The organism is Actinoplanes sp. NPDC049118 (assembly GCF_040648555.1).
Taxonomy (GTDB): domain Bacteria; phylum Actinomycetota; class Actinomycetes; order Mycobacteriales; family Micromonosporaceae; genus Actinoplanes.
Window position 1 is genome coordinate 57,672 of sequence record NZ_JBEZDY010000017.1, and the last position, 115,343, is coordinate 173,014.

The following is a 115,343-nucleotide window of genomic DNA, read 5'->3' on the forward strand; positions in this document are numbered from 1 at the left end:
GACCAGGTTCGTCAAGGCGAGCGTCAACTCATCGTCGTGGACCTGCTCCACGCTGCGGCTGAAGCCGTCGATGGGGCTACGAACCTCAGTGACGATAGTCCCAGGTGCGCGGACGAAGTCCCCATCGCGGTCGAGGTGGGCTTGGCGGATCGCGGTGTCGATATTCTCCCGAATTCGGGAGCCGATCCGGCCGATGCCCCAGCTGTCGCGCAGTCGCTGGTGGATGACCGTGATGTGCACCGGCCCCTCGACGGCGGCGATCTGGGTGACGCCGGTCTGCATGGCGTGGGCACTGCCGGGCTCGCCCGGGTCGGCCCAGTGCGGCAAGCGGCCCACGGTCGCGGTTCGGTATGGCGTCACCCAGTCTGGCTGAAGGTTCTGAGCAGCTGCCTCGGTGGTGATGGCGGGGCGCTCGATCACGTCCTCCATCGCGGACAACAGCCCACGTACGGGGGCGGCGACGGCCTTCTCGATCTCTGCTCGTAGGCGTTGCTCTTCGCCGAGGCGGTTGCGATACCAGGCGGTGCCCCAGATGCGGTGCAGCCTCCACCCGAGGCCGCGGAGCACCTGATCACGCAGCCGGTCCCGGTCCCGGGCGACCTTGGAGGAGTGGTACTGGAATCCGTCGCATTCGACGCCCAGTACGTAGACGCCGGGACGGTCCGGGTGACGCACGCCCATGTCGATCCGGTAGCCGGCGGCGCCGACCTGCGGAGTGACCTCGTAGCCCCAGGAGCGGATCACGGAGATGACGGATTCCTCGAAGGGCGATTCCGCGTCGCCGCCGGTGCTGGTGTCCAGCGCCAGTGCCGCGATGCCGCGCTCGGCGTAGTCCAGATAGCGGCGCAGGTGCCGCAGTCCTTCGCTGCCGGCGGAGGCGACGATGTCGGAGGCCCGCACGCTGGAGACGACTTCGTTGCGGTAGCGGGCTCGGGTGATGGCGACGTTCAGGCGCCGCCAGCCACCTTGGCGGTTCAGCGGGCCGAAGTTCATCGTGGTCTTGCCGGCCTCGTCCGGGCCGTACCCGATCGAGAAGATCATGACGTCGCGTTCGTCGCCCTGTACGGACTCCAGGTTCTTGACGAAGAAGCCGCCGAGCCGATCGTCGGTGAAGAACCTGTCCAGTTCCGGACGGGCAAGGCGTGCCTGTTCCACGGCGTGCTCGATGGCCGCGGCCTGGGATTCGGAGAAGCTGACCACACCGAGGGTGAGGTGCGGGCGGGCGGTGAAGTGGTGGATAACCCGTTCGGCGACCTTGGCTGCTTCGATCGGGTTGTCGCGCGATGACCCGCGCCGGTAGGTGCCTGCGGCAGGGAAGAGTTCCACGCCGACGTCCGGTCCGATGTCCTCGGCGCCGGGGAAGGTGATGAGCCGGCCTTTGTAGAACGACGAGTTGGAGAAGGCAATGAGCGCCTCGTGCCGGGATCGGTAGTGCCAGCGCAGCGTGAGCGCCTGGAACTCCGCGGAACCCTTCATGAGGTCCAGGACGGACTCGAAGTCGACACCGTCCTCGGCCTCCTCGTCCCACTCATCGCTGTCGTCGGCGACGCCGGCCGTGAAGAAGCTGGTCGGCGGTAGCTGCTTCTGGTCACCTGCGGTGATCAGAGCGTCGCCTCGGTAGATGCAATTGACGGCGTCAGCCGGCGCGACCTGGCTTGCCTCGTCGAAGATGACGACGTCGAATCGCATGTCGGACGGGAGGTACTGGCTGACTGCCAGCGGAGACATCATGAAGCACGGCTTGATCGCCTGGGTGACATTCCGCGTGCGTTCCAACAGCAGCCGTACCGGCATGTGCTTCTTTTTCTTGCCGGCTTCGCGGCGGATGATGCCCGACTCGCCCAGATTGTTGCGGGGGCGGCTGGCATTGCAGGCGGTGATGATCCGCGAGGTCGCCGCCGAGATGAGTGCACGGTCGAGTTTGCGGTACTCGGCCACGAGTGAGTCGCGGTCCTCTGCCCGTACGACGCGCAGGGCGACCTCCTGCTGCAGGTGATGGTCGGCCCATTCCTGCAGCAGAGCACGCTCGAGGACCAGTGGCACATGCTCGGCGCGCAGGTCCTCGGTGATGCAGAAGTCGATGGCGGTCTCGAGTCCTACCTCGGCGAGCTCAGCGCGGGCAGCTTGGTATGCGAACCATTCGTCCTGTCCGGCGCTGTCCTCGCGCAACGCGGCGATGAGATCGGCCGCCTCCGTGTAGTCGTCGAGGTCGAAGCCGAGTTCTGTGCCCCTGCCTGGTTCGAAGGCCGCCAATAGCTCGGCGCGAGCCGCAGCCCACCGCCGTTGGAGGTCGTCCAGCTGTGGCGTCGGGACAATGTTCTCCAGGGCCGCCGCCTGGGCGTCGGTCAACGGGACATCGATTCCGGTGCTGCAGGTGCGCATCTGGGTGGCCCAGTCCAAGGCCGTATATGCGGCAGGAAGGTCGGTCTGCTCGCCGGTGTACAGCGAACCGAGGGTCGACGAGTAGTCGTGGCCGCGTGAGGCGAGCGCGGCTAGGGCCTCGTCGACGGATGCGCGCAACTGCAGCAGGTGACGAGATTCGGCGACGGTGAGCTGCCGGTGCACCGCCTGGCTGACGGTCCCGGCCAGCGCAGCCACCGACCGCAGCGGGGCCAGGTGGCTGTTCAGCCATCCGGCCGCCTCCGCAATGGGGAGCAGCATCAGCTCTGGCCTCGCAGCCGGCAGTGGTTCCGGTGCCAGGCGCGACTGCCATTCCTGCAGCCGTGCGCGTGTGTCGTCGGCGACGGTGAGCACGGTGGTGTTGGGCGAGGTGTCACGGGCGATGTGATCGGTAATTTTCCGTAGGTCGCTGGTGCGGGCCTGGCGGATCGCGGTGTCTGCCGTCACCAATGCCCGGGAGATCCGAAGGAAGTCGGTGGATCGGCCGTCGTAGCGGGTACCGAGGGCCGCCGCGTGCCGTGTTTCGGCCTCGGTGAGTGCGGCTGCGGCCTGCTTCCAGGCGATCGCCACCGGCAGCCGGTCGCGGGCCGCCTTCCATTCCACGCCGGCACGGGTGAACGTCGCCAGCGCACGTTTGTCGGTGCGGTAGGCACTGCTGAGCTTCTTCAGGCCCCGGTGCTGCTGCACGAAGCGGTGTGCCAGTCCTTCGACGTCGGCCGCGAGCGCGGCATCGGTGAAGTGCGTAGCTGCGGCCTTCTCAGCCTCGAGCAGCGTGGCGACTGCCTGCTGCAGCGTTTGCGCGGCCTGGGTCGCAGCGGCATGGCCCTCGGTGGACAGCCACGCCCGTTCGGGTCGGTCGTCGCTGCGGCCGAGGCCGGCCACCGTCAGAGTCGCCTCGGCATCGTCGAACGACGCTACGGGCGGCAGCCCGAGCATGACGGTAAGTCCGTTGAGCGAGCGGCTGGTGGCCTGCAGTGTTTCGGCGTCAGGCTGGAACGTGTCGGCAAGAATCGTGGCCTGTTGCGAGGTCAGCGACGCGAGGTGCACGGGTGCGATGGTGAGGCTCTCCAACGCGGATGTGTCGAGTTCCGGCATGCTGTCCGCAGTGGGAAGCTCGGACCAGGGCACACCGGCGGCACGGTTGGCGGCTTCCTGCCGATCGGCAAGGTCTCGGAGTTCTGCCGTGAGCCGGTCTGCCGATTCCTTGGCAGAGTCGAGGTGAGCAGCAACCAACCACTGCTGAGGAACGCCGAATGGCCGCACCGCACAAGTGGCGACAATCCGTGCGAGTTCGGACGCCTGACACAGCCGGCTGACGTCGAACGCCGCGGCCAGTGGCGCATAGGCCGTAGTGATGCCCTTCAACGCATCGAGTGCTGAGGCGGCTCCGTAAAGACAGGCGTCCAGGGAGCCGCGATGGGTGACGCCACGCCAGACGAACGAACGTCCTTGCGTTGCGGGGCGCCAGGCCCGAGCCAACGCCGCAGCCGTTCCCCTCACGGTTCCGAACATCTCGACGGTCAAATCGACCGGTGCGATGCCGCTCATCGGAGCTGCGGGAACATGATGCAGGTTGGCGATCATGCCGAGGACATCGTGCAACGAATAGTTGAGCGGTGCCCGCGGTACGTTCATGGCCTCGGCGTACGCGTTCAGTTCACCGCGGCGGCGGCGGGCGTTGTCCAGATCGATGTCGCTCATCCCGCTCGGGGCAACCGGAACGGACTCCAATGCCTGCCCCAGCGCCGACGCCACTTCCTTTCGCGTCGCCTTATGCGAGTGCAACTCCAGCAGGTAGGCGCTGAGCCCGACGTCGTGGAGCCGGTTCCGGACCACTTCAAGCGCCGCGGCCTTCTCAGAGACGAACAGCACCCGCTTGCCGGCATGCAGAAGCACTCCGATCATGTTCGCGATGGTCTGCGATTTGCCGGTTCCAGGGGGACCGTCCATGACGAACGAACGGCCGGCCAGCGCGGCGGCGATGCTGGACCGCTGCGAGGAGTCAGCGTCGAGCACCAGCGGGACCTGCTCCGCCGGCATGTCCTGGTCGATCCGCGCTTCGGGTAGCTCGTCGAAGAGGAAGCCGCCGCCTCCCGAGCCTCGCCCACCGGTCGCCAGCCCTTGGATCACCGGATGCTCGGCGATTGCCGCCTCGTTGTCGAGCAGGTCGCGGTACATCGCCTCCTTGGCAAACGAGAAGTAGGAGAGCGTGACTTCGTCGTTCACACGCCAGTCGGCGTGATCAGCTACTGCGGTCTTGACCTCGGCCAGCAGGTCGGCGTAGGCGATGTCCTCGAGTTCGTCGATGTCCGGCAGCGTGACCATGAGCTGGTTCAGTTTCAGCGTCAGCGCCGGGTTGACGACGGGGTCTTCGTCCGCGCGTTCCAGCAAGGGCAGCTGTCGCGCTCCGGTCGAAACGAGCCGGACCGGGACGAGCAGCAACGGACTGGTGTACCGGGCCTTGTCACCATCGGTCCAGGTGAGTGACCCGAACGCGAGATAGAGGATCCACAGCCCGCGGTCCAGGAACTCCTGGTTCGACCGGCGCATGAGGTTGCGAAGTGCCGCGCTGAGATCACTGACCGGCTTGTCCGTGTGGAGAACATCCAACCGGGAACGCTTGCCCGGCGCGCCGAGATCACCTTCGGCGAGCGCCGGGCTCGACTCGGTCGCAACACCATCGGGCCCATCGTCAGCCTCGTCCGCGGGACGGAAGACGAAGTCGCGGCCGGCACTCAAACCAGCGAGGACCTCTTCGGAGGCCGGACTGAGCACCCGGACCGCGCCAGTCTTGCTCAGCCGAAAGTTGAGAAGCCGGTTGGTGCCAGAGAGGTTGATGAGGCTGTCACGCCATTGACGAATAGTCGCCTGCAGCAGCCGATCCTTCGCGGAAGGGTGGTCGATCATGCCGGCGTTGCCGCCCATTCAAATCTCCCCATCCGCACTGCTTCGTCGTGAGGCTTCCGACCGCGCAGCTGCTGGCCAGCTACCTGTCAGGGTCAGGACGCTCCGCGTGCCGTAACGATGTCGCTCGGGGCAAAGAATCGGCTTCGGACGACGCAGGTTTAGTGACCGGCGCCGCGTAGTGGCCACAGCGCATGCAACACCCGCGAACAGTGATGTTCCTCACGGTAATCGACCGCTTCGAGGCCGCATTGCTGTTGTGTGCGCATGACCGTTGGCCGGCCGGCCGCCCGGCCGAGCCGCGGGGGCACGGGAGGCGGCAAGGTCCCCCTCGAACACGTAAATGATCTTGTGGCACTTGGAACTTCACCTGGCCATTCCCCAGGTGCACCGACCGACGCGACAGCATCGACAGGGCATCAAGTGCTGGCACCGCTTCGTCGACGGACAGGGAGCACCCACGTCGCTGACCTGGATGCAGATAGCACGCGCCTTTCTACGGGCGATCGTCTAATCCGGGCCCATCCCACAGCGTTGTTAAACTCCAGCACCACCCGGAGTTGGGGACGCACGGGGGAACGGGGTTGGCGAGCATGTCGGAAATGTCCGATACGGAGGCGTTTCTCGATCCGGATGCCTCACGGGAGTATCTACGCTCCTGGCAGAGTCGCGTCGAGGAAAGGTCCGCGCGGGCCCTGGACATGGCAGCGCAACTGCAGCAGCTGCGGACCACGGCCAAGGACGACAACGGACTGGCCGAGGTCACCATCGACTCCTCGGGAGTGTTGCTGCATCTGGAGCTCACCGAGCGCATCCACCGATACCAGCCGGATGTCGTGGCGCGCGCGGTGATGGACGCGTTGCGGCAGGCGCGGACGAAGGCAGCCGAGCAGGCGCAGCAGATCGCGGTCGCCGCGCTGGGACCTGATTCGCTGTCGGCGCGCACGATCGCCGAGCAGATGCGCCAGGTGCTGGAGCGCCCGGACTCTGGTGACGACGTGCCGGGCCGGAACGGGTAGCGGCGCCGTGGCTGACCAGTTCGACGTCGACCCCCTCCAGCTGTACCGGCACGCGGCGAACGTCAAGGCGGTGCGCGACCAGCTCGCGGCGATCAAGGGCGCCAGCCAAGCCATCGCGCAGGACGCCGCGGCCTACGGCCTGTTGTGTGGCTGGATCTCCGCGATCCTCGAACGCCGGCACCAGGGCCAGGACCGGCTCTACGCGCGCGCCGAGGAAAACCTCGCCCTAGCGGCCGAGGCGCTGATCGCCACCGCCAGGGAGTACGAGGCTGCCGACAGCAGGGCGGCGACCGAGGTCCGCAAAGCCGGGAGGGTGAGCGGAGCGTGACTGACAACGCGCTCGTCGCCCCGGTGCAGTCCACGCGGACGGCGTGGACCGGCTCGTCGCTCGCCGATGGCTTGCAGGGCCTGCAGCAGTCCGTGGCGGGTGGCAGCTGGGTCGACACGATGCTGGCCGGCGGATCGTTCGCTCTCGACGCCGCGGCCACCGTGATCGACCCGTTCAGCGCGTTGCTGGCCAACGGGCTCGGTTGGGCGATGGAACACTTCGAGCCGCTGCGCGAGATGCTCGACAAGCTGGCCGGTATCCCCGACCGGGTCATGTCGCACGCCCAGACCTGGAGCAACATGGCCGGCGCGTTGCAGACGATGGCCGAGGACCTGCGGGCCGACCTCGCCGTAGACCTTCCCGACTGGTCCGGCGCCGCCGCCGACGCCTATCAGGGCCTGATGGCCAACAACGTCGATGGGCTCGGCGGGCTCGGCGTGCTGGCCGTGACGATGTCGTCGGCCACGCAGGCCGCCGGCAATCTGGTGCAGTTCACCCGTGACATCGTCCGCGATCTGATCTGCGACCTGGTCGCCAAGGTGATTACCTGGGCTGCCGAGGCGCTGCTGGTCGTCACGATCCCGGTCGTCACCGCGCAGATCGTCTCGGCCGTCCTCAAGTGGGCAGGCCGGATCACCAGCTACACCAGCGCCCTGATCACCAGCCTCGAGAACCTGACCACGCTGTTGGAGGGCTGAGGCGATGGCGAGGACGCACGGCGGCTCGCACGTCGATACCCCGACGACCCGGCCCCATGGAGGGGACGACCAGTCTGGCGGTGGCAGGCCGCGTACCCATGGCGGCAACGTAAGCAACGTCGCCGGTGGCGAGGCCGCGGTCGCCGACGCGTTTAGCGCCGGCCAGGTACGCAGCGCCGGCACCGCCAGCACCGGCGGCGCACAGCCGCCCGGCACCACCCAGTCTCCGGTGACCAGCACGATCACCGGAGAGCCGCTGCCACCCGGTTACAAATACGATGCCAATGAGGCACTGCACGGGCCGGACGGTGGATTCGCCAAGGATCCGACGGCGCCGCCCGACGCGCACAACCGCGACAGCGAATACCCGGGCGGCTTCCGCGAGTCCACCCATCACGAAATGGCACGCCGCTACACCCTGGAAGGCGCCGCCGCAGGGGAATGGCCGCGCGGGCCGGACGGCAAGCGAGTGCCCAGGGAAGACCTCACCTGGGTCGACGAGAACGGTGTCGTGATTGAGGTTCCTGCCGGCGACGTGATCACCTACGGCCACCAGAGGCCGGTCGTTCAGGACTGGAACGACAACGGCCGGTTCAATCCCAGGGCGGACAGAAATGAATGGTACAATAACGTCGATAATCTCCGACCTCAGCTGAGGTCGGAGAATTCCAGTGAGGGTGCAACATTGGGTATCAGATACAAACAGGAAACGGGCGGCAATTACACCGTAGACTGAGCTTTGAGTCCCCAATCATGCATGGTTACCGCTCATCGGACAGGAGTGTTGTGGTCGATATCGCCAACGTCGTCCAGGGTTTCCCCGGCGTCCGGCCCCTGCCGGGTATCGAGGACGCCTGGACCTGGCCGCTGAGCACCATGTTCACCTACGGACTGGCGCTGACCTCCGACGGCGCGCACGCGGTACAGATGAACATGCGCGGCGCCGGCGACGAACAGCTCCTGACCGACGTGCTGTCCTTCGCCCGCGACCGCAGCACCGAGGTGCTGGCCGCCGTACCGTTCGCGGTCCTCGACGACTTCCAGCCGCGATCGTCCGACTACCGGTTCGACACGGTCGCCGCGGTCCTGCCGACCGTCTACAACCTGCACCCGAAGACACCCGAGCTCGGCAAGGTCACCTACATGGTGTTCCCGGCATGGCGCTGCGAGTTCTCCGGCCGCGAAACCGAGATCGAGGCGAAGGCCCGGCTGACCAAGTTCCTGGGAGCCGCCGACCTGCACCGCCTGCCGGCGCCGTTCCTCAAGATGCGTTTCGACAACCCGAAGACCGGCGGCGGCAGCATCGGCACCGAGCTCGGCCTCGCCCGCACCGATCTGCTGTTCACCGAGTTGCGCGAACTCGAGCAGGCCGAAGGCGCGTGGATCGAGTTCCAGAATTTCCAGAACAAAGTGTGCCGGGCCTACTGGCAGGACGGCCTGCGGCTGGCAATCGACGGCGGCGAGGGCCGCCCGATCGAGCAGAACGACTTGCAGACGTTTGCCTACCGGTTCCTGTTCGAGGGCGTCGACGATGAATCTTGACACCGAGGACCAGGACGAGATCTTCGGCGCGACCGAAGACGACATCCGCGCCGCGATCACCCGGCTGACCAGCACCAGCCGCCGACGGTGGGCAGTCCTCAGGCTCCGGCCGCACTACTACATCCAGTGCTACATCCACGGCGACGACCTGCTCGACGTGTACTACCGCGAGGGCGGCCCTGACCGTCACTACATCTCCGGCATGCGCCAGCCCAAGAACGCGGTCACCGACGCGTTCCTCAGCTACCTGTACGACGACAACCGCTGGCGCACCGCCTTCGAATGGCAGCGACAGCCGGAAGAAGACCAGTGAGCTACGTCGCCCCCGTCACCGACGCGACGTACCGGGCCCGCGTCATCGACAGCCTCACGCCGGTCCTGCTCGTGTTTCTGGACAACGACAGCGAAGCCCGGCGCGCGTTCACGCCGGTGCTGTCCGAAACCGCCCGGCAGCTGGGCGACAACCTGCTGGTCGCCACCGCCGAGACGGCCACCAACCCCGACACCGCACAGCGGTGGGGCGTCACCCGCACACCAACCGCGGTGCTGCTCCACTACGGCATCATGCAACGGGTACTGCTCGGCGTACGCCCGGCCGAACGCCTCATCGAGGAAATCCGGCAGGCCCTCGGCCCGGACTTCGGCACGGCGTAGCGCAGCAGCCGCACATACCCGCCGCCGCAGCAGCCATCTCGGACGGCTCCGGCGACCAGCGGTGCACTCGGCGACCTGATGGGCGCCGCCTGCTTTTGCCACACCAGGCAGATGCCGGCCACCCGCGACTCCGTACACCAGCTCCACACCCGTCACGACGGGCACCCTGGTGAGCCAAAGGCTGCCACTCGCGGTGGTCGCCTACGCCCGAACCCGGCGTGCACGTGGTCACCACCACCGCTGCCATGCCTCACCTCGATGTCCCGCAGCCCGGGCCCTACGGGGCTTGTCACGGCCGCCGCGCCTTACACTCCGCAAGCATCCTAGGAGCCTGGGCCGAGAGTGCCAGATCCGCCTCACGCCATGCACTGCATTGCATCTTCTGCACTGCGCTGTATATCATGCATCATGAGTCTGTTCGATGTGGTTGCTGCGATCCGGTTTCCGCTGCCCGACCGCGAGGAGTTCGCCGAGGTGAATTCCCACCTGGACGACGCCGATCTGGACCTGGTGTACAGCGAGGCCTGCCAGAACGCCTTGGACGAGCGGCGGTCCTATCTTGCCCGTCTGGAGCAGCTGGACGACGCGGCACACGAGCAGGACGAGGAGTTCGACGCGCTGCTGGCCGAGCTCGAGGCCTGCCGCGCGCAGATCGACGAAGCCGAGCACCGGATGCGGCTGTTACTCGCGTATGGCCGCGAGTTCGTGCGTCCTCAGCCGTACCAACTCAAGGACCTGGCCCGCGCCGCGGACATATCGGTCTCCGGGGTGCGCATCGCGTACGGCGAAGATGAGATCACCGAAGCGGCGCAGGTGACCGGGGCCAAACCACGCCGCCCCGCACTGGGAGCCGGGCGATGAACGGCTCCCACGACGCGGACACCCCGACGCTGCTGCGGGCCGAGCTCGCGCAGCTGCGCCGGCAGCGGATCGCCGACGAGCGCGAAGGCGCGCGCTTCGACGGGTTGCTGCGCGCTATCGCGGCGGTCCGCAGCGACCGGGATGCGGGCCTCAGCCCGCGGATGTGCGAGCAGCGTGACTACCTGGAGCGGGTGTGGGCTGACGCCGAGGACGTGCTGATGATGGCGCTGCGGGTGCTGCTGCACACCGAGCGGCTCGGCGGCGACGATCCAGCCATCGCTCGGGCGAGGCGTGCCTGTGAGCAGGCGAACCAAGCCTTCTCGCACCTATACGAGGCGGAATGGGGGACGCGATGAGAGGTCGACACCAACGTACTCAACAGCGGCGCCGCAACCGGGCGGCCGCCGCCGACCTGGAACAGCTGCGCGCGCAGGTCGCCGCCGAGGCCGCCCGTGCCGCCGCCGCGGGCCAAGCGGCCGCGCAGACCGAGGCTGCGCACCGGCGGCTGGCCCGCGAACAGGCCGCTACCCGGCCCCGGCTGCGGCACAGGGAGGAGTCCGTGGCCCGGCTCATCGCCCGCATCGGACCTGCCCACACCGCCTTGCTCGCCGCCCGCCGCGAGCTGGAAGCCGCCGAAAAGGCGGTGCTGGCCATGCCGGCCAGCACCGTCATCGACCAGGCAGCCAAGGCGGGAGTGACGTTCCGGCTTCCCGAGGTGCACCGCGGCGCGTCCACGCAATACGCCAAGGTGTGGTTTCGCAAACACACCGGCGGCGACCTGCGCGTCGACCGCCCAGTGTCGGTGGCCGGCTGGGTTCCCGACGACGTCCCCGATGAGCGGGCGGCGCTGGTCCGCTACATGATGAGCACCGCCGCCGACCGCACGGCCGCCGCACGGGTGTGGACGATTCCACCCTGGCTGAGCCACCCCGGCGATGAAACAGACGCCGCCGAGCTGCGCACCGCGTTGGGCGCCACCACCAGCGGCGCACCACACCAGCCGGCCCGTCACCCGGCCAGGCCCGCCCTCCGTGATGACGCCACCGTCACTCTGCCCTGGCGTCACTTCCCGCTGGTTCCGCACGCCGCCGACGCCACTGATCTCGCCCACTGGTACCAGCACAACATCACCGCCCAACAGTGGCACCCCGACACAGCGCCGGTGCCGTTCTGGCTGCCCGCCGAGCACAGCAGCGCCTACCCGCACGCGCGAGCGCTGCCCGCCGGCACCGACCTACGCTTGCCGTTCTCCCTGGTCTTCGCCGCGTTCGCCGCCCCCTGGCAGCTGCCACCCTCCAGCGACCCGCTGCCGGAATCGCTGCGTGCCGTCCTGGGACCGATGCTCTACGCCCGCGGCCACGCCGCCGACACCGCAGCTCCATCGCTGGAGAAGGTCCTGTACCGGCTGCAGGCCGCCGGCGTCACCGACCGCGACATGCTGCCCACCCCGCTGCAAGCCCTGCACCATTTCGGCGGCGCCGTCGAAGGGCTCCTGCTCACCGCCGACACCGACGGCCGGCCCGGCGACGAGTTCGCCTGGTGCCTGACCATCGCCCATCCTTGGGGGCCGCCTCTGGCCCGCATCGCCGTCCCTGCCCGCCGCAGCCGCACCCACTGGCGCCGCGAGGTCGACGCGATCATCGCCGGCGTCGCCCTGTCCAGCTGGCACCAACCGCACATCCTGCCGAGCAGGGCACCGGTCCCCCGCCAGGCCAGCGACGTCGTCGACAGCACGGTGCACATCCTCGACGTCGACGCCACCTCACCACCAGCCGCGCGGCGCCGCACCCCCAGCGCCGGCCGCGGCCCTCGCTCCCACCTGCGCCGCGGGCACTTTCGCCGCTACCCACGCCGGGCCGACGACCCCCACGCGCCGTGGTGCTGGGTACGCCCCACCACCGTCAACGGCACTCCCGGCACCGCCAACCAGGTCTACACCCTGACCCGACCGAACCGGTCCACCGCAGTCCGGAAGGCGTCCGCGTAGTGCTTGCTGCGCAGACGCATCGCGGACTTGGCCGTTTCGAGGTCTCCGAGCCAATCCAGCGCCCCGGCGAGCTCTACTCAATTAGTGCGGGCAAGCACGATACGTCGTAGCTGTCGGACGCCGCGTTCGAAGTCGTCCATGTCGGCCGGGCTGACGCCGGGCAGCGCGGCGAAGCTGGCTGCGGCATCGTCGATTGCCTCGAGGACTGCGCTGGTCTCATCGTCCTCCATCGCGGCCACGGTGTCGGCTGCCCGGCCTGGCGGGGCCCATGGACTGGCTCCCGGCTCCTCGCTCAGCATGTCGCTGAATATGAGGTACTCCGCATCGTCCGGCGCGATGCCCAACTCGCTCGCCCACGCGGACGCCATCGTCAGATACCGGCCGTAGTCGCCGACGTGCCAGTCGAGACGCACCTGAGTATCGGCGTGCTGGCGTAGCCACCGCTGGACAATCCGGTCAAGAATCAGCGCCGGCGGCGTGTCAGGGGCGTTGCAGAAGTACAGGTACTTGGTGGCGAAGGCGACGCCGAGACGGTGCAGCCGGTGTTCGCTAAGCCAGGCAAACGCTGCCGCTCCGCCGTCACTACGCACGATGCATGCCGCTTCGTGGAGCACCTGCGGCGCTTGGGTGTTCTCCCGCAGCACCCGCGCCGCGCGGGAGGGCCCGTATCCGGCAGGTCCATATCCCCACGCCATCGTGACGACGAACGCCTGGACCGCCTGCGCCTCGCTGTCGGCTGCGCCGGCGCCCCACTGCGCAACAATCGTGCGGTCGAGCCTGTCCGGCAAGGTCGCTAACAGATTGTGATGCTCGGGGAAAGTGGCCTGCCACGCGGGGCGGTTCCACGCCATGGCTTGTTGGCGCTGCCGGCTCCCGTTGTCCCAGCGCACGAACGCTGCCCGGAGCTGGTTGGGAATTTCAGGCACCACGTCCGTTGGCATAAGCGCCATGCTGCCACCAGCGGACGCCTACGACCTCGCAGACACCAGAGTCCCATTGCTTCGGCCACGCCAACGGTTCTCCCCGAGCCAGCCGGCCTTGCCGCTCACTGATGACGGGCCCCGTGCGCGCAGAGTACCTCGTGCGTGACCGCCGCCGGTCAGTCCTCCGAATCATCGTCATCGGCCCAACCCAGTTCGACCAGCAGCCGGGCCCAGTCATCGTCGCTGACACAGATGCCGAGGTAGCCGTCGCCGAGCAGCCAGTCGGTCATGAACGCCTCGACGTCGTCAGCGAGTTTCTCGAACTCGAAGCTGTCCATCCAGACGACGCCGGTGTCGGGGAACCACCACACTTCCCCGGTCTCCCGGTGGACCAGCAACGGTTCGTCATTCAACGTCGCGAAACGCATCCACGCGTCCGGGTCGGCGACCGCTTCGACGCCGATGAGCTGAAAACGTTGCCGGGCCAGCTCCGCCGCGGAGTAGACGACGATCTCCCCGCCGCGAGGCCCGTCAGTGATCGCCAGCACCTCGGCCAAGCCGGCAGGCAGCTCACGGTCCGCCGAAGCTCGTCCGGGCGGGAACTTGCCGAACTTGACGCTGTCAGGGCGTTCGGCGAGCACGGTACGGACCTGCTCGACACGCCTGCTCAACTCGCTCATCGATGACCTCCATGCGGATCGGTGCGCTGTCTTGCACTCCGCCTGTCACGGTCCTATCTGATACCTCCCTCATGTTCTCGTACATCCGACGTCAATTTTTCGCTGACCGGTCGGGCACGGGGTAGCGCGATCACGCGAGAATGCCCCGCACAGCCAGCAAAGGCTGACACAGCTCTGCCGGACCCTGCAGATGCAGTCCGTTCATCCGCACGGCCGCCCCGGTGAGCCACCGCCAGGCAGCATCGCTCGTCAACTCCGCCCGGGCGTCCGGCTTGTCAGCCACGCCTTCCTCGAGCGACCACCGTCCCGAGCCGTCGCTGACCAGAACCCAGCTACCACCGGCTGCCAGGTCGACCTGCACCGCGGTACCTGCCGCCGCAGCCACGCGGTACTGGTGCGGCAGCGCCCAGACGAAGGTGCGCAACACAGCGGGCAGATACCGCTGCGCGAAGTCCTCGACCCGGTCGACGGCCTCGCGCATCTGCATCTGATGCACCCACCGTTCGGTCAGGTCCTGCGCGATGTCGAACCAGATCGGTACCGGGCCGTCACCGGCCCAACCAACGCGGCCCTCGCCTAGCAGATCCATGGAAGCGTAGAAGGTGTCCATCTGCTGCCCCGACCACTCGAGCAGCTCGGTGATCACCCGCCCGCTCATCCCCTGGGCGCCGTCGATCCACCGCTGGTTCTTCGCCGCCAACGCGGCCACGAACGACTCGTGGTCGTCCATCGCGAGTCTGCCGCTCAGATCCCCGTCACGGCCACGCGAAAGCCAGCCGAGGTCATCATCAAGCAGGTGCAGGGCCAGGTCCTTGACGCTCCAACCCGGTGCTGCGCTCGGCGCTAGCCACTGTTCAGGCGAGAGCACCCGTAGCAAGCGCAGGAGATCTTGACGCTCCTCGCTCAGCAGCGGCCGTACGTCGGTGACCGACGCCTGGAACAGGTTCATGTGCGCATCATGCCGTCGGACGAACCGTGGAAGCCTACGGACATGCCGAGCTCGACGCGCCTGGGTCGCCAGGGCGGCCATTCGCAAGCGCCCGAGCACTTGTACGCCATCCTGCGCATTCTCCTTGCGGCGGGTTCCGGCGCTTCAGTCAGGGTATCTAGATTCGGCAGGAATCTTCGCATAGCGGCCGACTCTCGCAAGCACAAGCCTGATTTACGTTGGCGGGCTGGGGTTTCATCCATCCGCACATAGAATCACCTAACAGGAATATTTGAGCGCGGAGAATCCCCGCCGATGCCACGATTAACGGGAGCAAAAATCCTATCCAAGAACGGTAAGCACCATGCCCGAAGAAAGCAACAAACGGCAACGAGACGAGCTGCTGACTATTGACGAGGTCGCCGAGCTGCTTAAGGTTCCAGTCGCGACTCTCCGGAAGTGGCGAACCTCCGGCAACGGACCCCAAGGGTTCCGTATTGGGAAGTATATGCGGTTTCGACGATCGTCGGTGGAAGACTTCATCGCCACCCTCGAAGCAGGCGCGAACCAATAACCTGCCAGATAAGCGAGAATCTATCACTATTGCCGTTCAGCGCCTCCCGACATAGTCTGCCACCAGGACTTATTCAGACCCATCTCATTCATGAGCGCTCGTCATTGATCGACGATTGGCGTCATAAAGTATGGGTAAAGGGAGGCAGGAAATCGATGGGACGGCCACCGCTCGCCCTGGGGACGGCCGGCAAGATCCGGCACTACGGGTCCGGCAACAGCTGGGTCGCAACGTGCAAGTACCGCGACTACGACGGGGTCACGCGGCCGGTCGAGCGCAGCGGCTCCACGAAGGGCGCCGCCGAGCGCGCTCTCAAGGAAGCCCTCCGAGACCGGACCCACTCAAACCAAGACGGAGAGATCGGCCCGGACACGAAGGTGGACGTGGTGGCCGAGTCATGGTGGGCCGGCTTCTCGGTGACCCCAGGCTCGCCAGGCACCAAGCAGAACTACCGTGACCGCCTCGACAACCAGATCATCCCAGCACTGGGCAAGATCCGATGCCGAGAGTTCACCACCGGTACCGCCGAGCGCTTCCTGCGCAAGGTCGAGGAGAACCACGGCTCCGCCCTGACCAAGACCGTCCGGTCCGTGCTGAGCAACGTCTGCTCATACGCCACACGGCTCGACGCAATGCCCCGCAACCCGGTTCGAGACACGTCTCCCATCAGCGTCAAGCCCAAGAAGGGCAAGCCGAAGTCCCTGACCGCCACCGAGTTGAAGCAATTCCGGTGCTACCTCACATACGATGTGAAGGCCAGACGGCGCGACCTTCTTGACCTGATCGACTTCATGGCCGCAACAGGATTGCGAATCGGCGGAGCGCTTGCCGTGACATGGGATGCCATTGACCTGAAGAACGGAACCGTCGAGGTACGGGGTACGGTAATCCGCATCAAAGGCGAGGGTCTCGTCATCAAGCCTGAGCCAAAAAGTGAGGCCGGCTACCGAACACTGATCTTGCCCGGATGGGCAATCCAGATGCTAACTGCACGCAGTCACCGCGACGACATTTGGTGGGGCGACCGGGATTTGGTCTTTCCATCGTCAGCGGGGACGCTCAAGGATCCGTCGAATACCTCCCATGCGGTCAAGGAGGCGTTCATTTTTGCTGGACTTGACGACCTCACCTCGCATATCCTTCGCAAGACCGTGGCAACCCTGATGGACGACGCTGGGCTCTCCGCTCGCGCGGCCGCCGACCAGCTTGGACACTCGAAGGTCAGCATGACGCAGGATGCATACTTCGCCCGCAAGGTGCGTGAGACCGGCGCCGCAGCAGTCCTCGAGGCGCTCGCGTTCTACAGCATCGAGGCTGACGACCCGAGGGTTCTCGGCCGGGCGGAGCTGATCAGCTAACTCTAACCTCCCGATTAATTGGTTGCTTGTTGCGTCAAGGCTCAGAATCACGCCGCCAAACCTCAACTCGCGACGTACTTCGACGGGCAAGTGACATAGGGATATTTGAAGCGCTCGGCAGAGTTGGAGGAACAACCATGACCGGCTCCAGGATTCCGCAGCAGCGTTCAGGCCGTCGCGAATGCCTCCAGTGCCACCAAGTTGATAAACTCGCGAGCGTAGCTGCGGTTCTACGAGATGAGCGTTCTGTCGGCGTTATACGTGGGCGCGTGCCGGGCCGGTTCGGGTACGACGTTCCCGTCAAGGCACGCGTGACATATACGAGCGCAACAGCTCGCGCATTAGTTCCTCCACGGAGACCGCGTTCTTTAACCGTGCCCGCTATCTCATTGGGTGTCGCTGTTCTTTTGGCGATGTGGAACCTCCAGATGGCGGTAATGGAACCGGGTGACAGCACGGTGTGGCTCGGCGTGTCGTTCTTCGCCATCGTGGCTGTGGGCAGCGGCGCCCTGCTGCGCGCGCGGTACCACCGGTTGCAGGCTTGGGGCCCGGTGGTGGATGACGCCATCGAGCTTTGGACGCGGTCCTGGTACTGCCGTCGGTGCGGCACCGTGAGTGTGTTCGGCCATAGCGGATCGGCGACGGTGGGCGTGGACCGCCTTGCCTCGTCCTTGATCAGTCTGGCCCTGCGGTGGCGTATGCAGGGATCGGGCGCGAAGACACCGTCAGCTGCGGTGGTCCGCTAGCGTTCAGGCGTGTCTGGCCCTGGGGTCACGGCCTGAAACCTCAGCCGCAAGAGTGGTCGATCCCGACGGCGAGTGACCTGCGGCGGACCGAGTCGTTGATCATGTTGTGTTCGTCTGGTCGGGTGCGGCGGGGCGCGGTTGGCTGCGCTCGCAGTGCCCGGGCGTGTCTCGGCCAGCCGCGTTTGTGTGCTCGGCCGGGCCGGGCCGGACAACGGCTTCGCGGTGGACAACCAGATCATCGGCTACACCATCACCGGACCCGAGCGCCGCGCTGGGATGAACGTGGGGCTGCTGCCGGACTGTGATGCCGGCGACGGGGCTGCCGAGGATGACCCGCGCGTGGCGCCAGCCAACCGCCGCAGATGTGGCGGCGCGGCTGTCGTGCCGGTGGACGGCCGGGACCTGCGCCGGTGGTTCGTACCAGATCTGTCAGCCGGGTGAGACATTCACTCTTGGCCGCCCAGGCCCATAGCCAAGGCACCCTGACGTTTGATCGGCGTGCTCTCCGCCGAAGCCGCATCGTTGCTGGCCGGGATCTTCCCGGCCATGTTCCTCAGTATGAACCCACCCCGGACCGCGGCGCTGGCTTCGGCCGTTGGCGGCGCCGATCGGGTAGTGCCGGTGCCCTGCCGATCGCCGCGCATTCGGTCGTGCGCAGCCGTGAGAACATTTCTGTGGGAGGGGCGAGCATGGTGCAGGCGTACGGCGGCAGGATGGCCGACTCGAGCCATCCCCTGTCTCCGCGCCAAGCGCGCATCGTGTCCCTGATGGAAACCCAGGTCGGCCCCGGACCTGCCCAGTTCTTCCGTGATGCATGCACACTCTTGGGTGAGGCTCCCGCCCGTGCCTCCGCCTCACACCTCATTGCTCATCTGCTCCGCGAGGTCGAGAGTGCGGTGCGGTCTGTCCTGCAGCCGCCGGACGCGCGCGGCGCCGATCGCGGCGGCGGCGGTCACCAGGCCGAGATTCGGGCGATCATGGCCGACCTCGGATTCGACCCCGATGACGCTGTGAGCGAGTTCTGGCTAGGGCTCGCCGGCCAAGGCAACCTAGCCGGACTAGCGGCTCGTGCACACCGCTCCGCCATGGACGCACCGCGGCCGATAGGTCAAGAGTTCGTCGAGTTCTTCGACCGCGTCGAGCAGATCTTTGACGCGGTACTGGTTGAATTTGAGGTTCGCTACTTCCGGGTGTTCCAGCGCCTTGGTGCGCTGCTGGCGACGGCGGCTCCGACGGTGGCCCACGCCAGGCGGCTCCGTCAAGAATTCCCGAACAATCGAGCGGTCTCCGAGAAGATCTTCGGCACAGCGTCCGCCTCATGGGTGGCAGCGTTCCAGCAAGCCGGCTTCTTCGTTGCCCCGCCGCCGCCTGACGTTGACCAGGAGACCGAGGCGGTTGGCTTTGCGTCGTGGCCTGAATCGCAGTACCTCGCGCGGGTCGCGGCCGACGATCCGCAGCGAGTGGTGGCAGCCGCGCTCCAGATACCCGGAACAGACAACTGCCGCGTGGGCCAGGACGTGGTCGCCATCGCTCTGGCAGTCCCAGCGGTCGAGGCGGTCCCACTGGTACCGAAGATCGTCGACGTTCTGGAGCGTCGCTTCGGTCTCTTGCTCCTTGAGCCGGTAGGCCGCCTCCTGGTGCACCTGTGCGAAGGCGGCCGCTCAGACGAGGCGCTGAGCGTCGCTGCCGCCCTCTTGGGACGCGAAGCCGTTACTTCTCGATCAATGGCCGACAACTTTGTCACCTATGAGTACGACGCCATTCTGCGTACCCATCTGCCGCCGGTCGTGGCCGCCTGCGGGGTGCCGGCGCTGCAACTCCTGGCGGGCACGCTGGACAAGGTCATGCAGGGCGAGGCGCAGCGGCTGGGTGTAGAACACGCCGACGACGTTTCCCGGCTTTGGCGGCCCAATATCGACAAGGGTGGGCGGCCGGGGAGATCCGACATCTGGCACGCGCTGATAGATGCCGTGATCGCCGCGTCCCTGAACCTCGTCGATCGGGCCCCGTCCCGCATGCCGGCCGTTGTCGACGAACTAGAATCCCATGAGGGGCTCATCTTTCGCCGGATCGCCTTGTACGTGTTGTCCAACAGAGTCGACGCGGCTCCGGACCTGGTGGCCAAGCATCTCACGGACCTGGTAGGCGGCGAGCGGGGCGTTGAGACGGAATATCTCCGCCTCGCGCACAGCGGTGCGGCGCTCCTGAGCGCTGCTGACCTGCGGCGGTATCTCACCGCCGTCCAGAACGGGCCCCAAGCGCTGTTCCATCCGGACGAGCGTGAGCCGATCCGATCCCGGTCGGCCGCCCGATGGCAGCGTGATCGGCTGTTTGCCATTCAGCCGGTACTTCCCCCGAGTTGGAACGCCCGCTACCTGTCATTAGTCGCCGAGTTCGGCGAACCCACGGACCCGTCGATTCCGCGCCCCGAGACATTCGCGGTGTGGTCGGCGAGCGAACCGCTGTCCGCCGGCGCCCTTGAATCGATGTCTGCGCAGGCTCTTACCCAATACCTGCAGGAGTGGCAGGCTCGCCCCGGCAGCGACCCCGGACAGAGCCGAGCGTCGCTGCGCGGGGCACTCAGCCTCAAGGTACGCGGTGACGCCGCCGCTCTCTCGTCGGATGCCCACCTGTTCATTGGCCTCCCGGTGGACTTCGTCATCGCGGCGATCAACGGGTTCTGGCAAGCGGCCGCCGACGATGCCGTCTTGGACTGGGATGGCATCACGGACCTGTCGGCGTGGATCAACGACCAGGTCGAGCAGGAACTCGTCCAGGCCACCGCCTCCGACTCCCGGGACTGGCGGATTCCGCGAATCGACATGCTAAGGCTGTTGAGCATCGCCCTTTCTAAGGCAACCGTCATTACCCCAGATCGTGAGCGGTTGATCTGGTCGATTATCGACAGCTGCAGCCGCGACCGCGACCCGACGCCCGAGCGCGAGGCCCGGTCGGGTCCCGAGGAGCAAGGGGGCTACTGGTCGCTGTCGCTCAACACCGTCCGTTCGCAAGCTATCCGGACAGCCGTTGGCTACGGCTTGCGTCTGCGACGCGCCTCGGACCGGGCGAACCTGACCGACGTCGAGGAGCTCCTCGATCGCCACCTGGACCATTGGATGGACCCCTCCGGGGCGGTCCGTTCGATCTACGGCGAGCTGTTCGTGCGCCTTGAATGGATGGATCCCCAGTGGGCGCGGACACGCTGCGCGCTCATATTCCCTACCGCCAGCGAGCAACGAGCGCTGTTGGACTCAGCATGGGTGGGTCATGTCGCAGACGGCCGGGTGAGCGACTCGACGTGGCCGCTACTCCTCGATGTCTACTCAACGATAGTCGACCGAATCGAAGCCGACGCGGACGATTCCGCACATGAGTTCCGCACGATGGGGCTGGGACACCGACTCCTGGCGGGATACCTTCATGGCCTGATTGGCGTTGACAGCGACGATCAACTCCTACGCCGTTTCTACGCCAAAGCGTCCCCTGAGAACGCGATGGAACTGATGCGCTCGCTCGGAACGCAGCTGCAGGACAACGATCCCATTTCCGTCGATCTCCGCGATCGACTTACCGCATTCTGGATGTTCCGCAGCCGAGCAGTTGCGGATGGCGCCGATGCGCACGAGCTCACCTGTTTCGGTCACTGGTTCAGCTCGGGACTATTTGACGACGCGTGGTCTTTGAGTCAACTACTGGTCGCGCTGAGTCTAGGCAACGACATCGAGGAATCGGACGACGTAGTTTCACAGCTTGCCGACCTCGCGCCCCAACACCTGCAAACTTGCCTTGCTGTGCTCGAACGGTGGTTGCGAACTGAACCACAGTCATGGCGGCTGCAAACCTGCCTTCCGAACATCCGTCGGATCCTTTCTCTCGGGCACGCCGGTGATGACACTGCGGCGGCGACGTCGCAGACGATCACCAGCCTGCTGCTGCGAGATTACGGAATCGATACGCTGGACGTTTTTCCCGAGTAGCCGCCAAAGTGACCGGTCCCTGCTGCGCCGGCTAACAGGTCATCTGCCTCCGCATCGACATAGCCCCACGACCGTCCCAGCTGCGCGAGGCCACGCGCGAGCCAGATCCGGCGGTCGGGCCGGGCGATCGACAACGGCGCGAAGAATCGCATCCCCGTCTCCTGCCGGTGACCTTCCCTGGTGGGCTCTCCCAGGGCCGAAAGATCGATGACGTCGGTCAGTCCGAGGTTGGTCGCCGCCCCGCCGATCACGATCGGGCTGCGACTCTGCAGGTGCATCTCCACCCATGGCGGCCGGGCGAGCGGCATCCGTGACGGATCGTCGGCGGCGGCCCTCGGAATGACCGTGGCCGCGGTCCCCCAAGCCGAGGCCAGGATCTCGAGCACCTCGAGCAGAGAGAGCCGGAGCTGCGTGGCAGGATCGAGCACAGCGCCGGCGTGCACGAGTGCGTCGCGCCATACCGCGAAGTTGATCCTCAGCTCGACGCCGCCGACGACGGACGACAGATGCATACCATCCGGGAGCTGGACCATCACCTCCCCGGACAGGGCGTTGCTGCCGTCCGGTGCCCGCAGCAGCGCGCGCAGGTGCGTTCCTCGGTCGGACTGGTAGGTGTCGTTGCCCCTGGCGACCTCCCAAGTCGGTTGCGCCAGCCGCGCTCCTCGGTGCATCGACAGTACCGGGAAGACGGTCGAGAACTCGGAATCCGCGAGGGCGTTCTGCAGCGCCAACCGCCGTGCCTTGGAGATCTCCGGCTCAATCGATGACATCCGCCAAGGAAGGCTGACGACCGCGCGGACACGGAGATCTGCCCAGTCCGGGCCCGTCCATCGCGTGTTGTGGGACAAGCGGAAGTCCAGCCGCGGGACCGGATCCCACGACCAAGGTTCATCTTGACTCGCGCGAGTCAGGAAGCCGGGCCCCCACTCGCCGCCGTCAAGCTCGATACGGCGGGCCGCCGCATCGATGATCAACGGCTGTTGCCGAGCCGGTCGGGCAACAGGAAAGCCCACCGCGGAGATCCCGTTCTCCGGGCCGCCGATCCGTGAGATCTGCTGCCACACCGTCGCCGGCACGACCGCGGCGGCTCGCTCCGGAAGAGCGCACACCACCACGGCCCCAGAGAAGGGCTGTACGTACCCTGGCCCCTCTCGGACAACATCGCCGAGCGGAGCACCCAGAGCCGGAGTTCCGCCGGCCGCAGTAAGAGCCGCGTCGAACTCTGCGGCCATCCCTCCATCACCCGCACCGACACGAAACTGCGCGGGAGGCTCGACGGGGACAGCCGGGACGGGTCGGTATTGGGCGACCAGGTCCAGCGCTCGTCGTTCCGCCGAGCCGGGCGCCAGGGTACGGAGCAGGTCGCGGTGCAGGCTGAGTCCAGACTCGATCTGCGTGCGACCGATCCATTGCACCGGGATCCGGGCACTCGGGGCGAGCGTCTCATCGAACCAGCGGTTCTCCGCAGGGGTCAGATCGAGGGGCAGCACCAACGTCCAACCGAGCATCTTCGGCTGGCGCGCAAGCGCGGTTTCTAGTGAGGATTGGATCTGCTTCTTTTGCGCGCCGCCAAGCCGGCGGTGAAAGCTCTTGATCTCGAAGACGTGTATGCCGTCGCGTTCGGGCGCACGAACATCGACGCCATCGTCACCGCCCGCGCCGTCGACACGCTGGGCGCCCGGAACGACGCGCACCAGCCAGGCGGCGACCAAGGTCTCGACCTGCTCGGGAGCGTACTCACTCCAAGGGATCGCGGCGCTCATATGCTTCCTTCTGCCAAGGTTCTTCCGGTGAGACCGTACAACCTGCGGTTGCGTCCACCAGGCGCGCGACGGCGGTTCACGCTTGCGCTGCAAGCCGCAATCCGGCGCGGCGCCGCGTCCTCGACGAGATAGGTCCCGGAGATAAGCCACTGAGGCCGACCCGCGGACTACCTCGCGTTTCGCAACACCGCCATGCAGGACCCTTTTACCTCCCGGGCCATGTCGCCCACACCCGGTTCGTCTGCCGGCGGGCGGCGGTCAGCGGCGTCCCCAAGGACGGTCATCATGTCGGAGATCAGCGACAACATTTCCGCCAGGCCTGGGTCGGCGACGATCTCGGCGAGGGGGCGGGAGGCGGCGAAGGCTTCCCAGCGGCTACGGATCTTCCCAAGCCACCGTCCCACACGCCGTCCGGCGAAATACTCGTCATCCCAGAGCTCTCGCGGCCGCGGCGGGGGCATCTCGACGTTCAGCTCACACAGCCGGTCCAGTCGCTGCACGAGCAGGGCGGCTGTGCGTACCAGATCTCGCTCTCTGGCGCTCTCCCGGCGGTCGAGCGACAACACGATCTGAGCGACTCCCACGGTGGCGTAGGCCTCGTAGTAGGTCAGGATGGCAGCGGGATGCCGGCGGCGGTATCTGGCGAACAGCGGCATGGCATCGGCCCGCTCTGCGCCTTCCAGCACGTTACAGCCGTTGCAGAGAAGGCCGCGGATGAGACCGGACCAGTGATCGTGATCTACAACGAGGTTGTTGTCGGGCACCCCGCACACGGCGCATCGTCCCTCGTGGAACTCAATGAACCGCAGCGTTTCTGCCTTGGCGCGGGAGAGCCGGCGCCGGGCCAGCCCGTTGTCGTCCAGTCGTGCCGCTCGCTTGATCAAGAGGTCGAGATCGGCAGAAGACGGCCTGAGCGCCGGGATGCTCCACAACCAGCATGCTGGTTCATTCTGGTGGTCTCGAACCATGATCGATCACGTCCGGGTGCTGCGGTCGCTGTGAGCCATGTGTTGAGTTTGGCGCGAGGGTACGACCGTTTGTTGCGCCGAATCCTCCCGGCCTGACGACACCGGATCGGATCTCCCTATTTCCGGAAGGGCACTTTCGCCGAGCGGCGCGTTTCACGCATTCCGGTCTCGCCGTAGCGGCGGTGTTGGTCACACCTGCGCTGTTGGGCCGGCTGCCCTCAGGGCTTAGTGAGCCCCACGAGTGCCCGGCAGAGGGCCTCGGTGTCGGCGATGGCCTGCCGGCAGAGCTCTTCGGTGATCGTCAATCGCTGGCCGACACGAGCCGTGCTGGCGGGCACCTTGGCGAGAAACTTGTCGTCGACGAGGCCATCGTTATGGGTGAACACGTGCCGGGTCGCCCAGAACTTGATCAACCGCTGCCATTGCTGTGCGTCGACCCTGTCACGCAGGTCCGGATACCCTGCGTCGACGAACAGGTCGGCGAGGTCGACCAGCCGCTGGAAGATGTTGTTCTTCCCGCGTAGCCGCTGATCGGCGTCCGCGACCGTGCCGCGGAACACGGCCGAGCCGAGCGCTTCCACCACGCCGACCAGGTTTTCCAGGGTGTCCACCCACAGCCGGGTGAACACACCCTGCTCACGCGCGTGGGCCGCCGTCTGCGCTGGCAGCTGCTTCAGCAGGTCGAGGCGGGCGGTCTCGGCGGCCAACGCGTCCAGGGCCACGATCATCGGGGGGAGCTGGCCGCAGGCCGGGCAGAACCGGTGTTCGCCGAACACCGCGTACCGCAGCGAGCAGTCGGCGCAGGTCCGAACCCGGATCAGCTTTTCCTCATCGATTCCCGGCAGCGGCTCCGGGTAGAACGGCTTGCTGCGGTACGTGATCTGGATGCCGAACCCGGAACGGTGCCGCGGCCTCCGGGAGGCGATGCCGCCGAAGGCTCTGTCGAGCTCTTGACCGATCAACTGGACCCCGAGATCCTCCACGGCCCGAACTGCCCTGTCGAGCTGCTGTTGGGTCAGGAACTCGTTGGGATCGTCGTGATGGCCGCAGTACACGCACCACAGCTCAGCATCGTCAGGCAGCCCCTGGTGAGCGTCCGCCTCGACGCGGTAGGACTGCCGGCAGCGCGGGCATTGCCGGCCGAGGAAGCCGTGCTCCTCGGTGGGGATGCTGATGCTCATCTTGTACGAGTCGCCGGCGCGGCCGACGATCCGGGCACCCGGCGCCATCAGGAAGCCGTCACTGCCGTCCGACCATCCGCCGGTCGCGTTCCACATGGCTGCAATTGTGCCCGGGGGGGGTACGACGTTCCTGCCAGCGATTTTCCTGTGGGAGCGCTGTGCCGGCCCTGTCGCGATCGAAGCGGGCGTGATCGGCGCGGCCTGAGGCGTACCGGGTCGCGACGGCTGATTGTCGGCCGTTGTGCGCCACCTTCACCGCATCGGGCACCCCGGCGCTGCTCCCGCCTTGGGCCGCCGCGAAGAGCTTGAGAGGCGCAGGTGTCACCTCTTGGTCGTCGGTGTGGGTATCGAGGGCACGGACAGTCCTGAAGATCTTGGAAGAATCATGTCCCCCTCAACCGCAACCCCTCAGCCGAACTAGGACGCAAGAAGTCGTGACCACTTCTGGTTCGGTTGAAGGGGACAGCGGCCTTCAAGATCACGGCGAGACAGCGGCCGCCCGCGTCGGCACTATGGACTCCAGCGCGTCGCCCGGCGGCGCATCAACACGATGGCCCGCCCGCTGGAGGCCCTGAGAAAGCGCCAGCGAACGAGCCTCATGCCGACTCCCGAGGTGAGCCTTACACATGAAGGACCTGTTCGCCCATACCGGGTGGGCGACCATCCTGGTGGCCGTCGTCCCGACGGCGCTGATCACAATCTGCGTGGTCGTGGTCGCCCTCGCCGCCCTGGCCGCCCGACGGCCGGCCACCCGACGGCACTATCTCGCGGTCCTCACGCACCTCACCCGGTACGCCGGCGTCCTGCGGAACCGGCGATGAGCATCTCGACCGACTCCGCCGCCGCGACGATCGCCCGCACGCGGCGTCTGCACGCCCTCGACGCGCTCGAGCAGGCCGTCGACGGCCGCGACGCCCGGCCCCTGCACGAGGTCGTCGCCGACAACCTGCGCGAGGTCTGGCGCAACGGCGGCAAGAAGCACGACGACAAGGCAGGCCTGCAGCCGACGGCCATCCTGGTCCGCGACGGGTTCGTGGCCACCACGGCCGAGGACGCCCACGGACCCGCCCTGCACCGGCTGATCCAGTCGAAGGGTCTGCAGCTGCGGCTCTACCTGCTCCTGCTGTTCGACGCCCAGTGCCGGCACGCGCCCAGCAGCCAGGTACGCAACGTGCGGACCGTATCGACCGGCAACGGGCCCTACCGGTCCTGGAGTGAGCTCGTCCTGTCCGCACCGGACCACCGGCAGAAACAGCAACCGCCGATAGCTTGGCAGGCCATCCGGCGGCGCCGCGAGCGGCAGATCAAGGAAGCGATGCGGGCGCTGGAGACCACGCCGCGGCTGCTGGACATCGCCATGACGACCAGGGGCCGACAGCGCCGCGACTACGACAAGCCGACGCTGCTCGCCGAAGACAGCAACCCGGATGCCCAGTCCCGCTACCGCATCACCACCGATCACTGCTTCGCCGTGCCCCGCGAGTTCGTCACCAACCTCTGGATCTTCGCGTTGACCGATACCGAGATCGCCTGTTACCTGGCGCTGCGGTGGGCTCATCAGCAGACCCCGGAGGCCGCCCGGGACAGCTTCGTCCTCCTCGGCCAGCACCGCGAGGCGAAGCTGCGTCTGACCCGCACGACCTGGGACAGCGTCGAGCGGCTGCAGGCGTACGGACTCATCCAGCGCACCGACGACCCCGCCCGCGACCCGGTCACCGGCACCGTCCAGAGCTACCGCGACAAATGGCAGGCCGGCGAGGTCGCCTCCCCCACCTACGCCTTCGCCCCGGAGGGAATCCGGCGGCCCGCGCTTGCGGCGATGCGCCATGCCCTGCTCAACCCGGTGGCTCCGGTTCGGCCCAACCCGCTGGACGTCCTCCTGGCAGCGCCAGCCCAGACGTGACCCGGCCACCGCTCTGCGCTCGGCTATCGACACGTTGACCGCCATGACCGCCGCGTTACCTATGGACGTATCGACCGTGGCGGCGCTGTACGGGATCTTCTCCCGGCAGATCCGGCACGGTGCCGGGCACAAGGACAACGGCGTCCACAACCGAATCAACTGGGGAGTGATCAAGTATGTGGCTGCCTACCGGCGCAAGATGCGGCCCCGCTTGATCTTTTTCTACGAGTACCCGCCGAGTCTTGCTCTGACTGCGCGGGTGCCCCGGTTGCTGCGCTGAGCGGCAGTTGGGTGCGCATCAGCAACCCGAGCTTGAGGTCTGGCAGCCCTATCGCTTCTCGATCCAGCGAGTTCACGCTTGGCATACGATGTGAAGGCTTCATTCGTTGAGACCGGGAAGAGATGCGGTAGCGATCATGCCTCAGGTTCCCCCGACTCTGTCACCGCTTCAGCATGACTGGAGCACGGCTCGGAATACATCGAAGGGGTGGCCACAGTTCCTTGAGTCGGTCCAGGTATCAGGCTTGCGGGGCTGGAGTGGAGAACGCGTCGAGTTTCGGTTCCCAGTAACGGCTATAGCTGGCGAAAACGGAGCTGGAAAGAGCACAGTCCTGAAGGCAAGCGCCGCCGCTTATACGACCTCCCAGCAAGACGGCCTAACATTCTATCCGGATGATTTTTTCCCGAACACCCCTTGGGAAACCGTCGACGGCGTAGCGCTTGAGTATCAGATCCGGCGCGGTGATGCCGTAAATACGATCACGCTGCGGAAACCTAGCAAACGGTGGCGCGGAATGCCGGATAGATACCCGAGGGCGGTATTTTACCTGGACATCAGTCGCACCCAGCCAATCAATACCCTTGTCGGCTATGGAAAGATTGCCAAGGAGCTCAACTTTCCAGGCCAGGTAACGCCTTTTAGCGAAGATGATCGCGCACTTTTGTCGCGCATCATGAATAGGGCTTATGTTGATAGTGGAATGGCGAGGCATGCAGGAAAACAGGTAGGCATTCTGACCACCGCGACGGGGGCATATTCGAACTTCCATCAGGGTGCCGGCGAAGATGCCACTGCCGACCTGGTCGCCCTGATACGGACAGCACCCAACAACTCCCTGGTAATTATCGATGAGGTGGAGGCTTCACTTCATCCGCGCGCCCAGCGCCGTCTGATGACAGAACTCTTCGACATCTCAAGAAAGCGGCGAATTCAGTTCATCCTCTCTACTCATTCTCACGTTATCCTCGAACAACTGCCAACAGAGGCAAGGGTCTACATCCAAGGGCAACGCACGGGGCCACGTGGAATAATTTATGGGATTACGCCCGAGTTCGCAATGTCCTTGATGGACGACAAGGATCATCCTGAGCTTTTCCTGTACTGCGAAGACAATGAAGCCAGCGTAATGGTGGATTCTCTTATAAGGCAAGAGGCGCCGGAGATCAGCGGCCGGATTTCCGTTGTACCTGTTGGTGCAGCATCGTCGGTGACAATGCTGGGCGATATTGCGACCGCCGGAAACCTCCCCGCGAAATCATTGGGAGTGTTGGACGCCGACCAGCCTAGCCACGTTGGCTGTATAAGGCTTCCAGGTAGCCTGGCGCCCGAGAAGGAGGCATTCCAGGGTTTGGATGACGCTGCGTGGGAGAAGGTCGCGCTGAGGCTCGATGTTAGAGTGGCCGACCTATTAGATGCCGTCGACGATGCGCAGCAGATCACAAATCATCACGCTTGGGTGCGAAGGGTCGCCGAGCGTCTCGGGCCCCGTATTCGGGTCACCCGCGTTTGGGAGGATATAACCGCCGTCTGGGCAAAGGATGTTGTTGACCCGGGCGTGCGGAACGGTTTCGTGGAGAGCATAAAACAAGAGCTGAATGCCTGAGGTCGTTTTACGAGCACCTCCCCAGTCTCGAACCCGAATACGTTCCTGCTCGAGACGACCGAGTGGCCAAGGCGTTGCTGCGGGAACGCACCATCCACCGCGGCGGAGTCCTGACCGAGCGGTTACAGGGCGCCCCGAACAGCCGGATCGTGATCGAACAGGCCAAAGGCGCCGTCGCTCAAGCCCGCTAGATCAGCGTCGACGACGCATTCACCAGCATCCGCATTACGCCCGAGGCAACAACAGAAGGCTCACCGACGTCGCACACACCATCGTCACCGACCAGAGCGCCCTACTCCACCTCGCATGATCCGAGGGCCGGCGCGATCCTCCTTCGTGGCACGCACTCACATCGCCATGAGCGCGCATCGAATTCCAGGCCTTATAGCCGAGGATTGACCACTTCATTGTCATCCTTCTCGGATTCAGGCCTCTTGCGTCGCTCCTTTGCGTATTGCCTTATGGCACTCAGACCGAGAGCGATCATAAAAGCGCCTGGGACGTAAAGGACCAACGCGAGCGGATTCATGGTCCCCGGGCTCGAGATCGGCAACAAAAACAAGAAAAGGCCGCAGGCGGTATAGCTACCTGACGTGAGAAGCATCGTCGTAGCAACCTTGCGTTGCGAGAAGCGACGGCCTCGTCGAAAATGACGAAGTGACGCGAGCGCGGCGATCATCAGTGACACGCTGCCAGTGAAGGCGAGGAAGATAGCTGCTACTGCGACTACAGCCGCGTTCTTTGGGAACAAGCCCGCGACTGCACCCAATAGGTAAACGATGGCTGCCGCAATAAGGTTAGCAACCACATTGATGCCAACGTCCCGAAGGAGGCGTGTTAACGCCGAGCCTTGTTGATCAGCCGCATCTGGGACTGACGTATCGTCTGATGACACGCGGAAATCGTATATTGCCCTGCCAAATGCGCCCGGCCCTGCGCACTCTTCTCCTCTGCTTGAGCGAGGCAACAGGCGGCGCGCGGGTGCCGGCCGCAACTGTCTACCGCACGCTGGCCGCGTCTGATGGGAGTGGGCCAATTGGAGCTGGGTGGGGCCGCGTCAGACCGTCAGAGCCACGCCAACGAAGGTCAGCGCTTCGTGGGAGCTCGCAATGCGGTCCTGGTCGAAGGGCTGCGGCAGACGTAGAGGTGCGCTGGAGGAACGTTGCGCCACACGGTCCGGGTCTGGGAAACGGATCCGAAGCTTCGGTGTAGGTGGCGACGGAACCGTCGTGCTGAGGGCAGCATCCGCACCGGCAGGGTGGCCACCGTTGCGAAGGTGCCGTTCGGGTGCATGGCGTCGGTGATGGCGGCGAGTATTCGCGGTTGTGTCGCGGTGGAGATTATCGACCAGGGTAGGGCGCTGATGATGAGGTCTGGCGGCGGGAGGCCCGCGGTGCGGAGCAGTGCGGGTAGGTCGATGGCGTCGCCGTGCACGACGTTGAGCCATGGCCGGGTTTCGCGGAGGTGGGCCACCATGGTTGTGTTGATCTCGATGCTGGTCAGTGTGCTGCCGGCCGGCATCCGGGCGTGTAGGACGTCGGTGATGGCGCCGGCGCCGGGGCCGAGTTCGACGACGGTCTGTGGGTCGCCGTCGGGGACGAGCAGGCCGGCGGCTTGAGCTGCCAGGCGTGGCCCGCTTTGGGCGATGGCGCCGATCTGGTGTGGCGCGCGCAGTGCCTCGGTGAGGAATCTGGTGGTGGCGCGCGGAGCTTGGGCGTTGGCGCGATCCGAGGTGGTCGTTGGAGGGACCTGTCGCTGCGCTGTGGTCATGGTCTTGTCCTCGCGCTGGAGATGGCGCCGGCGGGCTGAGCGGTGGCGGCGTTGGCCTGGGCGGCGTCGACCGGGTTCGGCGTCGCCGAGACGAGCGGACGCCGGGGTGTGGACAACCTGTGGACGACGGCGGCGTTGTCGGCCGGCGGCGCGGTGGTGGTGGTGGTGGTGGTGGTGGTGGTGAGGTGCAGCAGGGTGACGCCGCCGATGATCAAGGCGATGGCGCTGATCTTGCGTAATGTCAGGGTTTCGCCGAAAAGCATCACGCCGATGACGGCGAGTGCGGTGGTGCCGATTCCGGACCATGCCGCGTAGGCGACGCCGATCTCCATGCCCGCTTTAAGCGCTTTGGCGAGGCAGGCGTAGGACAGGCCGTACAGGGCGACGGTGACTGCGGTGAGCGCGTGTCGGGTAAGCCCGTCGGAGAGAGTCAGCGTGGTGGTCGCGAGCACCTCCGCGGTGATCGCGGCGGCCAGTAGCAGCCAGCCCGTCATGGCTCGTCCGTTCGGGTGGGGTTCTGTCGCATCGCTACTCCGTGTCTGCCGGGCGGCTGGGAGGGTTGGGAGCGCTCGCGGTCAGGTTGAGTTCAGCGCCGGAAGGCGATGGCCGCGGCTGGCAGGGTTAGGGGCGCCATCGCTGCAGGGTCTGGTGGATGTCGCAGGTGGCGAGTTCCACGTTGGCGGGGTGGTATTTGCCCTCGTAGCGCAGGCAGGCGTGCCGGCCGGCGTGCGCGAAGGCGCTGAAGCTCTTAAGCACGATTGCCGTGGTCTTGCCGCCCCGCTTGACCGTGAAGACCTCCCAATAGGTGCTGGCGCCGAGGCTGCACGACTGGGAGTAGGGGATACCGAGACCGGTGGTCCCGGAACGTGCCAGGCACTTGCCGGTCTGGAGGTTCTTGAGTTGCCAGATCGGGTGCCCGTTCAGCCGGCCGACGAGGATGACCTGCCAGTTGCGGGCTTTGGTGGGTTTGGTGCTGCAGCTTCGTGCGCGCAGGTCGGCCGGGTTGGCGTAGGGGCGCACGCAGGTGCCGTCCTTCACGGTCTTGATCTGGCGCACGGTGGCAGCTTGCGCCGGGGTGGCGGCGACGAGCGTGGCGGTCAGCGCCACGGCGGCCAACGCGGCGACGCGCATCAAGGTCCTGGCCATGGGGTTTCTTCCCTTCGGCGGTGAATCTCGGTGGTGATGAAGCCGGCGGCGACCACGCAATCTGCGGCACCTGGCACCCGGTTCTCGATGACGACGTGACACACCTGGCCTGGTCAGGTATTCGCGCCAGGAGTCCTGTTCAGGGTCAGTTCGTCTCGATCGACTTCACCGTCGACTGAGGTCGGAATGCGGAGCGATCTCCGCCCTTAGGTCCGTTTCTGATAGGTAGCACAGATGTGTCAGCGAAGCGGAAAGTTGCCGGGTAGGGTGCTTCTGCATCGCTGCCATTGGCGTTCTCGACGATCTCCCAGAACCTGGGTGGGTGGTAGCTGTCCGTGGTAGTCCGGGGCTGTCCCGCCGTTCTGATCTGGAGGCGTCCTGCACGCCGTTATTCGCGGTTGATCGTCGTCAGTGCAGTGATCGCAGCGCGGCGAAATGCGCGCTGGTATGGTGCCGGCGAGCCGGTATCGAGACGCCGATGCGTGTTCGATGCCTCACACATAGTCGCCCCCGATGCGGGGTGGCCGAATATCGGCCTGCGGCGACTATGGTTAAGCCTGACAAGGCCGCGATCGAATACCGGTCGCGACGTTTCTGGGAGCGCTGACTTTATGGCTAAGCAAGTCATTACCCTTCTCACCGACGACCTCGACGGCAGCGAGGCGGACCGCACCGTGGAGTTCGGGCTCGACGGGGTGAACTACACCATCGATCTGTCCGAGAAAAACGCAGGCAAGCTGCGCAAGATTCTCGACCCTTACCTCGCGGTCGCCGCTCGGGGCGGGCGTGGAACGACTACCGGCGCCGCTACCTCGCGTCGCGCCGCGGCGCAGCCGCAGCGGGTCAACCGTGATCAGAACCAGGCGATCCGGGAGTGGGCGAAGAAGAACGGCCACGAGGTTTCCGACCGTGGCCGGATCCCTACCGCGGTCGTTGACGCATTCCACAGCAAGCGCTAGCCGAGGTCGGTACGTCTACGGCTTGCGCGGTAGGGAGGTCGTTTCGAGTTCTGCGGGAATGAACTCGAAACGGCTCCTCAGCGAGGGTGGTCGGACCCGGATCTCTCGGCCGAGTCGCGTGCAGGCGGATCTGCGGTCAGTCGGGGGGTCGACAGCACCTCGTGGTGGGCGATACGCAGGCCATCGACGGCCCGGTCGGATCCTCGTGGCAGGAGACGATCGACAACCACCCAGACGTCTGCCAGCGCGCGTTCCAGCGTCGCGATGCGCATCGCATGCTGGCGGCGCGCTGCCGTACGAACTTGCTCAATGCGGCGAATCCAACCCGCTGCGGCAGCCTCCGAGTTAGCTGCCGATCCGGCTGGCGTGGTGCTTGGCACTGCCGTAATGGGAACGATGGCGGCAACAGGGCGTCCTGCGTCAGTGATTACCGTGATCTGGCCGCTGAGCGGGGTCAGCCGCACGATTTGCGTCAGGCGCGTTCGTGCTTCGGGCAGCGGCAGTTCGATCCGGCGTGGCGGCGCGGCGGGTTCGACCATAGGTTCATGGTGACGAGGGGATATGACATTTTCTCCCGCTCGAAAGCCAGCGCATCCCATGTGAGCAACCTTGATCAAGCGATGCCCGACGATTTCCCGGCTCGATGAGCCGCGGCTAGCGATCTTTGGGGTCTCTTCTATTGCGCGCCCGGGGCGCTGCCCCAGCGCACCCGGCTGGCCAGCAAGCCGACGGCGTCCGGCCACCACCAGGCCCCGCCGTTCAGGTAGAGGCAGGGAGCCTGGGCGCTGATGTCGTCGCGGATTCGGGTCAGTTCCACCCCGGGCATCAGTAGCCGCACGACCGTTCCGTCTGCGGCCGGCAGGTCCCAGCCGTACCGGCCGTCGCGGTCCGCCGCCGGGTCCCGCACCGGCTCCCCCAGCACCGCGCCGCGCTCGCGTGCCGCGGCCAGCAGCACCTCGACGTTCGCTGCGGCGAGTTCCTCGCTGGTGTCGTCGAGCGGCGCACTCCCCGGATTGATCATGGCCCGACGATACGGCTCAGGGCATCGGTGCCGCACCACACCCGGTAGGCGCACCTCCCGGCCGCCGGCCACCGCCAGCCGGGTGGAGGTATGTGCCTCATCGTCGCGGTCTGAGCGGAAGAGGCCTTGCTACGTCGGGCAGGGTCGCCAGAAAGCCGTCGTTTTCCCTGGTCAAGGCCACTGCAGGGTGACTAGCGTCGGGACGATCTCGTGGTGGGAGGTCGTTGCTGGTGCTGTGCTGGCCGGTCGAGCCGATGCGGGCGGAGCCGATGCCGTCGCCGCCGGTCCCGCCGTACGCCGAAGCGACCGTGCTCGAGCCTAAGTGGGACGGCTGGCGCAGCCTGGCCTGGGTCAACCGTGACGGTGCTCGGCTGCAGTCCCGGCACGGCCGCGACCTGACCGCGTACTTCCCCGACGTCTGCGCCGCCCTGACCGAGCATCTGCCAGCCGGGGTGATCGTGGACGGCGAGCTGGTCTGTTGGGATGGCGCCCATGGCCGCACTGCGTTCGCCGATCTGCGTCGGCGGATCACCGTGGGCCGAGGCCTGGCTGCGGAGGTCGCGCAGCGCCCTGCCCACCTGGTGATCTTCGACCTGCTCCGCGACGGTCGCGGCCGCGAGCTGCTCGACCAGCCGCTGGCCCAGCGCCGACGACGGCTGCAGCGGCTGCTCGCCGGCGGGCCGTCGCAGCTGGTGCTGTGCCCGCAAACCACCGACCCCGATCTGGCGCGGGCGTGGTTCACCGACTACGCGGTGGCGGGGATCGAGGGCCTGGTCGTCAAGGACGCCGCCAAGCCGTACCGGCCGGGCTCTGTGGGTTGGGGCAAGGTCCGCCGCAAGTCCACCACGGAGCTCATCGTCGGCGGGGTGACGGGCACCGCCGCCCACCCGGGCAGCTTGCTGCTGGGCCGCTACGACGCCCGGGGCCGGCTCCGGCTGGTCGCGCAGAGTCATCCGGTCAAGGCCATGCAGCGCAGCGAGTTGGCCGCCAGCCTGCAGCCGATGGCGTTCCAGGGCGCAGGCGCTGGGCACCCCTGGCCGTGGCCCCTGCCTGCCGGCTGGTCGATGAGCCTGACTGACCGCCACCCTTTGCCGTACGTGCAGGTAGAACCGCTGCTGGTCGCCGAGGTCGAGGTCGACGGCGTGACCGACGGACCTGGCCGACACCGGCACCTCTGCCGCCATGTCCGCCTACGCCCGGACCTCTCACCGGATGACGTCGCCCTGGTGTCGCCGTAGAACAGGCCCGCGCTGGCGATACCCGACTAGCTGGGTCGGCGCTCGGCAACCAGACCGGATTCCGCCAAATTAGCACACATGTTCGACTACCCTGGCCCGGTGGAGTGGCGCACACAATGGCGGATCACCATTCGCTGGGACCACGCCGACAACTCCCCCGTCGGCGCGGTCACGCTGGAACGCGACTGCAGGACCCCGGCTGAGCTCCGGTTCATCCTCGGCCGAGCCCGATCTGACGAACATGTCGTCGCGTTTCCGTACCGGCAGGTCCGTGTCCTGGTCGGCGACGAGCCCCAGCAGTGCCGCGCCGGGCACACCTACCGCGGCGGGTCCGCGACGCGGCCGGCCCGCGATTGGTGGCCGTGCGCCTGCGGCGGCCACCTCGTCATCCGCTGTGTATGCGGCGACGTGATGGTCACGCCAGTGGTCGGGGACGATTGCAACGCGCGCGCCCGGTGAAGATCGGATCAATCGGTCACATCGCCACCGGAACCGCGCCTCACGGCCCGCAGGCTTGGTGCATCCGGCTGCTGTTTCAACTGTCTCTTGCTGCCGTCTTTTCTGCGCAGCGTGGGCATTGTGCTGGGCATGGGGTGCCGGCTGTTGCACCGCTCAGACCGCTGCCTTCGAGGATCATCGCGACAGCCTCGTCGAACGTCGTGGTCTCCGGGATGATGACTTCGCCGGGCACGCCCAGCACGTCGCTGCCGACGTACCACTCGCGCATCTGCTCTGCGGTGACCGCAATCGGCTCCTCGCGGCGGTGATGCCGGCGCACGGTCTCATCGAACGACACTCGCATCCAGTACACGGCTGTCGGCCCTGTGTGGCTGCCGATGAGCTCGCGCAGCATTACGCCATACGAGCCGGTGGACAGGATCCCCTCGACGATCACGTGATAGCCGGCATCGAGCGCGCACCGCGCCATCGTGGCGATCATTCCCGGCGCGACCGGATCCTGCTGGCCGCCGTGCTCCCTCAGCACCACCCGGCGCACAACATCGAGCTCGATGAGCGCGGCACCGCGACCGTATCGGCGGCGAACTTCCCGAGCTGTCGTGGTCTTCCCGCTACCGGAGTTTCCGCGAATCACGATGAGAACCGGAAATGGCGCCGAACGCTGATCGACGGTCACCGCGGCCTCGCCGGTACCGTCCAGGTGACCACGATCGTGGCGTCCCGGCGGGGCACGGCCAGCTGAAGCTGGCCGGCCGCGATCAGGGATGTGCCCGTGGGATGCACGGTGATGTCCGGGCCGGGACCGTGCCGGTAGTCGCGGTCCCAGGCGACGACGAGATCGGTCAAGTCCTTGGCGAGGGCGGCAGCGTCAGGTCCGAAGCTGTGGGCGCCAAACTGCCAGGTGTTGTCGTCGGTCCTCCGCATGGTGAGATGAAGCTGTCGCCGGTGAGCAGGGTAGGGCAGGTGAACCGGTCCTGGGGGTCCAACAGGCCCTGGGTGGCGTCACGGTCGACGGCGAGGGCACCGAAGAGGCGCGGTTGGCTGGACAGCCAAAGGTGCAGGCTTTCGAACGAGTCATGTTCCTGCATCGTGATCGTGACCGGCGACCACACATCCGTCCGGGGCCACGTCAGCGCTGCGGTGAGGGCGCTGACATCGACGTCGATCGGGTCGTCGAGCAGCAGGACGATGTCGTCGCCGCGTAGCGGGATCCGGCGGGCGAGCTGGCGGCGGTCGCCCTGCATCGGGACGAATCCGCATTGCAGCATTGCCGCAGTGGCGAGGTGATCACCGGATCGTTGCAGGGTGAGACAACGAGTCAGGGTACGCATCCGTAGCGGAACGACGATCCTGCCGCCGGGGGCGAGCTGCTCGACCCAGTGCGGTGAGACGTCGCCGGCTTCGACGGACACGATGATCGCGTCGTAGGGGCCCGCCGGCGGGTGGCCGAGGGTGCCGTCGCCGTGCACGACCTGCACCTGCGGGTAGCCGGCCTGGTCGAGGTAGTCGCGGGCGCGGTCGGTGATGTCGGCGTCGATGTCGACGGTGACGACGTGGCCGGCCGGGCCGACGATCTCGGCGATCAGGGCCGCCTGATATCCGCCGGAGCCAATTTCAAGGGCTCGCGAGCCCGGTCGAAGGCCGGACTGTTCCAGCGCATAGGCCTGGACCCAGGGTGCCGACACGGAGCTGACCGTCTTGCCGTCCGGGCCGCGTTTCGTGGTCACGGTGTTGTCGTCGTACGCGTCGACGAGGGAGACGGCGTCCGGTACGAACAGGTGTCGCGGAACCGTGTTGAAGGCGGCCTCAACCTCGGGCGTGCGAATCCAGCCCTTCTCGACCAGGTGTGCTGTCAGGCCGGATCGCAGTCGCTCCGGCGCGCTGCCGTCCACAGCAGTGTCCATTGATGTTCCTTTCTGCAGGTTGATAGGCCGGCATCGCCGCCGCGCGAGTCCTGCGGCGTAGACCGTCAAGGCGGCCGGGGGTCGCAGTTGCTATCGCGTGCCGGTGTCCAGGGCGCCTGGCGACAGCTGCGGAAGGGGCCAGTCGTCCGGCACCCGCCAGGTGGACCAGTCCTCGGCCAGTGGCCCCTGGCCGGCTTCGACGAACGCGACGGCTCGCAGTCGGGCCGCTTGTACCCGCCGGTCCTCGGCGTCCGAGACCAGGCCGTGCCGCCGGATCTCGTCGTACTCGTCCTCGTCTTTCCAGCGCCATGTCGTGCTGGCCGGGTCGGTGATGAGGTCCAGCAGCAGGTCGCAGGTGTCGATGCCGATCGCAGTGCGGGTCACCGGCCGCTCAAAGTTGATCTTCCAGTGTGCGGGACGGTCGTCGGTCGGCTGGTAGAGCTGCACGTTGAAGTCCGGGTCGAGACCGACCCACGTCACGACGATGGTGTCCTGCCAGATCCAGCGGCCGAGTTCCCCACCGCCGCCGGCCAGGTCGGTGACGGCCTGCTTGCGGGCTGATTCGTCGCCGTCGGTGAACCATCTGATCCAGTTGGCCGGGGTGTAGCCGATGGTGCCGGGCCAGGTCGCGAGCACCAGCCGGGTGCCGTCGTCGGAGAGGACGCGGTGCGGGGCCGCGGTCCAGACTCGGCCGTCGAGCACGTCACGGCGAGTGACTGTTGCGCCTTCAGCGAAGGGGATCATCGGGGATCTCCGTTCACGATCTCGGGCAGGAACATGGACGACGTCGGCAGGTTGCTGACGGTGGAAGTCGACCCCCCAGCCTTCGAGGGAGAACGGCCGGCTTCTGCTGATCTGTGCCAGGGCGGCAGCGGTGTAGGCGATCGTGTTGGCGGGTGGGCTTGCAGGATCCGCCCAGATGAGCTGGGCGCATTTGTGGGGTTCACGATTGACCGGCTGGCCGTCCCAGAGGGTGGCGAGGAAGAAGAACCCGAGGCGCGGGTCATCGTGGCCGTAGCGACGGTGAACGACATGGACGAACTCGAGATCGGTGGCGTTCAGGACGACACCGATCTCCTCGGCGGTCTCCCAGATTACGGCGGCGATCACCGACTCCTCGTCTTCGAGGTGCCCGCCGGGAAGGCAGAGTTGGCCGTCGGCGACGCCGGTACCGGCACGTTCAAGGAACAGGACCTGGCCGTCGGCGCGACGCAGCAACACGTGAACCACAACGATGGTGCGGTAGCGGCTGGTCACGGGTCTCCTTTGCACGTCACTCGCCTGCACGCCTGCTTCGATGAGGCGCTATCGAATCGGGGCGCGGTTCACCGGCTGCCGCCCGACCGCGGGCAGGTGGGCGCGCAGGTCCCAGCCGGGCTGGCCGGGGCCGTGGTGCGGCACGAGGGTGGTGGTGAAGGAGTCGGCGGCGGGGCGGCCGGCCTGTTCCCAGCGGCCCAGCCAGGTCCGCAGCGTGTTCAGCGACGGCGAATCCGGGCGGTCGGCGAGGATCGTCGCGTCGGTCAGGATCATGGCGGCCGATGTGGCGGTGGTGTGGCCGAGGCCGCGGATCCGGTTGCGGAGGGAGGCGAGGCTCAGATGCGGATCGGTCAGGGCAGCGGTGAAGGCTCCCCACGAGCGCCAGTCCGCCTCCATGGGGCTGTAGGTTTCGGTGTGTCCGGGGTTCAGCAGTAGATCGAGGGCTGTGCGGGCGCCGGTGTGCTTTTCGTCGTCGTTCGTGCGCCAGCCGATGGATATCCACGAAGGGTCCGGCTGCTGGTCGCAGTAGTCGACCCAGCGGCCGGGGACACTCACGGCGTCATCGACCGGCACGGTGGTGCTCTGGGCATAGGCGCCACCGGTGATGGCTTCCACCCGGGGCTGGCCTGCCTCAATGACGATGGTCGCGATCAGGGTGGTGGACGGCAGCTTAGCGATCGGCAGGGCTGCGACGATCCGCCCGCCATCAACGACCTGATCCACCCAGGCCCGGGGCAGCCGTGGCGGCGAGCACCAGGCGATCACGCGGTGATAAGGCGCTGCGGGCGGGTAGCCGGCGAGGCCGTCGGCGACCCGGCAGTCCACGCCGGCGACCCCGCGTTCGTCGTGGATCGCCATGGCTCGGGAGGCGAGCTCTTCGCTGATGTCGACGCTGGTGACCCGCCCCTGCGGGCCGCACAACAGGGCGAGGATCGCGCCGCTGTATCCGGAGCCGGTGCCGATCTCCAAGACCCGATCGCCGGGGCGTACCTGCAGGGAGAGCAGTTCGCGGCGGATGAAATCGGGCTGCGAGCGGTGCAGCGTTTCGCCGTGCTCAGGGTGGTGGGTGTAGTAATGCTCCGGCACGGTGGCGAAGGCGCCGTCGAGCGAGGTCGCAGCTGTGTCGGTCATCGCGAGTTTCTCCGTTCTCGGCTCGGTCTCGTCTGCCAGGGGAGCCCATCGGGCCAGCACCAGTCTTCGCGCACCCTTCTGGGCTGGTGCGCGTCACCGTTCGGGCAGGCCGGTCACACCGCCTCGCCGGTCGAGCCGGCCGGCTGGTATCCGGCAGCCTGCAACGTGAATAGCTCTCGATATCTGCCGCCAGCGGCGATGAGTTCGCGGTGCGTGCCTTCTTCGACAAGGCGGCCGTCGTGCATCACGAAGATCCGGTCAGCGTGGATCACGTTGGCGAGCCGATGCGTGATCAAGATCGTCGTGTGGCGGCTTTGGCGCCCGCGGATCGCCTGGAACAGGGTGTCCTCGGCGCGCGGGTCGAGCGCCGACGACGGCTCATCCATCACCAGCAGTTCCGCGTCGCGGTAGAAACCGCGGCCAGCGGTGATCCGCTGCCACTGCCCGCCGGACAACTCCTGACCGTCTTTGAACGTGCGATCCAGCAACGTCTCATACCCGTGCGGCAAGGCGACGATCGGATCATGGGCGGCGGCCTGCCGCGCCGCGGCCTCGATCCGCGCCTGCTCAGGTACCGCGTCGAGGTCACCCATGGCGATGTTCGTCGCCGCCGTGTACGGCCAATGGTGATGTTCCTGCATCACCACCGCCAACCGGGCCCGCAACCCGTCTGTCCCAGTGGGCGAAGGGCTGCCCGTTCCACTCGATCACCCCTGCGGTCGGAGCACGGAGACCGGCGATCATCGCGGCGAGGGTGGACTTGCCCGAGCCGTTCTCCCCGACGAACGCCACCGTCTGCCCGGCCTCGATCGTCAGGCTGACGTCGTCGACGGCCCGGTCGTCGCGGTCGGGATACTGCAGGCTCACCCCGCGAACCGTCAGCCGCGTCAACGGCGCGGGCACCGCACGGGTGCCGGGCCCGCTCGCCGGCAGGTAGTCGACGGCGCGGTCCAAGAACTTGACGTACTGCTTCATTATGTGGAATAAGAAACGGCTGGTCACCGGGTTCCTCCATGCGTGTCGCTGAGGGTGCGGGAACGGCGATCGCCGACGGTTCTGAGCTGGCCGATCGCTGCTGCTGGCGCCACGGTGATCTACGAGTCCGAATGCCAGTACAGTCCCTGTGCCGACGCTGTGGCATCGGCGATGTGTCGGCACGTGGCGTGCCTTCAACGGGGAGGTACGGCTGTGCGACGTCAACTGGTCCGGTCCGTCATCGCGGTGGTCGCGGTGGGGATGCTCGGTGGTTGCGCTGTCGATCGCAGCGTGGCGGGCGTCGAGGACATCTTGATCGACAACTATCTGGAGCCGTTGGAGAAGGCAGGAATCGGCGTCACCGTGGAGAGCGCCTGCCGATACCCCGGGGACATGACTTATCCCTGGCACGTGAGCGTGGCGCTGCGCCTGGACGCGCCGGTGGACCGGGTGGCCCGGTTCCTTCAGGACGAGGGCATGGTGGTCCGCACCGACCGCAACCCGATGATCGTTCAGCAAATCTTCAACAACCCTGATGACGGCTGGAACGGAGGGCTGGAGGCGAAAGGTGAGCAGTCCCTGTTGTCGCTGGTGTTCAACAACGCCGACCGCTCTGGCTGGTCCGGCACCGTGGGCTGGTCTGACACGTGTCCTCCTCCGCTGGGCCCGACCGAGTGACGGTGAGCAGCGGTAGTAGCTGACGAGGAGTGGGGCCGGCCGGGGTGGGGACGTCGGCGAGGCGTTCCAGGAGCTGGTCGACTGCTTGTTCGCCGTCGTCGACGGCGGCCTTCTCGTCGTCGGTCAGCGGAATGCTGACCAGCATCCGTTGCAGGTTGGACTTGGCTTCCAGCAGCAGCGCTCGGCTGGATTGCTTCGGGGTGTAGAAGTCGCACCGCGCGCAGGCCATGCGGTGTTGGCATTGCTCGAAGAAGGTGTAGGTGCAGTAGCCGTGGCCGAGGTCGTAGTACTGCCAGGGCTCCCCGGTCGCGGCGGCGCCGGAGGCGACTGCCTCACGATCGAGTAGCACCTCGATGGTGCGTAGGTTGCGGCCGAAGTAGCCGGCGTCGCGGTATGCCTTGGACAGCGCGTTCGGGGTGATCTTGGCGTAGTACGCGGTGGCCTGGGGTGTCTTGTGGCCGAGCCAGGCTTGCAGCTCGAACAGCGTCATCGGCTCCTTGGCGTTGTAGAGCTGGCTGGCGATCGTTGACCTGGCGCGGTGGCTGGTGATCTTCCCGCGGACGTCGGTGTCCGGGACGCCGGCCTTGCGGCAGAGCGCGGGGATGATGGTGTCGTTGATGTAGGTGGTGCTCAGCGGCTTCGCGCGGTTGGCGAACAGCAGATCTACCAGTTCTCCGGTCTTGCGGTCGGGTAGCCGGGGTTGCTGGGGGCGCACGGCCTGCCAGATCTCGATCGCCTGCCCGAGGAGCGGGTCGACGGGTTTGGTGAACGCCGTGCCGGTCTTATGGGTGGGGATGTCGAGCAGGCAGATCGCGTCATCGACGAGGACTTCGCGGTCCCCGGCCGAGACCGGCTGCTCCTTGTGCTGCCAGCGCACGCAGCCGACGCGGAGTCGGACGATCTCGTCGCTGCGCTGACCGGCGAACAGCCACACGCTGGTGATCGCCCGGATCATCTCGATCGGATAGCCGTATCGGTAGCCGCTCTGGGACAGGTCTTCGGTCTGCAGATTGATGCCGGCCCACAGCAGCTTGGCCCAGGTCTCGTCGGCGATGACGCGAGGGTCGGGGCCGACGATCGCGCGCAGGGAACGCGGGGTCTCGAACGCCCGGCGCGGGTCGAACCGGCGGCGGATCCATTCCCATTCCTGTAGATCGCTGAAGAACACCCGCAGGGGGCGCAGGTAGGCGATCTTCGTCAGCGGGCTCAGCGGCTTGTCCGGGTCGCTGCCTATCTTGGTCGGGTCCTTGACGAAGGCACCGCGATTCATCCGGTCCACCGCGGCGACCCAGGCCGCGCAGGTCTGGCGAGTCCATTGGCCTGGCTCCGTGACGTCCGGGTGGTTGACGGTCAGCCACCGGCCGGCACGGGCCAGGATGGTGCGGTAGCCGCGCCGGACGTTGCGCGAGAGGGTCGAGGTCGCGAACCACTTCTCCACTGCGGCGGTCCACGCCGGCGCCGCGTCGGTGATCTCGGAACAGGGCTGGACGCCGCGTCGTTGCGGTGGCTCCGTGATCCCGAGGGCTGCCAGTGCGCGCTGCAACCCGAACAGCGCCGACAGCGGCTTGCCGGCGAACGACGGATGTAGCCGCAGCTGCTCGACGGCATCGGTCGTCAGGTCGTCCAGCAACGGGCTGCGGTTCATGAGCAGCGCCTGGATGAGGAACGTCCGGAACCAGCTGTTGGCCGGCACGCTGTCCTGGTAGCCCCAGCCGTGCATCACCTGCTGCACCGAGCTCAGAGCGCGTTCGACGGGTTCGACACCGAACACCTTGTGCGCCACGTAGCGGCGGCTGAACTTGCCGAGCAGATGGAAGTCCTCGAAGTCCGACAGCGTCCAGGCCATCGCGATCAAGATGGATCGGGCTCCGGCGTCGACCTCCTGATCGTGGCCGAACTCGGTCGCACCCTGACCGATCAGCCGCGCCCACGTCGCTGGATCGAACGCCCAGTAGCTGGACTGCCGCTCGTGACAGGCGCGCAGGAGCACGGCGATCGCGTCGACCGCCGTCGGGTGCCGGGAAGGTCCCGCCGGGAACCATCCCTTCGCCGCGGCGAGATCGACAAGTGGGCGGCGGAGACGTCCCAGGGCCTGCCACGCCACCTCGTTGGCGCCAGTCTGCCGCCGCAGCTTCCAGTCGACCGCCGCGAGCGCGAGCCTCTCTCGCTCAGTCAGTTCCGGGCTGATGTCAAGACCGGACAGGTCCACGGGATGGGTCCACCGGCTGGTACCCGACGCCGTCCCGGTCGGCAGACTCGCCGCAGCCGCGGTCATCGGACCGCCTCGCTGGCGGTCAGCATCTGGACCCGCCACGCGTGGATCTGCGCCATTCCGTCGGCCAGCTTGGCCGCCAGATCGCGTCCAGACAGGTGGATGTAGCGCAGCGTCGACTCCGGGTTGCGGTGCCCCGCGAACGTGGCGATGGCGTGAAGCTCCCAGCCGGCCCGGGCCAGATCCGTCAGGCACAGATGCCGAAGCGTGTGGGTCGAGAATCGAGTCACCCCGGAGGTCAGCGCCAACTGGCGGACGACCTTCGACCACGTCCACAGCGTCAGCGGCTGCGCCTGGTTGCGCCGGGACTCCGACAGGAACAACGGACCCCGTGCCCGAGTGAGCTTCGTGCGCAGGCCAAGGTATTCGCCCAGCAGAACACCGGTGGCCGCCGAGTAGGGCACGATCCGTTCGCGCCGTCCCTTGGTCGTTTCGGCACGCACCCGCAGAGTTCGCCGACCCGGATCCAGGTCTGCCGTGGTCAACAAGCAGAGCTCCTCGCGCCGAAGCCCGGCGTCGTAGGCCATCGCGAGCATCAGCCGATCGCGAACCCGTCCTCCACGTGCCGCCTGCAAGATTGCCGCCCACTCGGTCTCGTTCGGGATCCAGGGCAGCTTCACGAGCCGCGGAATCAAACCGCGTTTGCTGCCGAATCCGTTGCGGGGCGTATAGCGGCCTCGCCCGACCGGGTTCGAGTCGCGTACGCCCTCTTCGACCAAGAAGTCGTAGAACAGCCGTACCGGCACCAGCCGCTGCTGCATCGTCGCGTTCGCCAAGCCGACGCCCGAGTCGATCGACACCACGTTCTTGCCGCGTCGGCTGGGCCTCGAGCCCATCTCGCGCACGTACCTGGCGACGTGCGGCCGATCGGCGTTCGCCGGATCCATGCCCGCCGTCTCGCACATCGTCAGGTACTCGCTCAGCCCGCGCGCGTACGCATCGACCGACCGAGCAGCCAGCCCTAGATCACAGCGCATCTGAAGCCATCCGAGCGCCTGCTCATGCCGTGCCAGAACCGGCCATCGTGCCGCCAACTCCACCGCCATGCGAACTTCCAGTCACTTGGGAGCCGCGGTCGGATCCGCGGCCTCATATTCCAAATAACTGGGAAGTGCTGCCCCTCGGCGAAGACATGATCCACATGGAAGGTGACCTGCGTCAGTGCCCGCTGCGCCGCCTGCACCGCGACCACGCACGTCGCGGCGGCGGCGAGGGGGATCCGGCCGTCGAGCAGCAGCACACCGAGCAGCACGTAGACGCCGGCCGACGCCAGCCCGCTGACGATCGCGCCGATGCTGGTGGTCGTGGTGACCCGTCGCGCCAAGGCCAGGTCGATGGCGGTCTGCGCGCCCATCACCCGGTCGTACTGGCCCAGCAGGAAGTTCCGCAGCCCGTACGAACGCAGCTCGGATGCCGACACGCGTTCGGCCATCAACTTGTGCAGGACCCAGAGCCGACGACGCCGCGCCGAACCTTGCAGATACGTCTGGAACCGCTCATGACCGGCCCGCAGCGCCGCGTACGCGTTCGGGGTCGTGGCCAGCAACAACGCGACCAGCAACAACGGGTGAATGACGAGGACGGCGACCGTCACCGCGACCAGGCTGACGACGCCCGCGAGCAGATTCATGACGCCCTGGATCAGGTCGATCACCGACTCGCTGCCCCGCGACGCCCGTTCCATGCTGTCGGCGAAGTCGTCCAGGTCGAACGAGTCCAGCCCCACCGCGGTCGTCGTCTCGAACAACCGACGCTCCGCCTGCTGATTGACCCGAGGCGTCAACCCGTTCAACGCATACCCGGTGACGATCCCGAGCCCGCCGCGCACCGCGATCGACGCGGCCAACAGCGCCAACGCCGGCACGGCCGCCTTCACCCGATCCGGGGTCGGCCCGGCAGCGAACAACTCGACCAGCACCCGCTGTGTCGCCAGCAACCCGAACGTCGCCATCGCACCCGCCGCCAGCGTCGCCGCCGCGACGATCGCGGTCCGTGCCCGGTCAGCACGCCAGCTGATCCGCAAAGCCTCGACCACCAGCCGCGGCATCTCGGTGAACACGCCGAGCAGGCCGGCGTCGATCCGGGCCATCATCCCCTGCTCCCACCACATCGGCCGAAGCTCAGGCAACACCGCCTCATTCGGCGTCGCGTCTCGCTGCGTGGGAAGGTCACCGTGCTGAGCTTGTCGTGCGGTCGCAGTCACTCGATCAGCGCTCCTCGGTGGACGTGGATGGGCCGCCTGTCGTGCAGGCGGCGGTTACCGTGTCACCGCCTACAGGTACCGCACCGCGACGGCGACGGACTGTCGGGCGCGCGACCCTGCCGGCAGGATTCGCACATGTGGTCGAACGCTGCGTGTCGCTGACGGACGCCCGTTGAGCCCCGGATTGGCCGGCGCGGTGACGCCGCGAAGTCCTTCGCCTGATAGCCCGGGAAGGGGAGGGGTTGCGCTTCGGGCCGATGATGCCGGCGGCATCACCGGCCCGATGGACGCGCGTGATCACATCGCTCGGCTGAGCACGCCATCGGTGGCGAGCTGGCGGACACGGTCGGCGGCCTGCTCGGGTGTCATGCGCTTGGCGGCAGCGGCGGCGGGGTCTTCGGTGGCGGCGCCGTACTGCCACCAGGCCTCGCCGGTGGTGCGGTCGCTGACCATGAAGCGGTCTTTGACAGCGGGGCCTCGCACGATCAGCGTGGTGGTGTAGGGCGCGGCGGTGACGGAGTGGATCGACGTGTGGTGCAGGACGTAGGTGTCGCCGGCGGTTTCGGTGCGGACCATGCGGGGTCGCAGGGTGGACACGTCGATGGGTTCGGCGTCGGCGATTTGGTCTTCGGTGCCGTAGAGGGTGTGGGTGTAGCTGCCGTACAGGATGCGGCTGGCGTAGGTCCAGCGGTGGTTGTGCGGGCGATCGTAGTAGCCGGGCAGGAAGATGTGCAGGCGTAGCCGCCAGCCGGTGGGGTCGTCGTGCAGGACGATCTTGTCGAGGATGTCGTAGTGCTCGCAGAGCGCGGTCAGGTGCGGGTCGGCCAGGGCCTTGCTGACGAGGTCGTCCAGCAGGCCGCGGTCCTGGTCGAGGCTGGTGAGTAGCTTGTCGCTGGTGTCGGCGACGGCGCTCAGGTCGTCCCAATCGAGGGTGCGCAGGTCGTCGAACAGGTTGTCGATCACAGGGGCCTCCTTCAGACGGTGGTGAGGACGTCGGCGGGTATTTGCCGGGGTACCAGGGCTGCGGGGCTGGCGCAGTGCTGTGTTCCGGCGTTGCAGCCGACGGTCAGGGCGGTGTCGATGTCGGCGCCGGTGAGGATGGCGCGGGCGTAGCCGGCGGAGAACGCGGCCCCGGCGCCATGGGTGTGGTGGATGGCAGCCTCGGGGGCGGCCACCCGGTGGAGCTGGTGGCGGGTGCGGGCGAATGCGCCGTGACGGCCGACGGTGACGACGACCGTGTGCGGGGCGAACAGGTGGAAGAGGGTGTCGGCGACATCCGCGGCGGAGTCGACGGCGGAGTCGTCGACGCTGGTCTGGACCGTAAGCAGTCGTCGGCTCCTCGCGGCGGCGATGACGTCCGGGCTGGGCTGATCGCCGCCGAGGTTGAGCAGCAGCGGCGTGTCCTGCGCCGCGGCGACGGCGCGGGCGGCGGCGTCGGCGATGACGTGGTAGCAGTCGATGTAGGCGAGTCGAGTGCGGGTGAGTAGGGCCAGGTCGGCGGTGAGCAGGTCGGCGTAGGCGTGTGTCAGCGCCGCGAACCAGGTGCGGGTGCCGCGGTCAGCGATCACGGTCAGGTGCGGCGTCGCGGTACCGGCGACCGCATGCACGTTGTGGTCGACACCGAAGTGGTCAAGCCACCCGCGCAGGCGTTGCCCGGTGTGGTCGGCGCCGACGCTGTTGGCGATCAGACCGGTCCGCAGGCCGAGGCGGGCGGCGGTGATGGCGGTCAGCGGACCGTCACCGGCGATCGAGGCCGCGGTGGCGTCGACGGCGGCGCCGCTGTTCGGAAGCGGGTACGTGTCGACGTGCATGACTTGCGCGTCGGCCAGGTAGCTGAAGCAAACCAGATCGAGGAGACGGTCCGCTGCCATCGCTGCTACTTCCAGCCACGCTCGGAGTACGGCTCACCCTTGGCGTAGTGAGTCAGCGCCTGCCGGGCGTAGGGGATCATCTGCTCGGGCAGCTCCGCGATCGGGAACCATTTCCAGCCGGCGCACTTGTGCGGCTCGGTGTTGACCGGCTCACCGTCCCAGCGGGTGACCTCGAAGAACAGCGCGGCGCGGGCGGACTCGGTCCAGTGGTGCAGCAGGTGCGCGAGACGTACGTTGGCGGGGTCGATGGTGACGCCGATTTCCTCCTGGGCTTCGCGGACCAGGCTGAAGGTGGCGGACTCGCGGTCCTCGCCGTGCCCGGACGGCGGGTGCCAGCAGCCGTCCCCAAATCCGGTGTTGATGCGCTGGCCGAGCAGAATGTCATCACCGCGGCGCAGGAGCAGGTGTACGTCGATCTGGGCGCGTTGACGGCCGGCGGACTCACTCATAGGTGTCTCCTCATGTTTTCCGAGCGAGATGGGTTCTCGCCTAGGGTTCAACGGCGGTGCGGGGTCAGGCGATGGGCACGTCGGCCTTCCACAGCCGGCAGACCGGGACGATGTCCTCGACGGCCGCGCAGGACGCGGCGCCCATGACCAGTTCCTCGGCCGGGCAGCCGCCGCCGCACGCGGTCGGCGCCTTGCAGTCCCCGCAGGCGGATCGGGTCATCGCCTTGGCGAACAGGTCGAACTCGTTCCCACCCTCGGCGCGGTTGAGCTGCACGTCGCCGTCGACCATGTTCGCGAAGTGCAGCTCGGTGTCGAACAGGTACGAGCAGACGTAGCAGCGGCCGTCGGGGAAGACGCTGATGCGGTCAAGGGTGCGGCCGATGCATCCGCAGTAGCCCTGGGCGGCGTAGTGGGCGACGCGGGAGCGCCGGGCGTAAGTGGGCTGGTACCAGATGCGGGTCTGGTGACCAGGCCCGACGCGTTCGAGTTGTTCGTAGAACTCGATCCACTCCATCGGGCTCATGGCGAGTTCCTCGGCACCGTGGCCGGTGCCGATGGTGGAGAACACGTGGTACTTGACCAGGCTGACGCCGAGCTGGTCAGCGATGTCGAGCAGCTGCAGGGCGTCGCCGGCGTTGGCCTTGTTGACGGTGCAGATGATCCGGGTGTCGAAGCCCGCCTCGGCAAGGCGGGCCACGTTGCGCAGCGTCTCGTCGAAACGCCCCGGCCCGCGGATCTGGTCGTGGCTGGCCGCGCTACCGCCGTCCAGACTGATCTGCACGTACGCGAAATCGGACGGCCGCATCTGGCGGAACTTGCGCCACGCCGGGTCGAGGCCGTTGCTGGTGGTGATCACGTGCCCGAAGCCGAGCGCGCCCGCGGCCCGGATGATCGCGATGTAGTCGGGATGCAGGGTGGGTTCTCCGCCAAGGATGGTCAGCTTCGAGCTGCCGAGTTTCCGCCACGTCCGCAGGGTGTCGACGACCTTGTCGTACGGCATCTTCAACGCCCGGTCCAGGCGTTCGCCCATGTAGCAATGCTCGCAACGCAACTGACACGCCTCAGTGATGTACAGGTACAGGTTGCGGAACCGTCCGTACGGGACCTGGTCCACGTGCTCGGGCATCGGGGCGTGCGCGCTGGCCGGCAGCCGGGCGTGCCCGTACCGGTCGGTACTGTCGTCGGGGCGCAGGGTCGGGATGGGTAGCGGGACGAGGCTCATGACCAGGCGCTCCTCAACGGCGTGGGGTGAAGGGTGAGGCGACAGGCGGCCTGCACGGCGACGGCCGTGGTGGTGATGTCGCCGGTGGAGTCCAGGAAGTGGCACGGCACGTGCGCGGCGAGGGCGGCCGTACGGATCGCGGGCAGCGAGGCACGGAACCGGCCCAACCGGGCCTGGAACAGCTCGGGTGTGTCGGAGCGGCGGGCCGCGAGCCTGCCGCCGCACCGCCGGCACCGCTGCGGATCGTCGTCTGCGGCGTGGGCGGGCTGATGCGGGTCACCTCGAGGATCCGGCTCGCAGCTCGCGCACACCCGCCGGGTCTGGGCCCGGTCGGCGAGAACCCGATCGGGGGCGGTCAGGACGACCAGGTCCAGCCGGGCGCCGATAGCCGCGGCCCGGTCCCGGAGAAGATCAAGCTGGGCGGCGTTGCCGGGCAGGTTCTCCAGCACCATGACGGGACAGAGCTCGGGAAACGCGTCCGACAGCGCGGCGCCGAACAGGACCGCGACGGCGGTGTCCGGTAACCAGCCGAGGGGATCGGTGGTGGCGAACGCCGCCGCCTGAGCGGGGTGCGCCTGCCGGTAGGTTTCGGCGAACTCGCGCAACCGGAAGACGCCAGCGCCAGCGGTGTCCTGCAGGTGCCGGCTCAGTGTGCTCTTGCCCACCGCAGGTGGCCCGATGACGGCGATCAACCTGACCGGAGGCCTGCTCATCGTGGTTTCCTACCGGTCTGCGCAGGACCACCCATCGGCCAACAGTCCACATCGATGGCGCCCGTCCACATCCCCGGCAGGCCGGGCAGCGCTCTGAATAGAGAGCCTCGGCTGCCCATACATCCTCCTAATCGACGCGGCGCGTGAGCACGCCTATTGAATTCTGGTTCGCGAGTCCCGCACCGCCATCTGGCCATGACTGCGACCTCCCGCGAGATCTCCTGGGTTCATGGCATCGTCATGACCCCTACGATCCCGGAGTGCGCAGCTGGCAATTCGTCCCATCCGGCGAGCAGTGCGATGAGACAGTCTCGCGCAACGATTTCTGAACGCTCAGTATTCAAACGGTGCCGAGGTCATGTCGGAAAGTGCTTAACGGAGTCTCCGACAATCTTCCGGCAACGACGTTTCGACTTCAGTCGATCATCCGCGGCGCTTGGGAGGCGCGGAGGTGCTGCTGGCAAGCCTGCGCCGCTGGGGCCGAAGCGTCCGGCCGATACCTCGCTGCTAATCCCGAGTTCGTCGACTCTGTGTCGGCAACCTCCGACAAGATTCCGACATGCCCGCCGTGCGACTCTGGCGCCTTGCACGGGAGTCTGAGAGTCTGGCCTTGCAGCGCGGCCAGGCGATGGAAGGGGTCTCATGCCGTCCGACCAGGAGGTTCGATTTCGCTCTCTGGACGGCTTAGACCTCGTGGGAGATCTTGCTGTTCCCGACGGCTCGGCGGAGCTTGGCGTCGTGCAGGTCCATGGCGGTGGGGTGACGCGGCATGAGGCGGGGTTTTTCGATCGCATGGCGGCCGGCCTCGCCGATGCAGGCGTAGCGGCGCTGCGCTTTGACCTGCGCGGTCATGGTGAATCCGGAGGCAATCAGGAGGATCTGACGATCGCCGCCGTCCTCAACGACATCCGCAGCGCGTTCGCATTTCTGCGCGAGGCCACGGGGGTCGGGCGTACCGCGCTGGTGGGGCAGAGCTTCGGCGGCGGCATCTGCGCCTACTACGCGGCATCGCGGCCCAAGGACGTCGACCGGCTGGTAATGCTATGCCCGCGGATCAACTATAAGAGGCGCACGATTGATGACCGACCCTATTGGGTAGACGATCATTTGCAGCCAGATCAAGCGAGAGAGCTTGAGGACCGAGGGTTCATTCAGTACTCCCCCACGTTTCGGCACGGACGCGCGTTCCTGAATGAAGTGTTCTGGTTGCAGCCACACACCGTCTTAAGTGATATTCAGGCTCCCACGCTCGTCGTTCACGGCACGGCGGACACCCTGGTCCCGATCGACACAACGTTGGCCGCAATGCCACTCCTCAACTCTGCATCGCGCCTGCTAAAGATCGAGGGCGCGCAACACGGCTTCGCCGTCGACGGGGACCCGACGTATCTGAATCCACAGAGTCAGGAATGGCAGGCCCAGGTCATCCGAGCTGTCGCTGACTGGGTGACTGTTCCACCCGGCTGAGCGCGTCGGCGAGCACTGCCACCGCCTCGCGCGCCTCCCAATGCCTGAGCAGCGAGTGAGTCTCCTCGACCGTACGCCGCGTGCGCAGCGAGCCCGTCCTTACGGACGCCGACAGGGCCTGCTGCGCGCGATCGGCGGCGAGATCCGGCTCTTCGACTCGGGCGAGCGCCACCGCCTGCCGGGACCGGAAGTAACCGGCGTCGCGCAGCGACACGCCCTCGCCGGTGAGCCCGTCCTCGTACAGTTGCACGGCACGCTCGGGCTGGGCGGCCTCGATCCAACACGACGCCTCGCGCAACGTCAGGTCGTCTCCACCTGCCACCTCCCGCGCCTGCCCGACCGCCCGATCGAGATCGACGGTCTGACCCACCATCAGGTCCCCGCGGGCAATCTGAAGCAAGGCCTCGGCGTGGAACCTCGGTGACAGCCGCCACGGACCCTCGATCGCGGCCCGCGCGAACAGCCGAACGCGGTGGCCCGATCTCGACTCGTAGGCCATCTGCGACTTGCGAAGCAGGACAAAGCCCTGCATCGACGTGTCTCCGCACAGCTGCGCGTACTCCATCGCCCGGTCATACCAGTACGTCGCCTGCGCGAGGTTCGCAAGATCCCGAAACAGCCACCCGATGAACTCGGCCGCTTCGGCGCCAACCGCGAGTGCCTCATCTCGCAGTCGGTCGGGCATGTCCGGCGTCACGGACTCCACGACGTCGATAACCCCGTTGGCGGTCGACAGGGCCGCTGCCGGGCCGTACCGGCCGTCGATCATCTTGGCCGTCTCCAGTTGCAGCCTGACGACCTCGAGAAACTCGGTTCCGACGTTGCGGGCCGGAGCAGCCACACCACGCCGGATCTGATCGGCCCCTTCCGGATTCCACGCCGCGCTGCCGGGTCGTTGGTGAGCCCGTTGGTGGGCTTTGGCAGCGTCGTAGCCTCGGACAAGTTCCCCGCCAGCGCCGAGCAGGCCATCGGCACTTTCCCAGAAGGACCGATTGACGTGCTGGAGCCCAGTCTCGATGTTGGCGATGCTGCTTCGGCTGTACAGCGTCCGCTCGCCGAGATTCTCCTGGTTGAGCCCAGCCGCTCGTCGCCTTGCGGCCAGCTGCCGACCCAGGTCGCGCCAGGCCGCTCGGACGGATTGGGGATCGGCCACGGCAGCCTCGCTTCGGATAGGGGTTCGCCGGCTTAAGGCTGTCCAGGAAGGTGCCCACCACGAGTGAGCGCGCCGGCGAGGCAGCCATTGTACGTCTACCAGGATCGACCGACTGGCTACTCTCGGTGACCGGCGAGGCGGGTCCTTATTGCATGGGCCCCACTTCGGCCTCGCCGATTTTCATTAGTGGCACGTCGTAGAGTTGCGGCTGCCTTTCACGGCGTAAAACGGGCGCCGCGACCTCGACGATGATCATCTCGGTGAGGAACTGGACGGTGGCGTCGAGCAAGTGGCTGGTATGGGCCGTCGCGCTGTACTGCTTCAGCCCGACGCTGAGGTGAATATGCGGTGCGACGCGGCCGGCGGCGTCGTCCCAGGCCAGGGTGCCGCCTCCTATGGCCTCGACGTTGGTGAGCTGGACGCGGGACCACACCGGCGCTTGGGGATTGTCCAGCCGCTCGCAGGTGCCGACGAGGTCGGCAGTAGCGAAGCCGGCAATGAACATCGGGATGTAGCCCTGGCGGATGTCGTTGTCAGCGCAGGTCTGCTGCAGGGCGGTGTAGAAGTCCTCCCCGTGGTCGAACACCACGACGAACGTGCGGCCGGTCGTTACCTTGCTTGATTGCATCACTGTCCGCCGAGCGCAGTTGGTGACGGTGTGGCTGCCGGCCAGGGCCAGTTGTTGTGGTCGCCGAGGCCGCCGGCCGCGGCAAAGGTCGCGGTGATCTGCTCGTGATCCGCGCCAGCCGCGAGTGCCAGTAAGAGCAGGACTCGGGCCTTGTAGGGGTCAAGCAGGCCGGCAGGGACGAGGCCGCGTTCGATCAGGTCGCGTTCGGAGCCCGCGAAACCGTACGTCGATGCTAGGACCGGGCCGCTGCCAGTGCGCGAGGTGAGCACGACGGGGATCCGCCCGGCGGTCTTGGTCAGGATGGGAAGCCAGGACTCTGGGGTGTGGCCGACGCCGAATCCGGCCACGATTAGCCCATCGACGTTGTCCGCGATGGTTTCCAGCAACGCGCCGTCGTCGCCGAGCGTCGCGGTGTATAGCGCGACCCGCGGCAGTGGGCTGGTGGGTGCTGGCAGGGTGTACCGGCCAGCGGGAGGGTTGACGATCACGGTTCTGCCTTCGATGAGGTAGCCGAGAGGGCCACCGTTCGGCGAGACGAACGTCGCCAGGCTGGTCGAGTGCGTCTTGCGGACGCGGTGTGCGGTGTGGATCTCGTCGGCCAGGACGACCAGGCAGCCGAGGTTGCGGGCTGCGGTACTGGCGGCGACCAGTATCGCCGCGAGTAGGTTCGCTGGCCCGTCGGCACCGGCGAGCGTCGGGTTGCGCATGGCCCCGGTGACCACGATCGGTTGTGGCCCACGGTGCAAGAGCCCGAGGACGTAGGCGCTCTCCTCGATCGTGTCAGTCCCCTGGGTCACTACCACCCCGGTGACCCCGGCGGCCAAACTTCGGTCGATTTTGGCGGTCAGCTCGGCGAGATCGGCGATGGTCAGGGAAGCGCCTGGTTTACTGCGGAAGGTCAGGACGTCGATCTCGATGCCGGCGTCTTCGAGGCCGGGAACTGCGTCGACGAGTTGCCGGGCACTCAGCGACGGTGTCACGCCGCCGGCCGTGCTGGTGGTCATCGCGATGGTGCCGCCCAAGGCGACAACGAGGACGCGCGGTGGGCTGTCGCTAGCAGACAAAGGTGCGGATCTCCTCTCCAACCATGCAACTGGGCGATCATGAACTTAGTCGGCATAGTGGCCGCTCTTGGCTAGAAATCGGCATGCTTGATCGACGCCGTCCAGGGACAGCAGGCGGCTGCGCGGCTGCGCGAGGCCTGCAGTGCCGTGCAGGGCCAGCTCGCTGCACCGGGTGGTCAGCCAGGCCCAGTCCAGATCCAGGTAGGCGGCCAGGTTCCGCAGCCGTTCGTGCGGGGAAGGCGCGGCGATCACGCAATGGTTGATCGCATGGCCGGTCGCGTCGCGGTAGGTGTGCAAGGTGGCGCGATCGTCCGCGACGTCGACGTACCAAATCCCGTCGGCACCGACCCACGTAGCGGTAATTGCCTGGCTATGCCGATCGGTAACGAACCCAGCCGTGCCGGCGAGTTCAGGGGCATCGGTGATCGCGGTATGGATGCCGCAGGATTCCATCAGGGCTACGGCGAGCAGGAGCAGAGCACGCTCGCCGGCCGGGGAGTCAGCGACCGCGTCGCTAGGGATGCAGAACACCCGCACGATCGGGTCACCGCCCGACGGCATCCCACCCGAGGTTTCCCTCAGATAATCGTATTTGTGGGTAAACAGAAGCCAGGTCGCGGCTTCCTCACCACGCTGCTCCCGAGTCCAGAACACCGGCGTATCGGTAAGGCGAGTGGCGTGCCTTCGGATGTGATCGGCGCAAAATTGCGAACCCAGCCACATGCGACCGGCGGTGCTTGCGTCGGTGACCAGGTCGCGGCTGACCGCTGACTTGCTCATCCGCGCGTAGCCGTAGCTGTCGGCAAGGCCGGCAGCGAGTAGCGCATCATCAGCTAGCAGCGCTGCGTCGAAATTTGCCACGGCCCACAGCAACGCCAAGGTGAGTTGATCAAGGTGGTAGGCACGGGGGATGAGCAGCCGGGCGTCCGGTGCCGCCCCGCGCAGATTCCGGCGAGCCTGTCTGCTGTCCAGGACGTACGCCGTTGGGCGAGGATCAGCGGTCTGTCCCACGACGAGCGCACGCCCGGGGTGCAGCATGAAGGGGTCGTCGGCGTACTGGTGTGGCACCCGTGTCACCACCTGCTCTCCCAGCACGGCTGGAAAGGTCTGGGCAGGGATGGCCATCGTGGGAAACCACTGTCCGGGCGGCGTCCAGAGAGTACAGTCCGCGCTTGCCGTGGAGTCGCTAGGAGTGCCGACTCGGTCTGACCGGACCAGGGCACCCATCGTTGCCGGCCGCCACGGCGACTGCCCCTGAGCCTGTGGAGAGGGCGATCGGGACATCGCTGAGACTTGGCTAATGCCAGCGATCCGCTGCCGGTTGAGTGCAGCGCAGATTCGGTCATATTCCGCGCTGAGTAAGCCGCCGGTGCCGAGGATCTCATCGCAGCGTTGCCAGAAGGCACGGCTAATTCGTTGCCGGCCCCGTTCCACGTTGGCGATTGTGCTCCGACCAAAATGGGTCAGAGGCGCGAGAGTTTCCTGGGTATGGCTGCAAGCCTTTCGGTGCTCGGCTAGTCGGCGACCGAGTTCCCGCCACTGCGCGTCCATCTCGGGTGCACCATCGGGAGGCACTTGACCTCCTCCCGATGCTGGCCTGGAACCTCTATGCCATCAAGCCGCGCCCTCGCCGCTTAGGCGCAAGCGGGCGGCCCGGGTGGACCGTGCCGATCGGACTGTAGTGCACGACGGTGACGCGTTGGACACTCACAGGTTAGTTCCGACAATTCTCCGACAATTTCCCGACGCTGCCGCGTCCTGCCGAGCGGGCCGCGAAGCCCGCGGGAGCACCTATGCTCTGCGCCCATGGTCAGTCAACGCATTGGGCACCACCTTGAGGTCGAGGCCAAATATCGCGTCGTCGATCTTCGTGGGCTGATCGCGGCGCTCACCGAGCGGGATGTCGTGTTGTCTGGTCCATGCGCCCAGGACGACCAGGCGTTCGCGCCGGCCTGGTGGTCGTACGGAATGTCAAAAGTCGGGGTGCCGTTCGCACGTCTCCGTACGCAGGACGGCCGGCATCTGTTCACGGTGAAGAAGCCGATCGACAATGAGATGGCGTGCCTGGAACACGAGTGTGTGATCTCGGACCGTGAGGCGATGGAGGCCGCCTTGGGCGTGATGGGCTGGGTGCCGACGGTCCGGATCGTCAAGCAGCGCCGAACCGGTGGCTGGGGCGGCGTTGCCGTGTGCGTGGATGTCATCGACGGGCTCGGCACGTTCGTCGAGGTGGAGTGCGTGGTCAGCTGCGCGGATTCGGGCGAGCGGGTGCAGGCTGAACTCGACGCGCTGGTGCGTTCGCTGGGTGTGCCGGTCCAGCGTGTCACGGACACCTACGACACGCTGATCCGGAACATGACGAGCACGGCCGGTTAGAACAAGGTTCGTGCGGCCGATGTCAGGTCCGTTGTCGGCAGCAGCCGTGGTGCCGCCGTCGCCATCGTGAACGCGATGGCGTCGTGATCGGAGAGGCCCGTTGTGCGGGGGTCTTCCAGGTGGCGGTAGCTGACCGCGGCCACGGTGACGGCGTCCCCAGTGTGGAAGTAGTCGAAGCGGTATCCGTTGCCGCCTCGGCCGTACCAGCTGTGCACCTGGTCACCGGGGTGCAAGTGCTGGTGGACATCGGTCAACCCGAGGTCGGCTAGCTGGTCAAGGAATGCGTACTCGAATGCCTGGAACGCCGGATAGGTCGGGGTGTGGCCGCGGTGGATCACGTTGTAGTCGCCGGTGAGGACCAGGCGACGGCGCTCGTGGGCAGGGATCTCGGCCACTGCCTCGATCGTGCTGCTCAGGAAGGCCTTCTTCTTGGCGACCTTGGCTGGTGCCCGGTCACTGGATGGCACGTAGATCCCGAGCAGGGTGACTGGAGGGTCGGTATCGAGGGTGACCGCGACGGCTCGGCCGGGCAGGGAGATGCGGTCGGTGAGCTCCGATCGAAGTGTGGCAGGGACGCGGCTGATGAGGGCGCAGCCGCGGTCCCCATCGGGCGACGGACGGTACGCGACCAGCAGTCCTGCCTCGTGGCAGCGGTCGAGTAGATAGGCGGTGCCGGGACCGTTGCTGGTCTCGGTGAGCACGATCGTGTGATCGTCTCGGGCGGCCAGCCAGTCAAGGATGCGCCCGGCGCGTGGCACCGCGGCGGCTTGGAGGTTGAGCGTGAGCAGCGACAGCACGCCAGCAGTCCTATCAGATCAGCAAGCAGGGCTGATGAGGGAGCCGAGGATGTCCGCGACGACCTGATCAGGTCGTCTGCCGGCGCAGTCGATGGTGTGCTGCCGCCACTGTTGATCGGCCAGGAAGTCCCTCGCCTCGCGGTAGAGAGACAGCTCGCGTTCCGGTGAGCCGCTGGCTTCCAAACGCGACAGCACGGGGCGTCGGGCGAGGCGGTCGCGGATCGTGGCGGGATCGTCCTCGAGGTAGACGACGGTGGCCGGCAACGCGTACCGGTTGTAGGACCAGATTTCGTCGAGGTCGAGGCCGTCGATGCGCTGCAGGACCAGCGAGGACGGCACGTATCGCGCCGTGACCACGTGCCGGCCGTCGTCGAGCTGCGGGATGATCTCGGTGTCTACGTGTGCGGCCCGGTCGGCAGCCAATGCGAGGGCCAACGCTCGGCCGTGTAGGAGGCTCTCCTGCCGGCGCAGCAACTGCCCTAACGGGGTACGGGTCGGCTCGCTGGTCAGGTGCACCCCGAAGTCTCCGATCGCGGCGAGCTGGTCAGCTAGTAGCTCCGCGATCGTGGTCTTGCCGACCGCGTTCGGTCCCTCGATCGCGATAAACAGCGCCGTCATCGGGCCACGCCGACCAGCGGCAACCGCGGCCTGTGGCGCGGTTCTACGACTGGGCACTGTTCGGCATCGACGTCACCGATGAGGCCCCCTCGCGCCACCACGGCCGCCGGGCAGCCCTTGCCGCAGCTGGCACTGAGCGCGCAGCCGCCGCAGGTCGGGTTGTCGCCGACCATGAATCGCTGGTGGAAGTCGTATTCATCCAGAGTGCTGGTGACCGTGTCGTGCGGCCCGAGAATGTTGCCGGCCAGGAACTCCGTGTCCTGGTACATCGACGCCGGGGTGCGCGCGGCGAACACGAGGTAGGGGCAGACCGCCACCTGTCCGTCGGTGAACACGTATATGAGCCGGCCCGCATCGCAGCCGCCCAGTGGCAGGGTGTCGTTCGGGAAACGGATCTGCACCACGTCGAGCTGATCGGCGAACCGGTCCGTCACCGCCTGAATGGCTCGCATGGCATCGGTGTCGGCCGCGAGCCTGCCCTGACTCTTCACGCCCCGTCCGAACGACGACAGCGGATTCATCAGCACATACTGGGCGCCGATCTCCAAAGCGAACGCGCATAGATCGGCGAACTCGTCCGGCCGGGTCAGCGCATTCGGCGTCGACAGCAGGCCCTGCAACAGTCCGGCCGCGGCGAACTTACGCGTCGTGGCCATCGTCGTCTCGAACGACGTCCTGCTCCCCCGGAACTTGCCGTGGCTCTCGGGCCGGAAACCGTCGAACGACACGTTGACGTGCACCCCGCCTAGTTGTGCGAGCTCGGCAATCTGCGCGTCGCTGGTCTGCGTCGCGTTCGTGCACAGCCCGAGCGGCAGGCCGGACTCGATCACGGCACGGCACATCGCTAGTAGATCCGGATGCACGAACGGCTCGCCCCCGGTCAAGGTCATTCGCTCCACTCGGGCGCGCACTAACCGGGGCAGCACTTCATTGGTGAATGCCGCGAGCGGCATATCCGCGCCGGCCTGTGTCGACGAGACAAAACAATGGGCGCAATGCAGATTGCACCTTTCGGTGATCTGCACCAGTGCTTTGCGGCCCCCGCCGCCGACCGAGGTGCGGAAGTAGCACGACGATGCGTGCGTGTCGACAATCAAACGCTTCATAGACGACTCCCGCCGATATAGAGGCCGGCCTCCAGCCGTCTCGCCAGGCATCCCACAGACACCACCTTGAGTCGACCACGGCCCTCGTGATGTCGGAAAGCGTCGGCGTGCAGCTCCGACATTCTCCGACAGCAACGGGGCATCGCCGTCATTGATCGCCAACCCTGCGCTGGGCGGTAGACGTGCAGGTAGGCCCACCTGCGAAATACCATGTGCTCAATCTCTGCACTGCGTCGACGTCGTTTCCGTGGCGACGGGTGGTTGGCCAGTCGGTGACGCCGACGTGAATACAAATCCGAAGCCCGAACGAGTCAGGGTCGATGTCGGAACTTTGTCGATCCACGCCTCCGACACTTCCCGACATGTCTATCAAGGACGTTAGCTGATCCAGTAACTGAATCAGCACACGAGAAGTACCACCGAAACACGCACCCGGGGAGACGCCGCACGTGTCCGGTCTTCCGGCCTCCATTGCACCGCAGTCACCGTGCTGCCCCTTGGCCGGCTGTTTCTTCGACTCGACCGTGGTTCAGCGCAGACGCCCTGCCACGGCGCACACATCGCCGGTCTGCCGTGCCCGGTAAGGCGGGCGGCACCACACAACGCGGTCGATACGCGGGCGCGGTCTTGGCCCTGGGAACAACGTCGCTTTAGGAGAATCGATGATCACTGCTGAGGCGCCGCCGGTGACCCGCAAGCAGCTCAGCGCGCCAGCTGCGGCCAGCCTGCTCGTCTGCGCCGATGCCGCTGACGGGCCCGCCCTGACCGTGCAGGTCATCGAATCTATGGCGCAGATGGGCCCGGTAAAGGCCAGCGAGGGCCCCGCCACTGACGTCCGGCTGCGCCTTCCCGGCAACGCCCGGATTCGGGTCACCGTGACGCCCCCGGCGCGACCGGAGGCGCACCCGAGCGCGACGATGCTGGTAACGGCGGTGGTCGAGGATCCGGGAGAGCTGGGCGCCGCCCAGCTCGCGGAGGTCCTCGCCGCGGTGGAGCGGATCGGGTTGACCAATCGGGAGATGCGGGCGCTTCACGAGCAGATGCCGTTGACGGCGACGATGCCGGACTTCCTTCCCCGGCGGTGCCTGGCCAGGATAGCCCCGGTGCTCACGGTGCACCACATGACCGACTTCCTCGTGATGGTCGACGCGACCCAGGCCATGGGCGTGCCATCGGATGTGATCACCGTGCTGGACAAGGGCTACCGATACCGGCACACCGGGCGGGTTGACGCGCATCTGCGCCGCGCCGGCATCCGAGTATGGCCGTGGACACGCGCGAGCGAGGCTCTGGCCGATCACGCCGCCCGGGCGAGGCGTGCCGGGCGGGTCGGGATGCTGGTGGACGACGGCGGCTATTCCCTGCCGGTCCTGCTCGACGCGCATCCGGAACTGGTGGACGCGTTCGCCGGGTTAGTGGAGCAGACGACGTCCGGAATCACCAAGCTGGAGCGCTTCGGTGATGCCCTGCCGATGCCGGTCTTCTCGGTGGCCGAGTCCCGACTCAAGGCGACGATCGAGCCGTTCGGGGTGGCTGACGCCGCGGTCCGCAACGTGCTGGCGTTGCTGCCGGATGAGAAGTTCGAGGGTCAACCCGCGCTGGTGCTGGGGTACGGCCGCATCGGTGAACAGATTGCCGAGTTGCTGCGGGACCGGCGGATGCGGGTCGCGGTCTTCGACCAAGCGTTGGTGCGGACGGTGGCCGCGCACGAGCGCGGCTTCGTCACCGGCCGCCGGCTGCATGATCTGCTCGCCGCCCATCAGCCGCTGCTGATCATAGGTTCTACCGGGCGGACGTCGCTACACGGGGAACACGCCACCGCCCTGCGCCGCGACTGCTACCTCGTGTCGACGACCTCCCGCAACACCGAGTTCGCCCTGGCCGACCTACAGGAAGCAGCCCGCTCAGTGTCGGACGCTGGCGTAGTCGGAATGCGGCTGCACTTCGGGCACGGGCCGACCGTCACCGTGGTCGGCGACGGCATGCCGATCAACTTCCACTACGCCGAAAGCATGCCGAACAAGTACGCCGACCTGGTGCTGGCCAGCCTGCTGGTGGGCATGGCCACGCTCGCCCGCGCCGACCGCGGTGGCCTGAGCAGCGGGCACAATGTCGCAGCCACCGATCGCATCCTGGAGAGCTGCGGTCTGCTGGAGCGCTACTACACCCGGTTCGGGCCACGATCATGACCGGCACGAGCCGCGAGCGGGTGTTCGCCCACGCCGACCTCGGCGACCTGACGGCCGTGCGGGAGCCAGTGCTCCTGAGCACTGGCTCCCACCCCGGCGCCCATGGCCGCTGGGCCGGCCAGAGCGGCGCCGGCTCGGTGATCTGGTCGACGCCGATCAGCGACAACGTCGCCGAGCCGGCCGCGATCCGCCTCGCCGTGCGCCCGGGTGTGCGAACGGTGACCGTGGTGGCGGGCGCAGCAGACGATTCGCGGTGCGGATTGGCGTCGGCCTTCGCCGTCCATCTGGCCGAGGTTCGGGCCGCAACCTTCCTGGACGGTGTGTGGATCACTGCCGTTGACCGGCCGGGCCTGCGGCCTGGCTGGGTGCGGCTGCCACACCTTGTCACCACCACGACGGGCGGCGATCTGGATGACGCGGTGGTGTGGGAGCTGATGCCCGCCGCACTCGTGCCGCGCTGGCTCGGCGCCCCGCTTCCCGACCAGGCGTTCGTCGAGGCCCACCTAGACGCGTTGCTCGCCCTGCGCCGCGCCGCGCGCAACGGCCATCTTCCGGCGACCGCCGAGGGCCGCCACCTGGCGTCGTTACTGCGTGACCGGTACCTGTCGCTGCGGTTGGTCTACCAGCATCCGCACCTGTTCACCGCCCTGCTACCCGCCTTCGAAGGATCACGATGACCAACTCCTGGACCGAGGACCTCGCCGCCGCCTACGCCCGCCACACCGGCGGCCTGCGGGGCGCGCTGCGCCACGCCCTGCTCTCCCGCGCCCTGCTCTTACACCTTCCCGCCACCCCGCAACGGCTGATCGACGTCGGCGGCGGCGCGGGACACCAGGCGCTCACGCTGGCCCGCGCCGGGCACCACGTCACGATCCTGGACCCGGACACAGCGATGCTCGACGAAGCCGCCGCAGCGCTAAAGAACGAGCCAGACACGGTCACCGACCGCGTCGTCCTGCACCCGGCTGGATGGGAAGACGCCCTCAGCATGTTCGAGCCGGGCAGCTTCGACGGTGTCCTCAACCACGGCGTGCTGATGTACGTGGATAAGCCGGAGGCGTTGCTGACCGTCCTGGTTCAGCTGGCCCGCCCCGGCGGCCTCCTGTCCATCATGACCAAGAACCAGCAGGTCCTCGCGATGCGGCCCGGGTTGCAGGGCCGCTGGGGTGACGCCCTCGCGGTCATCGACGCCGACACCGAGACCGGCAACCTCGGCGTTGCCAGCCGGGGCGACGACCCCGACACGGTCGCGGACATCCTCGCCAGCGCCGGAGCGCCCCTGGTGCGCTGGTACGGAGTCCGCGTCTTCACCGACCACCTCGCCGATGCCCCGGTCGGCGCGGACTTCGACGAAACCCTCGAAGCCGAATGGGCCGCCGGAAGCCGCGACCCCTACCGCCGAGTCGCGCGACTGTTCCACCTCGTCGCCCAACGCGACACGGAGAACCAGCCATGACGTCCCTCGCCGCGGCCCCCGCACCGGAGACAAGGCGGTGGCGGCTGAGCGTGCCCGGTGCCGCGCTCACCGCCCGCCACTACTGCCAGCCAGCCTGCTTCGGGTACCACGCCGCATGGCGGATCTGCCGCCGTACCGGGCTCAAGGGCAATCCGCGCTGGCACGTCGGCTTCTACCGGACCGCCCTCGACGCTCACGCGCTGCCCGCTGGCCGGCTGCTGCGGGTGTTGATCTGCGCCGCCTCCGACGAGACGATGCTCGCCGTCCTCGCACGGCTGCTGCCCGCACACCGCCTGGAGGTCAGGCTCGTCGACGCCTGCCGGACGCCACTGCTGCTCGCCGCGGCGTACGCACGCCGCCACCACCTCACCCTGACCACCGTGCAAGCCCACGCACCGAACCTGCCCGACCTTGATCAGTTCGACCTGATCGCCACCGACGGGCTGCTGTCCCTTCTGCCGCACCGGGCAGACGCCGACGCCCTGCTGGCCCGGCTCGCCGCCGCGCTGCACCCGGACGGCCTGCTGCTCTACACCACCCGCCTGGCCGGCACCGGCGGCGTCCTTGAGTACGACCGTGCCGGCCGAGCGCTGCAGTCGGCCGCCTTCCGCGCACTCTGGCGTGGCCCCACCGAGCAACGCCGAAAGCTCGCCGAAGAGGCGTGGCAACACCGATCCCGGCCCAACCCTTTCAGCAGCATGCGCGAGATCGCCGCCGCCTTCGGCGAGACCTTCTCCCAAGTCCGAGTGCACACCCGTACGCAGCCGGCCACGACCGCGCAACGCCTGCACCCCGCCGCTCGAAGAGGCGCCACCAGCGTCAGCGTCGGCGTCGCCGCCGCTGCCCCCCGGAGCCAACCATGACCTCTCCTACGAACGGTCAGGTGACCCGGCGAAATCCGGGTGCGCCCTCGCTTACCACCGGGAGGCTCTGGACCCGCCCTTCCTCGACCGTGCCCCATCCGCCACCTCGTTTAGGAGGCATCGTCATGCACATCGCCCACGCCCGCTTCCTCAAACCCGGAGGGTTCCTCGAAGGGTGCTGGCGGATATGACCTATCCGCGTCGACCATCTGGGCGTTCGGTACACGACGATCAGGCCGGGCCCCGCCACGCCGCGGATCCCGACATCGCGCCGGGCATGCGGCCCGCCAGGCCTCAGACCGATCACACGCGGCCAGGCGAGCAGCCCGACGGCTACGGCGTTCGGCCGGTACAACCCGCTGGTCCCGGCCACCGGGAACCGCTAGTCCGAGCGCCGCAACCGTCCGTGTATCCAGCCGCACGCACTCACCAGGAACTGCTGCCACCGGGACAGCATCCGTCCGGGCGGTCCCCGGCATGGCACGGCCACCGACCGGGCAGGCCTGCCACCGATGAGACGGCGACGTTCTCGACGGTCGGTGAAGCGGAGCCGCCGCGCGCAGTGCCGACCCGTCAGCTCGCCGACGACCTGTTCTTCATCGCACTCGACGATCGCACCGGCCTGCTGCGCGTGCACGGCGACGTTGTCGGGTCGGTCTTGGCCGGAGCGCTTCTCGTCGAGCTGGCGCTCGGCGAGTGGATCGAAGTGTTGGACGAGTCCGTGGAGCTGACCGGAGATGCTCTGCTGCGGCGAAAAGTGCCGTTGGACTCGTTGGCGCACAAGATTCTCGACACGGTCCTCGGCCAGCCTGACCTACTGTCTCCCCGGGAGTGGATCGTGTTCCTGGCCGGCAGCGCGGAGCGGGAGGTCGCCGACCGGCTCGCACGCTCGAACCAGATCTCCATCGAACGACGCCGCCGTGGCCTGAGCCGAGGCACCGCGTACCAGCCTGCGGAGATCAACAACGCGGCCTGGCCACGCGCCAGGCTCTCGGAGCACTGCCGCTCCCGCCGGGATCTGGACGTCTACGACGTCGTGCTGGCCGGCTTGTGTCACGCCTCCGGCCTGCTGCACAACGTTCTCGACGCGGCGCCGGCCGGGACGTACGAGCAGGCGATGCAGCAGGTCCATGCCCGGCTGCGGCCGTTTCCATCTGTGGTTGCCCTGCTGGATGCGGTGGAGAACAGGGTCACCGCGGACGCGGCGACGCTGGCCTGACCAGTGCCCCGGAACCGGCCCTACGGATCACCTCACCCCTGATCACAAACCCCTCGTCTTCTGGAGTCTCTCCGTGACAGCAATAGCTCCCCCAGCGCCAGCGATAAGTAACGTGAAATCAGGTCTGGCCCGTGGCCGGCTCGGTGTCTTCGCCGTCACCGCTCAGGTGATGGCGGCGGCGGCGCCGCTGACCGTCATCGCCGGCGGTGCGACCGGCGGGTTCGCCATCGCCCAGCAACGCGGTGTCCCGATCGCCTACATCGCCGTCGCCGTCATCCTCGGCATCTTCGCGTTGCCGTACGTGGCGGTGGCCCGGCAGCTTCCGAACGCGGGCGCGTTCTACGTCTATGTCACCGCCGGGCTCGGCCGAACCATGGGCGCCGTGACGGCGTTCCTCGCCGTGCTGGCGTACAACGCGATGCAGGTCGGCCTGTACGGCGGGCTCGGCTACGAGGCGTCGAAGTTCATGGCCACCTTCCTCCACCAGGATGTCGAATGGTGGGCCTGTGCGCTGGCCGCCTGGCTGGTGGTCGCGGTCTTCGGGCTGCTGCGCGTCGACTTCAGCGCCAGGTTGTTGGCGGTCCTGCTGATCGCGGAAGTCGCGATCTCCGTGGCGTTCGCCGTAGTGCAGGTGTCCCACCCGTACCAGGGCCAGGTCAGCTTCGAGACGCTGTCGCCGTCGCGGCTGCTGGAGGGCAGCGCCGGGGTGATGGCCACGATCGCGGTGGCCGGGTTCGTCGGCTTCGAAAACACCACGGTCTTCGCCGAGGAAACCCGGAATGCCCGCCGCACCGTGCCGCTCGCGACGTTCATCGCGCTGACGGTCATCGGCCTGCTCTACGGCGCCTGTGCCTGGGCGATGACCGTGGCCACCGGCCCGGACAACATCGTCGCGCAGGCCAGCGCCGAGGGCACCAACCTGATCTTCGCACTGGCCGGCGGGTTCCTGCCGTCGTTCGTCATCACCCTCGGGCATCTGCTGTTCGTGACCAGCCTGTTCGCGGCGCTGTTGTCGTTCCACAACACCTCGAACCGCTACTTCTACGCGATGGGCCGCGACGGGATGCTGCCCGCGGTGTTCGGCCGCACCGCGCAGCGCACGAAGTCCCCGTTCGCGGCGTCGCTGCTGCAGTCGGGCATCGCTCTGATCGTCATCCTCGGCTACGCGATCGCCGGCCTGGACCCGTACACGCAGCTGTTCTTCTGGATCACCGCGTCCGCCGGCCTCGGCGTGCTGGCCCTGATGGTGCTGACCTCGGTCGCAATGCTGGCCTACTTCGTCCGCCAGCGATCCCGGCGGCGGCGCGCCGAGAACACCGCCGAGCTGATCCGTGGTGTCCCCGGCCCGGCCGGTGCCACCCGCTCCACGGCAGATCAGATCAGCGTCTGGCGCGGGCTGATCTGCCCGGCCCTCGCCGCGGTCCTGCTGGCGGGCATCGGGTGGCAGACCGTCGCGAACTTCCACCTGCTGCTCGGTGTCGACCCGGACAACATGCTGCGCTGGTACTTCCCGGCCTCGCTTGCGGTGTTCGGCCTGCTGGGTGCCGTTGTCGCCCTGGTCCTCAAACTCGCCCGGCCAGCCGCGTACGAGCGGATCGGGAACGGCGTCACCCGCCCGAGCCGGCGAGGTGCCCGATGACCCTCACCGCGCAGCAGCGTGTGCCGGTCATCCGCCGCGCCGACCCGAGCGACGATCAGATCCTGATCATGCTGCTGGTGGCCGCGTTCTTCGACGGCGACCTCGCCCCGTACCTGATTCCCGAGGTCGCCGACCGCGCCAGCCGCTACTTCCCCTACTTCGAGATCATCACCGCGCACGCCCTCGCGCACGCCCACGTCGACCTGATCATGGACGCAGGTACGGACGCACCGCTGCCCGCCGCCGCCGCGATCTGGTACCCAGTCAGCGCCGACGGCCTCACCGCCGAGATCCCCGACTACGACGAGCAGCTGGCCGCCGCGGTCGGCCCCTACCTACCAGCATTCACGACGCTGGACAGCTCGATGCACCGGCACCACCCGACCGGCCGCGACCACGACTACCTGGCATTCCTAGCCGTACACCCCGTCCTACAGAGCAAGGGCCTGGGCAGCCGCCTCCTCGAGCACCACCACGCACACCTCGACTCTGCGCGCCGGCCCGCCTACCTGGAGGCGACCGGGCCACGCAACCACGCGCTGTACGAGCGCCACGGCTACACCCCCCTCGAACCGTTCCCCATCGCCGACGCCGGTCCGCTCCTGCATCCGATGTGGCGCCCCGGCGGCGAGCCCGGGAAGGGACATCACGAATGAGCCGCCAGCACCCGGCACGTCAACGCAGTTGCCCGATGATCGAGAACGGCACCCGTCACCTCGCGCCGCCGGCGCCTCCCGCACCGCGGGCCGGAAGCGACAACACCCGGCTTGACCTGTCGGCACTGCCTGCGGTGAGGCGCCGCGCGCGTTGCCTCCTGACCCGCCGCGAATACTCGGCACGGCTGCGGCTGCTCGCACAGGCTCTGAGCAGATTCGACCCGATCACCGCGCCGAACGATCAGCGCCTGGTCTGGACCGCGCTTGATTACCTTCAGGCGGCCGACCCTTGCTATATCGATGTGTGCGTTGGTCATCGCGGCGCCCGCGACGAGGACTTCCAGCTCAGCTGGTCGTTGTACGCCTACCGAGCCGCCGACCGCTGCTGCGGAACGCGCAGCGAGCTGTGGCTGAATGCCGCCTTCGCCCACGGAGAAGTCCTGACCGAACAGGGCCTCACCGTTGACGCGGTCACGGTGCAGCAGCGCCTGCTGCCCGTGTCGCGGCAGTTCGATCGCCGCCCTGAGCGGACCGCCCACGCGGGTCGGTCCCTGGCGAAGGCCCTGCACGCCGACGGCCGATGCACCGACGCCCACCACGAGATCAGCACCGCGCTGACCCGATGGCGACTTCACCCGAACCCATTCATCGACTCGGGCAAGTCGCTGCTCTTCGATTACCTGAGTCTGCTGGCCGGCTGCGGCCAGGAAGAACAAGCCCGCGCCGTGCTGGACGAGCACGGTGACCTGTTCGGTGCGCCTGGCAGCATCAACCGGGAATCCGCGATCTGGGTGACACTGATGCTCCAGCGCGACCTCGACCGCACACATCCGCCGATCTGCCAGCTGCGGCCGAGGCCGGCGACGCCCGTCGAGGACGACGACACCGCCATCGCCACGCGCGACTATTGGTACACGCTGCTTACCGACGGGCTGCCTGCCAGCAGCAGGGCGAGCCAGTGACCCGCATGGCGGTTACAGACGACTCCTCCCACGCGGCGACGCGTTCGCCTGGGCGGGAGCCTCCAGCAGCGCAGCCTCGCACGCGTTCTCGCCGTGCGGCGAACGCACTACTCCAGGCTGCGCTGACGGGCACTCGCCCTGCGCACGGTGCTTCCCAACAACGCAACAGAGAGCCACGGCCATGATTCCCGCACAGCACGACGCACCCATTTCGGCCGACGAAACCCCGCAACGTAGTGAGCTGCCATCCGGCGCCGCTGCCGCGGCCCAGTACCGAGACGGTCGTGGCGACCTCAACGTGGACGTGGCGCACTCGGCGCGGATCTATGACTACTGGCTCGGCGGGAAGGACAACTTCGCCGCCGACCGTACCGTCGCCGAAGCGATCAAGGCCGCCGTGCCGGAGGTCCCGATGATGGTGCGCGCGAACCGGGACTGGATGCTCCGCGTCACCCGGCACCTGGCACGGGACGCGGGGATCCGCCAGTTCCTCGACATCGGCACCGGCATCCCGACCACGCCAAACCTGCACCAAGCCGCGCAGCACATCGCCCCGCACTTCCGGGTGGCGTACGTGGACAACGACCCCCTCGTCCTCACCCACGCCCGAGCCCTGCTCACCAGCGATCCCCGTGGCCTCTGCGAATACCTCGACGCCGACCTACGCGACATCGACCAGATCCTTGCCAGCTCTGCCCTCGGCGGCACCCTCGATCTGAGCCAGCCCGTCGCGGTCATCCTCGCCTCGGTGCTGATGCTGTTGTCCGACGCCGACAACCCGTCCGCGATCGTCGCTCGGCTACGCGACTGGGCACCTGCGGGAAGCTATCTCGCGATCAGCCACCCCACCGCCGACCTCGACCCGGAAGCGATGGCCTCCGTCGTCGACGTCACCGAGGCCTCCGGGATGACCTTCGTCCCGCGCTCCAGGGCACAGGTTACGGAGATGTTCGGCGACTGGGACCTCAGCGAGCCGGGACTCGTGCCTGTGCTGGCCTGGCGACCGGACGCGCAGCCGGACCACCCCGAAGCCGCCTACTACTGGACCGGCGTCGCCCGCAAACCGGCCCGGCCCGCTGCAGGCCGGCCATGCCCTCCCTGCACCCGGTTTCCGTAGCCTGCAGCACTACTCGCCGGAGCCGGTCGTTCTGGTCTAGCTTGGCCTCGTCGACATTGACCCACCGCACGCCCGGGTCGAGTACGGCGTCTGCGGCCAGCACCTTGACCCGCGCCTGGCGCTCGGTCTCGGCGCACTCGCGGACTGCTGATCCAGGCGGTTGAGCGCCGGCCTGGATCCCGTCCGGGTGTGCGCCTGTCAGCCAGCCCTGTTGTCAGGCGCAGTACCTGAGATCGCCCGTGTGGCGTCCTTGGCCCTTGATGTTTAGCCCATGGTCCGAGTTTGTCGAGTAGTACGTTTCGAGCTGGGCGCATGCCTTCTCGTTCGGCGCGTAGAAGATGCGCGAGTTGTAGGCGCCGGCCTTGAGGTATCGGACTCCGTTCTTCTTCTTGTTGTACTTCCAGTTACTTGCCAGGCTGGAGCCCCACGGGTCGCGCTTGTAGGCCATCGTCGAGTACTTGGTGTTTGCCTCGTTGCGCACGAACCCCAGATCATGGCTGAAATGAAAGCGCACCCATTGGTAGCCGGCGCAGCGCTTCGTGCGGCTGGCTCGCCATTCCACCCAGCCGTAGTCCTTTCCGGTGTCGGTGACCAGCCGCGCGGTCTTACCGATTCGATAGTTGTGGTTGCAGCCACTGACCTGGCTTACCCACTTGCCGTGGTACTTCGACACGCTGGCCGAGGCAGAACCTCCTCCGGCCAGGACGATGCCGGCGCTCAGCAGGCTCAGTGCCGCCATGACCGCTGATCGGCGCACCGTCGCCGTTCGAGTGAAGCGCAGCATTCTTTCTCCCCTGCGAGAAGCCGGAACCCACGCAGGCAGGCGTTCCTCTGCAGGAAACGGAAATCACCCCGGGCAGAGCAGAATTGACAGGGACCGCCATTCATACCGGATTCCGGCGATGCGAATTCGTTGAGAACGACAATTCCAGTCACCGACGGAGTCCGGTAGATAACCGCAGCTGTCCCAGGCTGTCCGCTCCTGTCTCAGGAATCAGCCGAGACTTTGTTGTGCAGCCGCTCGCCATGGGATTCCCTTTCGGCCCGTGCGCGCTGCCCCGGACGCTTGTACCGGCCGCGCCGAGGCCGCGCCGGTCGGCGGCTACTTATCTAATTGATCTACGACCGCAGCCCGGCCAGGCTTGGTCGAGGTGACCGGCGGAACGCTCTGTCGGCGGCTGTCCACCGCGGTTTGGTGTGACTCTCATTTGGCATGCGCTCTGCCGGTCACCGCGGCGCGGAGAGGCTCAAGAGGGGACTGCCCAGCTCGAAGTAGCGCTGCCCTCCCGCCGACGTTGTCGTCGGAACCGGGGAGGAACAGCATGGCGCGAGTCGTCATCGGCGTGGACCCGCACAAGCGGTCCGCAACCATCGAGATCATGAACCACCGCGAGAAGGCCGTCGGCCGGGGCCGGTTCGGCACCGACCGGAACGGATACCAGGCCATGCTCGCCGCCGGCCGCAAGCACACTGACCGCATCTGGGCGGTCGAAGGCTGCAGTGGCATCGGCCGGCACGTCGCCCAGCGCCTGGTCGCCGACGGCGAAACCGTCCTCGACGTGCCCGCGAAGCTGTCCGCCCGCGTCCGCGTGTTCGCTACCGGCCAGGGCCGCAAGACCGACCCGGTCGACGCCCACAGCGTCGCCGTGGCCGCCCTGCGCACCGACAACCTGCGTCAGGTCACCATCGACGACACCACCGTGGCGCTGCGGCTGCTCGTTGACCGCCGTGAACTACTTGGACGCACGCGTACCGAGACCGTCAGCCGGCTGCATCACCTGCTGCTCGAGCTGGTGCCGGGTGGGGCGAAGAAGTTCCTGTCGACCCAGCAGGCCCGCGCGTTGCTCAATACCGTGCGTCCGCGTGACGTGGTCGGCAAGACCCGCCGCTGGCTGGCCTCGGAACTGATCCACGAACTCGCCGTCATCGACAAGAAGATCAAGATCGCTGACGCCGAGCTCACCGAACTGGTGAAGACCACCGGCAGCACCCTGCAGGACCTCACTGGCATCGGCCCGTCCGGATCCGCTCGTCTGCTCGGCGACATCGGTGACATCAGCCGCTTCGCCAGCCGTGGACACTTCGCGTCCTGGAACGGCACCGCCCCCATCGACGCGTCGTCGGGCGACCAGAACCGGCACCGCCTGTCCAGGGCCGGGAACCGGCGCATCAACCGGGTCTTGCACATCATGGCCGTGGTCCAACTCCGACGCGACACCGAAGGCCGCCGCTACTACCGGCGCAAACTCGCCGCCGGCAAGACTCCGATGGAAGCCATGCGCGCTCTGAAACGACGCCTGTCCGACATCGTCTACCGACGGATGGTCGCCGACGCCAAACATCTGGGGACGGGCCCGGGAGGACACGTGGGGGCGACTCTGCAATCCAGCGCGGCCGACCCGAACCCCATGGCCGACACTTCGGAGAAGTCACTTCCCGGACCCGCCGAACCCCACCCTAGAACACTGCTCCCGACGGGGCATTGACATAGAGGGGTGCCAAGGGCGTGCCGGCCCGGCCCTGGACCCGTCGAAGCGGCTCGCCGGCGTGTGTCTACTGCGGGTGCCGGGCCGGTTCGGGTCCCTTGTCCGCCCGCCCGGCGTCCCGGCCGGTCTGCGCGATGGGGTCAGCGCGGCCCCGGGACCGGGTAGGCGCCCGGCTTGCCCGGACGTCTGCTTCGGCGTCTCTGGGGCCGCGACGACGTCGTCTGCCGCACCCGCGGTGGCGACATTCCTCGTCGCGAAGGGCCTCATTCGATGAACAGTATGAAGGCGCGCTGCCGGCTGCGATCGGCAGAGGATGTGCTGGGCGCTGTGCCGTTCCTGTTCGGCTTTCACCCCACGGATTCGATCGTCGCGGTTTTCATCGGCACGGACGCCGTCATCCGCGCCGTGGGACGAGCGGACCTCGACACACCGCCGGGCGAGGTTGTCGCGCAGTTCCGTGCGGTGGCGGGCCGTGATGTCTCGTGCGTCGTGCTACTGGGCTACGGGAGGGTTCCCCATCACGGCGTGCTCAACGACGTCATCCGTGGGCTGCGCCGCGACGTGGCGGTCGTGGGGGGCCTGTGGGTCAGCGACGGCGAGTACCGCTGCGTTTGGGATGGCTGCGACTGCGTCGCCGCGGCCGGTGTCGCCTTCGACCCGCGCGTCACCGTGTCAGCAGCGACGCTGATCGCCCAGGGGCACGTCGCGGCGCCGTCGCGGTCCGCCGTGCTCAACGAGCTCGCCGCCGATCCGGGTGCCCACGCTGAGATCCGCGCGGCGATCGAGCACCTTGATGCCTGCCCGGGGTCATTCACCGTCGCTGACGCCCTGCGGATAGCGGAGCGGGGCGAGCGACTCGACACCGCCCAGGCGGCCGCGCTGGCCGTCCTCTTGCTTCAGCCGCACGCCCGGGAGCAGGCATGGCGCGCGACCGACGGTCAGCCGTGGCAGCGGCAGTTGTGGTTCGACCTGACCCGCCGGGTTCCGGACAGTCATCTGAGCGCGGTGGCGACGCTGGCTGCCTGGTGGGCCTGGCGTACCGGCGACGAGATGCTCGCGCGCGAGGCGCTACGCCGCGCGGTGGACAGCGGGCCGCCCAGCGCCTTCACCAGGATCGTCGCGGAGTGCGTCACCGCACGCATCGACCCGGGAAGTCTGCCCTGGCCGATGAACAGCGACATGGAAACCCCGACGCTTCGGCAGCGCGCATGAACGAGCAGTGACCTGCTGATCCCGCGCGGCGTCCGGCCTGCCGCGCGGGAGGGGACCGGGCACGGTCCCAGCCGGCCGGGCCAGGTCAAGCCGCCTGCGGCGATCGCCCCACCAGGTCCGCTATCGCAGTGGCCACGACGGCCGGAGCGCCGTCTGTATGGCATCGATGAGGCGGGGCGCCGCAGGGGCTGGACACGGCTGCCGTCCGGTTGGGCCGCCTCGTGCCGTCCCCTCCCGGCGACGCAGCCTTCGTCCGCGTGCGTCGCCGGGCCCGATCCGGCTCCGGGAGGTCCTGTCGTGACCGATGACGACACCCGCACCGTGCTTGCGGCCTTGTCCTACTACGTCGGCGGTGCCCTGCCAGCAACGCTGATCGCAAGCGCATCAGCTCACGGCCTGTCGCTCGGCGGCTGGGTCTACCCCGCGTCTACCGCGTCGGCCACGAATCCCGGTCATCCAACGACGCAGTTGCAGTCGCTCGGTGCTTCGCTGCGTGAGCGCGCAGCAGATGCCGGGATGACGATGCTCATCCGCGGTGATGCCGGCTGGCCGGCGGGGACCGGCTGTGACGAGTTGCCGTGCGTGTGGGTGGGCGGCGGTTCCGATATCGCTGCGCGGCTGCACCATGCGGTTGCGGTGATCGGCTCGGCGGCGAGCACCGCGTACGGCGAGTACATCGCGGCCGAACTCGGTCGCGACATCACCGCAGCCGGCGCGACCGTGGTCACCGCGGCCAGCGTAGGCATCAGCGCGCGGGCCGTGGGCGGTGTATTGACCCAATCGTGCGGGATGCCGGTGGTCATTACCCCGGCGGGCCTTGATCACCGCTCCAGCTCCGGGGTGAGCCGCCTGGTTGATCATGCAGTACGGCGTGGCAGCGTGCTGAGCCCGTTCCCGCCGGGCCGGCTACCTACGCGCAGCCGCTTGCGGACGAGCTTGCGGCTCATCGCCGCGGTGAGCGCGGCGACGGTGGTCGTGGAGGCCTTCGCTGCGAGTTTGCCGATGGAGGTCGCCCGCGGCGCGGCGTCGGCGGGCCGGGTCGTCTGCGCGGTGCCGGGCCCGGTGACCTCCGGGGTGTCGGCCGGCTGTCACCAGCTCATCGCGGACAAGACAGCGCGGCTGGTGACCAGCGCCAGCGAGGTCATGGCCTCGATCGCTGCCGCTCGACGCACGACAGTAGACGTCCGTGGATGCGCCGACGAAGCAGCCGCGGACACCACGGGCAACGACCGGGAACACCGGTAAGCGACACCGCGCCTGCGACGCGCCCCTGATGGCAGCCGCCGCGTGCGCCTGCCCCGGCCGACCGATGCCGCACCGCCGCCGCATCCTCTTCCTGATCACCCAACCCTGGAGAGATCTGTGTTCGTCAATGAAACAGCTCACCGAGCCACCGACCTGCCAGCGCCGCAACCTTTCGTCGCCGACACCCTGACCTTTCCCCTCTCCCCCGACTATGTGCGGTCCTGGGTAGTTACCTGCATTTGTCAAGCCAAGTTGCTGGTCAAACAGCTGAGCATCTTTCAGCCATGTGAGGCACGTGTCGGCGTACGAGTTGCAGAGCCGCGTACGCCACCGAGTACACAGCGGCCATCGACGTCCGCGAGCTGAGCGGCAAACTGGCGGCCGAGCCGGCGCAAGCACACAGAATCAACGGCTACACAGGGTGATTTTCGGCGACACCAGCGGCATCCGGATTTAGCCGATGTGAGGTGCTTGCTCGTATGAGCCGTTAGCTGTTTGGAACGCGCAAATCATTTCTGCTGAAAGTTCAATATTGTTCGAGCAAGCCCGCCAGAAGGGGCGGTTAACTCAAGAGAATGTTGGACTTCCGCTCGCGCGCACATTCAATCCGTTGGATTCGATAGATAGGCTTTAGCAATACCCGCTAGAGCGATTGCTCTTGCGAAGTCCGGTTCGATTCTGCGAACGCATTCTTCGCTTCGCATCGGCTGGACTAGGGCCAATGCTGAAGCATGCTCAGCGAGCAGTTCGTACTTCCAGTGTTTTCCGAAGTCAATTGCCCGTATTGCCACCTCCGCCTTGGAGAGCAACCGGATGGCACGCGTAGGTTCCGCCATCGCGAGGAGGGGCGCTATGTCGAGCATGGTGCGAAAGTCTTCGTTGTCGTCCAGGAAGTTGCAGGAGATCCACTCCGCGTGTTCTGGATCCACCGAAGCGAACGCACGGGCAATAGCCCGCAACGTCCAATGTCCATCGATTGCGCTTGGATAAATCCCTATGCGCGCCACGTGCTCGGCGGTTCGTAGGAGTGCAAGTCCCTGCTCGCGGTCGAATGGAACGAGTGCCGATCCGATCCGGCAAAGCGCCCGGGCATCCGGCGCAAGGTAGGACCATGTTTCCGTGACGACCAGTTGTTCAGCTTCGGCTAGAAGGCGCAACGCGTGACCTTGTGCGATGGGAGGTAATACCGTCGCGATGTCGACTAGCGCCTCACCTAAGTGGGCCGGATCTTGCAAAAGCGAACGTGCAAGGACCTCTGCTTCGTCCAGGTATGCCATCGCTCGACCTGGGTCGAACCTCGCCACACCGTCGGCAATCCGAACGAGTGCCTCCATTTTCCCGATTTTGCTATATTGAGACCTTGCTAGTTCCTCCGCCCGATCAGGGTCATGTCTGGCAAGAATGCCACTGAACTCAAGGATTTCACTCGGCAGTCCAAGTTCGCTTGAGATATATTGCGCAAGTTTCACCGCTGCGTCGAGGTCGACCTTCACCAGAGCAGCAGCTACGCCAGCGAGGGCCTTGATGCGGCGCCCTACTCCGTCGATATCGGCTGCGAGTAAGCGGCTCCCAGGCACACCGACAAGCACCATCGCAGGGGTGACTGCTTCAAGCGCCATGTCTCTTTCGGTGCCGCGTCTGAGCGACCGAGCCAGACGCGTCGCGTCCCGAACTAGGTTCCTGGCATACGTTCGGTTGGCATCTTCGACCGGAACTTTCTGCAAAGCGACCAGGTGCAACCGATGTGTAACAACAGCAGCGCTCGCCGGACGATCTATGGGGCTCTTCGCAAGCATTCCGCTGATAAGGCGCTCTAGATCGGCCCCAATGTCAGGCCGCAGCGATCCTAACGGTGCCGGCATGGTGTTAAGATGCTTCATCATTAGCTTAGGCAATGCCTGCTCCGTAAAAGGCGGTTGACCCGTGAGCATGTAGTAGAAGATGCATCCCAATGAGTAGAGATCGGAACGATGATCAGCCGTATCGCCATGCCACTGTTCGGGAGACATATATGCAGGCGTACCAACCGCGAATTCCTTCAACGTCGTGGACGATAAACCTATCGTTAGATGTGCTATACCAAAATCGCAAATCTTGACATGATCACCAGGGAGCACCATTACATTGTTTGGCTTTAGATCGCGATGTATGACGCCATGTCGATGCGTTGCTTCAAGCGCCTGAGCGATCTGTGTCGCTATGACTTTGAATCGCTCAAGCGTAAGTCCCTGGGGGTGGCATTTCAAGATCGTTCCCAGATCTTGACCCTCCAGAAATTCCATTGCGAGGTACCACTGGCCGGCGTATTCGCCAACGTCATGCACCTTGGTAATTCCGGTATGCTCTATTAGTGCACCAATCCTGGCCTCTTGCTTGAACGATTTCACCCATAGCGGCGCTGTCGCGGCGATTTCAGGCAAAAGGAACTTGACGGCCACGAGGATCCCGTGAAGGAGGTCATCGGCTTGCCAGACCTGACCGAAGCCGCCGCCGCCGAGCGGGTCACGCATCCGATACCTGCCAGCAAACTCATATCCGGGCCACATCGAAACCTCCGACGTCTCAGTTCCTTCGCCATAGTGAATCAATGGTTACGTCGAGAAGGTTTAGCGCGGGATCGTGGCCAGGACCAACGTTGTGCGTTGTGCGTTGGGCGGGCGTCAAGCTTCTAACGCCGCGCTGGCAATTCGAACCACTCCACTGCTCATGATCGCCTGAAACCACCCTTGTGAGATGAGGATTATTCTCAATTGAACGCCAGGGTCTTCGCGCCATACCCTCAATCTGGGAATCGATTGTACGCTCTAAGTCAGGGAACGACCACTGAGCCATTTCCAACCTGATCGTGCAGCTCAGCAGCGTGTGGGAGGTCGATCGCCGGGTGAGGTGAGGCTCCCGGTAAGACAAGCAATCGACCAAGAAAGATGCCCCACCGGGAGCCTCGTTGCTGTCTTACCCTGCCGCGATCTCGCTGTCCACCCGATCGCTGAACCACCTCGCCGACCTGATCCGCACCCACCGATACCAGCTGCGATCCCGCTGGCGCCGCCTCGATCCCGGCCGGCAGGCGTTGCTCGCCCTGGCCCACCTTCGCAACGGCGACACCCTCACCTGCCTGGCCGCAGGATTCGAGATCGGCGTGGCCACCGCCTGGCGCTACATCCGCGAAGCGATCACCCTGCTCGCCGTCGCCGCCGACGACCTGCAGTCGGCCATGACCCGCATCCGCATGCTCGCGTACGCGATCCTCGACGGGACTCTGATCTCGATCGACCGCGTCAACGACCAGAAGCCGTACTACTCCGGAAAGCACCGCCGGCACGGGATGAACGTGCAGGTCATCGCGGACCCAGCCGGGCGCCTCGTCTGGGCGTCACCGGCGCTGCCCGGCGCGGCTCACGACCTGACCGCTGCCCGCACCCACGGCATCATCGTCGCCTTGTCCAGCGCGGACGTGATGACCTTCGCGGACAAGGCCTACCAGGGCGCCAGAGGATCAGTCCGCACGCCGTTCAAGCGTCACCGCTACCGGCCGAAACTGTCAGCCCGGCAGAAGGCCGTGAACAAGGCCCACGCCCGCGTCCGAGCCCGCGGAGAACGCGCCGTCGCGAACCTCAAGGTCTGGAAACTCCTGGCCAAGCTGCGCTGCAGCCCATCCCGGACGACCGCGATCCTGCAGGCCATCCTCGTCCTCCACCACATCGAGAACCCGATCCACCAAGGATGAAAAACGCTCAGTGTCCAACACAAGGTCCCCGCCCACGGAAAGATCATGGTCGCCCCGGCAGACCCTGCGGATCGGACGCACCTACGCCGGCGACATCGTCACCGTCCACGTCGAGGACACACTTCCGGGCCACCCGCGACGGCGCCGAGCTCGGCATCCCACCCGCGCACCAGCCAGCACCCGGTCACCCGCTGGAAGGCAAAAATCCACGCACCACGGACCTGATCCCAAAACCGTCGACGATGTCGTGAGACTGTCAACGATCTCCAGCGACCGTCAAGCATCTCGTGAGACCTCACAGGGTCCACCTCAAGACGAATTCGTCACCCACGAATCCGTGCACTCCACCGGGAAATTAGGAAAAGCGATAGTTCGGCTCAGAGAGGTAGAGAGGACGTACTCGCGATGCAGGCGCGCCCATCAGGACAGTTGGGCCAGCGCCACCCGGCATTCGACGGCGGGTTGCGAGTCAGGTCCGAGGGTTTCGACGTGGATGGCCAGAGCGCGCTCGTAAAGTACACGGGCAGCCGCGATGTCGCCGCTGCGTCGCTGCAGGTCGGCCATCGTCGTCAGGGGGTAGGCGATGCGTGGGTGATCGGGGCCGAAGGAAGCTTCATCGACGCGCAGCACGGTCTCCCATACTCGACAAGCGCGGACCAGGTCATCCATCTCAGCCAAATCCCAGCCGACATGGCGAAGAGAGATGGCATCGTAATGCGTAAGGTCGTCAACCTCGAACGCATGGGTAAGGAACCGGTCGAGCATCTCCTCCGCTTCCACGGTGCGGCCTAGCCTCCTGAGAACGACGAACGTGTCGGCCTCGATACCGAGGGTGCTCCCACGATTTTCAGGCGACGCCTTCCCGATGACCTCCGCGGCCCGCTGCAGTAAGCGAAGGGCTTCGTGCTGGTCATAGTCGCCATAGCTGAGGGCCATCGCCAAGCCATGCATGGCTTTCGCCAGCAGTGGATGGCCCTCGCCCAGAATTTCGGTATGAAGGACAAGGCTTTCCTCGAATAATTCTCGCGCAGTGGCATTGTCGGGAAGCTCAGTCATCCACCAGCCCAGGCTGACGAGAAGATCGGCAAGCTCCGCTTGCGTCGCATCATGGCCAGAGCGGGTCAGCTCAAGCACGCGAGTGAGGATCGGACGGGCAGTCTCTGGCTGCAGATCCCATCTCCTGAAGGTGCCTGCACTATGCAGCAGTTTGCGGCAAACGGCGACGTTAGGGGCGTACTCTGCCGCAGCCAGCACATGCGGCATTAACCGACGCCAGCGGCTCCAATACGCCGGGTCTGTTTCGGAGGCGGACAAGACCTCCTCAAGCACCGTCGCAGCAGCTACCGCGTAGTGGGTTCGCGCTGCACCTCGTAGCTTGCGGCGGATCGCCGCTGCCGTCAGCCGGTGCAAGTAGAAGCCATCGTTGGTACGGCGGATAAGCGAGAATGCGACGGCCGGTCCGACCGGGTCAGCCGCCTCGTCGCGCATCGCCTGCAACGCGCCGGGCGCAGCTTGGAGAATCTCTTTAGGAATCGGCTCCGGCCCGAGGAACGAGCACATCTGCACCAGAGCCGCCGAGGCTGGCGACGCCGCTCGGAGTGCATGCAGCGAGACGTCCCAGACGTCGGCCACGCCGCTCGTCGGGGAGATCGGCTTGCCGTGATCTAACAAGACCTCGCCCGGACCGGCCAGATATGCCTCTGGCGGCGTTCCGGTCTGCTCCAGGAAGGCTGCAGCCTGCTCGATGGCCAGTGGGAGGCCGCCCAGCCGCTCGGCGATCGCGTCGGCCGCGTCCAGCGCGATGCCGGGCACACGTCGGCGAAGCAGCGTTGTCGATTCGGTGCGCGACATGACGTCAACATCGATCGTTTTACCGAGCGTGCCCCAGCCGCGTTGCCTCGACGTCACGATCACATGCCCGTTGCCGCCTGGCAGGAAAGGCTTCAAAGCGTTCGGTTCCTCGGCGTTGTCAAAGATCAGTAGCCACCGGTCGCGGCGGCGGAGCTCGGTCACAACGGCGGGCAGCGGGTCGCCGCCGCTCGGTAGGCCGAGCACGGCGACAAGGGCGACTAACTGGTCTCGGAGCAGATCGGCTCGCTCGGCCGCGAACCACCAGATTATGTCGTAGTCGCGGGCATGTCGGTGGGCGTACTCGATGGCCAGCTGGGTCTTGCCTACCCCACCGAGGCCGTGCAGCGCCTCGACGGTCACAAGCCCTTTGCCAAGGTGACTCTTGATGCGGGTCAGAGACTCCTCGCGCCCAACGAAATGAACATTGCGCATCGGCAGGTTACTGACTGACGCGAGACGCCGCGGCCTCTCCACGGTGGGCCACCACAGCACGAGCTGCAGAGTCACGGCCAGCACTGTCAGCACCGTCAGCGCCCACCACGAATGCCGCCGGACCAAGTCGAACCAACCGGGCCACCGCCCAACATCGGTGGCTGCGTTCACCGCCAGCGCGGCCAGGACGGCACAACTCCCGCTGGCCACGATCGCGAGGGCTGCAGGACTGCGGCGCATAACACCATGCAACCAGGCCAAAGCCATACCGAGCCAGTTCGCCGCTCAGGCTGGCCGACCAGGTTGATTGCTCTTCACCCCTGCCGCCGGCCAGCGGTGAAATTTCTCCTTGGGTAGCAGATGAACAAATTCGTCATCGACGAATCCGCGCACTCCGCCAGGAGAGCTGGTTCACCATCCGTGCGCTACGGCGGGCGGCGGAGACCGGGCTGCGCGGTGTGGTCGCTCACGCCGACCCTCAGCCGCGGCTGCGCCGCACCGCCCGTGGACTCCAGCTGATCAAGCCTGGACATGTGGGCACGGTGTATCAGGCGTGTTCGGCGGTGTACGCGGGCCGCACCCCGCCTCGCTCAATGATCATGTTGCCGGATGCGACAGTGCCATTGCACGTGCCGCCGCGAAGATCACCGCCGGTGAGCGCGGCGCTCGCGGCGTCGTGGCACGACTGGTCGACCTCGGCGCCCGTGAGCCGGCTCCTTCCGAGGATCTGGGCGCGTGGCTACGGTCAGCGCTTGCCGCAATCGGTGCGACGCGGGTCAGGCATCCCGGTAGTCATCGATATCTGATCGTCGGTGGGAATCGGTCGCATGGGCGCACACACATCGCCGTGGCGGCGCTGGCATACCCGAAGGCATCGGATCCGCCGCTGGCAGAACCTGCACTCGTTGCTGGCCGGCCAGCAGCCGAAGAGGCGGCTCCGAACCGCGACGGACGTCGCCATGGCTGAGCATCCGTGCGAGCAACACCGGCCTGGCCAGACACCGACGTCTGTCTGAGCGGCCCGTGCGGGTTCTGTGGCGCCGACCTGACCGACATCGCTTCTGGGGAATGCCGTAGCTGTCTGCGCATCGTGTGCGAGGCGTGCGACGCCGGCTACGACGTCGATCTCGGTCCGATCTGCCAACCGTGCCACGACGCCGCAGGACCGAGCAGGAGCGCGCAGGCGCAGGATTCGCGGGAAGTGCACCGGCTGTGCGTGTTCGAGCTGGCGTTGTCCTGCGGTCATCTGGTCACCTACGCGGTGACCGGCTGGTATCCCGTGTCGGTCGCGTGCTGCGACCGGCTCGGCGGGACGATTTGGCTGGACAGTACGTCGCCTTCGCCTCGGAGGTCGACTACGTCCAGGTGTTGTCGGAACGCTATGTCGAACGCCCGGCGGGCGCTACGCCCGAGCCGAGCCGGTTGGTGTATCGACGTTTGCGGACCTACGATCCTGGTCGGCCGTCGTATCCGGGTGACCGTGCGAGCGCCGGTCCGTATCCGGCCTGGGTCGGTGCCACCTGGAGCCTCGACGGCTCCGTCGCTGAGCCTGAGCCACCGACACGAGGCGAACCCTCGGGTTGATCCACATGGCTCATCACGGCATGGCCCGAGAACGCGGAATCGCCGGCCGGGCGAGGCCAGGGCGATTGTGCTGGCCGGGCACGGTGGCCGACCCGGCGCCGGGCGCAAGGCGGAGCGAGAACATCTTGGCCTTCGGCCAGAGATCTTCTCGTTCCCAGTGCCTTGCCGCCCGGCTCGCCCGGGCGCGGCCCCGGCACCGGCGGGCCAGCACGCGCTCGCCCCGCCGGCCACGGCCGGGCGGGCGTGCCCGCCGGCCGCCTCCTGCGGGAGGCGGCCTCGCCCGGAAGGCACTACTCATGGCTCAGCCGACGCTCGCCGTCGCACCGAACCGCCACATCGGCCTGAACAGCCTGGCCACGGTACTCAACGATCAGAAGACCCGCGCGGTCGATGTCATCGCCGCCGCCGGCACGTTGCACTCCGACGGTGCCAGATTGGTCATCCCTGGGACCTCGCCGGTATTGAGCTCGGCGGGGGTCACCATGGCCCCGGGCAGTTTCGCTCTCAGCGACATCGCCTTGGGCGGGGTCAGCGCGAAGCTCGACATTCCGATGCCCTATCTACGGCGGATGGCCGCCGAGGACGTGCCACTGCTGGACTACAACATCAACAGGTGGCTCGAGCGTGACGACCGCCGGTTCCTGGTGCGTTGCCTGCGCCACGACAGCACCGGCGGGGACGGCACCGCGAGGGCGTTCCTGTCCGACCGGTACCTGCGCATCGACAACCTGGACGTACTCATGGCCGCCCTCGACGGCATTCGCCAGGCCGGGGTCGGCGTGCAGGTCGCCTCGTGCGATCTGACCGAGCGGCGCATGTACGTGCGGTTCGTGTCCCCCGAGGTGCAGGTCATGGCGCCGCAGCTGCTGCGCAACTACCGTTCGCCGTTCAACGGAAGGCGTGGCAGCGACCTGCCGGTCATCTCCGGCGGGTTCATGCTGACCAACTCCGAGACCGGCTACGGCAAGTACACCCTCGCCCCGTACCTGCGGATCGAGGTGTGCTCCAACGGCCAGACCGTGGACCGCGGCACGATCGGCCGCACGCACCTGGGCGCGCGGATCACCGACGAGGACGGCGTCATCGACGCGTCCCCGGAGACGATGCGTCGGCTGCTGGGGCTGATCACCTCGCAGACCGTCGACGCGGTCCGCGCCTACCTGGACGTCGACTTCGTCACCCGCGCCGTGCGTGACCTGGAACGCGATGCCGGCGTGGCGGTCACCCGTCCGGACGAGACGATCAAGGTCGTTTCGCAGCGGCTGAAGTACACGCAGGAACAGCAGACCGCGATCCTGGCGCACTTCATCGCCGGCGCCGACCTCAGCGCCGGCGGCGTCATGCAGGCCGTCACCTCCGTGGCGCGCAGCATCGCCGACGCGGACGCGGCCTACCGCCTGGAGACCACTGCGGCGGAGGCGCTGCGCGTGGCCGCCGCCGCGGCCTGACCAACCGCTTTCTGCCGATCGCCTGTCAGGGGCGCCCACCAACGCGGTGGGCGCCCCTGCTTCATTCTTGCGGAGCCTTCGATGTCTTGGCTGTTTCTCCGGCACACCACCGACTCCCATACCCCCGTTCGACGGTCGACGCTGGCTGCCACCGCGTCGACCAGGCGGTGCCTCGAGGGCAACACCGGCGCTGCCGACACGCACTTGATCGAGCGCAACGGCCTTCATGCCAGCTGGCACGGCGTTCACCACCGCGGAGCATGTCGTGACCACCGGTAACACGACAGGCGACGCGTCGGCGCGACGGTTCGCCTGCCGCACCTGCGCCAGCCCGCTCAACCGGCACGCCGAGTGGCCGTCGGGCATCGTGTCGTTCGAGCATCCGATCTGGCAGCGCGCCGACCACCCGCCGGTACCGGTCCCCGCCGACGCCGTGGAGGCCACCTACGTCTGCGACTTCTGCTCCGATGCGAAGATCCTGTTCGTCTACGCGACGGCGCACCGCGTCCAGCTCCACGTCGACACCGGCCAGGGCACCTACGTGCGCGACTACGGCACCCGCTGGTCTGCCTGCTTCGAGTGCGCCGAGTACGTCGAGTCCCGCAACCTGCACGGTCTACTGGACCGCATCCTGACACACGGCATGGCGTTCGCTCCCGAAGCTCACGAGCACCTGTCCGTAGTGCTCGAGCAGGTCCTGGCCACGCTGGATCCCGGCCGGGAACTGGCCGTCTCGGGACGGTGGGAGCCGCATCCGTTGCCGGCGCCGACCCTGCCGAAGGTCCGCGACCGGCTCGCCGCGCTGATCGCCGGCGGCGATGCACTGCCGTTCGGGCTCGGCCAGCCCGCCACCCGCACGGCGCTGGCGAACAGCTTGACGACCACACGCCTGTACTGGGTCGACGACGAGTTCACCGACCTCACCCGCAACGCGGCACAGGTCATGCCCAGGATGGCGTTCGCTCCCGGAGACCTGCCGGCCGCGCACGGCTTCGCGGCATGGTCGCAGCCGGTCGACGCGCGGCGGCGCTGCGTCGCGGCGTCCTGGAGCAGCCACGGCGACGCCGTGCAGATCATCGGCTACCGCAGCATCGGTGACGGTCTCCCACCTGCGGCGGTGCAGCGGCTCCGCGCCGAGGTCGGCTGGCTGATCCCCGCCTTCTCCGTCGTGCTGCGCCCCGGCCAGCCTGTCACCGCCGCGCATCCTGCAGCAGCACCGGTGACGACGTGGCGCCTCATCCGTCAGCGGCTCGCCGAGACAGCACCGGCACGGGTCGACAGGTCGGTCCGCAAGAGCTACCAGCGCCTGGGACGGCCCGAACCTGAAATCTCGCTGGTCCGCATCCGCGGCACCCGCAACGCGTCCTCGGCCACCCGGCACCACGGCTCGATCGCCGCGGTCGACCGCGACTACCGCTGGTGGGTCACGCCCCGCTGGCGGCACCAGCGGTACGGGCCCGGCCGCACGTTGCGGGACTGGATTGTGGTGCGGCCGCATCTGCGCGGCCCGCAGGACAAGCCGATCAAGGCCACCACGACCGTGCGTGTGCTCGGAAAGCTTCCGCCGCGCCCCGCCGCCGACACTCCGGCCGCCAGTCGATAGCGCTTCCGCGTGCAGTAGCTCGGCTCGACAGCGGCCGAGGCGGACAGCGACCGGCCCACCGCATCGGCATCGCCCTATGGCCACAGGTGCCGATGTCGCCTACCGGCGAAGGCCGCAGCTGACCGCGTCGGCGCCGCGGATCTGGTGCCGCTTCCTCCGAAAGGTGCCCTGCCCCATGACCGACCCCGTTTCCGACACTGTCTTCCGCAGCCCCAACGACCTCCTGGGCGCCGTGCCCTACCTGTTGGGCTACCACCCGGTCACCGAGATCGTCGCCGTCTACCTTGGCGCCGACCAGCAGATCCTCGGCGTGGCCGCCGAACCCTTGCGCACCTCCGCCGAGACGTTGACCGAGCACCTCGCGATACGTGCACCGGCCGACGGTTGCACCGAGGTCGCGTTGATCGGCTACGGCCCACCCCCGACGCGCTCCACTCTCGCCGGCATCGCACGGATCCTCGACCTGTTCCTGCCGCTGCACGCCGTGCTGCTGGTCGCCGGAACCCGGTGCGTCTGCCTCCTCGACGGCTGCACCTGCCCGGCCAGCCGCGGCGTCGATGTCGACCCGGCCAACACCCGCGTCGCCACCCAGCTGACCGTCGAAGGCATGGTGGCGCTGCCGTCGCGGCACGCGCTGCAGACGCTCGTCGCCCCCGATCTCGTCGCCCAAGCCGAGACAGAGGCAGCTCTGGCGGTCCTCCCGCAGGATCTCGCCGTTGCCGGGCTACTGGATGACGTGCTGGCCCACGCCAACCAGGGCCGCCGCCTCACCACCGGACAGCTCGCCCCGTTGGCCGTCGCGCTGACCGGCCGCGACGCCCAGGAAGCGGCCTGGCGCGCCGCGTGCGCCTGCATGTGGCAGCGCGACCTGTGGCTCGATGTAACCCGCCGTGTCCCGCACCGCTACATCACGGGTCCGGCAACGCTGGCTGCGTGGTGCGCGTGGCGGCGCAACGAACACGCCCTGGCCACGGTGGCGTTGAGGCACGCCATCCGCGACGGCCCGGGGGACAAGCTGACCCGGCTGGTGACCAGCGTCGTGCGCACGCGTCTGCCCGCGCAGCGCCTACGGCGACCTACCACCCATTGACGACTGCCGTCGTGGCCAGCTCGCCTCGGCACCCCGCCGTGGCCCTGCATAGCAGCTACATGCTGCTTCCCCGATATTCCGCCTTCGCAGGGCCGGCTGCCGTGGCGGCTCTGCGGCTGCGGTGCGGGTGCCGGCGTGGGCTGGCCACTGATCCTGACCGCCCGCGGCTTGCCCCGCAAGGCCCACCCCTGCACAGCCACTGCGTCAGCGATGTCGCCGCAGGGGTGGGCCGTGCAGGCCCGCGCCGATCGGCCGGCCTGGTGCGGATCAGGCCAGCCCCGCTCGGGCGCCCGCCCGAGCGAACTTCCCCTTCTTCCGTTCGTGGAGGTAATGCATCGTGACCACGGTTGTCAACGACACCAGCACCACCGCAGGTTCCGAGCCCGACATCCTGGTGCCCGACGCCGGAGAGCAGGACACGGGCTCCACCGGCACCGACCTGGTTGCCGCCCCGACTGTCATCGTCGGCCAAATCGTCGACGGGCCCGTGCAGCTCAACACCGGTCAGGAATCGCAGCAGCTGCCGTTTCGTGCGGGGATCCTCGACGCCCGCTACCTGCACGAACCTCAGGGCTTCAAGCGCACACAGCTGGGCGACCTGAGCGACCTGGTCGCCTCCGTGCGCCTGTTCGGTGTCCGCCTCCCGCTGGTGGTGCGCTCCCTCGGCTTCCTCCCGCCGACCGACGCCGATGGCGAGCCGATCGAGGATGCGGAACCCGTCGAGCACTTCGCCGTCGTCGACGGCTTGCGGCGCCGCCAGGCGGCGATCGACGCCGAACGCTTCGATCTGCCGTGCTTCATCGCGGACACCGACGACGACATTCAGCTCATCCTGCAGATGCTGGAACTCAACGACCACCACAAGGACCTGGAGCCCATCGAGCAGGCCCACGCCTACCAGATGCTGCTGGATCTCGGCATGAGCGATCAGCAGGTTGCCGACGCCCGCCGCATGGACGTCGGCCAGGTCCGCACCGCCGTCAAGGCGCGAACTCTGCCGGCAACCGCGCAGCGCGCCCTCAACCAGGGCACGCTCACGCTGGAGCAGGCCCACGCCCTGGAGGAGTTCGCCGACGACCCCGACGCCGAGCGCAGGCTGCTCGACAAGCTGGACAACGAGTACGGCTTCAAGCACGAACTGTCCCGGCTGCGCGACAAGCGCACCTACGCGCGAAACAGGGAACTGGCCAAGGCGCGCCTGGTTCTGGACAGCGTCGATGTCACGCCCAAGCCGCGCGGCTTCGGCTACGACTCGACCGCGGTGCCGGCCGACCTGCTCGTCGACGCCGACGGCCAGCCGGTGGACATCGAGGCGGTCCGGACCGAGCCCGGCTTCCACGCGTTCGTGGAAAAGGACGGCGGTCAGGCGCGCACCGTCGTGTACTGCGACGACCCCGACGCCCGCGGCTACACCCGGCGCGAGCCGACTCCGGCAGCGCACCATGGTCTGAGTCCGGAGCACATCGCTGCCAAGGAACTCGAGGAGCAGCGGGCCAAGGAGCTGCAGGAGCGTCTCGAGCTGGCCGCGCAGGTGCGCCACGACTTCATCCTCGCCACGTTCGGTACCGCCAAGGGCGCCCGGGCTCTGTTCGTGCCGGCGCTGCGCACGGCCACCCTCGGCAAGGCGATGGGCCGCTCCGCCGACCTGGAGGAGCTGTACCGCTCCCTCGGGGGTTCCGACAACGACACCCTGCAAAGCGCCGGCGAGGACCGGCTGCGGCGCAGCCTGGTCGCGAAGTACATCTGCGCGCTGGAGTACAACCTGCTGGCCGCGACGGGCTCGCGCCGGTACTGGCTCGACGTGGAGGCGGCCGTCGGCTGGTACGACGAACTGCGCCGGCGCAAGTACCCGCTGACCGATGACGAGCAGGAGCTCTACCAGTCCTGGAAGGCCGACCTCACCCCCGACGACGAGGACGAGGACGGCGAGGAGCAGGTCGAGGCGTCCGTCACGGCGCCGGACATGGACATCCCGCAGGACCCCGGCGGCGGCGAGCACGAGGCGAACGTCGACGTGCCCGGCTCGGACGGGGACACCGATGCCGTCGCGGCCGAGGTCTCGACCTTCCTGGACGACTTTCCTACCGACGACGCTGGCGAGGCGCACCACGTCGACCAGCCGCACCACGTCGACGAGTTCGCCGACGCTGCCTGATCTCTACGCGCCGCGGTGGTCTGCGCCTCGACGGCGCAGACCACCGCGGCTGCCCCAACGCCAACAAGACGCCGGCGTACGTAGGCCGCTCTACCACCTGCTGCCGCCGCCTCTGCCCCGGCCGCTGTCGTGCGGGCCGGGACAGCCTCGTCCACCAGGAGTCGCCGCCATGAGCGTTCATTTCCCTGCCGCCCTACCTCGAGAAGTCCCTCTCGTGCGCCGCCCGCTGACCGACGCCGAGCTGCACGACGTCCGGCAACACCTGCACGGCGACGCCGACTGCCCGCGCGCGCTGGTCGACGCGGTCGTCACCACCGTCTTCGACGCGCTGCTGGCCGACAGCGGCCAGACCCTGCGCGACCGCAGCCCCGGCGAAGGCTTCGACCGCAGCCGGTACGCCATTCCCGTCAGCCAGTGGACCGCGATCGTCATGGCTGTCACCGACCACGCCTACGCCTGGGACGCTGCGGTCTCCACCGGCATGGTCCTGGCAGCTTTGATGCCGGCCGCCTACGACGACCCGGCCGTACCGACCCCGCACCTCGGCACGCCCGACACCCACCTGCACATCCTGCGCCTCGACATCGGCCGCGGCGCCGCCGCCATGATCACCGCCTGCGGCAACCACCTCACCGCGCTCGCGAACGCCTACGGCGCCGACAGCACCCGATACCGGATGGCCGCCATCAGCTGGGTCCAGCAGCTCATCGCCCTGCTGACCTCACCGCCCGGCGCCCGTCACGTGCTGCACCCCGACGGGCCCCTGTCGCTGTACGCCAGCACCGACGACGGCTACCACTACGGCATCGCCTTCCAGCCGGAACCACGGCGGTGCACCGCCGTCGGCTGCCACGCCGTCACGACAGACCCCGGAGTCGGGGCGCGGTGGCAGCCCGCTACCCCGGGCGCGTTCGTGGGCGAACACGAGCACCTGCCGAGCTATCCGTTCGACGCTCCGCAGCCCGGCCGGTGGATCACCAAACCCTGACCGTGCGCCACCGGCCCTCCACCCCTCACCGCAAAGAAGGAGTGTCCCGACATGACCACACCCGCGATCACCTCATCCAGCGACACCGATGTACACGGCCAGCAGGAGCTGCCGGATGTGCTGACCGCCGCTCATGCCGCCGTCGAGCAGCAGCGCCAGCGGGCGGACGCCGCCGAGCAGCGGCACCGCGACGACATCGCCCGCATCGGCGAACGGCTCATCCAGGAGGCCGACGACCGCGGCTGGTGCCGCGTTTACGACCGCGTCATCGACGAGCTCAACGAAGACCTGACCATCGAGCTGCCGCTGCGCGAACGTGTTTTCGACGTCACCACCACGATCGAACTCAGGATCCGAGTGACGGCGACCAGCGAAGAGGCAGCCCGTGGCCTCGCCGAAGACCTCGTCCGCACGGCCGAGAGTCGACTCGACGCCATGTCGTCGATCACCGCGTTTCCTCAGGCGGCGGACAACTACGAGGTCGACCCGGTCGGCACCTGACCGCACCGTACTCGTCTCATTCCGGCGGTTCCGCCGCCACCGAGTGCCCGGTGACCGTCACACCGTTCTCCCGCCCTCGCTGAGTTATCGCTCGCGCTCCACGCCCGGTCCGCCGCTCGCGGTCCGGGCTTTGTCGTATCCGCCAGCAGGCACAGCGGACCGGCTGCCCGGCAGCCCCAGGCCAGGCGGCCGGTCCCCCGCGACCCGAGCCGTCGATGACGGCGACGCCGGTCCCCGCCTGCTTCAGCAAGGAGATGCCCCCATGGACCTCGCGCAGCTGTTCACCGACACGGAACAGACTCTGCAGACGGTGTTCGATGCCATGACCCTGGCCGAAGACGAAATCAGCAAGGCCCAGGACCGCCACCCGCAGGCCAAGGACGACATCTGGCGCAGCTTCATCCTGCTCACCCCGACCAGTGACGTACTGGCCCGTAACGACCTCGTCTTCCGCGCGCACTGCCGGGAACTGCTCGACCGCGTCGCCGCCGGTGCCGATACCCGGCCCGGCACCGCCGCCGAATGCTGCGTCGCGCTGTGCGAGGTCAGCCAGCGCGTACCGCTGAACACCAGCGCCGCCGGCCTGTACGCCCGCATGTGGAAGCAGGCCGAGCTGCCACCGATCGAGCTCGGTGACGCCAGCGTCCACTACGAAGCACTCGAGGGCGCCCTCATCGACGATCAGGAGCAGCTGCTGCGTACGAAGCTGCGCCAGCCCACCCGCCAGCTGCCGCCGCGCTGAGTGCCGTGTCCGGCCGCCACCGTCGGTGGCGGCCGGACACGGCACGGCGCCGTGCCGCACGGCGCCCGCCGCCGACCGTCACCGCGACCGGCTGCCGGCTTCCACCGCCGCGAACCCCCATGCCACGCACGGAACGAACAACCGCGTCTTCTCCTGCGCCCATCGCCGGCGCCTTTCCCTTGAAGGAGTTTGTTGTGCGTCGTTTCTCTCCTCCGGCACGCAGACCTGGCATCTGTGATCCCCGTTCGGCGCCAGCGCCGCTGTCGGGTCACCGTCACGCTGCCGCGCCCCACCGCCGCGTCGTGTCACACGTGCGCCTCGCCGGCCACCGCCCTGGTCCGCGTCCGCTACCGCCCTCGCGGCGCGTGGGTCGCCGACCGCCCGACCGCGGCTTCACCCGGAGCCACGCTGAATGCACCGGCGCCGCGGTCCGGCTGCACCGGCCCTGTGCAGGTGTGTGGTGAACGCCGCCGGATCCGTCACCACCGCGGATCTCGTGGCGGCCGCCATCGGCTACGCCGCGGCGGGAATCGCAGTGCTTCCCCTGCACACCCCGGATGCCGACGGCCGGTGCAGCTGCCGTGCCGGCGCGGCGTGCCCGTCACCGGGCAAGCATCCGCGCGTGCGTCATGGCCTGCACGACGCGTCTCGACAACCGCTGGTCATCCGGGCGTGGTGGTCGCGCTGGCCGCACGCGAACATCGGCCTGGCCACCGGCACCGTGCTCGATGTCTGCGACATCGACACCAGCAGCGGGCTGCGCCACGTGCTCGACGTGCTCGACGTCATCCGTCCGCCCGGCCCGCTGATCCGCACCGGATCGGGCTGGCACCTGTGGTACGCCGCCAGCGAGCTGCCCAGCCGGGTCGCCATCCTGCCCGGCGTGGACTGGCGCGGCCGCGGCGGTCTCATCGTCGCACCACCTTCGCTGCACGCCACCGGCTCCCGCTACACATTCCAGCAGCCCTGGAAGGACGCCCAATTACCTCCCTGCCCGCCGCAGCTACGCACCCTGGTCCTTCCCCCATCACCATCATCGCCGGCGCCAGCGGTGGCCCCGATCGCCGATCTGGACCGCTACGCGCAGGCGGCACTCGCCGGGGAAGTCGACCGCGTACGCCGCGCTCCCCGCCCGGTGATCCGCGGCGGTCGGCGCATCAGCGGCGGCGGCCGAAACGACGCACTGAACCGGGCCGCGTTCCGGCTCGGCCAGCTGGCCGCGCACACCAGCATGGACGAGGCCGCAGTACGCCGCGCACTCACGGACGCGGCCCTGAGCACCGGGCTCGGACGCGCCGAGGTCCAGCGCACCCTCGCATCGGGATGGCGCGCGGGACTGCGTCACCCCCGCGCTCTCGGCGTCGCGCGGAGCGTGTCCCACCGACGCCCACGCAGAGCCCCCGCCCGTACGTGGCCCGGACCACCCGAGTGACGGCCTCCTTGGCTGCCATTACTGCGCGCGACCACCGCGCTGCAGCGGCGCGACGCCCACCATCGCGGGCGCAGGCCTCGGCGGGGCACACCATCGGGGACGGCGGCGCCGAACGATGCGCGACCGGAACCGGCGCAGTGCCGACGCTCGGCGGCGAACATCCGGCTGCTCGTCGGCGTCGAGGTGCTGCGGTAGCCGCGTCCGGGATCGGCCGGTCCGTCGGCGGCCGCTGGTTCCGCTGCTGAGGGACCCGAAGGTCAGCCCACCCAGGCCAGGGGTGCAAGCCCCGGCAGAACATCTTGGCCCACACCGTCTCGCGATGCTCGACGCCAAGATCTTCTGACTCAATCGGGGCTTGCGCCCCTCGGCCCACAGGCGGGCTCTGACCGGCCCCGTCAGCGCGGCACCACGGCGCCCGGATCACCCGATCCGCACCGGCGCCACCGGGCCGCACCGCATCATCTGATCGGAGTCAGCCATGTCGGAGTTCACCCTCACCTTCGAGGGCAACCTCGCCGCCAAGCCCGAGCTCGACATCACCGCCGGTGGACAGACCCTCTGCCGGCTGCGCGTCGCCCACAACCGCCGCCGCCGCAACGGCGAGGGGCAATGGGTCGACACGACCCCCATGTGGGTGCAGGTCACCGCCTGGGGCGACCTCGCCGAACGATGCGCCGAGCTGAGCAAGGGCGACACCGTCGCCGTCAAGGCCCGCGACGACCTGGACGTGTGGCCGTTCAACCGTCAGGACGGCACGCTCGGCGGCGTCCTGCAGGTCAGCGCCGAGAACGTGTCCGTGTCCATGCGCTTCAAGGGCGCCCTGCCGGTGGCCGACGACAAGCCTGCCGGCGACGCCTGGGACCCCGCCACCGCCGACGAGCCCGAGCGCGAGTTGCAGCCCGCCTGACCGGCCGCCCTGGGGCCGGCCCACGGCCGGCCCCAGGGGCTTCGTGCAGCCCACATTCCGACCCCGGGGAGTTTCGTCATGAGCCAGAGCCCGTCGAAGCAACTGTTCAGCTGTCTCGTCCAAGGCACCGTCACCGGCCGCTGCGAGCAGGGGCACACCCCCGGCTCCGGGCGCGCCTTCGTCAAGTTCCGCATCGTCCATCGCACCGGCTACCGCAAAGACGGTGGGTGGATCACGACCGCCCCGATGGAGTTCGAGGTGACCTGCTGGGACGAACAGCAGATGCTGCTCGCCCGCTCCCTCAAGCCCGGTACTGAGGTGCTCGTCACGGTGAAGAAATTCTTCTCCTACCTCGACCGAAGCGACGAGCCGGTCATCAACATCACCCCGACCGACCTCCTGCCCCTGACGGCAAGCGCACCGGCCACCGACCCGGCGCGCAGGCAGCGTAGCGGCGATCTCGTCGTCAGCCCGCACGGCGAGCGCATCGCCGCCGACGCATGGCCCGACACCGTCACCGACCCGCAACTCGTGCACCACCGCTGAGCCCGCCCCCGTGCAGGCCGGTCCGCGTTCGCGGACCGGCCTGCACGCCGTCTTTCTGTACGTTCACCTATCGAGCAGTCCTGCTCGCCTGCTTCTACCAGTTCCTCTGTCTGCCCTCATTGTCAGTCGGCATACGCAGTCGAACGGGTCGTGTTGCGCGATGGCCCGGGCGGCTGGCCGATTGTCACCGCGGGTGATCTCTAATGGCCGGTATGCGACCTGCCCGGCTGGACCGCTATCGCTTCGGCGTCGCACCCAAGCGGTGGCTTTCCACCGCCGCCGGGCTTATCAGACGCTCGCCCACAGCCACTCGCGACAGACCCGGCGTGCCGTCTCACGCGAGCTCCGAGCTAGCTGGCCCGGCGAACGCGGTGGCAACCCCGGGCCACCGCGTTCGCCAGTCCTCAGTGATGACCGCCCCGATCGACGGCCGGGCAAGCCGGCAAAACATCTTGGAAGCGCAGCACTGATTCCCTCTTACGCCCACCATGCTGCGCTTCCAAGATGTTTGACTCGAGAGCTGGCTTGCCAGCCCCCGCCGCGCCGGTCCCCTCAGGTCCTGTCAGCGCGGCGGCACCGGTGTGACCCGGCGACGCCGCCCATCCGCAACCTCCGGAAGGCAGCGCCATGAACGACAACACCGACGTCACCACCACCGAGCAGGCCACCACCGGCAGCCCCCGGTCGCTGCGCACCACGGTTCGCCGCTTGGGCCACCCGGTGGTACACCTCGCCGGCCTGCTTGCCGCGCACGTTGTCGCGCTGGCGGTGCTGGAGAAGACGCCGCTGCTTGCCCTGCTCACGCTGCACTGATCAGCCCACCCGTCGGCATGCACTCCTGACTGCCTCGCTCGTCCACACCGCCGCGTCGGCGGCTCTATCGAGCGCAGTCGCCCAGCTCCCGGAGGATCTCGTGAACCCAAAGCCCACCCATGCGCAACCCGTCTGCTGCGTCATCCGCCGCCGGATCTGTCGACACGCCCTCGGCAGGCAGCCATGACGATGCATGTCGTCCAGTTCTCCGGTGGCATCGGAAGCTGGGCGACCGCCATGCGCGTCGCCGAGCAGCACGGGACCGCCGACCTCGTCCTGCTCGCCGCAGACACTCAGACCGAGGATCCCGACCTGTGGCGCTTCGTCGCCGACGCCAGCGCCCGGCTCGGCGTGGAGTCTTCACCCCCGCGGCGCAGCCTGAGTAGTCGAGGCCTGGCGCTCCTGCCCACCGACAACATGTCCGCGGGACCTCGATTCGACCGTGCGGCGATCAGCCGGGCCGTGACCGACCGGGCATACGTCCTTCTCCGGTGGCACCGCGGCGATGGTGGCCGGCGCGGACACGACGCTGCCAGCCGTCGAAGGTCGATCCCTGGTCCTGGCTGCCTCTGGCGGTGACCGGGGTGCGGTCGAACAGCGAGGACACCGGGGTCGCGTCTGCCAGCCCGGAAGCGATGACCGACCCGTCCGGCGGCGGCAAGCCCGGCAACACATCTTGGAAGCGCAGCGGACCGCACACAACCGACGGCTTGGAACGCTGCGCTTCCAAGATCTCTTGGCCGACACCCGGCTTGCCCCTCACCAGCCGGGCCGATCCCACACCGGCGCGTCAGCGCGACAGCCCCGGGCTCCCCGCCGGGCGCCGCCGCACCCCGATCTGTCCGCCAGGAGGCGACGCCATGTACCAGGATCTGCCCTTCGCCGACCGCCATCAGCGTCGCGAGGCCCGCACCGGCCGACACCCCCGCCGCCGCTACGTTCTCGCCGGCGAGAAGGACGTCTTCGACCCGGCCAGTCCTGCCGACTACCGCGAATACCGCACCGTTGTGAACTACGGCCACCGCTGACAGCCAGCCGGGGAGGAGCTGCCCGTCGGCTCTCCTCCCCACAGCCGATCTGCCGGGCGGACGCCGGCAGATCGGCGTCCCGAGCAGCGTGCCGCGCCTGGGCGCTTACCCCGGCCGGGCCTTGACGGCCCGGTAGACCGGAAGCGGCCTTCGGCCGCGCTGCTCAAAGCATTTTTTCGGCCACTGGCTACGCCACGAGTGTAGGTTGCGCCCGCCGTCCACCAAATCCGCTGCGGGCTCCTAAAACATTATGCAAACCCCGCATAATCTTTTACTCGAAACCCCCGCACCGAATTTGGCTCCCGTCGGCCGCAACCAGGCGAGCAAGCTCGCCGCCTGCGGCCGAAAAAGTGCCGAAGTGTCAAAAGCACCGCCGCTAGCTGCACAGACGCTTTTTCGGCACGCCAAAGCAATGCGCGAAAGAATCAGGACAGCCTCAACATTTATCGACTTTCATCGATAAATGGCGTAAGATGGAAATCAGTCAGGGAGGGCAAACCCTGGCGACACCGAAAAGCACAACAACAGAAGAGAGGCCACACCGTGAGCCGTCACGACCTCACACTGCTCGACCCCGGCACCGTCTCCTGTGTCGTCATCGGATGGGACCGCCCGCTCGGTTCGTTCTTCACGCACGTCTACCTCACCGACGATGACGACGAGTTCGACGCCCCCACCTTTGAGATCGGCACCGACTTCCGCGAGGTCACCGACCCGGCCGCCGCTATCGAGCTGGCGAGCATGTACGCGAAGGTTCCGGACGACATGGGCGCGACCCTCACCGCCGACGCCACCCGCGAGGGGAGCTGCGAGACCCCCGCCGTCATGGGCATCCTGCACAGCGCGGCAACACCGGCGCTGAACATCGACGATCTACCCTGCCCGTTCTAGGAACACCGATGGCCGGGGACCACACATGGTCCCCGGCCATCACCGCGTTTACGCAAGCCCGCACACCGGCAGCGGCGCATACTCCGCGTCGACGCGCATCGAGCACGCCGACACGGGCTACCGCGCGACTCGCCCACGGCCGCGCCACGGACGGGCGCAGAGAATTTTGAGGCCGACGGCCCCTCTCGGGGACACCTCCAAGGAGATGTACGGGCAAGTCCGTCGGCCAACACCGACCAAGCACGCCGACGCTTACGCGTCGGCAGAAAGGCCGCCACCAGCCTAACCCGCCCGGCACGCGGCCTCAACACCACAAGCAACGCCGAGACGGAGCCCACCCATGCCCATCATCACCGCCCCGACGGCGACTCTCACCCTCGATGAACTCGCCGCGCTCGCCGCCGAAATCGAACCCCTCGCGTCAACGAACCAACGCCACGGCACCGCAACATCGCAGCGCATCGAAGCGGTCTGCGAGCGGTACGGCCTGATCCTCACCGACACACCTAGCGCGGCGGCTGCATCCCGCTGAACGGCGCATCATCCGCCGGACCGGCAGCCGCACCCGGCACACCCGCTTCGCTCACACCGCCGGTGACCACCGTCGACCCGGCACCGGCCGCGCGTGCGGGCCGTCCGCTTCCGCGCGGACGGCCCCGGCGCCGCACCACCGGGACACCGTCGGTCAACTCCCCCACGCGCGCGTTGACGTCCTCCATCGGCGCCCGCTGGAGTCCCAGCCGCACCCGCGCCGGGGTTTCCTCTGTCAGCACCGCAGCGACGTCCGCCGCCATCAGCGACGCCAGGACCGCCAACGCCACATCCGCGCCGCGTTCCGCCCCTGCCACCATCTCATCCAGGCGCGCCACTTCCGCCGCGCGCCGTTGCTGCGCGCGGCGGACCGCCGCACCCGCGTCCGCCGCCGCTTTCAACGCGGCGCGTTCCGCCGCGTGCCGCCGCTCCAACGCCTCAATAGCACTGTTCGTCGTTTTGCTAGCCATGCCATGACGCTACCTATTTCACACGCTCACCCTCCACACTTGGCAATCGTTGAATGTTAGTTCTAAATTGTCGCTCAATCGTTCAACATTGCTCACACCGGCTCCCATCAGCACAGATATCAGAGAGCTCTCTAACCCCTTCTCGGAAGAAGCACACCCCCTGGCATTCCAATGTCGAAAAGGGCCCGGCGAGTGCCTACGGTTGGCGGCATGCTCACGGTCACCCGCATTGCGCCCGGGGCCGGGATCACCTATCTGACCCGGCAGGTCGCCACCGGCCGGCACGACTTCCGACCTGCCGCACCCAACGCCGCCGTCGCCTACCACGCCGACCCCGCCGCACATGGCGAGGCGCCCGGCTGGTGGGCGGGCGACAGCCGGGCGTTGTTCGGCGTCGACGGGCAGGTCACCGAGAAGCAGATGCAGAACCTGATCGGCGAAGGCAGCCATCCCGATTCCGGTGAGCGGCTCGGCCGGATGTGGCGCAAATTCGAGGCGACGGACGACGACGCCCGGCAAGCCGCCGTGGAGAAGGCGTGGGCGGCGTTGCCCCCTGATGCCACGTACGAGCAGATCGCGCAGGTGTGGCTGCGGATCTGGACCGCCCCCGAACGGCACCCTGTCGCCGGTTTCGACGTGACCGTATCGCCCGTGAAAAGCGTCAGCCTGTTGTGGGCGTTCGGCGACAACCGCGTCAAACAGCAGGTGATGGCCGCGCATCACGACGGTGTCCGCGCCGCCCTCACCCACCTACGCGCGCACGGGGCGTTCACCCGGCTCGGCACCAACGGCATCGTGCAGGTCGACACCGACGGGCTCGCCGCGATGGTCTTCGACCACCGCATGAGCCGGGAGAAGGACCCGCAGCTGCACTCGCACATCATCGTCAGCTCCAAGGTCCGCATCACCCGCGACGGCCGCGAAACCTGGCTCGCCCTCGACTCCAAGGCGTTCTACCAGGCCACCATCGCCGCCCGGGTCTCCTACGAACGCGCCGTCGAACACCAACTCGGCCGCCGCCTCGGCGTCCGGTTCGCCGCCCGCCAGGGCTCCCCCATCCGCGAGATCGTCGGCTTCCAACCTGCCGCGCTCGCCCACTACGCCAAGCGGCGCACGGCGATCGAAACCGAGATGGACACCCGCACCAGCGACCCCGCCGCCGGCCGAGAATGGATCCCGACCGGCAGGTGGCGGCGCTCCGCGCAGGACGCCACCCTGCGCACCCGACAGCCCAAAGACGGCCCGGAATCCACGGCCGAAGCCGTCACACGCTGGCACCGCGAGGACCGGCAAACCGGGCTCGACACCTCCGCAGAAGTCTGCCGCATCGTCGCCCGGCGGGTGCCGGATCACATCGACCAGCAGGCCCAGCAGATCATCCGCCGCGCCCAGCAGCGGCGCGCCGGCCGCCTCGTCCGCCTCGAGGACCTGGACATGGCCGCTGCCGAAGCCGGGTTCGACACCGACGAGCAGCGGTATCCGGTGGTGACCGCCGCGATCCGGCGCCTACCACACCTGGCCGTGGAACGCGCCGTCGACGAGGTCAGCGCGGACCGGGCGGTGTTCACCGTCGACCACCTTGAACTGGCCATCGGCCGGCACCTTCACGTCGACCCGGGCACCGACCGCAGCAGCGACTGGCGGCGCGTGCAACGCCTCGCCGCCCAAGCAGTGCGCACCCACGCCGGCGGGCTACGGGTCTTGACTCCGCCCGCGCTGGTGGACTGGGGCGAAACCCTCGTCCGCGAGACCGACCGGCAGAGCATCTACAGCCGGCACCGCGACCTGAAGCTGTCCACCGAGCCGGTCCTGGCCGCCGAGAAAGAACTCATCGCCTACGCCACCCGCCGCGGCGCCACCGCCGCCGCCGCGGCGCTGCTCGACAGGGTCGCCGCCCAGCTTGACCTCAGCGCCGAGAAGCGCACTGCGCTGCACTTCGCCGTCGGCGATGACCGCCGCGTCACCGGCATCGTCGGCCCAGCCGGTACCGGTAAGACGTTCTTGCAGCGCGCCGTCGGCGTCGCCGCCCGCCACGCCGGCGTGCCCGTTCTGGGGTTGACGGTCGGGCAGAACGCGGCGTTCGTGCTCGCCGACGCCACCCGCGACGGCGACCATCCCGGCATCCGCACCGAGAACATCGCCATGTGGCTCCGCGCCCAAGACACCGCGCCAGACGGCACCACCGGCAACGACTGGGCATTCCGGCCCGGGCAGTGGGTCATCGTCGACGAAGCGTCGCAGGCATCCACGCATGACCTCGTGCGCCTCACCCAACTCCTCGAACCCGTCGGCGGGAAACTCATCCTGGTCGGAGACCCCGAGCAGATCTCCGCCATCGGCCCCGGCGGCATGTTCCGCTACCTCGCCTCCCTCGGCACTACCACCGAACTGCGCGAGGTACGCCGGTTCACCGACTCGTGGGAGGGCCCGGCGTCGCTGCGGCTACGCGAGGGCGACACCACCGTGCTGGCCGAGTACGACCGCCGCGGCCGCATCCTCGCCGGGCACCGCGCCGAGCTCATCGCCCACGTCCTCGACGGATGGGCCGCCGACATCCTCCAAGACCGCAGCAGCCTCATCCTCGTAGAAACCGAAGCCGAAGCCGCCGACATCGCCCGCCAAGCCCGGCGCCTGCTCATCCGCGCCGGCCTCGTGCAGCCCGGCCGCACTATCGAGCTGCGGGACGGTACTCGCGCTGGTGTCGGGGACCTGGTCGTCACCCGGCGCAACAACCGCACCCTGACCGCAGGCGAAGCGTTCGTCGCCAACCGCGCCCAATGGCTCGTTATCGACCTCGGGCCAGACGGTGAACTGCTGGTCGAGAACACCAACACCGGGCACCACACTGCCCTGCCAGCCGCGTACGTCGCCGAGCACGTCCAGCTCGCCTACGCCGCGACCGTCGACTCCGCGCAAGGCCGCACCGTCGACGTCGCCCGGGCCATCGTCGACCAGGCCACCACCCGGGCCCGGCTCTACGTCATGGCCACCCGCGGCCGGCTGCTCAACCAGCTCGCCGTCGTCACCGCCGACGAACCCCCCGAGGCTCACCCACCCGCGCCGGAGACGGCGGGGATCACGGTGCTCGCCAGCATCCTGCGCGGCGACAGCACCGACCGCTCCGCCACCGAAACCGAACAAACCCTGTGGGCGGACGTCGACACGTTGCGGCACTGGGGGCCGATCTACGACGACCTCACCGCCCGCGCCACCACCCACCAGTACGTCGCCGTCATCCGATCAGTCGCCGGTCGTGCAGCTGCCGGCAACCTCGCCGCCGACCCTGCAATGCCCGCACTCGCTGCTCGCTTGCAAGCTCTGGCCGCCGCTGGATACAACCCTCACCAGGTCCTGGCCGCTGTCGCCTCCGCCCGCGAGCTTACTAGCGCCCATGACACCGCCGCCGTGCTCGCCTGGCGCATCGACCAGGCATACCGCGACCTGACTCCTGACCCGACCATCGCGCTCAGCCCTGCCCAGGCAGGCACCTACACCCAGCGCACGCCTGACGCCGACGGCGACATCGGCGACGCCCTGCGGCAAGTCGCCGCGATCTGCGACGCCCGCATCGACGCCCTCGCCCACAACGCCTCCACGGAACAACCGGCCTGGACCACCGCGCTCGGGCCGGTCCCGGACGACGAGCCTGGCCGCCAGCAGTGGATCGGTCGCGCCGCCGTCATCGGCGCATACCGCGACCGCTACACCATCACCGGCGACGATCCCATCGGGCCTGCGCCGTCGGCACGCGACATCGGCCGATGGGGCGCATGGCAACGCGCGCAAACCGTCCTCGGCATCGCCACCCTCGCCGGACAGATTCAGGCCGCCACCGACGCCCAGATCCGTGCGCTGATCACCGCGCAACGCGAGGCAGACCTGCAGGCACCCGACTACGTCGCCGGACGCCTACGCGTCGCCCACACCCAGCTCGTCGCCGCCGAACACCACCTCCGCGACACCCGCCTCGACCTCGCCACCGGCCGCACCACCGCCATCACCGCCGCGCGGAACGCGGACGCTGCCACGCCACGGTGGTGGCACGCCGGCCCTCTCCGCGCCCAAGCCGCCCAGCGGCACCAGACCGCTCAAGCCGACGCGCTACGTGCCACCTCGAGAGTCGACGAGCTGCAAGACCGGCTCAGCGACGCCCGCGCCCGGGTGAGCGCGGCCCGCCAGAACGTGCACGTCCTCGAGGAGGGGCAAGCCGTATGGGCCGGCTGGTACACCGACGCCCTGCCCACCCGCTACGCCGGACTCGCCGCCGCTGCTGAAACGGCTCGACGCGCGCAGCAGCTCAGTAGGGCTGCCGATCACGTCGCCGAGACCGTTCGCCAGACCACAGCCCGGGTGCGTGCCGTGGACGCCACACGACCACAGCCTCACACCCATCCGATGGCAGATCGGCTCGCCGGACACGCCACCGCAGCGCAGGGCCGTGTGTTGGATGATCCCGAGCTCGACGACCCGGGATTGGACGTGCCGGAGGTCGACCATGGCTGACACGCGAAGCGTCGTTCGGCAGCGATCAGCGCGCAACGACTCTGGTCGAGATGAGGAGAATCCGGTGAGACGAGGCTAACGCACCTCAAGTGGATCTAGGAGGTTCGAGTGCCCGTGTTACCGGGTTGAACCAGTGTTTCCCTTTGGGGCGCGGTGCTATGCGCCGGTCGGCCGATAGGCGGCTTCTTCGTAGCCTCGACGCTATGTCTCGACCTCCTTTCGGACAGCCGGGCGGCCGTTCGTGGGATCAGCAGATTCACAGCAAATCCGTACTTTTCTCGTCATGTCTTTTGGTGGGGTGTGGGCCGCGTCGAGCGCGCCGCGTTCGGTTGCTGGGTCGTTCGTCTCGGGTCGCGCTGCCCGTCCGCGACAGTTGGCGATCTTGGCTGTGCTGTGTGTCGTGACGGTGCTGGTCAGCTTCGCGACGATGGTCCCGGCATGGGCCGCGGCGCTGAGCGTGACGACCCCGGCCGCACAGGCCAGCCCCACCGGGATCGCCCTGTCGCTGCCGATGACGGCTACCGGCGGGACCGCCCCATATACGTGGTCGGCCACCGGCTTGCCGACCGGCCTGGGCATCAACCCCAGCACCGGCGCGATCTCCGGCACCCCGTCCGTGGTCGGCAACTCCGCCGTCGTGGTGACCGCCAAGGACGCCACGAACGCGACCGCGACGGCGTCCTTCGCCTGGAACACCGCCGTCGTGGTGGTGACGAGCCCGGGTAACCAGACGGGTCCGACCGGGGTCGCGTACTCGCGGACGATCTCCGCACAGGGCGGCACCACCCCGTACACGTGGACGGCCACCGCGCTACCCCCGGGCATCACGATCGACTCGGCGACCGGCATCCTCTCCGGCACCCCCACCGCCGCGGGTAGCTACGCGACCAAGGTGACCGCGACCGACACCGCCGGCTTCGCCGGCACCGCGTCGTTCACTTTCGTGACCGGCGTGATCGTCACCCACCCCGGCTCCCGCGGCAACGCCACCGGGACCGCCATCGCCGACCTCACGATCAAGGCGAACGGCGGCACCACCGTCTACACCTGGACCGCCACCGGTCTGCCCACCGGACTGACGATCGACCCCGCCACCGGTGTCATCTCCGGCACCCCGACCACCGATGGCACCTACGCGGTCACCGCCCGCGCCACCGACACCGCGTCCGCGACCGGCGCCACCGGTTTCACCTGGAACATCGGCCCCGCCCCACAGCCGGCCGATCCCGGCCCCAGGACGGGCACGATCGGGGTGGCGATGTCGCTGCCCATGACCGCCACCGGCGGTAAAGCCCCCTACACCTGGGCGGCCTCCGCCCTGCCCTCCGGGCTGTCGATCAACACCTCCACCGGCATCATCTCCGGCACCCCGACCACCTCGACCGCCCCCACGGTCAAGGTGACCGTCACCGACAGCCTCAAGATCGCCAGCACGGTGTCGTTCCCGATCGCCGTCGCACAGCCCGTCGCCGTGACCGACCCCGGCACCCAGAACGACGGCATCGGATCCGCCGCGTCCGCCACCGTCACCGCCACCGGCGGTAAATCCCCCTACACCTGGACCGCCACCGGCCTACCCGCGGGCCTGACCATCAATGCATCGACCGGTGTGGTCACCGGCGTCCCCACCGCGACCGGCACGAACACGGTCACGGTGACCGCCACCGACACCGCCGGACGCGCCGGCACCCGGACCTTCACCTGGAACATCGGCAGCGTCACGGTGACGAACCCGGGTAACCAGGCGGGCCCGACCGGGGTCGCCTACTACAAGACGATCTCCGCGCAGGGTGGCACCGCCCCGTACGCGTGGACCGCCACCGGCCTGCCCCCGGGCATTGCGATCAATGCGTCCACCGGCGTCCTGTCCGGCACCCCGACCACCGCCGGTAGCCACGCGACCAGGGTGACCGCCGCCGACACCGCCGGCGTCGCCGCCACCGCGTCCTTCACCTTCACCACCGGCGTGATCGCCACCCACCCCGGCACCCGGGGCAACGCCCCCGGGACCGCCATCGCCGACCTGGCCATCAAGGCGGCCGGTGGCACCACCCCGTACACCTGGACCGCCACCGGTCTGCCCGCCGGCCTGTCGATCGACCCCGCGACCGGTGTCATCTCCGGCACCCCGGCCACCGACGGCACCTACACCGTCACCGCCAAAGCGACCGACACCGCGGGCACCTCCGGCGCCACCGGCTTCACCTGGAACATCGGCCCCGCACCGCAGCCGGCCGACCCCGGCCCCCGCGCCGCCACCATCGACGTGGCCACGACGCTGACCATGACCGCCACCGGCGGCAGTGCTCCCTACGCCTGGACGGCCACCGGCCTCCCCGCCGGCGTGACCATCAACAACACCACCGGTGTCATCTCCGGCACCCCCACCACCGCCACCGCCGCATCGGTCAAGGTGACCGTCACCGACAACCTCAAGATCGCCGGCACGGTGACGTTCCCGCTCACCGTCGCCACCCCCGTCGCCGTGACCAGCCCCGGCACCCACCACGACCCCGCCGGCAGCCCCGTGTCCGTCAGCGTCACCGCCACCGGCGGCACCGCCCCCTACACCTGGACCGCCACCGGCCTACCCGCCGGCCTATCGATCGACGCGGCGACCGGCGTGATCTCCGGTCCCCCCGCCACCACCGGCACCAACACGATCATCGTGACCGCCACCGACAGCGGCCAGCGCACCGACGCCGCCACCTTCACCTGGGAGATCGGCCCGGCGCTGACCGTGAACACCCCGGACACGGTGGACGCCACCGCCGGAGTCGACATCGAGGTCACCGCGACCGGCTCCGGTGGCACCGCCCCGTACACGTGGACCGCCAGCGGCCTGCCTGCCGGCGTAACCATCGACAGGACCACCGGCACGATCACCGGCGCCACCACCACGACCGGCGAGGCCAGCGTCACAGTCACCATGACCGACGCTGACGGGCACACCGCCTCTAAGCCCGTCGCATGGCGCGTCGCGACCGCTCTGGCCCTCATCGACCCTGGATTTCAGACCGGCACGACCGGCACGGCAGTAGCGTTGACGGTCACGGCCGGAGGCGGTACCGCCCCCTACGCCTGGACCGCGACCGGCCTGCCCGCCGGACTCAGCATGGACCCCGCCACGGGCATCATCTCCGGCGTTCCCACGTCCGCGACCTCGACCACGGTGACCATCACCGCCACCGACGCGGGCGGCCGCACCGACAAGGTCTTCATCTCCTGGAACGTCGCATATCCCCTGACCGCGACGAACCCTGAGTGGCTGGACGGCACCGTCGGGGTCGGCTTCTCTCTGGCACTCCCGGCCCACGGCGGCACCGCACCGTACACATGGTCAGCGACGGGCTTACCTGCCGGCTTGACCATCGACGCCGGTACCGGCGCGATCACCGGCACCTTCACCACGGTCGAGACGGCCTCCACGACGGTGACCGTATCCGACACCGCCGGCCGTAGCGCCGACGTGTCGTTCACCTGGACTGTCGTCGTGGCGACGACCGGTGTGGTCGTCACCAAACCCGACACCAAATACAGCGTGCCCCACCAGGAGATCTACGAGCCGCTCGTCGCACACGGCGGAACCGCGCCGTATACGTGGACGGCCACCGGCCTGCCCGACGGTCTGTCCATCAATGCGGCCACCGGCGAGATCACCGGTCAGATCTCCGAGAATGAACAAAAGACGAGGGTGAAGGTCAAGGCCAAGGACGCAACCGGCACGGTCGGCCGAACCTCCTTCAAATGGAAGGTCGCTTACCCGGTCGTCATCGCCGTCCCGGGCGCACAGAGCAGCGTTCAGGGCACCGACGTGTCGCTCGCGGCCACTGTCACCGGCGGAACCGGCCCCTACACCTGGTCGGCCACTGGTCTGCCGCCCGGCCTGAAGATCAACACTGCCACCGGCAAGATCAAGGGCCGGCCCACCACCGTCGGCAAGGCGTCCGTGCGTGTGACCGTCCAGGATGTCAGCAACGAGAGCCCCGGCCGGGCCTCGATCGACTTTGAATGGGAGATCACCTCTGCCACCGGTGAAAACGCCGTCACGGTCTCATCGTTCTACGGCGGATGGCGATCGCACCGGCTCATCGCCGACTCGCTGCAGCTGGAAGCCAGCGGAGGTACCAAACCCTACGTCTGGACGGCAACCGGCCTGCCGGAGGGCTTCATCATCGATCCCGGCACCGGTGCCATCACCGGCAGAGCGACCACACTGGGTACCACGACGACCACGGTGATCGCTACTGACGCCGAGGGACGCAGCGGAAGCTTCACCTTCGGCTGGGACGTGGACGAGCACGACGTACCGGCCAAGGTGGAAATCGACTCTCCCACGCACCCGATCGCGGTGCAGCAGTACGCCGGCACCACCTTCACCGCGACGTGGCGGAAGGACTCTGACGTCGACGGCTACAGCCTCGTCGTGGATCAGTCACCCACCACGGTGCCCGACACCACTATCGACACCACGGACGCGGAGTACACCACCGTCGCGGGCGACGGCACCTGGTACGTGCACATCCGTGCATACAACCCCTATGGCTGGGGCGAGACCGGCCACTTCTCCTTCACGGTCGACGCCACCCTGCCGGAACATGCCCCCAGCGGTGTGACCGCCGTGGCCGTCGGCGCCCAAACGGTCGACCTCAGCTGGTCTGAGGTTGACCGCGCCACCGACTATGCCGTCTACCGCGACGGCGACCTCATCGCCAAGACCACTTCGACGGCCTTCACCGACCGGCAGCTCGACGGAGCTACGACGTACCGCTACGACGTCACGGCGCTCGGCGCCCGCGGGGGAGAGTCGGAGCACAGCGCCACCGCGACGGTCACGACGGTCGACGCGCCGGCAACTGTCATCGACTACGCCCGTTGCACGGCCGTCGGTGCCGGCTGTACGTATACCGTCAGCACCCCCGCCGACAGCGCATACCCCGACCCCAACGGCACCGCTCTGACCGACGGTTTCCGTGGGCAGCTCGCCTCAGACCAGGCCTGGCAGGGCCGTCGCGGCGCCGGCACGTACTCGTTCACCATCGACCTCGGGACTACACGCACCATCACCGAGATCAACACCGGCTGGCTACAGGCCAAAGACGACGACGTCGCGCTGCCCGCCACCGTCACCTACGCGGCGTCCACTGACGGCGAGATCTACGAGACCGTCGCCACCATCGCCCGGCCCGCCGCGTCCGACGCCGACCAGCGCAAGATCTACCGGGCCATCGGTCTGAACAGCACCGGCCGCTATTTCAAGATCGAAGTCGATGGTAGTGGTGCCTGGACCCTCGTCGACGAAGTCGAGATCCGTGGTGGCGCACCCGACGGCCGGCTGACCCTGGCGGATCCGGGCATTCTGGCGAGCACGCTCGACATCGATGTGGTGCGTCCCATGATCGCCGGCGGCGGAACGGCGCCGTACCTGTGGACGGCCACTGACCTGCCGACAGGTCTGAGCATCGACGCGGCGACCGGCGTGATCAGCGGCAAGCCGACCGTGCTCGGTTCCTACGTGCCTGCAGTGACCGTCACCGACGCGACCGGCGTTCAGGCCCGCACCGTGCCGTTCCTCTGGGAAACCGCCATGCCATTGAGCGTGGACGAACAGGCGGACGTGCAAAGCAGTCCGGTCCGGCAGAAATTGTTGAAGCCGATGACCGACGTCGTCTCCCCTTACCACGGCGGCGGTGTACGCACCTGGTCCGCTTCCGGACTGCCGGCAGGTCTGCGCATCAACCCCGCGACCGGCGTCGTCACAGGCACGCCGACCACGCTGGGCGACTCCTCGGTGCGCGTCACCGTGACCGACACTGCCGGAGGCTCGGCAACCAGCACGTTCATGTGGAGGGTCATCGACCCGGTCCGGTTCACCGTCGCCGACCAGACCAGCCTGTTCGGTGAGCCGGTCTCGCTACAGCTCATCGCGACCGGCGGTAAGGGCCGAATAAATTGGGAAATTCTTGACTACGTCTCCTACGCGAGCGGGCTTCCCGAAGGGCTGACCCTCAACACTGCGACGGGTCTGATCACTGGCGTACCGAGGATCAAGGGCCGCATCGACAACGTGCTCCTCGAGGCATACGACAGCACAAACCGCTGGGGGGAGGGCCGGAGCGCCCGAGCATCGTTCTCCTGGACCGTGAAGGACCCGGTAGTGGTCACCGTGGCTCCGGAGGAGTACCTGAGCCACCTCGAAGGCGAGCGGGTGAGCGTACAACCCACGGTCACTGCTGGTAAGGCGCCCTATTCCTGGTCGGCCACCGGCCTGCCGGAGGGCCTGTCCATCGACGCCAAGACCGGCCTGATCTCCGGGACTCTGGCCAACGTAGATCCCGATGAGTACAGCTACGGGTTCAGGAACGAGACCACCGTAACGGCCGTCGACGCCTCAGGCCTAAAGGGGCAACAGTCGTTCCCCTGGCACGTTGACTCGATGCTCGCTCCCATTGGGGCGCGCGACCCCGCCGACGAAGTCGCGGTGAACATCAACGGCAGTTACGACGACTCCTACCGCGTGCGCATCACCGACCTGACCGCCGATAGGACCGTGGGTTCCTGCGCGATGGGCGCAGAGGTCTACGTGTGCGCCAAGCACCTGTCGTACAAGGCGATCTTGTGGCATGAGATCCGAGCCGAGCTTTACCGCGTCGACACCGGCGACGTAAAAGACTCCGTCGATTGGGCGGTGAGATTCCCGTCGAACACGTCCGGCAAACCCTTCATCACAAGTGCAGAGGTCGAGTACCTGACCACCGGTGCCGTCGACGAGGTCATCCTCTACGTCGGTCTGAGCCACTACATCAACGCTTCGCGCTTTTACCTTGACATCGTCGACGTCACCGCCGGCGAGACGATCGAGTCCTGCGGCAACGGCATCACCTGCACCGTCACGGTGCACAGTGATCGGGCTGGGCACTTCATCCAAGCGGTGCTCACCGATCGCCTCACCGCTCCGGTCAGCACGAAGGCGTTCTGGGACGGCAACCCGGCCGACTTCTCCGCCATGACCCTGACGCTGGAGCGAGCCGGCAATGGCTTCCGCGCCGAAACCAACCGCCGCACGGGTGACACGTGGGACAACGAAATCTGGCTGAATGACACCCGGCACGAAGGTGGGGAAGAGCTCTTTGGGCAATACAAGTCCTGCGACACCACTGGGTGCTCATGGTGGTGGGATTTTGGTGGTATAGAGCCGTATCATACCTATTTCGCCAGCAGTTTCGGCGTTCGGTCCAACGGCGTGCTCTACACGCCCTTTGCTCCGCCGGCGCCGCCGCTGGAGGAGACCCAGGGTGGGCAGAACCCGTCCCAGCCGGGTACCCAGACGTGCAGCTGCGACCCGGTCAACACCCTTACCGGCGAGTTCTTCGACACGATCACGGATCTCGCCCTGCCCGGCAGTGGCCCGGCGCTCGAGGTGACCCGCACCTACTCCAGCTCGGCCAACCGCACCGACGGCCCGCTCGGCGTCGGCTGGTCGACGAACTACGGTGCCGCACTGGAATTCTCCGACGACCCTACGACGTCGCGGACCATCAAGCTCAAGCAGGAGAACGGCTCCACCGTCTCCTTCTTCAAGGACGAGGACGGCGAATTCCAAGCGAGCCCCAACGTCTTCGCCACCCTCAAACGCGCCGACGACGGCGGAATGATCTTCACTCGTCGTGAGGCGGAGATCATGGCCTTCAGCCCTGCCGGCCGGCTGACCGGCCAGCGGGACAAGCACGGCAATACCATCGACTACCACTACGACAGCAAAGGTCGACTGACGACGGTCACCGGCACCGGGGGACGGAAACTCACCTTCACCTGGACCGGATCCCTCCTCACCGCGCTCAGTGACTCCGCGGGCCGCACGGTGCGTTACGGCTACGACCAGGCCGGCCGACTGAACGCGGTCATGGGGGTCGACGGTGCCGTGACCCGCTACGGCTACGACAGCGCCTCACGGATGGTGCTGGTCGTAAAGCCGAGCGGCGCGTCATTGCGCAACACCTATGACTCCGCGGGACGGGTGGTGCGCCAGATCGATCAGCTGGGCCAGACCACGCTGATGGCCTACAGCAACGCAACGGCCGGCACCTCCGGATACCGTACGACCACGGTGACCAATCCGGACGGCACCGTAACCGTGAGCCAGTACAAGGACGGCTACCTCACCTGGAAGACGGCGGCATCGGGCAGCGCCGTGGCGCAGACATGGTCGTACCGTGTCGATCCGGCGGGTAACACGACCGCCGTCACCGACCCGCTCGGCAAGACCGTCACCTCCACCTTCGACAAGAAGGGCAACCGGATCCGGCAGGTCGACGCCCTGAACCGGACGACCTCGTGGACCTACAACTACTCCAACCAGGTCACGTCCGTGACCGACCCGCTCGGCCGCACCACCACCAACACCTACAACTCCTTCGGTGACCTGCTGACCACCACCAGCCCCGACCAGCGGCAACAACGCTTCACCTACAACGACGACGGCACCGTCGCCACCGAGACCTCCCCTGGCGACAAGGTGACGAGCTACACCTACAACGCGGCGGGGCTGCCCACGTCCACTACCGCGCCCGACGACACGGTCACCCGTGTCGCCTATGACAGGGCCGGCATGCCGGTCACCGCCATCGACGCCACCGGGCGCAAGACCACCAGCACCTTCGACGAGGTCGGCAGGGTGTTGACGGTCACCGCTCCTGGGGAACGGACCACCCGCTACACGTACGACGCCGACGGTAACCCGGTGACCGTCACCGGCCCTGACGGGAAGATCGCCAAGACGACGTATGACAAGCTCGGCCGCGTCACCGCGGTCACCGACCCCACCAAGGCGACCACGCGCACCGCCTACACCGCCGGCGGTCAGGTGGAGAGCGTCACGGACCCGAACGGGAAGAAGACCCGATTCGCGTACAACGCGCACGGCCTGCGCGCCAGCGCCACCGATCCCAACGGCAACACCACCACGTACACCTATGACGCCGACGGACGGCTGCTGACCACCAAGCTGCCCTCCGGCGCCACCGCCAGCAGCACCTACGACGCCGCCGGGCAGGTTACGAGTACCACCGACGCCAACGGCGCCAAGACCACCTACACCTACGACAACGCCGGGCAACTCACCGAGACCAAGGACCCCCTGAACAGGGTCACCAAACAGAGCTACACCCCCGATTCACTACCCGACACCATCACCGCCGCCGATGACAGCACCACGAAACACCAGTACAACGCCGACGGCCTGCTGGTGAAGCTGACCGACCCCGACGGCGACAACACGACCTACGCCTACAACAAGGTCGGGCTGCGCACCACGCGCATCCAGCCCGGCGGCCTCGTCACCCGCTACACCTACGACGACGCGGGCCGCCCGAGCACCGTCACCCGCCCGGACGGCAACACCATCGGCGTCAGCTACAACGCCGCCGGCGACCTGGGCGGCATCGACCACAGCGACGCGGACACCACCGACGTGGCCTACGAGTACGACGACGCCGGTCGCCGCACCAAGATGACCGACAACACCGGAGCCACCGCCTACACCTACGACGACGCCGGACGCCTGACGACCAGCACCCGTGGCGGCGGTGACACCGTCGCCTACGGCTACGACCCGACCGGACGACTCGCCTCGCTCACCTACCCGGGCGGCGACAAGGTCACCTACGGCTACGACGACGCCGGACAGATGACCTCCGCCACCGACTGGGAAGGCCGCACCACCACCTTCGGCTGGAACGCCAACGGACAGATGTCCTCGCAGCGCACCCCGAACGGCGTCACCAGCACCTACGCGTACGACAAGGCAGGCCGCCCGCTGTCGATCGCGCACGCCAACGCCACCACCACCCTCGACACGTTCACCTACACCTACGACAGCGCCGGGCAGATGGCCACCGACGCGCAGCGCGCCTACGCCTTCAACACCGTCGGCCAGCTCAAGACCGTCACCGGCTCGCCCGCGGCAGGCACCTACGCCACCACCCCCGGCGGCAACCTGACCGGCCTGGCCGACGGCACCACCCTCACCTACACCGGACAGCAGCTCACCGCCGCGACCCGCGCCGGTGCCACCACGGCCACCTACCAGTACGACGACAACGGCAGCCGGACATCGGCCACGGCAACCGCCACGGCGAAGACGACCCGCTACCGCCACAACGACATGGGCATGCTCACCGGCGTCACCGGCGCCGACGGCATCAGCACCGACTACACCGTCGACGGCGCCGGGCTACGCCGCTCGCGCACCCGAGACGGCGCGACCACTGAATTCACCTGGGCCACCGTCGGCACCATGCCGGTCATCCTCGATGACGGCACCCACCGTTACCTGTACGGCCCCGACCTGACCCCCTACGCCCAGATCGACAACACCGGCACCGCCGAGTACCTGCACACCGACAACGTCGGCTCCGTCCGGCTCATCACGAACAACACCGCATCCGCGACCGGCCGGAACACCTACGACCCGTACGGCAAACGCATCGTCCACGGCGGCAGCAGCGACAGCGCCATGGGCTACACCGGCGCCTGGACCGACCCGGACACCGGGCTCGTACACCTGCGAGCCCGTGACTACGACCCCACCACCGGCCAATTCCTCTCCGTCGACCCCATCGTCGACACCACCCACCAGCCCTACGCCTACGCCGAGAACAACCCGCTGCAGAACACCGACCCCACCGGGCTCTGTGCTGTCTGCGACATGTGGGACGGTGTGGTCGATGTAGTCCGCGGCGCGACCAAGAACCTTAAGAAGAACGTCAGTGCCCTCGAGTGGGGCATCTCCGACGCCCTGTTCTTCGGGCTTCCCTCGAAGCTCATGGAATTCGCCGTCCCGGGATCAACCTGCGAAATCAAGAACAACCCCTGGTACACGGGCGGGAACATCACCGGCACGGTCGCCTCGCTCGTCACACCCGGCGGCGCGGTCAAGGCGGCAGGCGGAGCCTTGAAGGGCCTCCGCTCACTTATGGGTGCCGGCAAGGGTTTCAAAGCCGCGGAAACGGGCGCGGCCATGCGGAACGGCATCAAGGTAGCGGGCGGAGCGTACTGCAGCTTCGAGGGCGACACCCGTGTTCTCATGGCCGACGGCAGCCGAAGGCCGATCGCGGAGGTCCGCGTCGGTGACAAGGTGATCGCCACCGACCCTGAGACCGGGGAGTCTGCCGCCAAGGCCGTCACAGCCCTCTGGATACACGAAGACACAGTCGTCGACCTCGCCATAGACGGCGACCGGGTGACGGCGACCGAGGATCACCCGTTCTGGAACGCCACCGACGAGGAGTGGCAGCGCGTCGACCAGCTCGACAGCGGAGATCGAGTCCGCACCGCTGACGGTCGCACCATCCCTGTCGACGGAACCCGCCTGGCAACCCGGCGCACCGCGATGGCCTACAACCTCACCGTCGCCGACATCCACACGTACTATGTGCTAGCCGGCAACACGTCGGTGCTGGTCCATAACACCCTTGGGTGTGGTATTGGCCATGGCCCGGCACCGAAAAATGCTTGGGATACTCTGGATTACGTTGACCAGAATGGGGTGGGTCCGGCTGGCTACGGTCTTCCGAAGTGGCAGGGAAAGAACCGCCCCTTCTCGAACGATGGACGCGACGGCACAACCATTCTGCCACGAACCGATGCAACTGGAAACGCCATAACGTACACTGAGTATGATGTGAATCCCTTCGTAAAGAATCAGAATAGAGGTGGCGAGCGCCTGGTCGCCGGTTCGGATGGATCGGCATACCACACCCGCGACCACTATTTCAACTGGTTGCAGATGAGATGATGTCAAGAGTGACAGAACCATGGTGGTCTTCAGATGGCCCATGGCTGCACAAGCTTGCGGCCGCCACGAACGTGGACGACCTGGTCAAAGGGCGTCCAGACGGATGTCGGGTGTTCGAGCTGGATGGTTCGCGGATGCGAGACCACGACGCACTCTTTGCGGAATTTGCATCCAAGCTCGACTTCCCCGATTACTTCGGAATGAATTGGCCAGCACTGTCCGACTGCCTGGAGGACATGCTGTGGTTTGATGAAACTACCTGCTTTCTCATCGCCATCAAGAACTGGGATGAAGTGCTCGCCGATGCGCCGGTCGACCGACCAGTCTTGGAGCGAATCCTTAACGACGTTGGTTCGAATTGGGGATCGCTCGGCTACGGCGGCGCCGGAGCGAAACGAATTCCATTCAATACTGTCGGCCTCCGAGGAGTCCTAGACCCAATTCCACGTCGCGTATTTTGATGTGGGTTGATGTTCGGCGTGGTTTGGTGACGGTGGTAGCGCCGCGCCGGTTACCGATAGCTGTAGGTGTAAGCGCCTTGTCCGAGCTGCGGCACGTCGGCGATCGGGGTCAGCTTCTGTTGGGCAGGCCGCAGGCCGTCGTAGTAGACCTGGGCCGTGCCAGTCTTGAGGGTCTGGACCTGTAGAGAGACCACGCTGCGCCCCGTTGCCGGCCCGAACAGGCGCTCGCAGGCGGCGAAGACGATTACGTCGGTGTCGGTCACTCGCGGTTTGATCAGATCGCCCGCGTCGGCGCCGAGCGCGGCGGTCAGCCGTGGCCGGTCGAGGAGATCGCAGGGCTTGGACGGTGGCTTGTAGCTCGCCGCAGCGGCGGGCGGCGAGGTCAGCGAAGGTGGTGCGCTGGCGGGCTGGCCCGGCGTGCTCGCGGTGCTCGGCGCGGTCTGAGCTTCGGGTCGTCCACCGTTGCAGGCGCTGACGCTGGCGGAGGAGTACTGCGCCGGTGAGCCCGGCAACGATGCGGCCGGTCATGCCCGTGGCAGGATGCGGCGTGGCGGTATGACCTCCCTTTGGGATCGACGTCTTCGGATTTGCTGCGGTGCGGCGGTTTACCAGCGGTAGGCGGTGCCTTCGGTGAGGTTCATGACCAGGCCGGTGTGGGTGTAGAAGTTCATCGCGGAGAACAGGACGAAGCCGATACCGCTGGCCGTCCACGCCCAGTAGAGGGTCAGCCATAGGCCTCTGCGGCTGGACTTGCCGGCGAAGGGAAACAGCAGGCAGCCGATCGCTGCCAGGCCGTACAGCACTGCGAAGAAGGTGTTCTCGATTGCCGGGTAGCGGTGCAGCAGCCCGCTGATGGGCTCCTGGTTGGGTGCTGAGCTGATGACGTTGAAGCGCAGGATGGCCAGCGTGCACCAGGTCAGCACCAGGCCGAGGACGAACACGATCACGCCGGCCGGGGCCAACGCGGCGTTCAGGCGTACGCGGTCGATCGGGGTTCCGGTCCGTCGCGAGATGCGCCAGGCGGCGCCGAGCAGCAGCACACCGAGCA

At 67.5% G+C, this 115,343-nt stretch carries 96 protein-coding genes and 4 pseudogenes (2 of these 100 cut by a window edge); 58 read left to right on the plus strand and 42 right to left on the minus strand.

Features of this window, described 5'->3' with window-relative positions:
- Positions 1-5,325: the 5' portion of a DUF3320 domain-containing protein gene (locus tag AB0B58_RS26215; protein WP_360228694.1), read on the minus strand. It extends 189 nt beyond the left edge of the window; only the first 5,325 of its 5,514 coding nucleotides appear in the window; its start codon is at positions 5,323-5,325; its stop codon lies off the left edge, out of view.
- A 581-nt stretch (positions 5,326-5,906) separates the two neighbouring features.
- Here AB0B58_RS26215 and AB0B58_RS26220 point away from each other — a divergent pair.
- From AB0B58_RS26220 to AB0B58_RS26265, 10 genes are all read left to right on the plus strand, one after another.
- Positions 5,907-6,323, plus strand: coding sequence for a YbaB/EbfC family nucleoid-associated protein (locus AB0B58_RS26220; RefSeq protein ID WP_360228697.1), 417 nt, complete (start codon positions 5,907-5,909; stop codon positions 6,321-6,323).
- A 7-nt stretch (positions 6,324-6,330) separates the two neighbouring features.
- Positions 6,331-6,651, plus strand: a complete 321-nt coding sequence (locus AB0B58_RS26225) for a type VII secretion target (protein WP_360228700.1) — start codon at positions 6,331-6,333, stop codon at positions 6,649-6,651.
- Positions 6,648-7,349 carry a hypothetical protein gene (locus AB0B58_RS26230; RefSeq protein ID WP_360228703.1) on the plus strand — a complete coding sequence of 234 codons (702 nt, stop codon included), beginning with the start codon at positions 6,648-6,650 and terminating at the stop codon, positions 7,347-7,349. Before AB0B58_RS26225 ends, AB0B58_RS26230 begins: the two co-directional genes overlap by 4 nt.
- 4 nt (positions 7,350-7,353) lie before the next feature.
- Positions 7,354-8,085 carry a hypothetical protein gene (locus AB0B58_RS26235; RefSeq protein WP_360228706.1) on the plus strand — a complete coding sequence of 244 codons (732 nt, stop codon included), beginning with the start codon at positions 7,354-7,356 and terminating at the stop codon, positions 8,083-8,085.
- A 50-nt stretch (positions 8,086-8,135) separates the two neighbouring features.
- Positions 8,136-8,891 (plus strand): hypothetical protein, encoded by a 756-nt coding sequence (locus AB0B58_RS26240; RefSeq protein WP_360228709.1) that lies wholly within the window; start codon positions 8,136-8,138, stop codon positions 8,889-8,891.
- Positions 8,881-9,204, plus strand: a complete 324-nt coding sequence (locus tag AB0B58_RS26245) for a hypothetical protein (RefSeq protein ID WP_360228712.1) — start codon at positions 8,881-8,883, stop codon at positions 9,202-9,204. Before AB0B58_RS26240 ends, AB0B58_RS26245 begins: the two co-directional genes overlap by 11 nt.
- Positions 9,201-9,545: a thioredoxin domain-containing protein gene (locus AB0B58_RS26250; protein WP_360228715.1), complete on the plus strand. Its 345-nt coding sequence runs from the start codon at positions 9,201-9,203 to the stop codon at positions 9,543-9,545. Before AB0B58_RS26245 ends, AB0B58_RS26250 begins: the two co-directional genes overlap by 4 nt.
- Positions 9,546-9,953: 408 nt before the next feature.
- The gene (locus AB0B58_RS26255) at positions 9,954-10,406 is read left to right on the plus strand and encodes a hypothetical protein (protein WP_360228718.1); all 453 of its coding nucleotides are present in this window, start codon (positions 9,954-9,956) and stop codon (positions 10,404-10,406) included.
- Complete coding sequence (locus AB0B58_RS26260; RefSeq protein WP_360228721.1) at positions 10,403-10,762, plus strand: hypothetical protein; 360 nt, start codon at positions 10,403-10,405, stop codon at positions 10,760-10,762. Before AB0B58_RS26255 ends, AB0B58_RS26260 begins: the two co-directional genes overlap by 4 nt.
- Positions 10,759-12,393, plus strand: a complete 1,635-nt coding sequence (locus AB0B58_RS26265) for a hypothetical protein (protein WP_360228724.1) — start codon at positions 10,759-10,761, stop codon at positions 12,391-12,393. The genes AB0B58_RS26260 and AB0B58_RS26265 overlap by 4 nt, the downstream gene beginning before the upstream one ends.
- 77 nt (positions 12,394-12,470) lie before the next feature.
- Here the strand turns inward: AB0B58_RS26265 and AB0B58_RS26270 are convergent, their stop codons facing one another.
- The 3 genes from AB0B58_RS26270 to AB0B58_RS26280 all read right to left on the minus strand — a co-directional run bounded on the left by AB0B58_RS26270 (position 12,471) and on the right by AB0B58_RS26280 (position 14,945).
- Complete coding sequence (locus AB0B58_RS26270) at positions 12,471-13,334, minus strand: hypothetical protein (RefSeq protein ID WP_360228727.1); 864 nt, start codon at positions 13,332-13,334, stop codon at positions 12,471-12,473.
- A gap of 158 nt (positions 13,335-13,492) precedes the next feature.
- A complete protein-coding gene (locus AB0B58_RS26275) occupies positions 13,493-13,996 on the minus strand; it encodes a hypothetical protein (RefSeq protein WP_360228730.1) in 504 nt (167 codons plus the stop codon).
- A 130-nt stretch (positions 13,997-14,126) separates the two neighbouring features.
- A complete protein-coding gene (locus AB0B58_RS26280; protein ID WP_360228733.1) occupies positions 14,127-14,945 on the minus strand; it encodes a DinB family protein in 819 nt (272 codons plus the stop codon).
- A gap of 343 nt (positions 14,946-15,288) precedes the next feature.
- On the opposite strand from AB0B58_RS26280, the gene AB0B58_RS26285 reads away from it, so the two are divergent.
- From AB0B58_RS26285 to AB0B58_RS26305, 5 genes are all read left to right on the plus strand, one after another.
- Positions 15,289-15,498: a helix-turn-helix domain-containing protein gene (locus AB0B58_RS26285; RefSeq protein ID WP_360228736.1), complete on the plus strand. Its 210-nt coding sequence runs from the start codon at positions 15,289-15,291 to the stop codon at positions 15,496-15,498.
- A gap of 155 nt (positions 15,499-15,653) precedes the next feature.
- Positions 15,654-16,856, plus strand: a complete 1,203-nt coding sequence (locus AB0B58_RS26290; protein ID WP_360228739.1) for a site-specific integrase — start codon at positions 15,654-15,656, stop codon at positions 16,854-16,856.
- Between the two features lie 413 nt (positions 16,857-17,269).
- Complete coding sequence (locus tag AB0B58_RS26295; protein WP_360228742.1) at positions 17,270-17,602, plus strand: hypothetical protein; 333 nt, start codon at positions 17,270-17,272, stop codon at positions 17,600-17,602.
- Positions 17,603-17,824: 222 nt separating this feature from the next.
- Entirely contained in the window at positions 17,825-18,043 is a 219-nt protein-coding gene (locus AB0B58_RS26300) for a hypothetical protein (RefSeq protein WP_360228744.1), read from the plus strand.
- Positions 18,044-18,291: 248 nt separating this feature from the next.
- The gene (locus AB0B58_RS26305) at positions 18,292-21,579 is read left to right on the plus strand and encodes a hypothetical protein (RefSeq protein ID WP_360228747.1); all 3,288 of its coding nucleotides are present in this window, start codon (positions 18,292-18,294) and stop codon (positions 21,577-21,579) included.
- Here the strand turns inward: AB0B58_RS26305 and AB0B58_RS26310 are convergent.
- The 3 genes from AB0B58_RS26310 to AB0B58_RS26320 form a co-directional block, all read right to left on the minus strand.
- Complete coding sequence (locus AB0B58_RS26310; RefSeq protein WP_360228750.1) at positions 21,543-23,342, minus strand: hypothetical protein; 1,800 nt, start codon at positions 23,340-23,342, stop codon at positions 21,543-21,545. The two genes, AB0B58_RS26305 and AB0B58_RS26310, sit on opposite strands and share 37 nt — an antisense overlap.
- Before the next feature lie 167 nt (positions 23,343-23,509).
- Positions 23,510-24,274, minus strand: coding sequence for an endonuclease domain-containing protein (locus AB0B58_RS26315; RefSeq protein ID WP_360228753.1), 765 nt, complete (start codon positions 24,272-24,274; stop codon positions 23,510-23,512).
- A gap of 254 nt (positions 24,275-24,528) precedes the next feature.
- The gene (locus tag AB0B58_RS26320; protein ID WP_360228756.1) at positions 24,529-25,587 is read right to left on the minus strand and encodes a hypothetical protein; all 1,059 of its coding nucleotides are present in this window, start codon (positions 25,585-25,587) and stop codon (positions 24,529-24,531) included.
- Positions 25,588-26,117: 530 nt separating this feature from the next.
- Between AB0B58_RS26320 and AB0B58_RS26325 the strand changes: the two genes are divergently transcribed.
- The 4 genes from AB0B58_RS26325 to AB0B58_RS26340 all read left to right on the plus strand — a co-directional run bounded on the left by AB0B58_RS26325 (position 26,118) and on the right by AB0B58_RS26340 (position 29,277).
- A complete protein-coding gene (locus AB0B58_RS26325; RefSeq protein WP_360228759.1) occupies positions 26,118-26,312 on the plus strand; it encodes a hypothetical protein in 195 nt (64 codons plus the stop codon).
- Positions 26,309-27,394, plus strand: a complete 1,086-nt coding sequence (locus AB0B58_RS26330; RefSeq protein ID WP_360228762.1) for a hypothetical protein — start codon at positions 26,309-26,311, stop codon at positions 27,392-27,394. Before AB0B58_RS26325 ends, AB0B58_RS26330 begins: the two co-directional genes overlap by 4 nt.
- Positions 27,395-27,437: 43 nt before the next feature.
- A complete protein-coding gene (locus AB0B58_RS26335; RefSeq protein ID WP_360228765.1) occupies positions 27,438-27,674 on the plus strand; it encodes a hypothetical protein in 237 nt (78 codons plus the stop codon).
- A gap of 136 nt (positions 27,675-27,810) precedes the next feature.
- Positions 27,811-29,277, plus strand: a complete 1,467-nt coding sequence (locus AB0B58_RS26340) for an AAA family ATPase (RefSeq protein WP_360228768.1) — start codon at positions 27,811-27,813, stop codon at positions 29,275-29,277.
- 382 nt (positions 29,278-29,659) lie between these two features.
- On the opposite strand, the gene AB0B58_RS26345 is transcribed toward AB0B58_RS26340, so the two are convergent.
- The 4 genes from AB0B58_RS26345 to AB0B58_RS26360 form a co-directional block, all read right to left on the minus strand.
- Entirely contained in the window at positions 29,660-30,172 is a 513-nt protein-coding gene (locus AB0B58_RS26345; RefSeq protein WP_360228771.1) for a hypothetical protein, read from the minus strand.
- A gap of 191 nt (positions 30,173-30,363) precedes the next feature.
- Positions 30,364-31,047, minus strand: coding sequence for an rRNA adenine N-6-methyltransferase family protein (locus AB0B58_RS26350; RefSeq protein WP_360228774.1), 684 nt, complete (start codon positions 31,045-31,047; stop codon positions 30,364-30,366).
- The gene (locus AB0B58_RS26355; protein ID WP_360228777.1) at positions 31,044-31,541 is read right to left on the minus strand and encodes a multidrug efflux SMR transporter; all 498 of its coding nucleotides are present in this window, start codon (positions 31,539-31,541) and stop codon (positions 31,044-31,046) included. Before AB0B58_RS26355 ends, AB0B58_RS26350 begins: the two co-directional genes overlap by 4 nt.
- A gap of 127 nt (positions 31,542-31,668) precedes the next feature.
- The gene (locus tag AB0B58_RS26360; RefSeq protein WP_360228780.1) at positions 31,669-32,193 is read right to left on the minus strand and encodes a hypothetical protein; all 525 of its coding nucleotides are present in this window, start codon (positions 32,191-32,193) and stop codon (positions 31,669-31,671) included.
- A gap of 20 nt (positions 32,194-32,213) precedes the next feature.
- On the opposite strand from AB0B58_RS26360, the gene AB0B58_RS26365 reads away from it, so the two are divergent.
- Together AB0B58_RS26365 and AB0B58_RS26370 are read left to right on the plus strand one after the other, a co-directional pair.
- On the plus strand, positions 32,214-32,372 hold the full coding sequence (locus AB0B58_RS26365) for a hypothetical protein (protein WP_360228783.1): 159 nt from the start codon (positions 32,214-32,216) through the stop codon (positions 32,370-32,372).
- Positions 32,373-32,804: 432 nt separating this feature from the next.
- Positions 32,805-33,152 (plus strand): Lsr2 family protein, encoded by a 348-nt coding sequence (locus AB0B58_RS26370; RefSeq protein WP_360228786.1) that lies wholly within the window; start codon positions 32,805-32,807, stop codon positions 33,150-33,152.
- Positions 33,153-33,229: 77 nt separating this feature from the next.
- Here the strand turns inward: AB0B58_RS26370 and AB0B58_RS26375 are convergent, their stop codons facing one another.
- Both AB0B58_RS26375 and AB0B58_RS26380 read right to left on the minus strand, forming a co-directional pair.
- The gene (locus AB0B58_RS26375; protein ID WP_360228789.1) at positions 33,230-33,691 is read right to left on the minus strand and encodes a hypothetical protein; all 462 of its coding nucleotides are present in this window, start codon (positions 33,689-33,691) and stop codon (positions 33,230-33,232) included.
- A 137-nt stretch (positions 33,692-33,828) separates the two neighbouring features.
- On the minus strand, positions 33,829-34,173 hold the full coding sequence (locus AB0B58_RS26380) for a hypothetical protein (protein WP_360228792.1): 345 nt from the start codon (positions 34,171-34,173) through the stop codon (positions 33,829-33,831).
- A gap of 230 nt (positions 34,174-34,403) precedes the next feature.
- Here AB0B58_RS26380 and AB0B58_RS26385 point away from each other — a divergent pair, with 230 nt between their 5' ends.
- Positions 34,404-35,411 (plus strand): ATP-dependent DNA ligase, encoded by a 1,008-nt coding sequence (locus tag AB0B58_RS26385; protein WP_360228795.1) that lies wholly within the window; start codon positions 34,404-34,406, stop codon positions 35,409-35,411.
- Positions 35,412-35,489: 78 nt separating this feature from the next.
- Positions 35,490-35,870 carry a hypothetical protein gene (locus AB0B58_RS26390; RefSeq protein WP_360228798.1) on the plus strand — a complete coding sequence of 127 codons (381 nt, stop codon included), beginning with the start codon at positions 35,490-35,492 and terminating at the stop codon, positions 35,868-35,870.
- A 76-nt stretch (positions 35,871-35,946) separates the two neighbouring features.
- Here the strand turns inward: AB0B58_RS26390 and AB0B58_RS26395 are convergent, their stop codons facing one another.
- The 6 genes and pseudogenes from AB0B58_RS26395 to AB0B58_RS26420 all read right to left on the minus strand — a co-directional run.
- Positions 35,947-36,546 carry an AAA family ATPase gene (locus AB0B58_RS26395; RefSeq protein WP_360228801.1) on the minus strand — a complete coding sequence of 200 codons (600 nt, stop codon included), beginning with the start codon at positions 36,544-36,546 and terminating at the stop codon, positions 35,947-35,949.
- Positions 36,543-36,716, minus strand: a complete 174-nt coding sequence (locus AB0B58_RS26400; RefSeq protein ID WP_360228804.1) for a hypothetical protein — start codon at positions 36,714-36,716, stop codon at positions 36,543-36,545. The genes AB0B58_RS26395 and AB0B58_RS26400 overlap by 4 nt, the downstream gene beginning before the upstream one ends.
- Positions 36,713-37,774, minus strand: a complete 1,062-nt coding sequence (gene fxlM / locus AB0B58_RS26405) for a methyltransferase, FxLD system (RefSeq protein ID WP_360228807.1) — start codon at positions 37,772-37,774, stop codon at positions 36,713-36,715. Before fxlM ends, AB0B58_RS26400 begins: the two co-directional genes overlap by 4 nt.
- A 90-nt stretch (positions 37,775-37,864) precedes the next feature.
- Positions 37,865-39,031, minus strand: coding sequence for an NUDIX domain-containing protein (locus AB0B58_RS26410; protein WP_360228810.1), 1,167 nt, complete (start codon positions 39,029-39,031; stop codon positions 37,865-37,867).
- Positions 39,032-39,079: 48 nt separating this feature from the next.
- On the minus strand, positions 39,080-40,222 hold the full coding sequence (locus AB0B58_RS26415) for a methyltransferase domain-containing protein (protein ID WP_360228813.1): 1,143 nt from the start codon (positions 40,220-40,222) through the stop codon (positions 39,080-39,082).
- A 53-nt stretch (positions 40,223-40,275) separates the two neighbouring features.
- Positions 40,276-41,119 (minus strand): annotated as a pseudogene (locus AB0B58_RS26420) (ABC transporter ATP-binding protein); the annotation flags it as partial.
- A gap of 231 nt (positions 41,120-41,350) precedes the next feature.
- Between AB0B58_RS26420 and AB0B58_RS26425 the strand changes: the two are divergent.
- Positions 41,351-41,815: a hypothetical protein gene (locus tag AB0B58_RS26425; protein WP_360228816.1), complete on the plus strand. Its 465-nt coding sequence runs from the start codon at positions 41,351-41,353 to the stop codon at positions 41,813-41,815.
- Here AB0B58_RS26425 and AB0B58_RS26430 read toward each other — a convergent pair.
- From AB0B58_RS26430 to AB0B58_RS26465, 8 genes and pseudogenes are all read right to left on the minus strand, one after another.
- On the minus strand, positions 41,733-44,090 hold the full coding sequence (locus AB0B58_RS26430) for a tyrosine-type recombinase/integrase (RefSeq protein WP_360228819.1): 2,358 nt from the start codon (positions 44,088-44,090) through the stop codon (positions 41,733-41,735). The genes AB0B58_RS26425 and AB0B58_RS26430 overlap by 83 nt on opposite strands.
- Positions 44,087-45,133 (minus strand): tyrosine-type recombinase/integrase, encoded by a 1,047-nt coding sequence (locus tag AB0B58_RS26435; protein ID WP_360228822.1) that lies wholly within the window; start codon positions 45,131-45,133, stop codon positions 44,087-44,089. The genes AB0B58_RS26430 and AB0B58_RS26435 overlap by 4 nt, the downstream gene beginning before the upstream one ends.
- Before the next feature lie 62 nt (positions 45,134-45,195).
- Positions 45,196-46,197 (minus strand): annotated as a pseudogene (locus AB0B58_RS26440) (ABC transporter ATP-binding protein); the annotation flags it as partial.
- 390 nt (positions 46,198-46,587) lie between these two features.
- A complete protein-coding gene (locus AB0B58_RS26445) occupies positions 46,588-47,253 on the minus strand; it encodes a hypothetical protein (RefSeq protein ID WP_360228825.1) in 666 nt (221 codons plus the stop codon).
- Between the two features lie 11 nt (positions 47,254-47,264).
- Entirely contained in the window at positions 47,265-48,161 is an 897-nt protein-coding gene (locus AB0B58_RS26450; RefSeq protein WP_360228828.1) for a carbohydrate kinase family protein, read from the minus strand.
- A gap of 5 nt (positions 48,162-48,166) precedes the next feature.
- Complete coding sequence (locus tag AB0B58_RS26455; RefSeq protein WP_360228831.1) at positions 48,167-48,610, minus strand: NUDIX domain-containing protein; 444 nt, start codon at positions 48,608-48,610, stop codon at positions 48,167-48,169.
- Between the two features lie 64 nt (positions 48,611-48,674).
- On the minus strand, positions 48,675-49,832 hold the full coding sequence (locus tag AB0B58_RS26460; protein ID WP_360228834.1) for a radical SAM/SPASM domain-containing protein: 1,158 nt from the start codon (positions 49,830-49,832) through the stop codon (positions 48,675-48,677).
- Positions 49,829-50,545 carry a hypothetical protein gene (locus tag AB0B58_RS26465; protein ID WP_360228837.1) on the minus strand — a complete coding sequence of 239 codons (717 nt, stop codon included), beginning with the start codon at positions 50,543-50,545 and terminating at the stop codon, positions 49,829-49,831. Before AB0B58_RS26465 ends, AB0B58_RS26460 begins: the two co-directional genes overlap by 4 nt.
- A gap of 642 nt (positions 50,546-51,187) precedes the next feature.
- Here AB0B58_RS26465 and AB0B58_RS26470 point away from each other — a divergent pair.
- Positions 51,188-52,012, plus strand: coding sequence for an alpha/beta fold hydrolase (locus tag AB0B58_RS26470; protein ID WP_360228841.1), 825 nt, complete (start codon positions 51,188-51,190; stop codon positions 52,010-52,012).
- On the opposite strand, the gene AB0B58_RS26475 is transcribed toward AB0B58_RS26470, so the two are convergent.
- The 5 genes and pseudogenes from AB0B58_RS26475 to AB0B58_RS26495 form a co-directional block, all read right to left on the minus strand.
- A complete protein-coding gene (locus AB0B58_RS26475; protein ID WP_360228844.1) occupies positions 51,969-53,165 on the minus strand; it encodes a helix-turn-helix transcriptional regulator in 1,197 nt (398 codons plus the stop codon). The genes AB0B58_RS26470 and AB0B58_RS26475 overlap by 44 nt on opposite strands.
- A 145-nt stretch (positions 53,166-53,310) precedes the next feature.
- Positions 53,311-53,793 (minus strand): PCC domain-containing protein, encoded by a 483-nt coding sequence (locus tag AB0B58_RS26480; RefSeq protein WP_360228847.1) that lies wholly within the window; start codon positions 53,791-53,793, stop codon positions 53,311-53,313.
- Entirely contained in the window at positions 53,793-54,857 is a 1,065-nt protein-coding gene (locus tag AB0B58_RS26485; RefSeq protein WP_360228849.1) for an asparaginase, read from the minus strand. Before AB0B58_RS26485 ends, AB0B58_RS26480 begins: the two co-directional genes overlap by 1 nt.
- A 45-nt stretch (positions 54,858-54,902) precedes the next feature.
- Entirely contained in the window at positions 54,903-55,982 is a 1,080-nt protein-coding gene (locus tag AB0B58_RS26490) for an XRE family transcriptional regulator (protein WP_360229019.1), read from the minus strand.
- 243 nt (positions 55,983-56,225) lie between these two features.
- Positions 56,226-56,408: pseudogene (locus AB0B58_RS26495) on the minus strand (helix-turn-helix transcriptional regulator); the annotation flags it as partial.
- A 255-nt stretch (positions 56,409-56,663) separates the two neighbouring features.
- Between AB0B58_RS26495 and AB0B58_RS26500 the strand changes: the two are divergent.
- On the plus strand, positions 56,664-57,233 hold the full coding sequence (locus AB0B58_RS26500) for a CYTH domain-containing protein (RefSeq protein ID WP_360228852.1): 570 nt from the start codon (positions 56,664-56,666) through the stop codon (positions 57,231-57,233).
- Here the strand turns inward: AB0B58_RS26500 and AB0B58_RS26505 are convergent.
- The 3 genes from AB0B58_RS26505 to AB0B58_RS26515 are packed head-to-tail and all read right to left on the minus strand — an operon-like array spanning position 57,230 to position 59,754.
- A complete protein-coding gene (locus AB0B58_RS26505) occupies positions 57,230-58,030 on the minus strand; it encodes an endonuclease/exonuclease/phosphatase family protein (RefSeq protein ID WP_360228855.1) in 801 nt (266 codons plus the stop codon). The two genes, AB0B58_RS26500 and AB0B58_RS26505, sit on opposite strands and share 4 nt — an antisense overlap.
- An 18-nt stretch (positions 58,031-58,048) precedes the next feature.
- On the minus strand, positions 58,049-58,648 hold the full coding sequence (gene tmk / locus AB0B58_RS26510) for a dTMP kinase (RefSeq protein ID WP_360228858.1): 600 nt from the start codon (positions 58,646-58,648) through the stop codon (positions 58,049-58,051).
- A complete protein-coding gene (locus AB0B58_RS26515) occupies positions 58,645-59,754 on the minus strand; it encodes a radical SAM protein (protein ID WP_360228862.1) in 1,110 nt (369 codons plus the stop codon). Before AB0B58_RS26515 ends, tmk begins: the two co-directional genes overlap by 4 nt.
- Positions 59,755-60,416: 662 nt before the next feature.
- Between AB0B58_RS26515 and AB0B58_RS26520 the strand changes: the two genes are divergently transcribed.
- From AB0B58_RS26520 to AB0B58_RS26560, 9 genes are all read left to right on the plus strand, one after another.
- Positions 60,417-61,943 carry a hypothetical protein gene (locus AB0B58_RS26520; protein WP_360228865.1) on the plus strand — a complete coding sequence of 509 codons (1,527 nt, stop codon included), beginning with the start codon at positions 60,417-60,419 and terminating at the stop codon, positions 61,941-61,943.
- Between the two features lie 20 nt (positions 61,944-61,963).
- Positions 61,964-62,620, plus strand: a complete 657-nt coding sequence (locus AB0B58_RS26525; protein WP_360228868.1) for a hypothetical protein — start codon at positions 61,964-61,966, stop codon at positions 62,618-62,620.
- On the plus strand, positions 62,617-63,399 hold the full coding sequence (locus AB0B58_RS26530) for a methyltransferase domain-containing protein (RefSeq protein WP_360228871.1): 783 nt from the start codon (positions 62,617-62,619) through the stop codon (positions 63,397-63,399). Before AB0B58_RS26525 ends, AB0B58_RS26530 begins: the two co-directional genes overlap by 4 nt.
- Entirely contained in the window at positions 63,396-64,262 is an 867-nt protein-coding gene (locus tag AB0B58_RS26535) for a hypothetical protein (RefSeq protein WP_360228874.1), read from the plus strand. Before AB0B58_RS26530 ends, AB0B58_RS26535 begins: the two co-directional genes overlap by 4 nt.
- A gap of 562 nt (positions 64,263-64,824) precedes the next feature.
- Positions 64,825-65,481 carry a GPP34 family phosphoprotein gene (locus AB0B58_RS26540; protein WP_360228877.1) on the plus strand — a complete coding sequence of 219 codons (657 nt, stop codon included), beginning with the start codon at positions 64,825-64,827 and terminating at the stop codon, positions 65,479-65,481.
- 112 nt (positions 65,482-65,593) lie between these two features.
- The gene (locus AB0B58_RS26545) at positions 65,594-67,120 is read left to right on the plus strand and encodes an APC family permease (protein WP_360228880.1); all 1,527 of its coding nucleotides are present in this window, start codon (positions 65,594-65,596) and stop codon (positions 67,118-67,120) included.
- Positions 67,117-67,776 carry a GNAT family N-acetyltransferase gene (locus AB0B58_RS26550; protein WP_360228883.1) on the plus strand — a complete coding sequence of 220 codons (660 nt, stop codon included), beginning with the start codon at positions 67,117-67,119 and terminating at the stop codon, positions 67,774-67,776. Before AB0B58_RS26545 ends, AB0B58_RS26550 begins: the two co-directional genes overlap by 4 nt.
- 35 nt (positions 67,777-67,811) lie before the next feature.
- Positions 67,812-68,738, plus strand: a complete 927-nt coding sequence (locus tag AB0B58_RS26555) for a hypothetical protein (protein WP_360228886.1) — start codon at positions 67,812-67,814, stop codon at positions 68,736-68,738.
- 181 nt (positions 68,739-68,919) lie between these two features.
- Positions 68,920-69,855, plus strand: a complete 936-nt coding sequence (locus AB0B58_RS26560) for an SAM-dependent methyltransferase (protein ID WP_360228889.1) — start codon at positions 68,920-68,922, stop codon at positions 69,853-69,855.
- A 214-nt stretch (positions 69,856-70,069) separates the two neighbouring features.
- Here AB0B58_RS26560 and AB0B58_RS26565 read toward each other — a convergent pair whose 3' ends face one another.
- Positions 70,070-70,639, minus strand: coding sequence for a hypothetical protein (locus tag AB0B58_RS26565; RefSeq protein ID WP_360228892.1), 570 nt, complete (start codon positions 70,637-70,639; stop codon positions 70,070-70,072).
- 538 nt (positions 70,640-71,177) lie between these two features.
- Here AB0B58_RS26565 and AB0B58_RS26570 point away from each other — a divergent pair.
- From AB0B58_RS26570 to AB0B58_RS26580, 3 genes are all read left to right on the plus strand, one after another.
- Positions 71,178-72,341, plus strand: coding sequence for an IS110 family transposase (locus AB0B58_RS26570; protein WP_360228895.1), 1,164 nt, complete (start codon positions 71,178-71,180; stop codon positions 72,339-72,341).
- A 270-nt stretch (positions 72,342-72,611) separates the two neighbouring features.
- A complete protein-coding gene (locus AB0B58_RS26575; protein ID WP_360228898.1) occupies positions 72,612-73,553 on the plus strand; it encodes a DUF4192 domain-containing protein in 942 nt (313 codons plus the stop codon).
- Between the two features lie 297 nt (positions 73,554-73,850).
- Positions 73,851-74,798 (plus strand): DNA-processing protein DprA, encoded by a 948-nt coding sequence (locus AB0B58_RS26580; RefSeq protein ID WP_360228901.1) that lies wholly within the window; start codon positions 73,851-73,853, stop codon positions 74,796-74,798.
- A gap of 602 nt (positions 74,799-75,400) precedes the next feature.
- Here AB0B58_RS26580 and AB0B58_RS26585 read toward each other — a convergent pair.
- Positions 75,401-77,308 (minus strand): serine/threonine-protein kinase, encoded by a 1,908-nt coding sequence (locus tag AB0B58_RS26585; RefSeq protein ID WP_360228904.1) that lies wholly within the window; start codon positions 77,306-77,308, stop codon positions 75,401-75,403.
- A gap of 434 nt (positions 77,309-77,742) precedes the next feature.
- On the opposite strand from AB0B58_RS26585, the gene AB0B58_RS26590 reads away from it, so the two are divergent.
- Positions 77,743-78,525 (plus strand): transposase family protein, encoded by a 783-nt coding sequence (locus tag AB0B58_RS26590; RefSeq protein WP_360228907.1) that lies wholly within the window; start codon positions 77,743-77,745, stop codon positions 78,523-78,525.
- Between the two features lie 420 nt (positions 78,526-78,945).
- Here the strand turns inward: AB0B58_RS26590 and fxsT are convergent, their stop codons facing one another.
- A complete protein-coding gene (gene fxsT, locus AB0B58_RS26595; RefSeq protein ID WP_360228910.1) occupies positions 78,946-80,883 on the minus strand; it encodes an FxSxx-COOH system tetratricopeptide repeat protein in 1,938 nt (645 codons plus the stop codon).
- Positions 80,884-82,688: 1,805 nt separating this feature from the next.
- Here fxsT and AB0B58_RS26600 point away from each other — a divergent pair.
- From AB0B58_RS26600 to AB0B58_RS26670, 15 genes are all read left to right on the plus strand, one after another.
- Positions 82,689-83,840, plus strand: coding sequence for a DUF932 domain-containing protein (locus tag AB0B58_RS26600; protein WP_360228913.1), 1,152 nt, complete (start codon positions 82,689-82,691; stop codon positions 83,838-83,840).
- Positions 83,841-84,105: 265 nt separating this feature from the next.
- Positions 84,106-85,443 (plus strand): hypothetical protein, encoded by a 1,338-nt coding sequence (locus AB0B58_RS26605; RefSeq protein WP_360228916.1) that lies wholly within the window; start codon positions 84,106-84,108, stop codon positions 85,441-85,443.
- A gap of 175 nt (positions 85,444-85,618) precedes the next feature.
- Positions 85,619-86,533, plus strand: a complete 915-nt coding sequence (locus AB0B58_RS26610) for a DUF4192 domain-containing protein (RefSeq protein ID WP_360228919.1) — start codon at positions 85,619-85,621, stop codon at positions 86,531-86,533.
- A 337-nt stretch (positions 86,534-86,870) separates the two neighbouring features.
- The gene (locus tag AB0B58_RS26615; RefSeq protein ID WP_360228922.1) at positions 86,871-88,688 is read left to right on the plus strand and encodes a ParB N-terminal domain-containing protein; all 1,818 of its coding nucleotides are present in this window, start codon (positions 86,871-86,873) and stop codon (positions 88,686-88,688) included.
- Positions 88,689-88,902: 214 nt separating this feature from the next.
- Positions 88,903-89,676, plus strand: a complete 774-nt coding sequence (locus tag AB0B58_RS26620) for a hypothetical protein (protein WP_360228925.1) — start codon at positions 88,903-88,905, stop codon at positions 89,674-89,676.
- Between the two features lie 51 nt (positions 89,677-89,727).
- Entirely contained in the window at positions 89,728-90,177 is a 450-nt protein-coding gene (locus AB0B58_RS26625) for a hypothetical protein (protein ID WP_360228928.1), read from the plus strand.
- A 262-nt stretch (positions 90,178-90,439) separates the two neighbouring features.
- Positions 90,440-90,919 carry a hypothetical protein gene (locus AB0B58_RS26630; RefSeq protein ID WP_360228931.1) on the plus strand — a complete coding sequence of 160 codons (480 nt, stop codon included), beginning with the start codon at positions 90,440-90,442 and terminating at the stop codon, positions 90,917-90,919.
- Between the two features lie 460 nt (positions 90,920-91,379).
- Positions 91,380-92,351 (plus strand): bifunctional DNA primase/polymerase, encoded by a 972-nt coding sequence (locus AB0B58_RS26635; RefSeq protein ID WP_360228933.1) that lies wholly within the window; start codon positions 91,380-91,382, stop codon positions 92,349-92,351.
- Between the two features lie 478 nt (positions 92,352-92,829).
- The gene (locus tag AB0B58_RS26640) at positions 92,830-93,258 is read left to right on the plus strand and encodes a single-stranded DNA-binding protein (RefSeq protein ID WP_360228936.1); all 429 of its coding nucleotides are present in this window, start codon (positions 92,830-92,832) and stop codon (positions 93,256-93,258) included.
- Positions 93,259-93,336: 78 nt separating this feature from the next.
- Positions 93,337-93,804, plus strand: a complete 468-nt coding sequence (locus tag AB0B58_RS26645) for a single-stranded DNA-binding protein (protein WP_360228939.1) — start codon at positions 93,337-93,339, stop codon at positions 93,802-93,804.
- Positions 93,805-94,431: 627 nt separating this feature from the next.
- On the plus strand, positions 94,432-94,617 hold the full coding sequence (locus tag AB0B58_RS26650) for a hypothetical protein (RefSeq protein ID WP_360228942.1): 186 nt from the start codon (positions 94,432-94,434) through the stop codon (positions 94,615-94,617).
- Positions 94,618-94,800: 183 nt separating this feature from the next.
- Entirely contained in the window at positions 94,801-95,196 is a 396-nt protein-coding gene (locus tag AB0B58_RS26655; protein WP_360228945.1) for a hypothetical protein, read from the plus strand.
- A complete protein-coding gene (locus AB0B58_RS26660; RefSeq protein WP_360228948.1) occupies positions 95,193-95,645 on the plus strand; it encodes a hypothetical protein in 453 nt (150 codons plus the stop codon). The genes AB0B58_RS26655 and AB0B58_RS26660 overlap by 4 nt, the downstream gene beginning before the upstream one ends.
- Positions 95,646-96,188: 543 nt before the next feature.
- Positions 96,189-96,536, plus strand: coding sequence for a hypothetical protein (locus tag AB0B58_RS26665; protein WP_360228951.1), 348 nt, complete (start codon positions 96,189-96,191; stop codon positions 96,534-96,536).
- Positions 96,537-96,876: 340 nt separating this feature from the next.
- A complete protein-coding gene (locus AB0B58_RS26670; RefSeq protein WP_360228954.1) occupies positions 96,877-97,068 on the plus strand; it encodes a hypothetical protein in 192 nt (63 codons plus the stop codon).
- Here AB0B58_RS26670 and AB0B58_RS26675 read toward each other — a convergent pair.
- Positions 97,043-97,537: a hypothetical protein gene (locus AB0B58_RS26675; protein ID WP_360228957.1), complete on the minus strand. Its 495-nt coding sequence runs from the start codon at positions 97,535-97,537 to the stop codon at positions 97,043-97,045. The two genes, AB0B58_RS26670 and AB0B58_RS26675, sit on opposite strands and share 26 nt — an antisense overlap.
- A 210-nt stretch (positions 97,538-97,747) precedes the next feature.
- Between AB0B58_RS26675 and mobF the strand changes: the two genes are divergently transcribed.
- Together mobF and AB0B58_RS26685 are read left to right on the plus strand one after the other, a co-directional pair.
- Complete coding sequence (gene mobF / locus AB0B58_RS26680) at positions 97,748-102,040, plus strand: MobF family relaxase (RefSeq protein ID WP_360228960.1); 4,293 nt, start codon at positions 97,748-97,750, stop codon at positions 102,038-102,040.
- Positions 102,041-102,551: 511 nt separating this feature from the next.
- Positions 102,552-104,705 (plus strand): annotated as a pseudogene (locus tag AB0B58_RS26685) (putative Ig domain-containing protein); the annotation flags it as partial.
- Here AB0B58_RS26685 and AB0B58_RS26690 read toward each other — a convergent pair.
- Entirely contained in the window at positions 104,606-104,809 is a 204-nt protein-coding gene (locus AB0B58_RS26690; RefSeq protein WP_360229022.1) for a hypothetical protein, read from the minus strand. The pseudogene AB0B58_RS26685 and the gene AB0B58_RS26690 sit on opposite strands and share 100 nt — an antisense overlap.
- On the opposite strand from AB0B58_RS26690, the gene AB0B58_RS26695 reads away from it, so the two are divergent.
- Both AB0B58_RS26695 and AB0B58_RS26700 read left to right on the plus strand, forming a co-directional pair.
- A complete protein-coding gene (locus AB0B58_RS26695; RefSeq protein ID WP_360229010.1) occupies positions 104,799-113,834 on the plus strand; it encodes a putative Ig domain-containing protein in 9,036 nt (3,011 codons plus the stop codon). The genes AB0B58_RS26690 and AB0B58_RS26695 overlap by 11 nt on opposite strands.
- A gap of 110 nt (positions 113,835-113,944) precedes the next feature.
- Positions 113,945-114,295 carry a barstar family protein gene (locus AB0B58_RS26700; protein ID WP_360228963.1) on the plus strand — a complete coding sequence of 117 codons (351 nt, stop codon included), beginning with the start codon at positions 113,945-113,947 and terminating at the stop codon, positions 114,293-114,295.
- A gap of 50 nt (positions 114,296-114,345) precedes the next feature.
- Here AB0B58_RS26700 and AB0B58_RS26705 read toward each other — a convergent pair whose 3' ends face one another.
- Positions 114,346-114,807, minus strand: coding sequence for a hypothetical protein (locus AB0B58_RS26705; protein ID WP_360228966.1), 462 nt, complete (start codon positions 114,805-114,807; stop codon positions 114,346-114,348).
- A 93-nt stretch (positions 114,808-114,900) separates the two neighbouring features.
- Positions 114,901-115,343, minus strand: the 3' portion of a protein-coding gene (locus AB0B58_RS26710) for a DUF981 family protein (RefSeq protein ID WP_360228969.1). 256 nt of this gene lie beyond the right edge of the window; the window shows 443 of its 699 coding nt (coding positions 257-699); the start codon falls outside the window, past its right edge; it ends in the stop codon at positions 114,901-114,903.

Coding starts and splice junctions, on each gene's coding strand:
- AB0B58_RS26295 (WP_360228742.1), top strand. CDS start 17,270: ATGTGGAACCTCCAGATGGCGGTAATGGAACCGGGTGACAGCACGGTG.
- AB0B58_RS26380 (WP_360228792.1), bottom strand. CDS start 34,173: ATGATCAATCCGGGGAGTGCGCCGCTCGACGACACCAGCGAGGAACTC.
- AB0B58_RS26450 (WP_360228828.1), bottom strand. CDS start 48,161: ATGGCAGCGGACCGTCTCCTCGATCTGGTTTGCTTCAGCTACCTGGCC.
- AB0B58_RS26535 (WP_360228874.1), top strand. CDS start 63,396: ATGACGTCCCTCGCCGCGGCCCCCGCACCGGAGACAAGGCGGTGGCGG.
- AB0B58_RS26625 (WP_360228928.1), top strand. CDS start 89,728: ATGACCACACCCGCGATCACCTCATCCAGCGACACCGATGTACACGGC.
- AB0B58_RS26245 (WP_360228712.1), top strand. CDS start 8,881: ATGAATCTTGACACCGAGGACCAGGACGAGATCTTCGGCGCGACCGAA.
- AB0B58_RS26375 (WP_360228789.1), bottom strand. CDS start 33,691: ATGGTCGAACCCGCCGCGCCGCCACGCCGGATCGAACTGCCGCTGCCC.
- AB0B58_RS26650 (WP_360228942.1), top strand. CDS start 94,432: ATGAACGACAACACCGACGTCACCACCACCGAGCAGGCCACCACCGGC.
- AB0B58_RS26280 (WP_360228733.1), bottom strand. CDS start 14,945: ATGAACCTGTTCCAGGCGTCGGTCACCGACGTACGGCCGCTGCTGAGC.
- AB0B58_RS26275 (WP_360228730.1), bottom strand. CDS start 13,996: ATGAGCGAGTTGAGCAGGCGTGTCGAGCAGGTCCGTACCGTGCTCGCC.
- AB0B58_RS26550 (WP_360228883.1), top strand. CDS start 67,117: ATGACCCTCACCGCGCAGCAGCGTGTGCCGGTCATCCGCCGCGCCGAC.
- AB0B58_RS26335 (WP_360228765.1), top strand. CDS start 27,438: ATGACCGCCGCGTTACCTATGGACGTATCGACCGTGGCGGCGCTGTAC.
- AB0B58_RS26465 (WP_360228837.1), bottom strand. CDS start 50,545: ATGAGCAGGCCTCCGGTCAGGTTGATCGCCGTCATCGGGCCACCTGCG.
- AB0B58_RS26655 (WP_360228945.1), top strand. CDS start 94,801: ATGACGATGCATGTCGTCCAGTTCTCCGGTGGCATCGGAAGCTGGGCG.
- AB0B58_RS26600 (WP_360228913.1), top strand. CDS start 82,689: ATGGCTCAGCCGACGCTCGCCGTCGCACCGAACCGCCACATCGGCCTG.
- AB0B58_RS26500 (WP_360228852.1), top strand. CDS start 56,664: ATGGTCAGTCAACGCATTGGGCACCACCTTGAGGTCGAGGCCAAATAT.
- AB0B58_RS26305 (WP_360228747.1), top strand. CDS start 18,292: ATGGTGCAGGCGTACGGCGGCAGGATGGCCGACTCGAGCCATCCCCTG.
- AB0B58_RS26570 (WP_360228895.1), top strand. CDS start 71,178: ATGGCGCGAGTCGTCATCGGCGTGGACCCGCACAAGCGGTCCGCAACC.
- AB0B58_RS26610 (WP_360228919.1), top strand. CDS start 85,619: ATGACCGACCCCGTTTCCGACACTGTCTTCCGCAGCCCCAACGACCTC.
- AB0B58_RS26355 (WP_360228777.1), bottom strand. CDS start 31,541: ATGACGGGCTGGCTGCTACTGGCCGCCGCGATCACCGCGGAGGTGCTC.
- AB0B58_RS26675 (WP_360228957.1), bottom strand. CDS start 97,537: ATGGCTAGCAAAACGACGAACAGTGCTATTGAGGCGTTGGAGCGGCGG.
- AB0B58_RS26235 (WP_360228706.1), top strand. CDS start 7,354: ATGGCGAGGACGCACGGCGGCTCGCACGTCGATACCCCGACGACCCGG.
- AB0B58_RS26470 (WP_360228841.1), top strand. CDS start 51,188: ATGCCGTCCGACCAGGAGGTTCGATTTCGCTCTCTGGACGGCTTAGAC.
- AB0B58_RS26670 (WP_360228954.1), top strand. CDS start 96,877: ATGCCCATCATCACCGCCCCGACGGCGACTCTCACCCTCGATGAACTC.
- AB0B58_RS26585 (WP_360228904.1), bottom strand. CDS start 77,308: ATGCGTGACCCGCTCGGCGGCGGCGGCTTCGGTCAGGTCTGGCAAGCC.
- AB0B58_RS26330 (WP_360228762.1), top strand. CDS start 26,309: ATGAGCATCTCGACCGACTCCGCCGCCGCGACGATCGCCCGCACGCGG.
- AB0B58_RS26310 (WP_360228750.1), bottom strand. CDS start 23,342: ATGAGCGCCGCGATCCCTTGGAGTGAGTACGCTCCCGAGCAGGTCGAG.
- AB0B58_RS26370 (WP_360228786.1), top strand. CDS start 32,805: ATGGCTAAGCAAGTCATTACCCTTCTCACCGACGACCTCGACGGCAGC.
- AB0B58_RS26490 (WP_360229019.1), bottom strand. CDS start 55,982: ATGGCCATCCCTGCCCAGACCTTTCCAGCCGTGCTGGGAGAGCAGGTG.
- fxlM (WP_360228807.1), bottom strand. CDS start 37,774: ATGGACACTGCTGTGGACGGCAGCGCGCCGGAGCGACTGCGATCCGGC.
- AB0B58_RS26265 (WP_360228724.1), top strand. CDS start 10,759: ATGAGAGGTCGACACCAACGTACTCAACAGCGGCGCCGCAACCGGGCG.
- AB0B58_RS26435 (WP_360228822.1), bottom strand. CDS start 45,133: ATGGCGGTGGAGTTGGCGGCACGATGGCCGGTTCTGGCACGGCATGAG.
- AB0B58_RS26455 (WP_360228831.1), bottom strand. CDS start 48,610: ATGAGTGAGTCCGCCGGCCGTCAACGCGCCCAGATCGACGTACACCTG.
- AB0B58_RS26560 (WP_360228889.1), top strand. CDS start 68,920: ATGATTCCCGCACAGCACGACGCACCCATTTCGGCCGACGAAACCCCG.
- AB0B58_RS26565 (WP_360228892.1), bottom strand. CDS start 70,639: ATGCTGCGCTTCACTCGAACGGCGACGGTGCGCCGATCAGCGGTCATG.
- AB0B58_RS26645 (WP_360228939.1), top strand. CDS start 93,337: ATGAGCCAGAGCCCGTCGAAGCAACTGTTCAGCTGTCTCGTCCAAGGC.
- AB0B58_RS26520 (WP_360228865.1), top strand. CDS start 60,417: ATGATCACTGCTGAGGCGCCGCCGGTGACCCGCAAGCAGCTCAGCGCG.
- AB0B58_RS26630 (WP_360228931.1), top strand. CDS start 90,440: ATGGACCTCGCGCAGCTGTTCACCGACACGGAACAGACTCTGCAGACG.
- AB0B58_RS26270 (WP_360228727.1), bottom strand. CDS start 13,334: ATGCCAACGGACGTGGTGCCTGAAATTCCCAACCAGCTCCGGGCAGCG.
- AB0B58_RS26340 (WP_360228768.1), top strand. CDS start 27,811: ATGCCTCAGGTTCCCCCGACTCTGTCACCGCTTCAGCATGACTGGAGC.
- AB0B58_RS26360 (WP_360228780.1), bottom strand. CDS start 32,193: ATGGCCAGGACCTTGATGCGCGTCGCCGCGTTGGCCGCCGTGGCGCTG.
- AB0B58_RS26260 (WP_360228721.1), top strand. CDS start 10,403: ATGAACGGCTCCCACGACGCGGACACCCCGACGCTGCTGCGGGCCGAG.
- AB0B58_RS26430 (WP_360228819.1), bottom strand. CDS start 44,090: ATGACCGCGGCTGCGGCGAGTCTGCCGACCGGGACGGCGTCGGGTACC.
- AB0B58_RS26290 (WP_360228739.1), top strand. CDS start 15,654: ATGGGACGGCCACCGCTCGCCCTGGGGACGGCCGGCAAGATCCGGCAC.
- AB0B58_RS26390 (WP_360228798.1), top strand. CDS start 35,490: ATGTTCGACTACCCTGGCCCGGTGGAGTGGCGCACACAATGGCGGATC.
- AB0B58_RS26575 (WP_360228898.1), top strand. CDS start 72,612: ATGAACAGTATGAAGGCGCGCTGCCGGCTGCGATCGGCAGAGGATGTG.
- AB0B58_RS26320 (WP_360228756.1), bottom strand. CDS start 25,587: ATGTGGAACGCGACCGGCGGATGGTCGGACGGCAGTGACGGCTTCCTG.
- mobF (WP_360228960.1), top strand. CDS start 97,748: ATGCTCACGGTCACCCGCATTGCGCCCGGGGCCGGGATCACCTATCTG.
- AB0B58_RS26640 (WP_360228936.1), top strand. CDS start 92,830: ATGTCGGAGTTCACCCTCACCTTCGAGGGCAACCTCGCCGCCAAGCCC.
- AB0B58_RS26530 (WP_360228871.1), top strand. CDS start 62,617: ATGACCAACTCCTGGACCGAGGACCTCGCCGCCGCCTACGCCCGCCAC.
- AB0B58_RS26220 (WP_360228697.1), top strand. CDS start 5,907: ATGTCCGATACGGAGGCGTTTCTCGATCCGGATGCCTCACGGGAGTAT.
- AB0B58_RS26480 (WP_360228847.1), bottom strand. CDS start 53,793: ATGCAATCAAGCAAGGTAACGACCGGCCGCACGTTCGTCGTGGTGTTC.
- AB0B58_RS26350 (WP_360228774.1), bottom strand. CDS start 31,047: ATGACCACAGCGCAGCGACAGGTCCCTCCAACGACCACCTCGGATCGC.
- AB0B58_RS26555 (WP_360228886.1), top strand. CDS start 67,812: ATGATCGAGAACGGCACCCGTCACCTCGCGCCGCCGGCGCCTCCCGCA.
- tmk (WP_360228858.1), bottom strand. CDS start 58,648: ATGACGGCGCTGTTTATCGCGATCGAGGGACCGAACGCGGTCGGCAAG.
- AB0B58_RS26285 (WP_360228736.1), top strand. CDS start 15,289: ATGCCCGAAGAAAGCAACAAACGGCAACGAGACGAGCTGCTGACTATT.
- AB0B58_RS26515 (WP_360228862.1), bottom strand. CDS start 59,754: ATGAAGCGTTTGATTGTCGACACGCACGCATCGTCGTGCTACTTCCGC.
- AB0B58_RS26460 (WP_360228834.1), bottom strand. CDS start 49,832: ATGAGCCTCGTCCCGCTACCCATCCCGACCCTGCGCCCCGACGACAGT.
- AB0B58_RS26255 (WP_360228718.1), top strand. CDS start 9,954: ATGAGTCTGTTCGATGTGGTTGCTGCGATCCGGTTTCCGCTGCCCGAC.
- AB0B58_RS26325 (WP_360228759.1), top strand. CDS start 26,118: ATGAAGGACCTGTTCGCCCATACCGGGTGGGCGACCATCCTGGTGGCC.